The sequence below is a fragment of the uncultured Formosa sp. genome, from assembly GCF_947500765.1.
Lineage (GTDB): Bacteria > Bacteroidota > Bacteroidia > Flavobacteriales > Flavobacteriaceae > Formosa.
Map to the genome: position 1 here is coordinate 115,344 of NZ_CANMTH010000007.1, position 95,023 is coordinate 210,366.

At 31.0% G+C, this 95,023-nt stretch carries 81 protein-coding genes and 1 tRNA gene (1 of these 82 running past the window's edge); 36 read left to right on the forward strand and 46 right to left on the reverse strand.

What is annotated here, in order from left to right:
* On the forward strand, window positions 1–151 hold the end of the coding sequence (locus Q1B05_RS13455) for a hypothetical protein (protein ID WP_299781467.1). 1,430 nt of this gene lie to the left of the window's left edge; the window shows 151 of its 1,581 coding nt (coding positions 1,431–1,581); its start codon lies off the left edge, out of view; the stop codon is at window positions 149–151.
* Between the two features lie 113 nt (window positions 152–264).
* Window positions 265–2,613, forward strand: a complete 2,349-nt coding sequence (locus Q1B05_RS13460) for an ATP-dependent helicase (RefSeq protein WP_299781468.1) — start codon at window positions 265–267, stop codon at window positions 2,611–2,613.
* Window positions 2,614–2,763: 150 nt separating this feature from the next.
* Here Q1B05_RS13460 and Q1B05_RS13465 read toward each other — a convergent pair whose 3' ends face one another.
* Window positions 2,764–3,627, reverse strand: coding sequence for an alpha/beta hydrolase (locus Q1B05_RS13465; protein ID WP_299781469.1), 864 nt, complete (start codon window positions 3,625–3,627; stop codon window positions 2,764–2,766).
* A gap of 47 nt (window positions 3,628–3,674) precedes the next feature.
* On the opposite strand from Q1B05_RS13465, the gene Q1B05_RS13470 reads away from it, so the two are divergent.
* Genes Q1B05_RS13470 through priA form a run of 4 tightly spaced genes read left to right on the forward strand, consistent with a single transcriptional unit; the run spans window position 3,675 to window position 8,598 of the window.
* The gene (locus tag Q1B05_RS13470) at window positions 3,675–4,295 is read left to right on the forward strand and encodes an L-threonylcarbamoyladenylate synthase (RefSeq protein WP_299781470.1); all 621 of its coding nucleotides are present in this window, start codon (window positions 3,675–3,677) and stop codon (window positions 4,293–4,295) included.
* A gap of 45 nt (window positions 4,296–4,340) precedes the next feature.
* Complete coding sequence (nadC, locus tag Q1B05_RS13475; protein WP_299781471.1) at window positions 4,341–5,198, forward strand: carboxylating nicotinate-nucleotide diphosphorylase; 858 nt, start codon at window positions 4,341–4,343, stop codon at window positions 5,196–5,198.
* Window position 5,199: 1 nt separating this feature from the next.
* Entirely contained in the window at window positions 5,200–6,141 is a 942-nt protein-coding gene (locus Q1B05_RS13480; protein ID WP_299781472.1) for a YihY/virulence factor BrkB family protein, read from the forward strand.
* Window positions 6,142–6,144: 3 nt separating this feature from the next.
* On the forward strand, window positions 6,145–8,598 hold the full coding sequence (gene priA, locus Q1B05_RS13485) for a primosomal protein N' (protein ID WP_299781473.1): 2,454 nt from the start codon (window positions 6,145–6,147) through the stop codon (window positions 8,596–8,598).
* On the opposite strand, the gene Q1B05_RS13490 is transcribed toward priA, so the two are convergent.
* Window positions 8,595–9,290, reverse strand: a complete 696-nt coding sequence (locus Q1B05_RS13490; RefSeq protein ID WP_299781474.1) for a LytTR family DNA-binding domain-containing protein — start codon at window positions 9,288–9,290, stop codon at window positions 8,595–8,597. The two genes, priA and Q1B05_RS13490, sit on opposite strands and share 4 nt — an antisense overlap.
* Window positions 9,291–9,497: 207 nt before the next feature.
* On the opposite strand from Q1B05_RS13490, the gene rpsF reads away from it, so the two are divergent.
* The 4 genes from rpsF to Q1B05_RS13510 all read left to right on the forward strand — a co-directional run bounded on the left by rpsF (window position 9,498) and on the right by Q1B05_RS13510 (window position 11,149).
* Window positions 9,498–9,836, forward strand: a complete 339-nt coding sequence (gene rpsF, locus Q1B05_RS13495) for a 30S ribosomal protein S6 (protein WP_159023980.1) — start codon at window positions 9,498–9,500, stop codon at window positions 9,834–9,836.
* A gap of 2 nt (window positions 9,837–9,838) precedes the next feature.
* Window positions 9,839–10,135 (forward strand): 30S ribosomal protein S18, encoded by a 297-nt coding sequence (gene rpsR, locus Q1B05_RS13500; RefSeq protein ID WP_038528424.1) that lies wholly within the window; start codon window positions 9,839–9,841, stop codon window positions 10,133–10,135.
* 13 nt (window positions 10,136–10,148) lie between these two features.
* Window positions 10,149–10,601, forward strand: a complete 453-nt coding sequence (gene rplI / locus Q1B05_RS13505) for a 50S ribosomal protein L9 (RefSeq protein WP_299781475.1) — start codon at window positions 10,149–10,151, stop codon at window positions 10,599–10,601.
* A gap of 74 nt (window positions 10,602–10,675) precedes the next feature.
* Complete coding sequence (locus tag Q1B05_RS13510) at window positions 10,676–11,149, forward strand: DUF6495 family protein (protein ID WP_299781476.1); 474 nt, start codon at window positions 10,676–10,678, stop codon at window positions 11,147–11,149.
* 7 nt (window positions 11,150–11,156) lie between these two features.
* Here the strand turns inward: Q1B05_RS13510 and Q1B05_RS13515 are convergent, their stop codons facing one another.
* The gene (locus Q1B05_RS13515; protein ID WP_299781477.1) at window positions 11,157–12,395 is read right to left on the reverse strand and encodes an ABC transporter permease; all 1,239 of its coding nucleotides are present in this window, start codon (window positions 12,393–12,395) and stop codon (window positions 11,157–11,159) included.
* 129 nt (window positions 12,396–12,524) lie between these two features.
* Between Q1B05_RS13515 and hisS the strand changes: the two genes are divergently transcribed.
* A complete protein-coding gene (gene hisS, locus Q1B05_RS13520; RefSeq protein WP_299781478.1) occupies window positions 12,525–13,895 on the forward strand; it encodes a histidine--tRNA ligase in 1,371 nt (456 codons plus the stop codon).
* A gap of 92 nt (window positions 13,896–13,987) precedes the next feature.
* On the opposite strand, the gene Q1B05_RS13525 is transcribed toward hisS, so the two are convergent.
* The 5 genes from Q1B05_RS13525 to Q1B05_RS13545 form a co-directional block, all read right to left on the reverse strand.
* Window positions 13,988–22,162, reverse strand: coding sequence for a PKD-like domain-containing protein (locus Q1B05_RS13525; RefSeq protein ID WP_299781479.1), 8,175 nt, complete (start codon window positions 22,160–22,162; stop codon window positions 13,988–13,990).
* A gap of 1,181 nt (window positions 22,163–23,343) precedes the next feature.
* Window positions 23,344–24,006 (reverse strand): peroxiredoxin-like family protein, encoded by a 663-nt coding sequence (locus tag Q1B05_RS13530; RefSeq protein ID WP_299781480.1) that lies wholly within the window; start codon window positions 24,004–24,006, stop codon window positions 23,344–23,346.
* 178 nt (window positions 24,007–24,184) lie between these two features.
* Window positions 24,185–24,772 carry a YceI family protein gene (locus Q1B05_RS13535; RefSeq protein WP_299781481.1) on the reverse strand — a complete coding sequence of 196 codons (588 nt, stop codon included), beginning with the start codon at window positions 24,770–24,772 and terminating at the stop codon, window positions 24,185–24,187.
* A 301-nt stretch (window positions 24,773–25,073) separates the two neighbouring features.
* Window positions 25,074–26,354 (reverse strand): hypothetical protein, encoded by a 1,281-nt coding sequence (locus Q1B05_RS13540; RefSeq protein ID WP_299781482.1) that lies wholly within the window; start codon window positions 26,352–26,354, stop codon window positions 25,074–25,076.
* 18 nt (window positions 26,355–26,372) lie between these two features.
* A complete protein-coding gene (locus tag Q1B05_RS13545; protein ID WP_299781483.1) occupies window positions 26,373–26,963 on the reverse strand; it encodes a YceI family protein in 591 nt (196 codons plus the stop codon).
* A 583-nt stretch (window positions 26,964–27,546) separates the two neighbouring features.
* Here Q1B05_RS13545 and Q1B05_RS13550 point away from each other — a divergent pair.
* On the forward strand, window positions 27,547–28,062 hold the full coding sequence (locus Q1B05_RS13550) for a hypothetical protein (protein WP_299781484.1): 516 nt from the start codon (window positions 27,547–27,549) through the stop codon (window positions 28,060–28,062).
* 78 nt (window positions 28,063–28,140) lie between these two features.
* On the opposite strand, the gene murA is transcribed toward Q1B05_RS13550, so the two are convergent.
* The 3 genes from murA to Q1B05_RS13565 form a co-directional block, all read right to left on the reverse strand.
* A complete protein-coding gene (gene murA, locus Q1B05_RS13555; protein ID WP_299781485.1) occupies window positions 28,141–29,457 on the reverse strand; it encodes a UDP-N-acetylglucosamine 1-carboxyvinyltransferase in 1,317 nt (438 codons plus the stop codon).
* 5 nt (window positions 29,458–29,462) lie between these two features.
* Complete coding sequence (locus Q1B05_RS13560) at window positions 29,463–30,122, reverse strand: DUF4290 domain-containing protein (protein ID WP_299781486.1); 660 nt, start codon at window positions 30,120–30,122, stop codon at window positions 29,463–29,465.
* Window positions 30,123–30,184: 62 nt separating this feature from the next.
* On the reverse strand, window positions 30,185–30,478 hold the full coding sequence (locus Q1B05_RS13565; protein ID WP_299781487.1) for a DUF493 family protein: 294 nt from the start codon (window positions 30,476–30,478) through the stop codon (window positions 30,185–30,187).
* Window positions 30,479–30,568: 90 nt separating this feature from the next.
* Between Q1B05_RS13565 and Q1B05_RS13570 the strand changes: the two genes are divergently transcribed.
* From Q1B05_RS13570 to Q1B05_RS13585, 4 genes are all read left to right on the forward strand, one after another.
* Window positions 30,569–31,111, forward strand: a complete 543-nt coding sequence (locus tag Q1B05_RS13570; RefSeq protein WP_299781488.1) for an ATP-binding protein — start codon at window positions 30,569–30,571, stop codon at window positions 31,109–31,111.
* Window positions 31,111–33,024 carry an ATP-dependent DNA helicase RecQ gene (locus tag Q1B05_RS13575; RefSeq protein ID WP_299781489.1) on the forward strand — a complete coding sequence of 638 codons (1,914 nt, stop codon included), beginning with the start codon at window positions 31,111–31,113 and terminating at the stop codon, window positions 33,022–33,024. The genes Q1B05_RS13570 and Q1B05_RS13575 overlap by 1 nt, the downstream gene beginning before the upstream one ends.
* A gap of 35 nt (window positions 33,025–33,059) precedes the next feature.
* Window positions 33,060–34,007 (forward strand): methionyl-tRNA formyltransferase, encoded by a 948-nt coding sequence (fmt, locus tag Q1B05_RS13580; protein WP_299781490.1) that lies wholly within the window; start codon window positions 33,060–33,062, stop codon window positions 34,005–34,007.
* Between the two features lie 227 nt (window positions 34,008–34,234).
* Window positions 34,235–34,795 carry a YqgE/AlgH family protein gene (locus Q1B05_RS13585; RefSeq protein ID WP_299781491.1) on the forward strand — a complete coding sequence of 187 codons (561 nt, stop codon included), beginning with the start codon at window positions 34,235–34,237 and terminating at the stop codon, window positions 34,793–34,795.
* Here Q1B05_RS13585 and Q1B05_RS13590 read toward each other — a convergent pair.
* Together Q1B05_RS13590 and Q1B05_RS13595 are read right to left on the reverse strand one after the other, a co-directional pair.
* Window positions 34,792–35,634 carry an aminotransferase class IV gene (locus Q1B05_RS13590; protein ID WP_299781492.1) on the reverse strand — a complete coding sequence of 281 codons (843 nt, stop codon included), beginning with the start codon at window positions 35,632–35,634 and terminating at the stop codon, window positions 34,792–34,794. The genes Q1B05_RS13585 and Q1B05_RS13590 overlap by 4 nt on opposite strands.
* 54 nt (window positions 35,635–35,688) lie before the next feature.
* On the reverse strand, window positions 35,689–36,075 hold the full coding sequence (locus Q1B05_RS13595) for an START-like domain-containing protein (protein ID WP_299781493.1): 387 nt from the start codon (window positions 36,073–36,075) through the stop codon (window positions 35,689–35,691).
* Window positions 36,076–36,209: 134 nt separating this feature from the next.
* On the opposite strand from Q1B05_RS13595, the gene Q1B05_RS13600 reads away from it, so the two are divergent.
* The 12 genes from Q1B05_RS13600 (at window position 36,210) to Q1B05_RS13655 (ending at window position 46,620) form a co-directional block, all read left to right on the forward strand.
* Window positions 36,210–36,283, forward strand: a tRNA-Met gene (locus tag Q1B05_RS13600).
* A 283-nt stretch (window positions 36,284–36,566) separates the two neighbouring features.
* On the forward strand, window positions 36,567–37,100 hold the full coding sequence (locus Q1B05_RS13605) for a YcxB family protein (RefSeq protein WP_299781494.1): 534 nt from the start codon (window positions 36,567–36,569) through the stop codon (window positions 37,098–37,100).
* Window positions 37,101–37,133: 33 nt separating this feature from the next.
* Entirely contained in the window at window positions 37,134–37,532 is a 399-nt protein-coding gene (locus Q1B05_RS13610; RefSeq protein ID WP_299781495.1) for a hypothetical protein, read from the forward strand.
* 147 nt (window positions 37,533–37,679) lie between these two features.
* Complete coding sequence (locus tag Q1B05_RS13615; protein WP_299781496.1) at window positions 37,680–38,372, forward strand: hypothetical protein; 693 nt, start codon at window positions 37,680–37,682, stop codon at window positions 38,370–38,372.
* Window positions 38,373–38,519: 147 nt separating this feature from the next.
* Window positions 38,520–39,299 carry an alpha/beta hydrolase gene (locus Q1B05_RS13620; protein WP_299781497.1) on the forward strand — a complete coding sequence of 260 codons (780 nt, stop codon included), beginning with the start codon at window positions 38,520–38,522 and terminating at the stop codon, window positions 39,297–39,299.
* 164 nt (window positions 39,300–39,463) lie between these two features.
* A complete protein-coding gene (locus Q1B05_RS13625) occupies window positions 39,464–39,973 on the forward strand; it encodes a 2'-5' RNA ligase family protein (protein ID WP_299781498.1) in 510 nt (169 codons plus the stop codon).
* Between the two features lie 153 nt (window positions 39,974–40,126).
* The gene (locus tag Q1B05_RS13630) at window positions 40,127–40,633 is read left to right on the forward strand and encodes a GNAT family protein (RefSeq protein WP_299781499.1); all 507 of its coding nucleotides are present in this window, start codon (window positions 40,127–40,129) and stop codon (window positions 40,631–40,633) included.
* 139 nt (window positions 40,634–40,772) lie between these two features.
* Entirely contained in the window at window positions 40,773–41,159 is a 387-nt protein-coding gene (locus Q1B05_RS13635; RefSeq protein WP_299781500.1) for a hypothetical protein, read from the forward strand.
* Between the two features lie 312 nt (window positions 41,160–41,471).
* Complete coding sequence (locus tag Q1B05_RS13640; RefSeq protein WP_299781501.1) at window positions 41,472–44,702, forward strand: SMEK domain-containing protein; 3,231 nt, start codon at window positions 41,472–41,474, stop codon at window positions 44,700–44,702.
* Between the two features lie 156 nt (window positions 44,703–44,858).
* Entirely contained in the window at window positions 44,859–45,593 is a 735-nt protein-coding gene (locus Q1B05_RS13645) for a hypothetical protein (protein ID WP_299781502.1), read from the forward strand.
* Window positions 45,594–45,623: 30 nt separating this feature from the next.
* A complete protein-coding gene (locus Q1B05_RS13650; RefSeq protein ID WP_299781503.1) occupies window positions 45,624–46,064 on the forward strand; it encodes a hypothetical protein in 441 nt (146 codons plus the stop codon).
* A 115-nt stretch (window positions 46,065–46,179) separates the two neighbouring features.
* The gene (locus Q1B05_RS13655) at window positions 46,180–46,620 is read left to right on the forward strand and encodes a hypothetical protein (RefSeq protein WP_299781504.1); all 441 of its coding nucleotides are present in this window, start codon (window positions 46,180–46,182) and stop codon (window positions 46,618–46,620) included.
* A gap of 97 nt (window positions 46,621–46,717) precedes the next feature.
* Here Q1B05_RS13655 and Q1B05_RS13660 read toward each other — a convergent pair whose 3' ends face one another.
* Entirely contained in the window at window positions 46,718–48,481 is a 1,764-nt protein-coding gene (locus Q1B05_RS13660) for a RagB/SusD family nutrient uptake outer membrane protein (protein ID WP_366944383.1), read from the reverse strand.
* A gap of 3 nt (window positions 48,482–48,484) precedes the next feature.
* Window positions 48,485–51,532, reverse strand: coding sequence for a TonB-dependent receptor (locus tag Q1B05_RS13665; RefSeq protein WP_299781505.1), 3,048 nt, complete (start codon window positions 51,530–51,532; stop codon window positions 48,485–48,487).
* A gap of 395 nt (window positions 51,533–51,927) precedes the next feature.
* Between Q1B05_RS13665 and Q1B05_RS13670 the strand changes: the two genes are divergently transcribed.
* Complete coding sequence (locus Q1B05_RS13670) at window positions 51,928–52,989, forward strand: phosphatidylinositol-specific phospholipase C1-like protein (RefSeq protein WP_299781506.1); 1,062 nt, start codon at window positions 51,928–51,930, stop codon at window positions 52,987–52,989.
* Window positions 52,990–53,007: 18 nt separating this feature from the next.
* Here Q1B05_RS13670 and Q1B05_RS13675 read toward each other — a convergent pair whose 3' ends face one another.
* Window positions 53,008–53,997: an AraC family transcriptional regulator gene (locus tag Q1B05_RS13675; protein WP_299781507.1), complete on the reverse strand. Its 990-nt coding sequence runs from the start codon at window positions 53,995–53,997 to the stop codon at window positions 53,008–53,010.
* A 116-nt stretch (window positions 53,998–54,113) separates the two neighbouring features.
* On the opposite strand from Q1B05_RS13675, the gene Q1B05_RS13680 reads away from it, so the two are divergent.
* From Q1B05_RS13680 to Q1B05_RS13690, 3 genes are all read left to right on the forward strand, one after another.
* Window positions 54,114–56,489, forward strand: a complete 2,376-nt coding sequence (locus Q1B05_RS13680) for a TonB-dependent receptor (protein ID WP_299781508.1) — start codon at window positions 54,114–54,116, stop codon at window positions 56,487–56,489.
* Window positions 56,490–56,569: 80 nt separating this feature from the next.
* Window positions 56,570–57,616 carry an alpha/beta hydrolase-fold protein gene (locus tag Q1B05_RS13685; RefSeq protein ID WP_299781509.1) on the forward strand — a complete coding sequence of 349 codons (1,047 nt, stop codon included), beginning with the start codon at window positions 56,570–56,572 and terminating at the stop codon, window positions 57,614–57,616.
* A 14-nt stretch (window positions 57,617–57,630) separates the two neighbouring features.
* Window positions 57,631–58,788: a PepSY domain-containing protein gene (locus Q1B05_RS13690; protein ID WP_299781510.1), complete on the forward strand. Its 1,158-nt coding sequence runs from the start codon at window positions 57,631–57,633 to the stop codon at window positions 58,786–58,788.
* Between the two features lie 78 nt (window positions 58,789–58,866).
* On the opposite strand, the gene Q1B05_RS13695 is transcribed toward Q1B05_RS13690, so the two are convergent.
* The 5 genes from Q1B05_RS13695 to cysK form a co-directional block, all read right to left on the reverse strand.
* On the reverse strand, window positions 58,867–59,295 hold the full coding sequence (locus tag Q1B05_RS13695; protein ID WP_299781511.1) for a peptidylprolyl isomerase: 429 nt from the start codon (window positions 59,293–59,295) through the stop codon (window positions 58,867–58,869).
* Window positions 59,296–59,554: 259 nt separating this feature from the next.
* Complete coding sequence (locus tag Q1B05_RS13700; protein ID WP_299781512.1) at window positions 59,555–61,753, reverse strand: acylase; 2,199 nt, start codon at window positions 61,751–61,753, stop codon at window positions 59,555–59,557.
* Window positions 61,754–62,171: 418 nt separating this feature from the next.
* Window positions 62,172–62,840: an RluA family pseudouridine synthase gene (locus Q1B05_RS13705; RefSeq protein WP_299781513.1), complete on the reverse strand. Its 669-nt coding sequence runs from the start codon at window positions 62,838–62,840 to the stop codon at window positions 62,172–62,174.
* 17 nt (window positions 62,841–62,857) lie between these two features.
* Window positions 62,858–64,834, reverse strand: a complete 1,977-nt coding sequence (locus tag Q1B05_RS13710; RefSeq protein WP_299781514.1) for a YgiQ family radical SAM protein — start codon at window positions 64,832–64,834, stop codon at window positions 62,858–62,860.
* Window positions 64,835–65,125: 291 nt separating this feature from the next.
* The gene (gene cysK, locus Q1B05_RS13715) at window positions 65,126–66,040 is read right to left on the reverse strand and encodes a cysteine synthase A (RefSeq protein WP_299781515.1); all 915 of its coding nucleotides are present in this window, start codon (window positions 66,038–66,040) and stop codon (window positions 65,126–65,128) included.
* A gap of 344 nt (window positions 66,041–66,384) precedes the next feature.
* Here cysK and Q1B05_RS13720 point away from each other — a divergent pair, with 344 nt between their 5' ends.
* On the forward strand, window positions 66,385–67,305 hold the full coding sequence (locus tag Q1B05_RS13720) for a 1-phosphofructokinase family hexose kinase (protein ID WP_299781516.1): 921 nt from the start codon (window positions 66,385–66,387) through the stop codon (window positions 67,303–67,305).
* Window positions 67,306–67,498: 193 nt separating this feature from the next.
* Here the strand turns inward: Q1B05_RS13720 and Q1B05_RS13725 are convergent, their stop codons facing one another.
* Window positions 67,499–68,134: a hypothetical protein gene (locus Q1B05_RS13725; protein ID WP_299781517.1), complete on the reverse strand. Its 636-nt coding sequence runs from the start codon at window positions 68,132–68,134 to the stop codon at window positions 67,499–67,501.
* Window positions 68,124–69,194 carry a YHYH protein gene (locus tag Q1B05_RS13730; RefSeq protein WP_299781518.1) on the reverse strand — a complete coding sequence of 357 codons (1,071 nt, stop codon included), beginning with the start codon at window positions 69,192–69,194 and terminating at the stop codon, window positions 68,124–68,126. The genes Q1B05_RS13725 and Q1B05_RS13730 overlap by 11 nt, the downstream gene beginning before the upstream one ends.
* A 420-nt stretch (window positions 69,195–69,614) precedes the next feature.
* Here Q1B05_RS13730 and Q1B05_RS13735 point away from each other — a divergent pair, with 420 nt between their 5' ends.
* Complete coding sequence (locus tag Q1B05_RS13735) at window positions 69,615–70,424, forward strand: DUF6503 family protein (protein WP_299781519.1); 810 nt, start codon at window positions 69,615–69,617, stop codon at window positions 70,422–70,424.
* A gap of 1 nt (window position 70,425) precedes the next feature.
* A complete protein-coding gene (locus tag Q1B05_RS13740) occupies window positions 70,426–71,004 on the forward strand; it encodes a DUF2911 domain-containing protein (protein ID WP_299781520.1) in 579 nt (192 codons plus the stop codon).
* A 73-nt stretch (window positions 71,005–71,077) separates the two neighbouring features.
* On the opposite strand, the gene Q1B05_RS13745 is transcribed toward Q1B05_RS13740, so the two are convergent.
* The 5 genes from Q1B05_RS13745 to Q1B05_RS13765 form a co-directional block, all read right to left on the reverse strand.
* On the reverse strand, window positions 71,078–72,010 hold the full coding sequence (locus tag Q1B05_RS13745; protein ID WP_299781521.1) for a ketopantoate reductase family protein: 933 nt from the start codon (window positions 72,008–72,010) through the stop codon (window positions 71,078–71,080).
* Window positions 72,011–72,227: 217 nt separating this feature from the next.
* Window positions 72,228–72,383 (reverse strand): hypothetical protein, encoded by a 156-nt coding sequence (locus tag Q1B05_RS13750; RefSeq protein ID WP_366944385.1) that lies wholly within the window; start codon window positions 72,381–72,383, stop codon window positions 72,228–72,230.
* Between the two features lie 108 nt (window positions 72,384–72,491).
* Window positions 72,492–72,860 (reverse strand): hypothetical protein, encoded by a 369-nt coding sequence (locus Q1B05_RS13755; RefSeq protein ID WP_299781523.1) that lies wholly within the window; start codon window positions 72,858–72,860, stop codon window positions 72,492–72,494.
* A gap of 92 nt (window positions 72,861–72,952) precedes the next feature.
* A complete protein-coding gene (locus Q1B05_RS13760; RefSeq protein WP_299781524.1) occupies window positions 72,953–73,750 on the reverse strand; it encodes an SH3 domain-containing protein in 798 nt (265 codons plus the stop codon).
* A gap of 186 nt (window positions 73,751–73,936) precedes the next feature.
* Complete coding sequence (locus tag Q1B05_RS13765) at window positions 73,937–74,572, reverse strand: ElyC/SanA/YdcF family protein (RefSeq protein ID WP_299781525.1); 636 nt, start codon at window positions 74,570–74,572, stop codon at window positions 73,937–73,939.
* A gap of 355 nt (window positions 74,573–74,927) precedes the next feature.
* Between Q1B05_RS13765 and Q1B05_RS13770 the strand changes: the two genes are divergently transcribed.
* Window positions 74,928–75,272 (forward strand): hypothetical protein, encoded by a 345-nt coding sequence (locus Q1B05_RS13770; protein WP_299781526.1) that lies wholly within the window; start codon window positions 74,928–74,930, stop codon window positions 75,270–75,272.
* Window positions 75,273–75,360: 88 nt separating this feature from the next.
* Here the strand turns inward: Q1B05_RS13770 and Q1B05_RS13775 are convergent, their stop codons facing one another.
* From Q1B05_RS13775 to Q1B05_RS13860, 18 genes are all read right to left on the reverse strand, one after another.
* Window positions 75,361–75,786, reverse strand: a complete 426-nt coding sequence (locus Q1B05_RS13775; RefSeq protein WP_299781527.1) for an HIT family protein — start codon at window positions 75,784–75,786, stop codon at window positions 75,361–75,363.
* A gap of 141 nt (window positions 75,787–75,927) precedes the next feature.
* Window positions 75,928–77,664, reverse strand: coding sequence for a thiamine pyrophosphate-dependent enzyme (locus Q1B05_RS13780; RefSeq protein ID WP_299781528.1), 1,737 nt, complete (start codon window positions 77,662–77,664; stop codon window positions 75,928–75,930).
* Between the two features lie 262 nt (window positions 77,665–77,926).
* Window positions 77,927–78,421, reverse strand: coding sequence for a CIA30 family protein (locus Q1B05_RS13785; protein WP_299781529.1), 495 nt, complete (start codon window positions 78,419–78,421; stop codon window positions 77,927–77,929).
* Between the two features lie 4 nt (window positions 78,422–78,425).
* Window positions 78,426–79,910, reverse strand: coding sequence for a cryptochrome/photolyase family protein (locus Q1B05_RS13790; protein WP_299781530.1), 1,485 nt, complete (start codon window positions 79,908–79,910; stop codon window positions 78,426–78,428).
* Window positions 79,907–80,035, reverse strand: a complete 129-nt coding sequence (locus Q1B05_RS13795; RefSeq protein WP_299781547.1) for a DUF2256 domain-containing protein — start codon at window positions 80,033–80,035, stop codon at window positions 79,907–79,909. Before Q1B05_RS13795 ends, Q1B05_RS13790 begins: the two co-directional genes overlap by 4 nt.
* Before the next feature lie 45 nt (window positions 80,036–80,080).
* A complete protein-coding gene (locus Q1B05_RS13800; protein WP_299781531.1) occupies window positions 80,081–81,973 on the reverse strand; it encodes a CocE/NonD family hydrolase in 1,893 nt (630 codons plus the stop codon).
* A gap of 335 nt (window positions 81,974–82,308) precedes the next feature.
* Window positions 82,309–82,806, reverse strand: a complete 498-nt coding sequence (locus tag Q1B05_RS13805; protein WP_299781532.1) for a DUF423 domain-containing protein — start codon at window positions 82,804–82,806, stop codon at window positions 82,309–82,311.
* Between the two features lie 66 nt (window positions 82,807–82,872).
* The gene (locus tag Q1B05_RS13810; RefSeq protein ID WP_299781533.1) at window positions 82,873–83,340 is read right to left on the reverse strand and encodes a hypothetical protein; all 468 of its coding nucleotides are present in this window, start codon (window positions 83,338–83,340) and stop codon (window positions 82,873–82,875) included.
* Between the two features lie 656 nt (window positions 83,341–83,996).
* Window positions 83,997–85,109 (reverse strand): hypothetical protein, encoded by a 1,113-nt coding sequence (locus Q1B05_RS13815; RefSeq protein WP_299781534.1) that lies wholly within the window; start codon window positions 85,107–85,109, stop codon window positions 83,997–83,999.
* Window positions 85,110–85,162: 53 nt separating this feature from the next.
* Window positions 85,163–86,797, reverse strand: coding sequence for an NAD+ synthase (locus Q1B05_RS13820; protein WP_299781535.1), 1,635 nt, complete (start codon window positions 86,795–86,797; stop codon window positions 85,163–85,165).
* Window positions 86,798–87,276: 479 nt separating this feature from the next.
* Window positions 87,277–87,660, reverse strand: coding sequence for a cupredoxin domain-containing protein (locus tag Q1B05_RS13825; RefSeq protein ID WP_299781536.1), 384 nt, complete (start codon window positions 87,658–87,660; stop codon window positions 87,277–87,279).
* A gap of 31 nt (window positions 87,661–87,691) precedes the next feature.
* Window positions 87,692–88,240 carry a carboxymuconolactone decarboxylase family protein gene (locus Q1B05_RS13830; RefSeq protein WP_299781537.1) on the reverse strand — a complete coding sequence of 183 codons (549 nt, stop codon included), beginning with the start codon at window positions 88,238–88,240 and terminating at the stop codon, window positions 87,692–87,694.
* A gap of 140 nt (window positions 88,241–88,380) precedes the next feature.
* Window positions 88,381–88,539 (reverse strand): hypothetical protein, encoded by a 159-nt coding sequence (locus tag Q1B05_RS13835; protein ID WP_299781538.1) that lies wholly within the window; start codon window positions 88,537–88,539, stop codon window positions 88,381–88,383.
* A gap of 90 nt (window positions 88,540–88,629) precedes the next feature.
* Window positions 88,630–89,472 carry a helix-turn-helix domain-containing protein gene (locus tag Q1B05_RS13840; protein ID WP_299781539.1) on the reverse strand — a complete coding sequence of 281 codons (843 nt, stop codon included), beginning with the start codon at window positions 89,470–89,472 and terminating at the stop codon, window positions 88,630–88,632.
* A gap of 278 nt (window positions 89,473–89,750) precedes the next feature.
* Window positions 89,751–90,479, reverse strand: coding sequence for an NYN domain-containing protein (locus Q1B05_RS13845; protein WP_299781540.1), 729 nt, complete (start codon window positions 90,477–90,479; stop codon window positions 89,751–89,753).
* A gap of 403 nt (window positions 90,480–90,882) precedes the next feature.
* Window positions 90,883–91,437, reverse strand: a complete 555-nt coding sequence (locus Q1B05_RS13850; RefSeq protein ID WP_299781548.1) for a type 1 periplasmic binding fold superfamily protein — start codon at window positions 91,435–91,437, stop codon at window positions 90,883–90,885.
* A gap of 50 nt (window positions 91,438–91,487) precedes the next feature.
* Window positions 91,488–93,848 carry a TonB-dependent receptor gene (locus Q1B05_RS13855; protein ID WP_299781541.1) on the reverse strand — a complete coding sequence of 787 codons (2,361 nt, stop codon included), beginning with the start codon at window positions 93,846–93,848 and terminating at the stop codon, window positions 91,488–91,490.
* A 276-nt stretch (window positions 93,849–94,124) separates the two neighbouring features.
* On the reverse strand, window positions 94,125–94,454 hold the full coding sequence (locus tag Q1B05_RS13860; protein ID WP_299781542.1) for a hypothetical protein: 330 nt from the start codon (window positions 94,452–94,454) through the stop codon (window positions 94,125–94,127).
* Window positions 94,455–95,023: the final 569 nt, after the last annotated feature.

A 95,023-nucleotide genomic window follows, 5' to 3' on the forward strand; every position in this document is an offset into this window, starting at 1 on the left:
TATAAGAAATGATTCTAATAAAAATAAAGATAGATTTATAGAGAAAAAAGGTCAGGTTACTCGTGACAAAACTAAATCTGTATTCAACTTTTTTTGGTTAAATATGCAAGAAGGCTTAAAACTTGTGTTTATTGGAGACGGTATTATTTAAAGGAATTTAGATGATTTTAATTCGTAAATCCAACCAATGTTTATAATTATTTATAAATCTATTTACTTTAACGGGTAACAAAGGTTAATTTTACAACCTAAATTGTATGAACATTGGAGAAGTATTTAAGTCAGTTAAATGAAGCACAGTTAGCACCAACCATTCAAAAAGATGGCCCTATGATAGTTATCGCGGGTGCCGGCTCTGGTAAAACACGTGTGCTTACCTATAGAATTGCCTATTTAATGCATCAGGGAATAGACCCTTTTAATATTTTATCGTTAACCTTTACCAACAAAGCCGCTCGCGAAATGAAAGAGCGTATTGCATCTATTGTTGGGCAAAGTGAGGCTAAAAATTTGTGGATGGGAACATTTCACTCGGTATTTGCTAAAATTCTTAGAATTGAATCAGATCGTTTGGGCTATCCGGCGAATTTTACTATTTACGACGCACAAGATTCTCAACGTTTAATTTCATCTATTATAAAGGAGATGGGATTAGATAAAGAATTGTATAAGTACAAATCGGTATTTTCTAGAATTTCTTCATACAAAAACAGCTTAATTACCGTTCGTGCATATTTTCAGAATCCAGAATTAATTGAAGCAGATACCATGGCTAGGCGTCCGCGTTTAGGAGATATTTATAAAGAATATGTAGAGCGTTGTTTTAAATCTGGTGCCATGGATTTCGATGATTTATTATTGAAAACTAATGAACTTCTAACACGTTTTCCAGAGGTATTAGCCAAATATCAAGATCGATTTAGATATATATTGGTCGATGAGTATCAAGATACAAATCATTCACAATATTTAATAGTAAGAGCACTGTCCGATCGCTTTCAAAATATTTGTGTGGTAGGAGACGATGCACAAAGTATTTATGCCTTCCGTGGTGCGAATATTAATAACATTCTGAATTTCCAGAAGGATTATGACGATGTAAAATTATTCCGATTAGAGCAAAATTACAGATCAACCAAAACTATTGTAAATGCTGCAAACTCAATAATAGATAAAAACGAAACCAAATTAGATAAGGTCGTTTGGACGGCCAATGATGAAGGAAATAAGATTAAAGTAAATCGATCTATGACCGATGGTGAAGAAGGACGATATGTGGCAAGTACCATTTTTGAAACAAAAATGAACGAACAACTTAAGCATTCCGATTTTGCTATTTTATATCGTACTAATGCGCAGTCTCGTTCTATGGAAGATGCGTTACGTAAACGTGATATTCCGTACAGAATTTATGGAGGGCTGTCTTTTTATCAGCGTAAAGAAATAAAAGATATACTATCATATTTACGAATTATTATTAATCCTTCAGATGAAGAAGCGCTAAAACGTGTCATTAATTTTCCGCCACGAGGAATTGGTCAAACAACTATAGATAAGTTGCTTATTGCAGCTAATGGCTATAAGCGATCTATTTTTGAAGTGATGAAACACATCGATAAAACCGAAGTGAAAATCAATTCAGGAACGAAGAATAAATTGATGGATTTTGTAACCATGGTTGAAAGTTTTCAGGTTATGAATCAGAATGTAAACGCTTTCGAACTTGCAGATCACGTTGCAAAAACCACAGGATTAATAAAAGAATTTAATAAAGATACTACACCGGAAGGTGTTGCTAAAGTTGAAAATATTGAAGAACTTTTAAATGGTATAAAAGATTTCGTTGAAGAGCAAAAAGAGTTGGCAGATACCACAGGATCTTTAACCGAATTTTTAGAAGATGTTGCCCTAGCAACCGATTTAGACAATGATACCGGTGAAGACGACCGTGTGGCATTAATGACGATTCACTTGGCAAAAGGTCTGGAATTTCCATATGTGTTTATTGTAGGACTTGAAGAAGATTTATTCCCAAGTGCTATGAGTATGAATACACGAAGCGAACTGGAAGAAGAGCGTCGTTTGTTTTACGTTGCTTTAACACGTGCAGAAAAGCAAGCCTATTTAACGTATGCATTGTCTAGATACCGTTGGGGAAAATTAGTAGATTCTGATCCTAGTAGATTTATTCAAGAAATAGACGAGCAATACTTAGATATATTAACACCTATTGAAGAACGTAGAATAAATCCAATGTTAGATGCAAATATCTTTGGAGATGATGTGCCTAATAGAAATATTCGTTTTAAGCCGGCGAAACAATTACCAGTTCAGAAAAAAGGGGTTACAAAATTAAAAGGACCAGAAAAAGTCCAGATTAGTACACCTAAAAATTTAAAACCAGTCAGTAAAACAAGTGGTGCAGCAGAGAGCGGTAATTTATTCGATAATAAATTAGCAGCTGGAAATATTGTAAAACATTTACGTTTTGGTAAAGGTGAAGTTTTAAAAATTGAAGGTGTAGGTGCAGATACAAAAGCAGAAATAAAATTCGAAAATGGTGGTAATAAAAAACTGTTATTGCGTTTTGCTAAATTGGAGGTAATAGGGTAGTACTATAATTCTAATATTTAAAAGATAAAAAAGAGTGCCTCTAAATTAAGTTTTAGGGGCGCTTTTGTTTATGATTATAGATCGATCAGTTTATAAGGTGATTAAATAATTCGCCTGATGAGGTGTTGTGGTAAAAGAAGAAAAGTCTATTTACTCTAAATTAGCTCCAATAAAAACTTTTAATTTAGACCAGGTGTCCAATAACTCTAATCCATCCCAACCATGACCAGCTTCTGGGTATAAGGTGTATTCGTGCATAACCCCCAAATCTTGTAGCTTACTTTGTAATTGAGCACCTTGAGTAGAAGGAACTAAATCATCTTTTCCGCCATAAAATAAAATGGTAGGAGGTGCATTTTCTGTAACTTGATGGTATGGACTTACTTTTTCTAAAAAATCAGTGTTTAAATCTAATCCGTATACTTGGGTCAGTAATAGCAACGCTTCAGAATTTACGTTTTCCAAATACTCAGGATCTGTAAAATTTGTTGGACCTACAATACTACATACCATTTTAGCTTGTTGGTCGTCGTTAAAAGTATAACTCCATAACATAGCCAAATGTGCGCCAGCGCTTGTGCCTATAAACCCAAAATCGCTAGAGATTTGATAATCACTAAGATTGGTGTTAAATTGATTTACTACAGCTGTAATGTCGTTTATTTGCATTGGGTATACTTCACTAGAGGTATCTGCCAAGCGATAATTCATATTTAAGATGGCAAGGTTTGGTAAATCTTTTTGAATTAATTTAACAAAATCATCCATATCCGCTTTGTCGCCAGAAGTCCAACCACCTCCATGAACTAGAATTAAAGTTTTAGTATCAATGTCCCGATCTGCAGGTAAATAGATATCGTAAGTCTGCGATTCGTGATTGCCATAAGGAATATCTGTTTCTACTCTAGCCTCTAAATCTACAAAATCATTGGCATCAGAATTGGAGTCCGAGGTACATGAATAACTCGTAACTGCAATTAATAGCAGGATGATTAAGGATTTAATAGGTTTCATTATAAAATATTAATTACTTTGTAAAACGATTTTACAATATAGTTATTATGGCTGAGTTTATAAAAATTTACGAAGAAAATCCGAACCCTAAGGAGATAAAAAAAGTTGTTGAGGTTTTAAAACGTGGTGGATTAATTATTTATCCAACCGATACCGTTTATGGTTTGGGCTGTGATATCACTAATAGTAAGGCTTTAGAGCGTATAGCAAGAATTAAAGGTGTGAAGTTAGAAAAAGCTAATTTTTCATTTATCTGCTACGATTTAAGTAATTTAAGTGATTATGTAAAGCAAATAGATACCTCTACTTTTAAAATATTGAAACGTGCATTACCAGGGCCATACACTTTTATTCTTCCAGGAGCTAAGACATTGCCTTCAGCATTTAAGAAAAAGAAAACTGTTGGTATTCGTGTTCCTAATAATAAAATTGCTTTGGAAATAGTAAAAGCATTGGGTAATCCAATTGTATCGACTTCTATTCGTGATGAAGATGAGGTTTTAGAATATACCACAGATCCTGAATTAATACATGAAAAATGGGATAATCTAGTCGATTTAGTTATCGATGGAGGCTATGGAGATAATCAGGCTTCTACAGTTATCGATTTTTCAGAAGCAGAACCCGTAATTATCAGAGAAGGAAAAGGTAATTTAGAGATTTTTTAATCGATTTTTAATCTGCAATTAGTAATTTAGCAACAAACATTTTTTATGATTAGTAAGATTCAATTTGATAAGGAAATAGAAGGTATTATAAGTAATGCTGTGCGCGAAGATGTAGGTGATGGAGATCATAGTTCTTTAGCGTGTATTCCAAAATCAGCCCAAGGAAAAGCTAAATTATTAGTTAAAGAAGATGGTATTATAGCTGGTGTAGAATTTGCTAAAACGGTATTTGAATATATCGATAAAGATCTTGAAATAGATACGTTAATAGAGGATGGAACAGCAGTAAAGTATGGAGATATTGTATTTTATGTAGAAGGCGCTTCACAATCTATTTTAAAAGCAGAACGCTTGGTTTTAAACGCAATGCAACGTATGAGTGCGATTGCTACTAAAACAAAATCGTATGTAGATTTGTTAGAGGGTACAGGTACTAAAATTTTAGATACAAGAAAAACAACACCTGGAATTCGAGCGTTAGAAAAATGGGCCGTTAAAATTGGAGGCGGAGAAAATCATAGATTTGCGTTGTACGATATGATTATGCTTAAAGATAATCATATTGATTTTGCTGGAGGAATTACACCTGCGATTACTAAAACTCAAGCCTATTTAAAAGCAAACAATAAAGATTTAAAAATTATTGTTGAAGCTAGAAATCTTAAAGAAATAGAAGAAATTCTTCAAAACGACGGTGTGTATCGTATTTTAATAGATAATTTTAATTACGAGGATACAAAAACGGCTGTAAAAATGATTGGAGATACTTGCCAGACAGAATCTTCTGGAGGAATTAACGAGAATACACTTCGTAAGTATGCAGAATGTGGCGTGAATTGTATTTCTTCTGGAGCCTTAACACATTCTGTCTATAATATGGATTTAAGTCTGAAAGCGGTCTAAAATGACGAAACCTATAGAGGATAAGTTAGCTAAAATTCCCGTTCTAAACTTAGTTGCTAAGTTCTTTAAAACTATAAAACTGCCAGGTTTAGAGGGATTATCTATTTACGATTTACTAGAGTTATATACTATAGGACTTTTAAAAGGAGCATTAACCTCTAGAGCAAGTGCCATAGCGTTTAATTTCTTTATGGCTATTTTTCCGTTTTTATTATTTATTTTAATATTGATTCCACATATACCCATAGATGGATTTAAAATAGAATTTTTAGACTTCTTAGAGTCTTTTTTACCTCCAACAACATCCGATTTTTTCTTTAAAAATATTTTTGAAAATATAGATCGTTCAGAACGTGGTGGGTTATTATCAACAGTATTTTTATTATCTATTTTTTTAATGGCAAATGGTGTTAGTGCTGTGTTTTCTGCATTCGAAAATTCATATCATTCAGAACTTTCAAGAAATGTGTTTAGACAATATTTATATGCCTTAGGGGTTGCTTTAATATTAGGTTTTTTAGTTGTTATTACTGTTGCTGGTTTTGGTTTTGTCGAAATATATATTCTTGGAAGCTTATTCGATACTTTAGCATATCAGGGTGTAGAAGTAGGAGATAGTAGTATTATTTTAATAAATATTTCGAAATATGTATTTGGAATAATCATGATATATTTATCTACAGCGACCTTGTATTATTTTGGAACCTTACAAGGTAAAGACAGTCGCTTTTTTTCTGTAGGTGCTTTATTAACTACACTATTAATTGTGTGTGTGTCTTATTTCTTTGGAATATATATAGAGCAATTTTCTAAATACAATGAACTTTACGGTTCTATTGGTGCACTACTTATTTTAATGTTTTATTTGTGGTTAAATGCAAATATTATTTTGTTAGGTTTCGAATTAAATGTGTCTTTACGTCAATTACACAAAAGCTGCTAATTTATGCTTCATTTTATAGATGTTATACTTCCTATTCCCGTAGAAAATCTGTTTACGTATGTAATTACAGAGGCTGAATCTGGTTTTATTAAACCCGGAATGCGCGTCGCTGTGCCTTTTGGAAAAACAAAAGTATATACAGCTATTGTAAAGAGTATACACAATAATCCGCCAGTAGCATATGAGGCAAAACAAATTCAACAAATTTTAGATGAATATCCAATTGTAACAGAAACCCAATTAAAGCTATGGGATTGGATGGCAAACTATTATTTATGTGCTGTAGGAGATGTTATGAGGGCTGCTTTACCAAATGCATTCATTTTAGAAAGTGAAACCTTAATAAGTAAGAACACTAAAGTTATTATAAGTGATAGTGATTTAAAAGATGATGAGTTTTTAATTTATGAAGCATTACAACATCAATCGTCTTTACGTATTCAAGATATTGTAGATATTGTTGATAAAAAACAGGTGTTTCCTATTATTAAACGCCTCTTAGAAAAGGAGGCTATTGTTGTTGAAGAGGAAGTCTTCGAAAAGTATAAACCCAAGTTGGTTAAATACGTAAAACTTAAAAGTGAACATGCTACACAAGACGGTTTAAAAATATTAATGGAAGACTTAAGTCGTGCGCCAAAACAGCGCGATGTGGTCATGAATTTGTTTCAATTATCTGCAAAGACCAGGAAGCCTATAAAAGTTTCAGAATTAACAGAAGCTAGTGGTGCTTCTAGTAGTATTATAAAATCGCTTATAGATAAGTCTGTTTTAGACGAATATTTTATTCAAACAGATCGTGTAGAATATAATGGAGATGCAGTTGAAGCTTCAAAAGTATTAAATGAAGATCAAACAGAAGCGCTTCGTCAAATTAAAACATCATTCGAAACGCATCAAGTTACCTTGCTTCATGGAGTTACTTCGTCAGGTAAAACCGAGGTTTATGTAAAACTGATCGAGGATGTTATAAAAACGGGTAAGCAAGTTTTGTATTTGTTACCTGAAATTGCATTGACTACACAATTAGTAAATCGACTTCAAAATTATTTTGGAGATCAAGTAGCGGTATTTCATTCTAAATATTCTGCTCACGAACGTGTAGAGGTCTGGAATAATGTCTTGTCGAATTCACCTAAAGCTCAAATTATTTTAGGTGCACGTTCTTCAATCTTTCTGCCTTTTAAATCTCTTGGATTAATTATTATAGATGAAGAACATGAGCAGTCTTTTAAGCAATTTGACCCAGCTCCGCGTTATCATGCCAGAGATACTGCCGTTGTTTTGGCACATTTACACCAAACAAAAACATTATTAGGTTCTGCTACGCCAAGTTTGGAAAGCTATTTTAATGTGCAGCAAGGTAAATATGGTTTGGTTGAAATTACGAAGCGTTACAATAATGTGTTAATGCCAGATATTGAATTGGTAGATATTAAGGATAAGCAAAAAAGAAAACGCATGAAAGGTCATTTTAGCGATAGAATGATTGAAGTTATGGCCGAAACCTTAGAAGAAGGTCATCAGATTATTTTGTTTCAAAATCGTCGTGGTTTTTCACCTATTGTAGAATGTAAAACATGCGGCCATTCGCCACAATGTCCTAATTGCGATGTCAGTTTAACGTTTCATAGTTACCGCAACCAATTGCGTTGTCATTATTGCGGCTATCATATGGCTATGCAACAAAAATGTCAAGCTTGTGGAGATACAACTATGGATAGTAAAGGTTTTGGAACCGAGCAGATAGAGGAGGAGGTTAAGGCTTTATTTCCGAATCGTAAAGTGGGGCGTATGGATTTAGATACCACACGCGGAAAACATGGTTACGAAAAAATAATAACAGCTTTCGAACAACAAGAGATGGATATTCTTGTCGGCACCCAAATGCTTACTAAAGGGTTAGATTTTAGAAATGTAGCCTTAGTGGGGATTATGAATGCCGATAATTTATTGAATTTTCCAGATTTTAGGGCGCATGAGCGTAGTTATCAATTATTATCGCAAGTATCTGGACGTGCCGGACGAACAGAAAAACAGGGAAAGGTGCTTATTCAAACCTATAATCCGTTTCATAATATATTGCAGCAAGTCTCTACTAATAATTATGCTGCGATGTACAAGGAGCAAATGGATGAACGTTATAATTTTAAATATCCACCAATATATCGGTTAATTCGTATCACATTAAAACACAAAGATTTTAATCGTGTTAATACCGCTTCAGCTTGGTTAGGAACAGCTTTAAGGCAAGTGTTTGGAGATTCTGTTTTGGGGCCTGTAGATCCGCCTGTGGCCAGGATTAGAAATCAGTTTCATAAAAACATTCTTCTAAAAATACCTCAAAAACAGTCGTTAGGAGGTACAAAAAAAGCCATTGTTAGAATAAACAATAGCTTTAATAGTGTAAAAGATTTTAGATCTGTAAGACTAATAATAAATGTAGATGCGTATTAAATACTATTTAAAGCATCTATAAGTTGTGTTTTCTTATTTCTACTTAAAGGAATTTCGAAAGAACCAACTTCAACATTTTTACTATTAAATCTGTCAATTTTATCTAGATTAACGATATAAGATTTATGAATTCTTAAAAATTTACCATCAGGAAGTTCTTGCTCAAAGGCTTTCATTGTAGATAACACAACTAAGCTATTTTCTTCGGTCACTAACTTAACGTAATCACCAAGAGCTTCAATCCATTTAATGTCGTTAATATATACTTTACGTTTTTTTAGATTACTTTTTACGAAAATGTGCTCACCTTCAGCTTCGCTAAAATCTAATTTTAATTTGTGTTGCTCTATGGCTTTATCAACCGCAAGCATAAAACGTTCACGTGTAATAGGCTTTTTTAAGTAATCTGTAGCATCATAATTAAAGGCTTTAAAAGCATATTCCGTTTTACCAGTAACAAAAATAATTTGAGGTTTGTTGTTTAAAACGTCAAGAAGTTCAAAACCATTAAGTACAGGCATTTCAATATCTAAAAAGATAAGGTCTACTTTATGTGTGTTTAAACCGTTTTTGGTTTCAAGCGCACTACTATATTCTGCTATTAGGTTAAGAGCAGGATGATTTTCTATCAACTTCACTATGGACAACCGTTGAATTGCCGAGTCATCTACTACTACACAGTTTAAAGTCATAAACATTAATAATTTGAGGTTAAGTTATCGACAATAGTACAAATAAATCGGATAAAAAACAAAAAAATATCGATAAAGTGAATGTTTTTGCATTTCGTCGAGCGTTATATAATAGTAGTGTTATTAAAATAATTCTAATTCAGTTTGTTATATCTAATTATAATCTGTACTTTTGCAGCCATTTTTAACAATAAAATAGATTTGAATATGAATCATTATGAAGCTGTTTTCATCTTAAATCCCGTTTTATCTGAAACACAGATAAAGGAGACAGTACAGAAATACGAAGACTTTCTTGTTTCTAACGGTGCTAAGATGATATCAAAAGAAGATTGGGGACTAAAAAAATTAGCTTACCCAATTCAAAACAAAAAAAGTGGTTTTTACCATTTATTTGAATTCACTGTACCTGGAGAAGTAATTACTCCATTAGAGTTAGAATTTAGACGTGACGAACGTTTTATGCGTTACTTAACTGTAAAATTAGACAAGCACGCTGTTGCTTGGGCAGAAAGAAGAAGAGCTAAATTAAAACAAAAAGCGTAATTATGTCATCTATAGAACAACAAGCAAAAGGAAAAAAAGACGGTGAGATTAGATACTTAACGCCTTTAAACATTGAGACTAATAAGCAAAAGAAATATTGTCGTTTCAAAAAATCTGGTATCAAATATGTGGATTATAAAGACGCAGATTGGTTATTAAGATTTGTAAACGAACAAGGTAAAATTTTACCTCGTCGTTTAACAGGAACTTCTTTAAAGTATCAAAGAAAAGTGTCTGTAGCTGTAAAAAGAGCACGTCACTTAGCTTTAATGCCTTATGTAGCTGATTTATTAAAATAAAATACCGATAACAATGGAACTTATATTAAAACAAGACGTTGAAAATTTAGGATTTAAAGACGATGTTGTAACAGTTAAGAACGGTTATGGTAGAAACTTTTTAATTCCTCAAGGAAGTGCTATTTTAGCAACACCTTCTTCTAGGAAAGTATTAGCTGAAAACTTAAAACAAAGAGCTTTCAAAGAAAAGAAAATTGTTGATGATGCAAATGTAATTGCTGAGGCTTTAAAAGCTTTAGAAATTAAAATTTCATCTAAAGTTGGATCTGGAGATAAATTATTCGGATCTGTAAATAACATTGATCTTGCTGAAGCTATCGCTAAAGAAGGTCAAGCTATCGACAAAAAATTTATCACTGTAATTGGTGGTAGTGTTAAACGTTTAGGTAAATACGAAGCCGTAATACGTTTACACCGTGAAGTAACAGTAGATTTCCCTTTTGAAGTAGTTGCACAAGCAAACTAATTTAAAAGCGATTATAATATTAAAGCCGTTTAGATACTTTCTAGACGGTTTTTTTAATTTAAAAAATATACAAGATGAAATACGCTAGACTTACAAAAGAACAGTTTGAAGAATTACATCAAGAATTTATTAATTTTTTAGCCACTCAATCTATTGATGCAAGTGAGTGGAAAACCATTAAAGAAACAAAACCAGAAGTTGCAGAACAAGAATTAGATGTGTTTAGTGATTTGGTTTGGGAAGGTGTTTTAAGTAAAGTAAAATATCTTGAACACATTAATGGACAACACATGCATTTATTTGCTTTGGCCGAAACAAATATGCATTTGGTTGCAATTAAGCTTAAAAACGATAAAGATTTAGCGACTAAAGAAGGGTTTACATGGTTGCGTAATAATTTATTAGACGATAATGTTGAGTTTCTTCAAGCAAATAAGACATATTCTGAAGATAAGAATCTCGATATTTTTAAATTAATACAACAGGGGGCTAACATTACTAAAGGAGAATTATATACCTATTTTAACGATTTGGTTAACGCAAATTAATAGGTTACTATTCGTAGCGTAATGATTCTATTGGATCTAATTTTGAAGCTTTAGAGGCTGGATAAGATCCTGAAATAATGGCTACAATAAAGGTAATAACGCTGGCCCAAATCATGGCAGACCAAGGCATACTAAATTGAAAATCTACAGCAGAAGCAAATATAACACCAATTAGAATACCTAATATCATTCCTAGAATACCACCTAACTGACCAATTATTATAGTTTCGATAAAGAATTGAAAAGCTATGGTGCCTTGTTTTGCTCCTAACGCTTTTCTAACACCAATTTCACGTGTACGTTCGCTTACAGAAACCAACATAATATTCATTAAAGCGATAGATGAACCTAAAATGGTGATGATACTTATAATCCAAGCTGCGGTAGATAAAACGCCTGTAATGGCTCCAATTCGATTAATTAAATCGTCGCTACGTTCCATGCCAAAGTTATTATCTTCAACGGGATTTAAACCTCTAATGTTTCTAAAGGTTACAATAGCATCGTCTTGTGCTTGAGCAAGTAGTTCTTTCTTTTCAACCATTACACTTAGAGCATAATTTATATTGGCATTTGTAAAAATGGAACGCGCTTTTTGTAAGGGCATAATCACTCTTAAATCTTGATTGTTGCCAAATGTAGAGCCTTTAGATTCTAAAGCACCAATGACTTTAAATTTAAAACCTCTTATAGATATGGTTTTATTAATCGGGTTGTCTTCTTTAAAAAGAGCTTTCACTAAATCACTTCCTATAATACATACGTTAGAATTATTATCGACTTCTAAAGCATTAAATTCACGACCTTGATCTACTTTTAATCCAGAATTCTGAATAAAATTTTCATTAGCTCCAACAACTTTAACTTCAGGATCTGTTTTTTCATTTTCAAATTTAACTTCGGCTATAGATGTTCCTGTAAAAGAAACTGATGTTTTTGTAAAGGGAAAGTTGTATTGGTCTTCAAAATCACGAATGTTTTGATAACTAATAATTGGATTTACTTTTTGGCGTTCTCCAGCCTGACGTCTAGCTGTAAACTCGTAACGTTGAATATTAAAGGTGTTTGCTCCCATAGACGAGAAGTCGCTAGAAATGGTAGTCTCTAAAGCAGATACGGCACTTAAAATACCAACTAAAGCCGTAATTCCTATGGCAATAATAAGTACAGTTAATATAGTTCGCAATAATTGACCTCTTATAGAATCGAAAGCAATTCTAATATTTTCTCGTACAAGTGAAAACATGAATATATTGTTATTGGTTGGGTGTTTTAATATAAGACTATTAAATCGGAATAAAGTTACTATAAAATTGAATTATCTTATTAAGTCACATCAAAAATTTAGATATTTGTGCTCAAATTTAAAATACCAATGGCACAAAAACCAAGCATTCCAAAAGGAACACGCGATTTTAATCCGGAACAAGTTGCAAAACGACAATATATATTTAAAACCATTCAGCATGTTTTTGAAACGTATGGTTTTCAACCTATAGAAACCCCAAGTTTTGAGAATTCTGAAACTTTAATGGGAAAATATGGTGATGAAGGCGATCGATTGATTTTTAAAATTTTGAATTCAGGAGATTATCTTAATAAGGTAAATGATGAATTATATACTGAAAAGAATTCAACTAAAATCACATCTAAGATTTCCGAAAAAGCATTGCGTTACGATTTAACAGTGCCGTTTGCAAGATATGTAGTTCAACACCAAAATGAGATTGAATTTCCGTTTAAGCGTTACCAAATGCAACCCGTTTGGCGTGCAGACCGTCCGCAAAAAGGGCGTTTTAGAGAATTTAATCAATGTGATGCCGATGTGGTTGGTTCAAAATCGCTTTGGCAAGAAGTAGAATTTGTACAGTTATATGATGCAGTGTTTACAGCTTTAAATTTAGAAGGTGTAACAATTAAAATTAATAACCGTAAAATTTTAGCTGGAATAGCAGAAGTTATTGGAGCCCAAGATAAGCTTATCGATTTTACAGTGGCTTTAGATAAGTTAGATAAAATTGGTGAAGATAAAGTGAAAGAGGAAATGTTAGGAAAAGGTATTCCACAAAGTGGAATCGATAAATTACAACCACTCTTTACGTTATCTGGAACTTTTGAAGCACAAATACACAGTTTAAAAACTATTTTAAGTACGTCTGAAGAAGGCTTAAAAGGTGTTGAAGAATTAGAATTTATAAATACAGGTATTGAGACCTTGGAGTTAAAAACGGCTGCGTTACAATTAGATGTGACTTTAGCACGTGGATTGAATTATTATACAGGCGCTATTTTTGAAGTGGCTGCACCAAAAACCGTTCAAATGGGCTCTATTGGCGGTGGTGGTCGTTACGATGATTTAACTGGAATATTTGGCCTTAATGATGTAAGTGGTGTTGGTATTAGTTTTGGATTAGACCGCATTTATTTAGTGTTAGAAGAATTGCAATTATTTCCAGAAGCTGTAAATAAAAATGTAAAAGTTCTTTTTATCAATTTTGGAGACACTGAAGCTTTATATAGTTTAAAAGCAATTCAAAAATTAAGAGCGGCTGGTATAAATGCAGAATTGTATCCTGATGCTGCTAAAATGAAAAAACAAATGAATCATGCTAATAAGCGTGCCATCCCTTTTGTAGTTTTAGTAGGTGAGGAGGAAATGAAGTCTGAAGTGTACACTTTAAAAAACATGGTTAAAGGAGAACAAGATAAATTAGATCTTGATGCACTTATAACTGCTGTTAAATAATATTGAATATTAGATAAGTACAACAACTTACATGAATTAAAAAGTCCCGAAGAAATTCGGGACTTTTTGTTTTTAGCTATTTATTGTAAAGATTAATACTTAATACTAATCTTCTTAGTAGTACTACCTTTTTCTGTATTAACTTTTATAATGTAATTTCCTTCAGAAGCATGTCTTACTGGAATTTTACAATTGTTAGATAACGTTGCATTTGTTGTATTCCAAACTTTAATGGTTTGCCCTAAAGTGTTAATTAAAGAAACCTGTTTGATATTTAAATGATTAGGTGTTTTTATATGAATTTCATCACTGTTATTTAAGTAATTAATAGTGATTTTATTTAGTTCATTTTCTATGACATCTAGTCTGCTTTCTTCTTTAAAAGCAACGAAATAACGATCTAAATAATCTCCTTTTTCTAAATGCATTTGATATTTAGAATTGTTTATTTGAGTATAAGTATCTGTATAACTATCATAGATAAAAACATCAATAGGTGTGTCGAAATTTTCTAAAGCTTTTAAACTAATTTCAATATTACCATCTTTACCTATAAACATTGCTAAAGGATAGTGTTTCGTTTCATCAAATTCGCCTACACCTTGTATTACGTATGTGTTATCATTAATTAAGAATAACATATCGCTAGATAAAGTCTCAAAGTTTGTGGCATCATAACCAAAATCAACAGCATCTGTTGCAGCATTGTCAGGTGTAAATCCTAATAATAATTGTCTAGTTGCTTTATCTGGGTTTTTAAAGTTAATACGTACACGTTGCACATCGTTTGTATTTTCTTCTGTTGTTTTATTAGTTCTTAAGAAAGCAGAACTACCACTAGCTTCGGTTTTAAAAATACGCTGACTATTATTAAATTCTATTTGTCCGGTTTGTCCAGCAGTAATAAAGAATCCTTGTGCTACAGGGATGTAACGTTTTGGAATGTAACTATTGGCATCTCCAGCTCCGCTAATATCGTCTGGTGCTACAGCTGGATTTCCTCCAGTTAAGTTTAATGAAGCATAGCCTCCTAAATATTCTTTAGCAACGTGAGTGTTATTCGTAGTAGATTGTCTCCAAAAACGTATTTCACCGTTGTTTCCTCCATCATCAAGCATATTTCGGTTATCAATTATAAAGGCATTCGCATCTATTGCTGAAGGATAAGGGTTACCGACTAAGGCATCATTTCCTGCAGAAACATTGACTAAATAATCGCCGTTGTTAGGTTGCCCTATAAATGTATAATCTGCATTAGAAGCCCCTTTCATAATATACCCTAAACCAACGCTAATGTTGTAATCTTCATCGATACGGTGCCAATTAAAAATCTCTGCATTGTAGTCTTCAAATAAGTATAACCAACGCGTACTAATGTATGGAGGGTTACCTGCTGCTCCATCTAAATTAGATGTCCAACCTACAGGTGTTGTGCCAACATGTAAAACTTCACTTAATTTATAAGTTCTGTTATTTTCTGTACCCGTAGTACTTACAGGCGATGCCCAATAGTTGTAGTTATAGATATTGGTTGTTCCTTCTTGATCGCGAAATAATCCACCAGTTCCAGTATAATCTACCATACTATTTTCTGATTGTAATAGTTGTGCTTCTCCTTCAAGTTTAAGATTACCATCTAATTTTAAATATTTAGAGACATATAAAGGCGTGTTATCTGGTACTGTTAAGGTGTTGTTTTCTACAATTAAACCTAAAACAGTAGTCGGTTTATCTAAAGTAACATTGTTTTTAATTTTAACAATATTCCAAGTAATTCCATTAGAGTTTGGTAATTGGTTTACATCTGCATTCATCCAAGCTGCGGCACTATCCCAATTAGAGTTTCCATTACTTTGGTAAGGAAGTGGTGCTGTTTCTTCTTGAGTAGAAGTCATGTTTCTTAATACTCCAGAAGTCGATCCGTTTGCCGATGCTAAAGTACCATTGTTAATATTCGATCCCATTTGGTAATACCCAACAAGATTTAAGTTCCAATCTAGACTTCCAGTGATGTCTACAGGGATAACAGATCCTCTAACATTACCTCCATTATTTTGAATTTCTTGATTCATCATTTCTTGAATTTGTTCGGCAGTTAATGCGGTATTCCAAATTCTTAATTCGTCTAACCAACCATTAAAATAATTAGTAGGTAATAGAGAAGATTGTACGGCTCCGAGAAGTGCTAAACTGGTATTGGATTGTGGGCCATCTCCATTTTGAGAAGCTTTAAGTACACCATCGATATATAATTTATATGCAGACCCGTTATAAGTTATTGCAATATGATACCATCGACTTGTAGATAAACCAGAAGCAGAAATGGAGTTGCCATTATTCCAGTTGAATTTAACAGTGTTACCATTAGATAACGTTAAATCATAACCAGATGATGAGTTTGTTGCACTACGTTTAGAGAATATGGTTTGTTGTCCACTAGTTGAGTTTGGCTTAGCCCATATTTCAATACTAAAAGGACCATTTAAATTGTATGCATTTCCAAAATTCACACTAGTGTTTGTTCCATTAAAGTCGAAATCATTACCTGAACATGCTGGGATATTTACAGCTACAGTTGTACTACTCTCTCCACAAAGACCTTCATTTATAACAGTCCATGTTAACGTATAGTCTGTTCCGCTTTCTCCTGTAAATGTAGCATTAGGATCTGTAATATCAGAGAATACTCCTCCTAAAGGTAAAGCAGTCCATTTTCCTGAAATATTACTATTGGCTTGTAAAGTAACCGTTGTATCGTCGCAAGAATCTATAGTACTCACAAGACTAGCTGCAGCTTCAATAAAAGGCTGAACAATTATATTGTAAGTAACTGGTGTTCCTGAGCTACAACCTGTAGTAGATTTTGGTGTAATAGTATAGGTAACAGTTATTGGAGAACTTGTAGTATTTGTTAACATATTACTTAAAGTAAATGTTGAATTTGCAGCGATACTACCAGAATTACCACTAGTTATTCCTGTAACCCCAGAAGGTGTAGTTCGTGTCCAACTAAATTCCATTGGGTTGTCGGTGATATTACCATCGACTATTAAATCAGGGCTTGAGCCACTACAAATAGTGGTTTCCTCAGAGGTGACTGATTCAATTTTTGGGGTTGGGTAAATTTTGATTGGTAATTCTATAAGGTCTGAATTACATGTCGTGAAATTGGTAAATATTGGAGTGATATAAAAAGAAGTACTGACAGTGCTGTTACCATTGTTTTTAAGTGTAGCTCTAATTGTTGCATATGTTTCTCTACTAATCCAACCAGTATTAACTCTAGTTCCGTTGTCGGTACCTGTTGCAGGAGTAAAATATGCAGCGTTTGATGACCATGAATAATCTACATCAGAAGCAAAAGAGTGCCCGATTGATATTCTCGGACTAATTTCATCTCCAGGGCAATATATTGAAGTGCTACTTGGTCTATTTGTGATTTTAGGACTATCAAATATACCTCCTAATCCAGAATAATTTATTATAACAGTGTTACTTGTTTTTATAGTTGAGTTACAGGCATTATCATATACTCGTAATCTATAATATCTTTCACTTCTAGGTGGAGAATAAGATGTGCCTGTGCCTACTGTTGAAAATCCATTATTTTCGTTTTCGCTAACTTGCCATTCGTAACTGTAATTTCCAGACCCTCCTGTAATTTCAGTTACTAAATATAGCGGTGTAGGATCTTCTCCGTAACATACATCCTGAGTTTCTCCAATAACAGGAGTACTTAAAGGGGCATACACTTCTACAGTTGCCGTTGTTGTTGTACTACAGCCTTGTCGTGTAGCAGTTACAGTAAAAGTAACCGTTTGAGTTTCGCTTGTTGTATTTGTTAACGTTCCCGAAATAGAACTTCCTGACCCAGATGATGCCACTCCACTTACATTACTAGTGTTATTTCGTGTCCAACTATAAGTTGTGTTGTTGGTATTGTATGTATTACTAAAAGCCATGGAGAAGGTGCTTCCATCGCACACTGTTTGTTCTGTAGGGCTAACTTCTATTTTAGGTGTAGGTTTTACTCTAATACGTATGTTTTCAATGACATTACTTTCGCAGCCATTAGCTACAGCCCATGCTTTAAATTTAATTATTCTATTATTATTGTGAGTACTAGTAAGGATACCTGAAATAGATGATCCTGTTCCGCTTTCCATACCTTGAACAGTATTAATATTGTCAGTTCGTTCCCAATAGTATTCTACATTTTCAAGATTATTATCATTTAGTATTGCTATAGGCGTAATTTCATTGTCACTACATACAACTTCATTCAAATTCGGTCTTGAATCTGGATTTATGGAAATCACAAGTTGTGGATATACAGTAATAGTAGCAGTTGTTATTTCGCTAGCACAACTATTAGCAGATGCTATAATAGTAAATGTGGTTGTTTGTGGTGTGTTAGTTGTATTCACTAATGCACCAGAAATAGTGTTACCAGAACCATTTTCTAATCCTGTAATTCCTGTAGTGTTATTACGTGTCCAACTATAAGTTACACCAGATATATTATTAGGATTGCTAATAACAATAGGAGAGATGTCTTCTCCAAAACAAATATCTTGTAGTGTATTTGTAGCTGAAACTGTAGGCGTAGGATTAACAGTGACTTCTACCGTTAGAGGTTCTGATATACAACTGTACTCTGAATTTGCTGTAATTGTAAATGTAGTTGTTTGTGGTGTATTGCTTGTGTTTGTTAAACTAACATTGATTGTATTACTATTTCCTGTTGCAGTTCCTGTTACATTAGAAGTATTATTTCTAGACCATGCATACGTTAATGTTTTATCTACATTATTATCATCAATTATAGTAATTTCTGTAATTTCATCAGAACACATGACATTAGTATAAGTAGTACTTGGATCTACTATAAGTTTTGGCTTTGGATTAACAGTTACCGTTGCCATAGTTTCACTTGTACATCCGTTAGCAGTTGCTGTAATGGTGAAGGTTGTGGTTTGTACAGTTCCTGTGTTATTGGTTAGAGTTCCAGAAATAGGCGTTCCACTTCCGCTAGCACTTATACCAGTAAGATTGGATGTGTTATTACGTGTCCAAGTATAAGAAATGCCAGTTACACTATTATCATTTGAAATAGTTATAGGAGAAATAGAACCATCGCTACAAATCGTCTGGCTAGGCTGATTTACAGAAATCACAGGTTCAGGATTGACAGTTACCGTTGCTGTAGTTTCACTTGTACATCCGTTAGCAGTTGCTATAATTGTAAAGGTAGTGGTTTGTACAGTTCCTGTGTTATTGGTTAGAGTTCCAGAAATAGGTGTTCCACTTCCGCTAGCACTTAAACCAGTAAGATTTGTAGTATTGTTACGAGTCCAAGTATATGAAATACCACTAACACTATTATCATTTGAAATAGTTATAGGAGAAATAGAACCATCACTACAAATAGTCTGACTCGGTTGATTTACAGAAATCACAGGTTCAGGATTGACAGTTACCGTTGCCGTAGTTTCACTAGTGCATCCGTTAGCAGTTGCTGTAATTGTAAACGTAGTTGTTTGTACAGTTCCTGTGTTATTGGTTAGAGTTCCAGAAATAGGCGTTCCACTTCCGCTAGCACTTATACCAGTAAGATTTGAAGAGTTATTACGAGTCCAAGTATATGAAATTCCATTAACACTATTATCATTGGAAATAGTTATAGGCGAAATAGAACCATCGCTACAAATCGTCTGACTTGGTTGATTTACGGAAATCACAGGTTCAGGATTAACAGTTACCGTTGCCGTAGTTTCACTTATACATCCGTTAGCAGTTGCTGTAATGGTGAAGGTTGTGGTTTGTACAGTTCCTGTGTTATTGGTTAGAGTTCCAGAAATAGGTGTTCCACTTCCGCTAACACTTATACCAGTAAGATTTGAAGAGTTATTACGAGTCCAAGTATATGAAATACCACTAACACTATTATCATTTGAAATACTGATAGGAGAAATAGAACCATCGCTACAAATCGTCTGGCTAGGCTGATTTACGGAAATCACAGGTTCAGGATTAACAGTTACCGTTGCCGTAGTTTCACTTGTACATCCGTTAGCAGTTGCTGTAATTGTAAACGTAGTTGTTTGTACAGTTCCTGTGTTATTGGTTAGAGTTCCAGAAATAGGCGTTCCACTTCCGCTAGCACTTATACCTGTAAGATTGGATGTGTTATTACGAGTCCAAGTATAAGAAATGCCAGTTACACTATTATCATTTGAAATACTGATAGGAGAAATAGAACCATCACTACAAATCGTCTGGCTTGGTTGACTTACAGAAATTACAGGTTCTGGGTTAACAGTCACAGAGTAATTGGAAGAAACAATTCCCTTACCACAATCATTTTGTCCTTGTACAGTAATATTACCAGAAATAGATGTTGAAATGTCGTAGTTTACTTCAATCGTATTTGTCCCCGTTCCAGAGATTATACTTGCTCCTGTAGGTAAAGTCCAAATATAATCTGTAGCATTGGTTATTGTAGGTACTGAATATTTCACATTGGTTTCTCCTTGACATACTACATTTGTTCCTGTTATTATCCCTGCAGCAAGAGGTAAAGGATCAACATTAATAGTTAGAGAAGCACAAGTTGTAGTATTACAATCGCCATTATATCTTGCATAATAAGTTGTGGTTACTGTAGGAGAAACAACAAGATTATTTCCTGATCCTGCAGAGGTACCACCACAGCTATCAGTATACCATTCTATAGTTGCACCTGTTCCTAATGTACCACCAGAAACATTAAGTGATGTTGAGGTGCCTTCGCAGATAGTATTGGAGTTTGAAGAAGTAATTGTAGTTGGTGCTATAGATGCTTCATTTGAATTTATAGTTAATTGAGAGGCTATAAGACTTTCTCCACAGTCATTCACCCCTACTACAGAAATTTTAAAATCAGCTAGAGGTGTATTAGAAATATCTAATGCAATAGCATTTGTGTTTGATACACCGTTAAAAGACGCAGAACCATTAGAAATTGTCCAGTTGTAAGATGTTGTATTAGGTAGACTAGGAATTGTGTATTCTACCATAGTCTCTCCAGGGCATACAACAGTTGGTCCTGTAATGTATGTTGGGTTACCCGGAACCGTGTTAAATGATATCGGTAAGGAAGTAGTTGCTCCAGTTCCGCAGGCATTTACAGCTTCTACAGTTATAGCACCGCTAATAGCATTGTTAAAATTGACAGTTATAACGTTGGTTCCTGCTCCAGAGACGATTGTAGCTCCAGTGGGTAGTGTCCAATTATAAGACGTTGCATCTAAAATATTAGAAACGGTATAGGTTTGAGTAGTTCCATAACAAATATCTGAAACTGGTGTAATAAAGTTAGGAGCACTTGGAACGTCTTTGACGTTAACAGCAAGACTAGACTGAATTGTATTACCTCCACAACTACCAGCTCCATTTGCAACTACTGTTACATTTCCAGAAGATGCACTAGTATAATCTACAGTTATACTATTTGTAGTAGTTACTAAAGTTCCTGTTGTTGGCGTAGCACCTGAAGGTAGCGTCCAAGTATAATTTGCAGCATTGGTAACTGCCGGGACCGTATAAGTTATATTTTTAGCGTCTTTACAAACATCTTGTTGTCCTGTAATTGCACCAATAGCATTTCCTACAGAACCACCTCTTGAAACAGTTACAGTAATACATTCTGTAGTGTTGCAACTTCCTTGATAATTAACATAATATGTTTTAGATTCTCCTTCGTTTATAGAGACCCCTAAATCATTTCCCTCCCTTATAAAGGTTCCGTTACAGCTTCCTTCATACCATCTTGGTCTAGCATTATCACCTAAAACACCTCCACTTACATTTAGATTTATATTATTATTACTACCTGTATGGTTAATACAGATAATTGATCCATAATAATCTGTATTGTCAAATCTTATTTTTGTAGGAGCGACAGACAGTTGTTTAATATCAATATTTTTTTGTCTGTCCTGACTTGTTTCAGAATCATTATAAGCGAAAACTTTTATATTAACTTGACCAGTAGGAGCTGTGTTAGCAATCGAGACCGTGATACTGTTGGTGTTTTCCCCATTAGTAATTGTAAGTCCTGTAGGTAGAATCCATGTATATCCGGTAGCATCAGTAACGGGGTTAATGGAATATGTTTCTGTGGTTCCTGGACAGACCTCTCTGTTTCCTGAAATTTCTCCTGGTTGCGCTAATTGAATAAGTTTTAGTCCTTCAGAACTATCTAAAGCCTCTGGGTTTTTATTCACAGAGCTATGAAAACTGTCTGTAATAAGAGTTGAATTTAGTACTGGTGTTTTACCAAATACACGATAAGAGTTGAAGGTAAATAGACTAAAAAGGAGTATGAATAATCCTGTGACTTTAATAGAAATGTTTTTCCTTTTTCTATTGAAAAAACAAGTTCTTAATAAATAATTTTGCAATGTAAAGTTATGCATGTTCAGTTAGGTATTGAGTTTGTTTAATAGGAATTTGAAATAATGGTCAATTTTAAATGATGTAGTCCTTTTAATTAGAGACTAACACATTCGGTTATTAGGTAATCATGTCGGGTTTGGTTCTGTAATTGTAAGTGTTCTTAAAAAATAAAGAAGTAATGTTAAGCATAGTTGTTATTAATTATACCTGTTAGTTAATCGCTGTTTTATGTTAAAAATCTATAAAACTATTTAACATTTTAGAATGTGAGATAAACAGATTTATAAATCTAAAATAGTTTTTTGATTGAATTAAAGTTGAGAATTGTTTGTAGAGTAAATAACAAGTCCAAAATGTTAAACCGTGTTATTGTAATTTATTGATGTTTTTATTGAAAAAGGGAAGATTTTGAGAGCAAAATATTTTTCAAAATAGGGTAAATTACAAACGTATTTTATAGCAAAAAATAGTTGTATCATAAAGTGATTGATTTTTTATGAATTATTTATTTTAAAATGTTCTGCTATTAATTTTTTAGATAAAAATTATTTTAATTAAAGGATAAAGGGAGATAATAAATATAATTATTATATAGTTTATATGCAAATATTTGTAATACTATGTAATTGTAATAGCACGTTTTTTTTTAGTAGAAAAAGCACTATAACTAAAATTTTAATATCCAAATTGTAATGCAATGAGCAGATTTCATCATTAAAAAACTCTTTTTTATGATGAAATTTGTTTTTTTAATAAAAAAAGATAACAAACTTAAGATTAAAAGCTTTTAATCTTAAGTTTATTATAGTGAGGTGTTTATAATTATTCTTAGGCACTCAGAAATACTATTGAATTAAGATATGTTATCTGTTTTTTAATACTTTACGGGTTTCAGTAAAATTAAAATATTAATGTTTCTTATATTTGAATAGCTATTAGTTGAAGTAGTATTAACTACTTATTTTTAAAGAGGCTGTTTGGGAGGGCAGCCTCTTTTGTTATATTTAAACTATTTTAATGCTTTTAAAGCATTTACAATATCTGCAGGCTCAGCTCTTTTACGGTAGTCAACTTCTAAAAATTCGTAAGTAATTTTACCGTCTTGATTAATAACGTAAGTAGCAGCTAATGGTAATTCATTACTTTCATCTCCATTAAATCCATGTAAATCAAAGTTGTTTTGGTAATGGTTTGCAACATCGTCTGTAAGTTTATAGATAATGCCATACGTTTTACCAACTTCATTTCCTACATCACTTAAGACTTCAAATTTAAGTTCATGTTTTTCAGTAGTATTCATTGACTTATCTGGTAATTCAGGAGTTAGTGCTAATAAATTAGCACCTTCTGCTTGAAAATTACTTAATTCTTGTTGTAATCGTTGTAAAGTTAAATTACAATACGGACACCAACCGCCACGATACCAGGTTAATACAATAGGTCCTTTTTTTAGATATTCATGTAAGGTAACATCTTTATTAAGAGCATTTTTTAATTTAAAATCTGGTGCAATATCTCCAATATGTTTTGCATGTTTTACAACACCACTATATTCGACAGCTCTAAAACCTGCATCGTAAATTGTTTTAATCTCTTCAGGTGCTTTAGAATTAAAATCATCCTTTTTAGTATCTAATACACTTTGTAAAGTTGTATTTATTCCTTTTGCCATAATTTTTTTATTTAAATATGTAATTGAAGTAATTAATATAAGTGATTTAATGTTAAATTACCTCTCTATTTAAGTCGGAAGAATTAATAGGGCATAACAACAATTAAGGTTTAAATAATTTTAATAGTATACGAAGAGTAGGAGTAGAATACATTAAGATATGTAGATGATTATAAGGTTATAAAACTTCTAAATCTAACTTAAAATGCACAGTAACTTCATCTTCAATTTTTATTAAACCTAATATTTTTTTTGGATTTTCTAAACCAAAATCTCTAATGTTTAATTTAATATCTCCATCTACTATAACCGAATGATCATGGGTTATTGTTATAGGAATGTCGTAAGATTTAGTAACACCGGCTATTAAGAAATCTACAGAAGCAATTGTGTTTTTATTTGTTGTATTAAGGTGCTTAACTTCCTTTAAAAGTATTGTGATTTTTGGGTATGTTTCTGTTTTTAAAAGATCTCTAAAATCGTTATTTATTATTCGCTTTCCACAGTCGAATTCTTTATTTTCTAAAACTAATTTAGCATTTTCAAAAACAGTATGATTTTCTTTTTTTATATATGTTATAGGAGTTTTCTTTTTTAATGCAACAGAATTAAATTTACATGAAAAATCGGTTATGTTTGTTATACCTTTTATAGTAAGTTTACTACTAGGTTTAATCTTAATTTCGGTAGTGTTTTTATTAGAAACAGTGATAAAAGATACATTTATAATCACAATTAAAAAGAGGGTTAATTTTTTTAATATCATAATTAATTTTTTAGGGCTTAAAGACATTAAAGTTAATAAAAGTGATTAAAAATCACCAAATACAGTAATAAATCATTAAAAAACAAGTAAATATTACTGTTTATTATAATAGAAATAGTTTATTTAAAATAGTTAATCATAAAAAAATCCTTACGAGTTACTGTAAGGATTTTTTTTCGGAAAAATACAATCTAATAGTCAGGTTTTAATCTGCTTTTTAAAGATTTATAGATTTGAAATTTATAAATGACACACCTTAAAATCGCGTTTTAAAACCTTATTTTGTAACTCTTAATTAAGATTAGAAACTAATTACAGCTTCAACCATTATACCGTCAAATTTAGCATCTTCGTAAAGACCAGTATATCCGTCGTAAGTTTGTTTTACGTATTCTACTTTAGCTAATATGTTTTTAGTCATAAACCAACCAGCACTTGCTTGAAATCTATCAATAGTAACATCTTCAGTACCGTCGTATTGAGAATTAACAAGGTTGTAACGACCACCGATGTAGAAGTTTTCATTTTGTCCAAATCTGTAAATTACTTCACCAGCATATTGTTGTGTTTCACCATCTAATGCTTCACTAGTAGCTGTTGCATTTGTAGTTCCTTGGTTCATTTCTATTGTTCCAAAAAATTCTACACCTTTATATTTTACAAAAGGATTAATCATTACAGCGGTTACACTGTTTTTAAAACTTGGAGAAAAACGCCCAGATCTAAAGTTGTCTGAAGTTGCAGATTCTGCTTGTAATACGTGGTAGTATCTAGAACCAGCTCTATCTGCATTGTACAAGTATAAGCTAGGAATAAACCCAGTATTATATAAAGATCCAGTTAATCTTACTCTTAAATCGCTATTTACTTGTTTATCGTAACCTACTTTTGCTAAGAACGAAGCACCACCAGATTTTCCATTAGCATTTTCTTCTACAGATTGGTTTAATTTACCGTTAGTAAATCCTACCATACCAATAAATCCATCTCTTTGGTAGTATACTTCAGCTCCAACTTCTGTTGTAAAAGAATCCATAATTAAGTTTCCTACAAATGGGTTGTAAATGGCTTGAGCATTATCAGATCTTCTAAAGTGTGCATCACCATAATTATTTTCCATATGTCCAACTTTTATAGTTGTATATTTCATGATATTATCTAAAAAACCTTCTTCAATAAAATCTAATTTATCAACTTGAAAGTAACCTCCTTTTACATAAGGTTCGTTGTGGTGGCGAGAAGATAAATATGTTCTTAAGTGCATTCTTACACCAGGTGCTAATGCGACATCTAAATCTAAGTTTGCAGTAGCTAAGTTAAAATTAGAAGATAATCCTGCTAATTCTTCTGCTCCTGAATTTTCATGATCTAAACCTTGAAATTGTAAAGCAAAAGAGCCTCCCATTCTTACATGAAGTTTTTCAAAAGAAGAAATGGTGTCTTTAGGATCTTCAAAAACATTTATACCTCTTTTGTCTGGTTGCCTGTAATTATCAAAGTCTCTGCTGTTTTGTGCGTAAGTGTTTGTAGTTGTTGCAACTAATACAATCGCAATTATTAAAGTTTGTATATACTTTTTCATGTTTTTTTATTTAAATAATTATTGTAATACGGTGCTAAACTCTATTTTTAGTTCATCACCAGTTGTAATGGTTCCAAACATTGCTGTAGGAGGATCTATTTTAAATTGTGTCATTTTAAAAGTGTAAGATCCCGTTAGTTTAGCTTTGTTGTCTGTAAGAGTTAATATGAAATTTAAATGGATTGCATTTGTGGTTCCTGCAATAGTTAAGTCTCCAGTAGATTTTACATTGTAAACACCACTACCTTTTGCTGTTATAGCGTTTACTTGGGTTAGTTTAAAATCTATTGTTTTGTACTTATCTGTTTTTAAAGCTTTATAGGTGTTTTTGTTCATTCCAGACTTTCCACTTTCTAGACTTTCTGCGACAACCTTAAAATCTAAAGATTTAATAGCAGGAGTTTCACCTGATTTTTCTAAAGCTATAGAGCCACTTTGTTTTTCTGCAACGACTTCCCAATCGTGTAAACTTGATATTCCAAATACACTTAATTTTGAAGATTCATTGTTCAAAGAATATGTTTGAGAAAACATAGTTATTGAACACATAAATGTGAATAGAAAAATTAATGTTTTAGAAATTTTTAAAGGATGATTTTCAGTTTTCATGAGTTAAAAATTAAGAGTTATTAATTTGATTTAATTCAGCACAAATAACATACTTCTATTCTGATGTTTTTGATTTGAAAATGCAAAGATATGCACGATTTTTACTAGAAAACAATACCCAAGAGATCGGACTACTTTTTGTGTTAACATAATTTTAGATAAAGCTTTGTCTGCGTTCAGATTAAAGAGTCTTTTATCTTGTTATTTTAACAAGCATTTAACATTTAACATGTTGCGATATGTTTTGTTTATTAATGTTAATTTTAATTAATGTTTAAAAAAATATGATAAAAGTCATATTTTTTTAGAGATATGTCAGTTTTTGTAAAAATAGAGATATTTTATTATACTCTAGTTTTGTATGGTTTTTACTTGATTTTAATTCTAATTTTGAAACAAAAAAAACAAGAATTAGATTACTACAATTTGTAATATTTTACATCTAAAAAAGGTTTTGAAACCGAATAAGAAGAGAATCATTTATTAAAAGATTAAAGAAGAAATTCGTCTTATTTTATAATATTTTAATATTGATATTTTTTAATTGTGTATCTTCAATATTATAATTAAAAAACAAGAATCAATGAGTAAATTAGAACGATATTCTGATCAGGAATGGAGTAAAATAGCAACATTACCACAATTAATAGGCGGTATTATTGCTGGAGCAGATAGTAGTGGTTTAGTTGGATCGACAAAAGAAATGTTTGCAACAGCTAAAAGTTATTTAGGTGGTTTAGAAACATATCCTAACAATCCATTAATACAAGCTATTGTACCTAATACAAAAGATCCTAAAGCAGCAATAGGTGAGGTAGAAGCAGAAAAAAATCATCTTACAGACCAAATAAAAGCATATGGTGTTAAAACCAAAGAAGACTTGGCTGTAAAAGTTTTAGAAGATTGCGTGATAGTTATGGCTGTTTTAAAAGAAAAAGAATCTGAAAGTACGGTAACCGAATTTAAAACATGGTTATTAGAAATTGCAGAGAATGTTGCAAATGCAGGAACCGAAGGAGATATTTTAGGCTTTGGTGGTGTAAAATTTAGTGATAAAGAAAAAACAGTATTTAATGCGTTAAAGGACGCTTTAAAATAATTTATAATGTTTACTATAAAAAGAAACGAGGTTTACAATTTGTGAATTATAAACCTCGTTTTACTTAATATATCGATTTTAATTACTATTTAAGCGTGTAATTTTAGCACCAATAGCACGTAAACGTTCGTCTATATTTTCGTAACCACGATCTATTTGTTCTATATTATGTATAGTAGAGGTCCCTTTTGCAGATAAGGCTGCAATTAATAGCGAAACTCCAGCTCTAATATCTGGCGAGGTCATGGTTGTTGCTTTTAAGCTCGATTTAAAATCGTGACCGATAACTGTTGCACGATGCGGATCGCAAAGAATAATTTTTGCTCCCATATCTATTAACTTATCTACGAAGAATAAACGACTTTCAAACATTTTCTGATGTATAAGTACACTTCCTCTAGCTTGTGTTGCCACAACTAAGATAATACTTAGTAAATCTGGTGTAAAGCCAGGCCAAGGAGCATCTGAAATAGTAAGAATAGACCCATCAATAAAATTCTGAATTTCATAACCATCTGTATGCGCTGGAATATGAATATCGTCACCTTGTTGTTCAACAGTAATTCCTAATTTTCTAAACACATTTGGTATTAATCCTAAATCGTTCCAACTTACATTTTTAATAGTCAGTTCACTTTTCGTCATAGCTGCTAAACCAATCCAACTTCCAATTTCAATCATATCAGGAAGCATGCGGTGTTCTGTTCCTCCTAAAACATCTACACCATCTATAATTAACATGTTAGAACCAATACCACCAATTTTAGCGCCCATACGGTTTAACATTTTACAAAGTTGCTGTAAATAAGGTTCGCAAGCTGCGTTATATATGGTTGTTCTACCTTCTGCTAAAACAGCAGCCATTACTATATTTGCTGTTCCGGTAACTGAAGCTTCATCTAGAAGCATATATGTTCCTTTTAACTTTTTAGCTTCAACACCATAAAAGTGATCTTCTTTATTATATCTAAAAGAAGCTCCTAAGTTTATAAAACCTTCAAAGTGTGTATCTAATCTACGACGACCAATTTTATCTCCGCCGGGTTTTGGTATGTATCCTTTTCCAAAACGGGCTAGGAGTGGACCAACAATCATGATTGAGCCGCGAAGTCCTTTTCCGTCTTCTTTAAAAGCTTCAGATTCTAAATATTTTAAATTGACTTCGTCTGCTTTAAATGTGTAAGACCCTTTGCCTATTTTACTGACTTTTACACCTAATTTGCGTAAAAGGTCTATAAGTTTATTAACATCAACAATGTCGGGAATGTTGTTAATTGTAATTTCTTCTGCAGTTAAAAGTACTGCGCATAAAATTTGTAAAGCTTCGTTTTTCGCGCCTTGTGGTTGGATGCTACCTTTTAATTGGTGTTGTCCTTCTATAATAAATGTAGCCATAGCTATTAGTAGCGTTTTCTATTACGGTTAGAATTCGTATTTGTATTTTTCTTGTAAGTCTTTTTGGTATTTGTAGACGTGGCATACTTCTTTTTTGTACGTAATAAGCTTGTAGAATCCGAAAGATCTTCGTCTGTATTCTTTAAATTTATTTTACCGTCAGACAATTCATATAAATGATTAAAAATTACATTATCGTCTACCGTATCTTTATTCCAATTTAGAAAACACTTTTTCATATGATTTGCAATACTGTAAATAAGGGCTTCTTTTAATTCGCCTTCTTCCCATGTATTTGCAACATCAATCATGGTTTTTATATTATTTCCATAAAAGCGATATTTAGGGAAATTTTGAGGATAAGGTAAAGAGTCCGGTCTTTTTTCTAATAACTCCTTATCAGGAATACCATAAGGTGAATCTACATCTAATTCGAAACTTGCAATTATAAAGAGTTGATCCCAAAGTTTATGTTGAAAATCAGGGACGTCTCTTAAATGGGGTTGTAAATTTCCCATTACAGCAATAATAGCATGTGCTTCTTTATTCCTGTCGTCTCTGTTTTCAATGGTTTTGGCATGATTAACCATTTTTTGAAGATGTCTTCCGTACTCAGGAATAATCAAAGGTTCACGCTCTGTATTGTATTCTATGTTCTCTATCAAAATATAAGTGTAGTATTAAATATGCATGAAGTAATTATGCCCTCGCAAAATACAAAAAAATATTAAAGACTAATAACACCTTCAACATTTTCTGAAACTTCTTTGTATTTTTCAATAATAGCTTCAGGGTCTTTCATTTTAGCATTTATAGACACACTAGTGTATTTTCCGTTTTTTGAAGGTTGTGTTTTTATAATAGCTCCTAGGTCATTAAAAATTCCTTCAATTTCTCCTATTTTTTTAGGATCTGATAATACTATAAATTTATATAAATATACAGCTGGCCATGAGGCCGTATCGTATAATTGTGTTTTTAATTTGCTATAAAACTCGTCTGGATTTTGTTTCTCGCTCATGATTATTTTTTAAGTTGCTAAGATAGTATTTCGTTAGCATTTTTTATTTCTGATTAAAATCACGAATTTTACAGCCAAAACCTTGCCAAATTGAATACGAAAAAAATTGTTATAACAGGAGGACCCGGAACAGGAAAATCATCTATAATTCAAGAATTACAAAAAAAAGGGTACTCGTGTTTAGAAGAAATATCTAGGCAAGTCACCTTAGACGCTAGAGAAAACGGGGTAGAGCATATGTTTTTAACACAACCGTTGTTGTTTAGCGAACACCTTTTAAAAGGTAGAGAATCTCAATTTCATGAAGCAAATACAATATTAAAACCGTTTGTTTTTATAGATCGTGGCGTACACGACGTTTTGGCATACATGGATTTTATTGGAGACGTTTATCCAGAATCTTTTAAAAATGTATGTAATTCTTTAGCGTACGATCATATTTTTATACTAAAACCTTGGAAAGAAATTTATAAAAGTGACGCTGTGCGTTACGAGAGTTTTGAACAGGCTTTAGAAATTCATGAATGTTTAGTAAAAACCTACGAAGGCTTTAATTACACTTTAATTGATGTACCTTTTGATACTGTTGAAAATAGAGCCAGTTATATTTTAAATGAAATACAATCGCTGTAATGCAGCATCCTTTAAAAATACTAGAGCAGTATTGGAATTTTACATCATTTCGTCCGTATCAAGAAGACGCCATTCAAGCGGCTATTGACGGGGAAGATGTTTTTGTATTAATGCCTACAGGTGGCGGTAAATCGATGTGTTTTCAAATTCCAGCTTTAGCTAAAGACGGTATTTGTATCGTGATTTCTCCGCTTGTTGCACTTATGAAAAATCAAGTGCAAGCGCTTCAAGATAAAGGTATAAAAGCTATGGCATTAACTAGCGGACTTTCATACAGTCAGTTAGATACCATGTTAGATAATTGCATTTACGGGAAGTATAAATTTTTATATATTTCTCCTGAACGCCTTCAGCAAGAATTGGTCCAAGAACGCATTAGGCAAATGCATGTGAATCTTATTGCTATAGATGAAGCACATTGTATTTCGCAATGGGGAAACGATTTTAGACCGGCTTATAAAAGTATTACAACACTCCGTGAATTGCATCCTACAGTAAATTGTATGGCATTAACGGCGTCTGCAACACCTTTGGTAGTAGAGGATATTATTACAGAACTCGATTTTATTCAACCTAAAATTTTTAAACAATCTTTCTTTAGACCCAATTTGGCCTATATGGTGTTTCATGAAGATGATAAATATTATCGGATAGAGACCATATTAAGAAAGTATTCAGCTTCTTCTATTATATATGTGCGTAGCCGTAAATTGACTTCAGAAATTGCTCATTTTTTAACATCTAAAGGCATAAAAGCATCATCTTTTCATGGCGGATTGAGTAATCATGAAAAAGACGAACGTTTAAACGATTGGTTAGCTAATAAAATACAAGTTATGGTTGCTACCAATGCCTTTGGAATGGGGATTGATAAGCCAGATGTTAAAACAGTAATGCATCTTAATTTGCCCGATAGTTTAGAAAGTTATTTTCAAGAAGCTGGGCGAGCTGGTCGGAATGGTGAAAAAGCATTTGCGGTTATTCTGAAGAATAAAAGTGATGATTTATTGGTTAAAAATCAGTTTTTAGATGTCTTACCAAGCATTAGTTTTATAAAGCAAGTCTATAGAAAACTCTCTAATTATTGTCAGATTTCTTATGGAGAAGGCGCATTAACGACTCACGATTTTAATTTTAACGAATTTTGTAAAGCGTATAAATTTAATGGAATGTTAGCGTTTAATGCACTTCAAATTTTAGACAGAACAAGTATAATTACTCTAACCAAACAGTTTCAAAATAAAACCTTGGTTCAGTTTGTTATTTCTAATGCCTCTTTATTTCATTATTTAGATACACATACAGAATTACAACTTATTGTAAAATCGTTATTAAGAACATATGGTGGTATTTTTGAACATGCGACAAAAATAAATACAGTATTAGTTTCAGAAAAAGCGTCTATTCAAGAACATGTATTAATGCGTGCTTTAGATACTTTAGCAAAAGATGAAATTATAACTTTACAACAAACTAAAACGGATGCTCAAGTTACATTTATAGAACCTAGAGAAGATGATAAAACTATTAATAGAATTGCAAATATTATTGAACAACAAAATAATTTAAAGCAAAAACAAGTGCAAAGTGTGCTAGATTATGTGAACAACGATAGCGTTTGTAAAAACGTACAGTTATTAAACTATTTTGGAGAAAAAGAGGGGAAACCATGCGGAATTTGTTCGGTATGTATTGGGGCTGTAAAGTCTATAAAAAAGTCAAAACCAACCGATTTTACATCTATTAGAAAACAAATTATTACACATTTAGAACACGGCCATTTATCGTCTAGAGCATTAGCTTCAGCTATAAATTGTACAGAAGCAGATGTGTTAGTTGTTTTAAAATTATTGTTAGAACATCATATTATTGCAGTTACAAAAACAAATACTTATAAATTATATCATACTTAAAATTTAAGTAGGTATTATTTCAAAATAAATAAAAAATGAAAACATTAAATATTGTATTCATGGGAACGCCAGATTTCGCTGTTTCCACATTAAAAACGTTAGTAGAGAATAACTATAATATTGTTGGTGTAATTACGGCTCCAGATAAGCCTGCAGGTCGTGGGAGAAAGTTAAATGAAAGTGCCGTGAAGCAATATGCTGTGTCTCAAAATTTAACCATTTTACAACCTACAAATTTAAAAGATGATGCCTTTTTGGCCGAATTAAAAGCATTGAATGCCAATCTAAACATTGTTGTGGCGTTTAGAATGTTACCAAAAGTAGTTTGGAATATGCCTGAATTGGGGACTTTTAATTTACACGCTTCTTTACTGCCAAATTACCGTGGAGCAGCTCCAATTAACTGGGCTATTATTAATGGAGATACAAAAACGGGCGTGTCTACATTTTTTATAGATGAAGAAATAGATACCGGTGAAATGATTCAGCAAGAAGCAGTGACTATAGAGCCGAACGAAAATGCGGGCCAGTTACATGATAAACTGATGCATTTAGGAAGCAAATTGGTTTTAAAGACTGTAAAACAAATTGAAGCAGAAGCTGTAACGACTACGCCACAAATTGAAAACTTTAATTTAAAAACAGCATATAAATTAAATAGAGATAATTGTAAGATAGATTGGAATGTATCAATAACAGATATTTACAATAAAATACGAGGTTTAAGTCCGTATCCCGCTGCATGGTGTGTTTTAGAAAATGGAGAAGAAGCTTTAGATGTTAAAATTTATGAAGCAACTATGGAATTAGAACCTCATGATTTTGAAAAAGGTTCTATTCAGAATACTAAAAAAGAAATAAAAGTAGCCGTTGCAAATGGTTTTATAAATATTCATTATATGAAACTTCCTGGAAAGCGAAATATGCAAGCGAAAGATTTGTTAAATGGTTACGAATTTAAAAAAGGTGCAAAAATGCTGTAAACCCTTATTATAGCTCGTTTTAGGATTAATTTTAGAAAAAACACAATCGTTATTAACAAAAATCTGAAGTTATTAACAAATAGATGTTTTTCTGCTGTAAACTAATCATTTACTCCTAACATATTATTTAAAGCCTTCTATTTTAGAAGGCTTTTTTATTATATTTTCATCAAATATTGGATTTTAACAAAAATAATATTAGATTTAGTTATAAATTCCTATGAAATATGATTACAATGAAACCAAAAAAAGGTAGTTTGTTAATCGCAGAGCCATCAATTATAGGAGATGTATCTTTTAATCGATCTATTGTTTTATTAGCAGATTACACCAATGAAGGTTCTATAGGTTTTATTTTAAATAAACCTTTAGATTATACAATTAAAGACCTAATCCCTGAAATTGACGTCAATTTTAAAGTTTACAACGGGGGGCCTGTAGAACAGGACAATTTATATTTTATTCATAAAGTACCAGATTTAATACCTGATAGCATTGAGATTTCTTTAGGCATTTTTTGGGGTGGCGATTTTAATGTTGTTGCAGATCTTATAGCGAATAACCAAATTAAAGAAAAAGATATTAGATTCTTTTTAGGATACTCGGGTTGGGATAGCGATCAACTAGATCAAGAATTACTTGTTAACTCTTGGGTTGTTACAGAAAATGTGTACCAAAATAATATTATAGAAAAAGACTACGAATCGTTTTGGAAAGAGAAAATGCTAGAATTTGGTGGGGAATATAGTATTTGGTCTAATGCACCAGAAAACCCCAGTTATAACTAGTTTAATCTCATTTTTACATTTAATTTCTGAATCAGTGATTTAGAAACATTATTTGTGAATGTCTTTTTTCGGTATTTGCTTACTGGTTGTATTCCTGTAATGGTATTGCTAATAAAAATCTCGTCTGCTTTTTGAAGTTCAAACGCCGATATTGAGGCTTCTATTAACTCGTATTCAGGTATTGCTTTAATAACTTCAATAAGTTGCTTACGCATAATGCCTTTTAGGCAACCATCTGTTAATGGCGCTGTTTTAATGGTGTTTCCTTTTACAACAAATACATTTCCATTTAAAGCTTCTACGACGTTTTTATTTGTATTAAGTGTCAAACAATTCTGTAAATTATTTTCTTTAGCATAAATACTCCCAACTACGTTTAAGACTTTATTGTTGGTCTTTAATGTAGATAGTAAACTTGGAGAGATGTAAAAATCTTTAAATAAGTCGACTTCATAATCATCATCAGAAATAATATAGAAATCATCTTTTAAGGGTTTCGCATCAATTAAAAAAGAGATATTGTTCGTTTCTGGTAAATATAATCCGCCTTCATTTCTAAAAATGGTAAGTTTAATACGGGCAGAAGCATCTGTTAGATGATTAGCTTCTAAAGTGTTTTTAATTTCAGTTTCAAGAAATTCCATATTAAAATGCATTGGAATTTCCATACGTAATATACGCATTGATGCCATTAAGCGAAAGTAATGGTCTTCCCAGAAAAGGAGTTTCCCGTAAGATGTTTTTATCGTTTCAAAGAGAGCATCACCATATGCAAAACCTCTATTGTTTGAATTTAAAACTGTATTATTATCCTGAATTGTACCGTTAAAATTAATCATAAAAAATGCCCGAATAGTTTCGGGCAAATATACTTTAAAATATATAAAAAACGTTTATGCAGAACCTAAGACATGCTTTAAATCTGAAATTTGATTTTCCCAAAGCATTTTAGTTTCGTTAATTTCGTCTTCTTCAGAAAAGTCTACAATTATAAGTGACACATCTTTAGTGATTTCATCTACTTGAATACGAAGTTCAAAGAAATATGGATCATCTTCATCATGTAACCATCTAAACTTAATACGTTCTCCACTTTTTTTACTTAGTACTTTAGCCTGTTCTTCGGCTCCGTCCCAAATAAATTTATAAAGTTCACCCCTTGAGTTTACGTTATCAGCAAACCATTCAGACAATCCGGATGGAGTAGAAATGTAATTATATAATAGTGCAGGGGAGGCTTTTATTGGGAATTCAAGTTCAAATTTTATTTTATCTTCCATGTGTTCAATCAAAATTATTGGGCTCAATATATACATTAATTAGATACTTTCTAGATAAATTAATTAAAAATTAACTTTTATAAAAAAAGTTTGGAGATATTAAAAATGTTGCTATCTTTGCACCCTCAAAATATGGCGAGGTAGCTCAGTTGGTTAGAGCGTTGGATTCATAACCCAGAGGTCCCGAGTTCAAATCTCGGTCTCGCTACTAGAGTTTATAAGGCTTCACAGAAATGTGAAGCCTTTCTTTTTTTTACAAATACAGAATATACCTTTTTTAATACTCTCATTTTCTACAATATACCTGAATAATTAAACATACTATAATTACAAAGGCCGCTACTAATAATGTTTTTTACAAATTTTGGCTTTGTATTACCCTACTAATCTAAAATGCTCTCAGATTTTCTATTCGATTTTTATTTTATAATTTAGGTACTTTATTCCGAAACAAATCATATAAAATCTTTATAAATCATTAAAAATTAGCAATGAAATTAGAATACGTATTAAAAGAGAAAGATTTTATTGATTACCATTTATTTTCAATCTCTGAAAATAAGAAGATGAAAAAAATTATGAATACGACCAAGTTTTTTTTAGTTGGATTTTTCATTTTTATAGGAATACAGATGTATAATAAAAACAATATTGAGTTTGCAATTATATTTGGAATTGTAGCGATTCTGAATTTTATTTTTTTTGAAAGATTATATAAATCTAAATTAAGAAAGCACTTTTCAAAAATCGTTAAAAATAGTTATGCAAAAAGAATTGGAGAAAAAGAAACTATGGAATTTAATTCTGAATTTATAATGACAAAAGATAAGACAGGAGAAGGAAAAACTAAAATATCTGAAATTGAAAAAATTAATGAAACCAAAGATAACTTTTTTATAAAACTATCAAATGGGGCGTCTTTTATTGTTTCAAAAAAAGGAATTAATAATATTGAACTCATTAAAAGTAAATGGGAAGAATTAAAAATACCCATTTCAGAACATTTATCTTGGGAATGGAAATAATTGTAGCAAATACCTTTTAAACTAGTGAGAATAATGAATGTCTACGGAAAATGTAAAAAATGCAAACAAGAAATTAAGTTTTATACAAACGCAAACACGCGTGTTGAATTTGCAATGCAAGACGGAGAAAATAAAACACTAACTTGCAAAAAATGTGAAATCCAAACAGTATTCTGTGTAGACGAACTTTATGCAAAAGAATCAAAAATTGCACAAATTGGAGCCGGTCTTATTTTTTTAGTTGGAACCCCAATAATGTTCTATTTTGTAAGTCCAATGTTTATGGAAAGTAAAGCTCATTATCTGATTTATGCCGTTGGTGGATTTTTACTAATTCCCGTAATTATTTTTGGTGTAATAAAAGAACAAGAACGAATAAGGGTAAATTCGTTTAACAGAAGTAAATTAAAAGGTAGAATGCATAACATCTAATAAAAATACGTTTTATAATGCGTATAATTAATTACTAAACCTCACACTTTTTACACATAAAACATTACCTACAAGTAAAAGGAGTATTCATAACTGCGTTTGTAACAACTTGAAATAAAATACGTTAATAGTATAAATACTTTAATTATGAGAAATTTATTGAGGCTTCTAGTTTGTTGTATCGTAATTTTTATTTTTTCAGGATGTGAAATCGATCATAATGAAGAGACATATCCATACTATAAATTTGAAAGCGAGGACGACACGCTATTAATTAAATACAATTATATCCCTAATCAAATAATTACTTATAAAAATCAGTTTAATAAAAAACTGAACTTCAGGGTTATTTCTAATATTACCGAAAAAAGAGGTTCTTATTCTAGAGGTACTTTTTCTGGAGGTGGCGGATTATTAGTAAATTATTACGATAGTAAAATAATTAGACTTGAAATTATAGAAAACCCAAGTAACACTTCAAATTCTGGAGATTATTCTAAGGTTAATTATGTGTTTTCTAAAAACAAAAGTGTGTTTGTTAATGGATTTAATTTTCCCATGTGGAATATCACTTCATTTTATAGCATTAATGAATTACAAGATAATGTTAATGTGTATTTGTCGGACTTTAATGAAATTCCAAAAACAGAAATGAGCATTAATAACCATGTATTTAAAGCCGTAGTTGTTATTGACTCCAATAGTGACGAAAGTCTGAATAATTCTTCTTTTGGACCTCTCCTTCAAAACGTAAACAAAATTTTTTATGATTATGACTTTGGAATTGTTCAATTTAATGATGTTGATGGGAATGAATGGAAAGTTATTTATCCGGAATAAATCTGGTTTTCAGTAAAATACGTAAAAATATCCCCTTTTAATTAAAATAATATTAAATTTAAATAGTTGAAGAAATTCATTTTCATTCCCAAGGTTTTTATAACCAAAACCATGGTATGCTATTAAAAATTAAAACAAACATTTAATATGAAACCAATTAAATCCATTTTACTTTGCCTAATAACTCTCTGTTTTAGTCAATTACATATTCAAGCACAAGAGAATTCTGATAAACCTATTTTTATTTTAGTACATGGTACCTTTCAATGGGGCGGACAATGGAATTTACTTAAATCGGATCTTGTTTCTAAAGGTTATGTTGTATATAATCCCACTTTAACAGGTTTAGGTGAAAAAAATCACTTATTATCAAAAGAGACCGGTATATCTACTCATATAAATGATATTGTAAACTTTATTGAATGGAATAATTTAGACAATATTATTTTGGTTGCTCACTCTTATGGTGGACCAGTAATTTCTGGAGTTGTAGACAAAATTGGTAATAAGATAAAACATCAAGTTTATATTGATTGTGCACCAGCAGACCATGGAGAAAATACATTAGATGTTTTTGGGCCTGAGGTCGCGCGTATATCGTTAGAATCTGCAGAAAAAAACGGAGATGGATGGCTTATAACTGCCGATGCGTTGAGAGAGCCCATTCCAACAATGTCTAAACATCCTTTAAAATCGTATTTAGAGCGAGTAGAAATTGTAAATGACATTAAAACAGACGGAACTATTATACTTGCCACTGAGGCCATGTCAATATTTGGATATATGAGAACAATAAGTGCTCCTAAAAAAGCTCAAGCAAGGCATTGGAAAATAGTTACAATTGAAGGCCCACATACACTGCAAGAACAAGACCCTTCTAGGTCTGAAATTTCGAACATTCTAGTTAATATATACAAATCAATTTAAACCTAAATCACTTTTTTCTGATCGATTTTAAATTATAATTAATTACTAGCTCTAGCTTATTTAAAAGTTTAACAAGTTTTTTATACAGTTTGCATTTACTAAATTAGGTAATTAAAACAAACCATTAATTATACACAAAATTGATGTATTACATTTAACAAATAATGAACGAAATTAGAAAACAACTGACTTTATTTGTTGAAAAATCAAATGAAAATATTGAAAAAATAAGAGCCGAATTTAACCCCATACAGTACAATTTAATTTCTTGTCACATTACCCTTTGTCGAGAAGATGAAATAGAGCCAATTGAGAAAATAATTAAGCGAATTAAAGCAATCCATTTAAAAAAGCCTATATCAATTAAATTAAACAGAGCGGAAAGGTGTGCTGGAGGAAAAGGAGTTTTATTACCGGCAACCGAAAATAATATTGAGTTTAGGGAATTAAGAGAAACTATTTTAGGAACAAAATTAATAAAGGAACAATTTCCGCATGTAACTTTAATGCATCCAAGAAATTCGACTTGTAATGAAAAAATATTTACTGAAATTAAAAAACAAGAGTTGCCAACCGAATTATTTTTCCATAAAATTAGTTTAATAGAACAAAGAAACGGAGGGAAATGGAACGTAATAGAAGAATATACAATAGTAAATAATAATATTTCATAACACTGTTTCTAAAAAGGCCTCGTTTAGTCTTTATCCAAAAAGGGCAGAAGTAAAGCGAGTCTGATTTTTCCAGTTTACTACGTGAAATTCAATGAAATTAATTGTACTTATCTCTCTCAAAAAAGATACAAAAAATTAAACAGATTTATATTAATGTTTAAAACAGCTAGACTAAAATTTAAAATATTAAATTCTAAAGATGAAAAAGATTTAGAACAATTATTCTGCAAAAACCATGTAGTTATGAGTACGGTTTTAAAAGAAAGAGTGTTCACTAAAGAAGAATTTAAAAAATTATTAAAAGAAGATTTCATGCAAAATAAAGCCGATACCATTGGTTTTTTGTGTTTAACTTCTAGATTAGATGATAAAATTATTGGAGTTTCAGGTTTATTAAAATGTTGTTATTTAAACACCGATAATTATGAGTTTGGATTTATTCTTGATGAAAATAATTGGGGTAAAGGTCTCGCTACAGAAATTGGCCAATTCTGGTTAGAGTACGCAAAAAACATAATGAATCTAACAGAATTAATAGCAACGGTTAGTCCTGAAAATAAAGCATCAAGACGTGTACTAGAAAAATTGAATATGGAGTATGTGAGTGAATTTAAATCAAAAGAGAGAGGGGCTAGATTAATATTTAGAAAATACTTGTAACGCGTATGTCTAACAATTTACATTGTAAACTAGGTGTAAGTGTTTGATAGTAAGTAGAATAGTGGTATTTAGGATTTGGATATACCAATTCGCCAATTTTTAAACACAAGACCATTGTAAAATATTTAATTAAAAAATTATGGGATTAACTAAAACGGAGGAATTATTAAAAAAGTTTGATTACGAATTTCAAAGAAAAAACAATGTACTAATAGTAAAACTAAATTACTCTCAAAGAATCATAATTGATTTCTCAGACTCCGAAAAAATTAAAATAAAAGATAAGCTAGTTGGATGGAATTTTTTAACTGGATTAATTGAAATGAGTATTAAAAATGCTATACTTTATAATTTTGTTGGAGTAATGATAATAACATTCTTATTTGTCTACTTAAATTTAAAAGCAGATATAATAAACCTAGTTTTTTTCTATTTGGCTTTCATTGTTTGGGTGCTACTTTGGAGCATGTTTTATTTAATAAAAGCCGAAAATTTTAAACAGACTTTAATCCGTTGGAACGAATAATTGAAATCTGAATAAAAAAAATAGAAAAAACACAAACCTGATTTCAAGCAAAAAGATTAAAACATTAAATATTCTGAACGGGGAAACTGAAATTAAAAATTATTTTACAACATAAATAAAATACAGCACTTCATCTAAAAACAGATCCTTTTACGGGTTCCCGTTTTTATAGTTAGTATTAAAGGAATATATTTATATGTATTAATAATATCCTTTTTTTTACTTATTTAGATATTTTGTATTGATAAAAGGAGTTGTAAGCAAGCTGAAAAAACACTTGAGATATTTTAAAAACTGAATGACTAATCAATAATGCTTTACAAATCTCAAAATATATTAAGTGACATTCTATTTGCATTAAGCTTAATAACAACTGATGTAAAATACGGAACCAAACTAAAATTTAATGACAAAGCAGAGGCTTGTGAAGATATTTTTGCAAGAATACTATCTATAATATTTGACAAGGAATTCACAAACTGCAATCTAATCAAACAAGATTATCCTGCTATTGATTTGCATTCAGATAGTATAGCATTTCAAGTTTCTGCTCAAGATAATTCTACTAAAATAAAAGATTCTATAAACCTTTTCAAAAAGAATATTGATTTAGGAAAATATGATAGAAAGTATTCAAAAATTAAGTTTCTTATTATTTCACATAAAGAAAAATTCGGACCTAAAACCTTCGAAAATTTTGACACTTACAATTTATTTAGTTCAAACGAAGATGTTTATTTTTCAGCAAATTTAGGCAAACAAATAAAAGCATTAAATCCAGCAAAACAGTCAGAATTACGTGACTTTTTATGGTATGAATTAAACTTAGAATCTGATGTTTACGATAATCGATTTAACGAAATACAATCAGTTCCAAGTTATCTTGAAAATACTTCAAATGACATTCAAGCAAGAACCACACAAGTAGATTTTGACCAAAATCTACTTTACTACTCTGAAAAAGAAAAAGAGTCAATTCTTGACTTTGCAAATACTATAAACTTTGAAAACAAACTACCCTATTTAATAACAGGACATCCAACAACCGGAAAAACAACGGTTGCATTAAAAATCTGTGATTATTTACAAAGTCAAATAGGTATAGTTCCCTTTTATTTACAATTGAAAACTAATACTAGTTATTCAACCTTATTAATGGACTTAAAGGCTATCAATGGATTACCAACTGTATTAATTATTGATGATATTCATTTAGATTTTGAGCTTGCCAATAGATTGATTAAAGAAAACTCAAAGTTTAAAAACATTGTTTTTCTTTTTGTTTCAAGACATATATCTATAGATTTTAGAAAAACCTTTGAACTTGATGATGTTTTTGAAACATTAAAAAGTAATTGTTTATCTCTTGAGAAAAATAATTCTAAAGATTTTCAAAGAGAGAAAATTCTTGGTATTGTAGCAAAACGTTCTGATTTTTTACTAAAACAAAATTACAATCCTAGACAAGGTGGGATTTTGCACCTTGAACACATTTCTAAAAACAATTTACTTAAACTTAAATTGCTTTTAAACAATTGGTGTAAGGCAGATGATGTTTTAAGTAATATTGATGAAGAAATAATTCATAAAGATTTATTTAACAAGTTTTTAAAAGAATACCCAAAAGAAGAAATTATTGAAATCATAAAGTATTCTTGTCTTTATTCTTTTAATATTCCATTTGAAAAAGTAGACCCTTTAATCGAATTGGCAACAGAACGTGAAGGACTTTTTTACACTCAAGACGTAGAATTGAAATCATTATTTATGCAACCAAGTTTCTGTGATTTACTTATTGATTCATACCTATTTCTTAATCAAAGAGTATTTAAGACAGATTTCAATAGCGATAAGAATTTATTCAAGTTTAAAAACATAAAACAATACATTGATGAAATAAAAATTGAACAATATCCAGAGATAATAATTGAGATATTTTTAAATGTTGGTTCAGCAGAAAATTATGATATATTAAGATTATTATTCAATGATTCAAAAAGTAAACAAGCTCTTTTTAATTATTTTAAAAGTTCAGAGAAAGCAAATTCAACTCAATTAAAAAAGATTATTCAAATTGTAAAAATTTTTACAAAATCCAACTTAAACGACATTATCAATGGTTTAATAATCAATAATAAAAATATAAATCAGGTTCTATTAAGAGAAGACACAGGATTATTTGTTTTATCCTACATACATTATTCAATTTCACCAATTGATAGATTATTAAAATCTAAATTATACGAAACATTCAATGATGAAACTTTAAGAAAATTAGTAGATTCCTCTGCTAATCATAAAGTCACTCTTGCTATACAAAACATCAGCGATAGCAAAATAAGAAAACGTATAACAGACCTCATATCTAAACAAAAATGGGAAGAAATAATTAAAGAAACTTCATTTGACTTAATTGGCAATTCCCTAACCGAATTAAGAAAATTAAGTCCCAAAAATGTAAAATCAATATTTGAAGCACTAGACCCAATTATTTTAGCTGATAGTGTAAAATGGGTAGATTTCTATAAATTAACAAAAACATTAAGTGAACTTAAAACTTTTGAGAAATACAAAGAAAACTCAAAGGCTAAAGCGATTCTCAATAGAATTGAAAAATGGAAAATTACAGAATCACTTAAATATGCGCCAATTCAACAAATTAGTCAAGGTTTTGCTCAATTAGCCAAAATAGATAATTCCTTTCTTCAAGAATTATTAGAAAATTATTCTGCTGAACTTCTATTTGAAAAATTAAATGAAATCAAATTTTTAGACGAATATAGCTTAATGCTGATAAACATAAATAAAGCGAGTAAAACAACTTCCTTAAAGATTTTGAAATTAATTGAACAAAACCATAGTTTTAAAAAACGATTCAACTCAAAGGGCATTAAAGGACGAGAAATTCCAGCTATACTTAACTGTCTTCGTAAGCTTGGTGGCAATTCCTATTGTTCAAAGTTAATCGAAGATTCAAATAAAGATATAATTGAAGGTCGAGTTTTGAGTTCTTCACTAGAAGTATCTGTACGTATAATAAAAAGTATAAAACCTATAAACGAGCCTTTAGCGAATGAAATTCTATCCTCGTTTTTAGAATTAGACCTTATAGCCAAATTGGATAACAAGAATTATAAGTTATCACAAGTATCCGATTTCTTGGTTAACTTTTCTCATTGTGACGAAAAACTTTGCTCTGATTTTTTTGAGAAAATGAATAATCTGATTTTCATAAAAAAATCTTTAAAAAGTAATGTTTCATTTGCCGAAATATGTACTTTTTTATCTAATGTTAAAAACTGTAACATTACGAAAACGAGAGATATTTATAGTAACATTTATGCTCATAACGTTTTTCAAAAAAAGGCAAGAGAAGTACAACCTAGAGTATTTGTAAATTCATTACATCAACTAAATTCGGTTGATAATAGATTTACAGTCAGGTTTATAAACTCTTATACAAATCAAAAAGATATTAATAAGGAATTAATTTTTAAGACAATAAAAGAAGTGAATAAAGATTTTGGAATTGAACTGAAATAAAAAAGCCAGCTTACAATACCGTATATAATTTATTGCTAGTTTTCGTCTACTTACGAAAATCCTCGCAGATTTTCTATTCGGTTTCTATTTGCTAAATTAGGTGCTTAAAACACGCAACAAACCACATACAAACACGTTCTAAAACATGTTTCGAAATTGAAAAATAAGGTAATTTTAATATTTCTACTACTAATTTCATTCAGCGGATTTACTCAAAATCTGACTGAAAAAAAATTCGTGATTCTGACTTTTGAAATGGACAGAAATAAAGATTCTCACGGAACTTTTATTTACTATTGGATTGCGGAATTAGAAAAATATGAAAAAGTGGACGAATATAAAGAACCGAAAATCTATTCTCTTTTCTTGCACGAATTTTACGGAAGTGAACAATTAGAATCTTGTTGTTTAGGGAAGGTTTCTTATCCTTACACAATGACAACTGGAACGGAATTCCATTTTCTTGAAAATTATAGTGAATATCTTACTGAATTACGTGAATTAGTTAAAAAAAACAGAAAAAAAATACAAGTAATTAAGAAAGAATGGAAAGATGGTTACAAAGAAAAAGTAACTGTTTACGCAACAGCAGTTCGAGGAAAATTATGTGAGTGCGAATTTGGTGGCGACACTTATTTAACAAAAGGCGACCGAATTAGTTTTCCAAAAGGAAATTATGAAATAATAAAAAACTATTTGACTAAAGAAAAACGGATTTTACTCTTTAAAGACTTTTCCGGTTTTAACTATTCAAATACTGATTATAGAACCGGAAAACAAATAAAATACGTGTGCCAACACCGTGTAAAATTAATTGCCTGGTACAAACCTACTTACGAAAATCCTCGCGGATTTTATATTCGGTTTTTATTTGCTAAATTACGTATTTAACTACGAAAAAAACTATATACAAACACGTTTGTGTGCAATTACCAAGCAAACCCAAAAAAGATGAATCAAGAACGTTTTTCTGAATTAATCCAATCATTTTTAGTTGAGAAATTCCCGGAATTTACCAAAAATGTAAATTATAAAGACGACAAGTCTTTTGATTGTGACTTAAGAAATCCAACAAATGAATTTTCTATTTGGATTGCTACGTATAATTCTGAAATCACAATAGGATTGGAAGACCCAAGCGGAAAAACTGACATTCATACTCATATATCTTGTTATGAAGAAGAGGATATTAATGATGCGTTGACTAACTTAACAACCGAAATAAATAATATTACGAAAGGGAAGACCTTATTGTACCATAGTGACAGAGTTGGTTACCAGTGGACTAATGATATTAATTTGATTTTAAAAAGAAAAAATACATTAGAAAATATACGAGTGTATAATTGGAATGTAAATTAGATAAAAATAAAACACGAAAGCACAACACTATGTGTGTGTTTTTGCTGTTTTTAGATTGTTAGGAAAAGAGAGTAAAAACTGAATTAAACTAAACTCACTTAAAAATTAAATATTTATGAAAAAGCTATTAATTGTATTACTAATTTCAATTTCTGGACATGTGTTTTCTCAATCTGGTCCTGAAGATTTAATTAAGGATTTTTTTACTACTTATAAGGCAGACGCAGGAAAAGCTGTAAAAGAATTGTATGCCACAAATATATGGACAGAAAGAATAAAAGATGATATTGATAAAATTATTGGTACCGTTAATGGCTTTACCGAAAATTATATGGGAAAATATTATGGTTATGAAAAGATTACGACTAAAAAATTCTCTGAAAGTTTAGTTCTTTATTCTTACTTAGTAAAATACGATAGACAGCCATTAAGGTTTATTTTTAAATTTTATAAACCAGATGATAAATGGGTATTGTTATCTTATTCGCTTGATGATAATTTGGGTTCTGAAATTGAAGAATCTGCGAAACTTTACTATCTGGAATTAGATAAATAATTATCTATAATATAGTATATATCCAACTAAAAAAGGTAGCAATACAAAATTGCTACCTTTAATAAGTTAAAGACCTCCTTGTTTTAGGATAGCCTATTTAGTATCCTATATTTTGAGAGATACCTTCTGTAACATCAATAGTAGATTGTGGTATTGCATACACCCTTAGGTAAGGTTCTGTGATGGCTTTACCTGTATATGCGTTATCGTAGGTGTTAAAACGAATCATTTGTTTTCTACGGTACATTTCCCAATACATTTCAAATCCAATTTCGTTGTATAATGTCTCTTCGTTTAAAGATGCAATTGGCACACCTGGAGCATTGTTAAATAAGGCTTCTCGCGTTCTGCTAGTGCGTAACATGTTAATATCGGCTAGGGCCAGTGCGGTAGATCCTTTGCGGTAATATGCTTCTGCTCGCATAGCATACATACCTCCTAAACGATATAAAGGTACATTTACGGCACTGTTACCGTTTCCGTTTTCTGGATCGAACTCCCATTTAAAATTACGAACACCAGCATTAATCTGATCTTGAGATAAAACAGCTTCTAGAGGGTTAGTAAAATTTAATTCGGGTGTAAAGTCCATAGGAACAGTGGTGTTTTTTTCCATGTATAACATACTTATGGCAATTCTTCCGTCTGGAGTCATGTTAAACCCTCCGTTACCATCTAGTGTTGGTCCGTATTGTTGTCCTGCTTGAAGTCCTCTGTTAAAGTGTACTAAATATTTACCAGTGTCTGGTCTTGTATCTTCGGCAGGTACGCTTCCTGTTGTTCCGTTGTTCATAAACCAAGTACCATCTGTATATTGGTAGTATCTATGAAAACGTGGATCGTCGTGATTGCCATTCCAAGTGTAATAAAATTCAGGTTCTACACAAGATCCATTTGTACCTCTGTTATCTGGTGTTTGTTTTTGTGCTCGAGCTGTAGACATGTATGCAAAGTCGTTATCGCTTCTTCTTATGTTATCGTTTTCTTGTATTACAGCAAAAATAATCTCTGAACCCTTTGTGTTATCGATAGAAAAATTATCGAAATAATTACTTTCTAAACTAAAACCGCCGTCTATTAATAGCGAAGTATAGTAAATAACCTTATCCATATCCGATCCGTTATTATCAATAGCCTCTTCTGTGAAGTTAAAATTAGAACTCGCATTATATCTATCTTTAAGCACCGCTCTATTTAAGTACATATCGGCTAATAAGGCATACGCTGCTTGTTTGGTAAAACGCCCATTATGGGTTTGTTGTTCTCCTAGATTTACAAGATTAGGAATAATAGCTTCAACTTCTGTAATTAAATTATCGATTTCAGAATCAGCTTGAAGAAAGACTAAGGTATTATCTTCAGAAAATAAATCTCTATAAGGTGCCTGATTAAAAAGGTCTAGAGTGTTGTATACGTACAATGCTAATAACCCTCTAGATTCTGCCATGAATAAATCGTAGTTGTCATAATCTGGATTTTCTTGTAAAGATTCTATAGCCGTTAATGTTTTAGTAATACCACTTGTAAGGTTATCCCAAGTTGTAGAAACTGCAGCATTGTTGGTACCCCAAGTAAACTCTGTTAAGGCTCTCCATTTTCCACCATCGCCCCAATCACTTCCACGTGTAGGTAACATACATTCGTCTGTAGGGTATTCTTGTAGTCCAAATACGCTTCCGTGATCTGTAAATGTGCCTTCTGCTAACTGTGCATAAGCAGCGGCTACAGCGCTTTCTGGATTAGATGTTTGTCCGCCAATAACTTCATCTATGACGTCTTCTTTTAAATCTGTACAACTAAAAGTTGAAGCACTAAGGATACAGACTAAAGCTGTTTTTGATATTATATTTAACATTTTCATAAATTATAATTTTAAGGTTGCACCTAACATGTAAGTCTTAGACGACGGATAGGTTGTGTAATCTATACCTATAGATTGATTTCCATTTGTAGCACGTGGACTGTTTACTAAAGGATCGTAACCAGAGTAGTTTGTAATTGTAAATAAATTTTGTCCGCTTACGTAAAAATTAAGTCCTTTTAACCATTGTAAGTTCAGTTTAGTAGTGTCTAAAGAATACCCAATACGTGCATTATTTAATCTGAAAAAGTTGGATTTTTCTAGATATAATGTAGATAGTTGAGGGGTGTTTGCATAACTAGCACCTTCTTCATAGAACTCGGTTAATACATTTCTGTCTGAGACAATGTTATTAATGTTTAATGCTAAATTGGTGTTGTTAACTAATAATCCTCCAGTTTGCCCGATAAAAGCTAGGCTTAAATCCCAACGTTTATAAGACAGATTCGTGTTAATACCATAGGTGAAGTTTGGTAGTGCGCCTTCAAATATTTGACGATCGTCACTATTAATTACATCATCATTATTTGTGTCTTCAAAAATATCGGTACCATCGTCATCAAATCCTAAATGTTTTAGCATAAAAAAGGAACCAGCTTCGTAACCGCTTTTATAAATGTTTGCAGCTACACCAGATAATCCAGGACCTGCGACACTTCCAGAATATAATTCTGAAACAGGTAAATCTTGAACTTCATTATCTAATGTCGCTCCGTTTACATCTAAAGACCATGAGAAGTGATCTGTACTTATTAATTGTGAGCCTAAACTAAATTCGAATCCTTTATTAACTATTTTACCATCTATGTTTTTCCATACAGTTGTTGTAGGACTTAAAGGTTCTGCAGGAATGTTTAATATGGCATCTGTAGTGGTTTTATTATAATAATCTAAAGAACCATACAGTCTGTTATTCCATAAGCTAAAATCGGCACCCACGTTTAGTTGTGTTACCACTTCCCATTTTAAATCTGGATTAGCAGTTCTGTTTACTACAATACCATTAATTAAATTGTAATCGTCGTACAAATAATAACCACCAGAAGCAGATTGTGAGTAACTTGCCTGAGTAATTTTATTACTAACTTCTTGGTTTCCTGTTTGGCCCCAACTAAGTCTTAATTTTAAAGCACTAATGTTGTCTAGTTCTTTTAAAAATTGTTCTTGATCTAAGTTCCATCCTAAAGCAAATGAAGGAAAATATCCATATTTGTTATTTTCTCCAAAACGCGTAGAACCGTCAGATCTTAAAGATGCTGTCACTAAATACTTATCACTGTAATTATAGTTTAATCGACCAAAGTAAGACTGTAACTCGTTTTCTTGTGCATAACCACTAACACCATTTTGTATACCAGAATAACCAGGATCATATTCTGGAGCTACACCGGTATCTTTATCGTCTATTCCAGTTAGAGAAAAGGTTGTGCCTGAGAAATTAAATTTTTGATAAGAGAATCCTCCTAAAACTTCAAAATTATTTTTATTTACGTTGAAGTTGTATGTTAAGTAATGCTCCATTAAGGTGTTTTGAGAATCTAAATTATTCTGTACATATGCACCTTCTGGAGTTCTGTCTGTAACGTTTGGATAAATAGTAGAATTTCTTTCAGAAACCGAGCGATCTACACCATAATTAAATTTGTAATCTAATCCGTCTATAATTCTAAAAGAAGCTTCTACATTTCCTAAAACTCTTAATGTACTTGTATGATCATCGTATATGTCTAATAAATACATTGGATTGTAATTCTGATTTAAATTAAAGTTGGTGTATTCTCCATCTTCATTAAATACAGGCTGTGTAGGATTGGCCATTAAAGCATGAATAATTAATTGTCCGTCTGATCCTGCATCTGCACCATTAGGAATTCCTGTTTCATCAATCTGACTTGCTGTTAAGTTTACTTTTACCTTTAAACGTTTGTTGTCAAAGAAAGATTCTTCAGCATTTAATCGGGCTGTAGCTCTTTTAAAGGTGCTGTTTTCAACAATACCATCTTGATCCATTAACGATAGTGAGGTGTAGTAATTACCACTTTCTGTTTTTTTAGAGAAAGAGAAGTTGTTGCTTTGAGTTACGCCATTACGAAATAATTCATCTTGCCAATCGGTAGCACCTCCATGATCGTATGCATTATCGGTAATCGCGTTGCGGTATTCGTTTGCCGTTAAGACATCTATTTTTTTAATTACAGACGATACGCTTAAATAGGAATCTACCGTAATTGAAGCTTCCCCTGTTTTTCCTTGTTTAGTTGTTATTATAACCACTCCATTAGATCCTCTTGCACCATAAATAGCCGCCGCCGATGCATCTTTTAGTACCGTTATAGAGGCAATGTCGCTAGTATTTAGAAAGTTTAATGGGTTTTTTGCGCTGGAATTTCCTAATCCAAAGTCAGGACTTTCAGAACTCACACTCGAATTACTTAACGGTACACCATCTACCACAAATAGGGGAGTGCTACCGCTTCTAATAGATCCTACACCACGAATAGATACATCTACACCTGCTCCAGGCTCGCCGCTAGATTGTATAACACGTACACCTGAAACTTTACCTTGAATTAAGTTGTCTGGAGAAATATTAATACCTTCTTTAAAATCGTTTGAAGAAAGTTGAGTTACAGCGCCTGTTAAATCGGATTTTTTTTGTTGCCCATAACCAACTATTAAAACTTCATTTAAAACAGCACTTGATGGATATAAGGTGATGTTTAAAAAATTAGAATCTATAATGACCGCTTTCGTTTCATATCCGATAAAAGATATTTGAAGTGTTTGTCCGATTTCTGCTTCAATAGAAAATTCACCATCAAAGTTAGCAGAAACACCTGTTGTTGTGTCTTTCAATAAAATTGAAGCTCCAAGTAGTGGTAATCCTGTTTCGTCTACAATTTTACCTTGAATTGTTTTTTGAAGATTACTATTTGAGTGCGATATTTTGGTAGATATATCATTACTAGAGTATCCTGTTTGACATACGAGTAATGATACTATTAAAAAAGTTAGATTTTTTAATATTAAAAAATTAAATTTAGTGTACATGTTTAAGTAATTGTTTTTTCAATGCTTAATTTATTTAGGCCGTAGTTGTTCGTAGCAACTGCGGTTTTTTGTGTGTATTAATCTTTTTTTTTTTTAATTCTTTTTATATCATTGGCTGTAGAATTTGAAGAGTTAATTAGCGCGTTTTAACATAATTTTATAAGAGGCAAATAAATAGAATTTTAATGTCATGAATTTTAGCTAATAGTTATGCCTAAGTTAAATTAACAGCATGTTGTATAAGCAGGTGTTTTGGGTTTAAGGTGTTGTTTATGAGTTGTTTGTTTGTGTTTTTTGGAGTTTTGTCTTCAACAAAAAATTATATTTTGTTTTTAATTAGCTAACACTTATTTAATTTTTGAAGTCTACATTTATAAGCTAAAAATTTGTTTATAATGAAAGATTATATAGTAATAGGTTTACTTTGTTTTTTGTGTTGTAATGTAAATGCACAATTCGATGATTTAAGAATTAATCAACTTCAGGTTATAGGGTCTCATAACAGTTATAAAAAAGAAATTGAACCTAATCTTTACAACTTTTTAGAAGAAAGAGACTCAACACATAGTATGCAGTCTTTACAGTATGCACATATTTCTATACTAAAACAATTAGATATGGGATTAAGAAATCTTGAAATAGATGTTTTTGCAGATTCTAAAGGCGGAAGATATGCACATCCAAAAGGGTTAGATGTAGTGAAAGCAAATGAAACATATGATCCTGATAAAGAAATGCTTCAACCAGGATTTAAGGTTTTTCATATGTTAGATATAGATTTTAGAACTCATTATTACACTTTAGAAGCGTGTTTAAAAGATTTAAAATTGTGGTCGGATGCACACCCGAATCATGAACCTATATTTATAACTCTAGAAGCTAAAGATGGAGTTGAAAACATATTTGGAACAAAAGCAGAAGACTTTACAAGTGAACTTTTTAATCTGTTAGATGTTTCTCTAATAAATGGATTAGGAAAACATAAAATAATAAAACCAGACGATGTTAGAGGTCCTTTTTCTACATTAGAAGCAGCAGTGTTAAAAAATAATTGGCCTAAATTAAAAGCATCTAGAGGTAAGTTTTTATTTATTTTAGATGATTCAGGACGTAAACGTGATTTATATATAAAAGATCATGCGTCTCTTAAAGGCCGTGCAATGTTTGTAAATGCAAATCCAGGAACGGCAGAAGCAGCAACTTTGTTTAGAAATAATCCTGAAGATAATTCAATTCAAGTTTTAGTATCTAAAGGCTATATTGTTAGAACGCGTGCAGATGCTGGCACAAAAGAAGCGAGATTAAATGAGTATTCTCATTTTGAAAAAGCAAAACATTCAGGAGCACAAATTATTACTACAGATTATTATTTGCCAAGTAAACTATTTAAAAGTGAGTATCATATTTTTTTTAAAAATAATACGTATGTAAGAGCAAATCCGGTAACTGGAAATTAAACTATTATTCAGAGTATTTTAAGTTACATTTTTTAATTTACTAGGAAGGTAGTTGTGGGTTTTTTTAAATGCAGCTGTAAAATGTTGTGGGTTTTTATAACCAATAGCATAAGAGGCTTCTGTAATATTATATCCTTTTTCTGTAATTAATTTTTTAGCTTTTTCCATGCGCAGTTCAGTTATATAGGTAAAAATAGGCTTGCCAAAAATTAATTTAAAATTTTGCTTGAGCTTAAATTGATTGATTCCTGTTATATGAGACAACTCTAAAATACTCGGAGGGTTTTTAATATTTTTCTGAATGATAGACTCTGCGTGTATAATTTTTAAATAATCGTCTTTATTTACATGTTGTTCTTGATGTTTCTTTTTGTGTGTTAGACAATCAAAAAATATAGATAAAATTTCAGTGATTTTAGATTCTAAATATGCTTTTTTTATACATTCTTTATACTTACAATTTACAATCTCTTCAATAATAAGATGCAATTGTGAGGTTATTGGTTTGCTCTGTTTCCACATTAAAAAGGGCATGTCTTTCTCAAGTGCTTCTCCAAATTCAGCATTAATATTCTTAAAAGTCTGTCCAAATACACGCTCTAAATAGTCTTTTGTAAATAAAATTTCTAATGTTTTTCTTTTGGTACAATCATATTCTAATCGTCCGTTTACTTCTGGTAAGAAAAAGAAATTATAATGTCCATGCGGAATGTACACAGCAACACTTTTGTCGTTTCTAGGAGTGTATCTGCTACTACCTTCAATTTCAAAATGAATTTTTAAAAATGGAAAATCATGTTCAACATCTACTATAAAAGGAGGTGTAATTAAGCCATTTCTTACATTTATTTTTATACCATCTAAAACCATTTCTTTGGTTTCACCTATTACTAAAGCACTACTACTTATAAGTGTTTCTTCGTTTAATTGAGATGTTTTAAAGCCTTTAGGAAACGTTCTCGTAATGGTTTTTTGAGCAAAGGAATCACTTTTTAATACAGATTTCATAAAATACTTTTTACGGCTTTATTAATGCGTTTTGCGTTATAAAAATTGAGATGTATTAAAATACATTTGCAATCATTATTTAAAATTAATCTAAATAGTAAAAATAGAAGAATATTATGAACTTATCAAAAATTATAAGAGCAATTATAGGATTGTTTTTTATAACACTAACTGGTCTAGGGTATGCACAACAAAATAATGGCATGGTTAAAGGTTACGTATTAACATCAGACGGTAAATTAGCAGAATCCATTAATGTTATTATTAAACCATTAAATATAGGTACAACTACAGATAAAAAAGGGAGTTATAAATTTTCTAAGCTTCCTTATGGAAGTTATACTGTAGCATTTTCTTTAATTGGAATGGAAACTAAAACTATAAATATTGAAGTAAATGCCTTAGAAACTACTATTCCAAATGTTGTACTTAATGAAAATGAAGAAGCGCTTGATGAAGTTATTATTGTTGCAGAACGTTTAAATCAGTTCGCACAAAAAGAGTCTGAATACGTAGCCAAAGTACCTTTAAAAAATATTAATAATCCGCAATCCTATTCTATAGTAACAGGTGCATTATTAAAAGAGCAAATCACAACAGATTTACCATCGGCATTTAAAAGTATTACAGGAGGTGGTTATGTAGAATCTAATGATGGTAATGTGAGTGTGTTTTTAAGAGGATTTAGATCTGATGTGCATTTGCGAAATGGCGGAATTGCTTGGGTAAAAGGTCCAATAGATCCTCAGAATATTGAACGTATAGAACTTATTAAAGGCCCTGGATCTTTATTTTATGGTGCCAATGTAAATAATATTGCTAATTATGGAGGTGTTGTAAATAAAGTGACCAAACAAGCTTATAATGGTGAAAAATTAGAGTTGGGGTATATTGCAGGAAGTTGGGAGCAAAACAGAGTAACTTTAGACTATAATACGGTAGTAGATAAGGATGAAAAGGTGTTTTTTAGATTAAACGGCGCCTATAATTCTGAAAATAGTTTTCAAGATCAGGGTATTAAAAGAGAATTCATGATCGCGCCGTCGTTAACATTAAATATATCAGACCGCTTAACCACCACATTTAATTTAGAATATAACCAGAGTGAACGAAATTTATTTTTTGCTAGAGGCTTAAGTTCTTCCCTTATTTCTGATGAAGTAAATAGTTGGGACGATTTAAATTGGGATCACGATACAAGTTATGGCTCAAACGGAATGGCAGGTTATTTTGCCTCAACAGTGATGCAAGTAATGTTAGATTATAAACTATCAGATACTTGGACGTCTAAAACTACCTTTACCAATGCATCTTTATTTACCGATGCTAATTACCTTCGTGTGGTTATGTCTGATGAGTATACTGTAGATAGATATTATTTACAATTAGATCCTAGAGAGTCAGGAAATACACATATACAACAAGATTTCTTAAATGTTTTAGAGGGAGATAAATTAGATAATAAACTGGTTGTAGGAGTAAGTTATTTGAATAATTTTGATGATACGCAACGTACAGGAGTTTGGAATGCCGTTGATGCTGTAGATATTAATGACCCTGTAATTGTAGGGATGACTAATGAAGAGTTTGAAGCTAATATTGCCGATCAAACCAAAAACAAAACCATATCTAAATTTAAGACTTTAGGATTCTATGCGTTTGATGCGCTAACCTTAAATGATAAAATTACGCTAGCAGCAGGATTACGTTTTGACCGTTATATGGGAGAAAATACAGTATATAATGGTGCCGATTTAAGTAATGGGTACAATCAAAATGCTTTAAGTACAAAATTAGGTATAGCTTATAATCCGTTTAATGATCAAGCCTCTGTTTTTGTAAATTATATGGATGGATTAAGTAATAATGCACCATCAGATAATGGAACAGGAGAAATTATTACTTGGGATGCAGAACGTGCAAAACAATTTGAAATTGGTACAAAACTTAACTTTTTTAATGGAAAATTAAAAAGTACAATTAGCTATTATAACATTAATATAGATAATGATATTATTACAAATGAAGATGGCATTAGTGTACAAGAAGGAGAAACATTAAGTAAAGGTTTTGAAATTGATTTCATAGCAAATCCGTTTCCAGGATTTAATGTTGTTGCGGGGTATACCAAAAATAACGCAACCTTAGAAAAGGTAAGTGCTGGTAGTGAAAGTACTGTTGGAAGTAGTTTAACGTATACTCCAGAAACGGTTTGGAATTTTTGGTTAAGTTACCACATTCTTAAAGGCAAGACAAAAGGATTAGGTTTTGGGTTTGGAGCCAATCATATGAGTGAAATTTATAACAGTTCAGCTAATAATTTCGGTTCAGAATCTTATAGCATTTTTGATAGTACAGTCTTTTATCAAAAAGATAATTACAGAGTGAGTTTAAAAGCCAATAATATGTTCAATAAAGAGTATTATAACGGTTACGGTATACCCCAAAAACCATTTAATTTTAGTGTGGGGTTAACGTATAATGTATTTTAATTTTACACTTTAGAAAAGAAATAAGAGGGCATACCAAGACATGCTCTCTTTTTCTGTTTAATAACTTAACCTTAATAAAAATGAAATTTGCCATTGTTTATATATTGTTATTTCTGTCTGTATGTACTTATGCTCAAGACATAAATATCGGATTCACAGAGACTATTCAATCAGAACAGCTTCAAGAAAAACGCGAATACTTAGTGTATTTACCAGAACAGTATTCAAATGAAAAATATAAAAGTCAGCAGTATCCAGTCATATACTTGTTAGACGGAGAAAAGTTTTTTCATGTAATGTCTGGAATTGTAAAAAATCTATCTACAGGGTATTATCCTGTTATGCCAGAATGTATAATTGTAGCTATTAAAAATACAAATCGGTCTAGAGATTTAACGCCAACTCAGGTCTCTGATGTGGGCTATGATAGTGGAGGAGCAGATACGTTTAGCTCTTTTATTACAACAGAGCTAATGCCTAAAATAAATAAAACATATAGAACTCTAGGTTACAATGTGCTTGTCGGGCATTCCTTTGGGGGGCTTTTTGTTATAAATACACTCTTTAAAAACACAAATACCTTTAATGCTTATATTGCCATAGATCCTAGTTTATGGTGGGACAATGCCTTATTTGTGAATCAATTGGATGATTATTTGCAAACCACAGATTTTAATAAAAAAGCATTGTTTTTAGCAAATGCAAATGCGTTGTTATATAAAAATAAAACAGCTAAACAAGATGATGCTCATTCTAATGCTAAAGAATTAGCAATAGAAAAGATGAATATTACTGCGCCTAAACACTTAAATTTTAATATAAAATATTATCCTGAAGAAGATCATGGAAGTGTTGTTTTACCTGCTTTTATTGATGGATTTCGTACTGTGTTTAAAGGCTATCGCGTAAATGTAAAAGAGGTTATGAATAATCCGGCTGTATTGAAAACACATTTTCAAATGGTATCTGAAAATTTAGGAATTAATTTCAAATCACAATGTGCTTATATAGATCGTGTTGTAGATTTAATGATTGAAAGAGATTTACTAGACCATGCTAAAATTTTAAATGAATTGAATATGGAATTGTATCCAAAAAACGACTATTTAAAAACTAAATTTAAATAAGTTTCCAAAATATTATGAAACATTACACCTTCAGAACATTAATTAACAATCTTCATCTTTGGCTGGGTATTGCTAGTGGTATCGTGTTGTTTATTGTATGTTTTACTGGCAGTATTCTTGCTTTTGAAACTGAACTTATATTGCTATTTGATAGCAATGATAATTATTCAGAACAAACAAATGAAAAGCTTCCTTTAAAAGACATTGTAACGGCTTTTGAACAAAATGATACCATTGTAAAAGAATTTATTTTTTATGGTGAAGCAAATAGGAATTATCAATTTACATTACTCACAAAACAACAGTTTGAAGCAAGTAACGGAAAACCAGTAAGAGGTAAATCTGTTGTTATAAATCCATATACAGGAAAAGAAGTACATGCTATTGGTAAAACGAAAGAGGTATTGCACACTGTAGAACAATTACACAGATATTTACTTTTAGATAAAAAATGGGGGAGACCAATAGTAGGAGTGAGTACTATTATATTTGTGTTTTTATGCCTGTCTGGGTTATTATTATGGTTTCCTAAAAAGCTTAAAAATTTTAGAAAAAAGAAGGCTTGGAAACAAGGGTTTACTATTAAAACAAAAGCCAACTGGAAACGTTTAAATTATGATATTCATAATACGTTTGGGTTTTATGCATTACTTCCCTTATTACTTATGGGGTTAAGTGGGGTGTTGTGGTCTTTTACATGGTATTATAACGGTTTGGAAATGGTTTTAGGGGATAAGCTAGGAAAGTCTAGATTTGAGAAAACAATACCATTAGGTCGTGACTATACAAATCAGGATCCAGCAACTATAGACTTTACTACGTTGCTAGCAAAAACAGATAGTATTTTATCCTATTCTAATTTTGCAACTCGAGTAACCTTGCCTTTGTCTGCAAATGAAAGTGTCATGATAAGAAAAATTAGTGGTGATTTTTTAGCGTATAATGCATCAGATAAACTTCAGTTTAACCCGTATTCAAACGAATTAATTTCGGCAACATTCTTTAAAGATGAATCTTTTGGTTCTAAAATAGCAGGATTAATACGTGGTATTCATGTGGGGAATTTTGCAGGTTTTATAACCAAGTTTATCTATTTTATATGTTGTTTAATAGCAACATCTTTACCTATAACAGGAACATTAATTTGGATTAATAAGATGAAGAAGAAATAAGTAGGTTATTTAATTTTAGATCATAAAAAAAATCCGAACATCTGTTCGGATTTTTACTTTTTATGCAATTTGAAATTGTTATTTAATTTCAACAAGTTCTAAATCAAATATTAAATCCTGACCTGCAAGTGGGTGGTTCCCATCAACAACAATATGGTTTTCTTTAATATCTACCACTCTAAATTGATGTTCTCTTCCATCTTCACTTTTAGAAGTTAATCCCATACCTACTTCAGGTTTAACATCTGGAGGTAATTGCTCCTTAGCTACTTCATGAAATAATTCTTCATTTATGTCGCCGTATGCGTCTTCTTTAGATATTTCAACTGTTTTTTTCTCATTCACTTTCATATCAATGATAGCGTTTTCAAAACCAGGAATTAACATACCTTTACCAATCGTAATTTCTAAAGGTTCGCGCTCTAACGAACTATCGAATATACGACCGTCGTTTAATTTTCCTGTGTAATGCACTTTCACTGTATCGTTCTCTTTTACTTGACTCATACTATGTTTTTAATGTTTAATAAAATACAAAGCTATGATTTATATATTGGAAGACACAGGATATGGGCTAAAAGTCTGTAAATTAATATAGGTTTAACATTAAATATGTATATGAAATAGGAATGAAATACTCATTATACTATAAAAATGAAATAAGAGTTACAGCACAACAAATAGGTATTAGCATTGAATCTTTCTTTCTCTTAATATTTTTTTAGATGAATTTATTTACGTTTAAAACGGTTTTTTTTAGCAATTTTTATTGCTTGTCTCCTGGATGGTAAGTCGCTTCAGCTCGTTTTTCAACATCTTCTTTATAAAATGCGACATCTTTAAATAAACCATCTGCATAGCGTTGCGATTGGTCGTTAAAGTGAGGGGAATTTGGATCACTACTTTCTCCTCCAGCTAACATTGTTTTTGCTTTTACTTTATCACCAAATTCTACAACTGCTACAAAACTATTTCCCGAGGTTCCGTATTGTCGTTTTGTGTGTGTACCAAACTGGGTTCCGAATGATGCTAAAGCTCCCCAAGCTCCAGAAGCCATTCCAACAGGAATACTAGGTTTCTTATCGTCAAACTCTTGAAAAATATCCCCATTGTTTCTTTGGTATCTATTAAATTCGCCCCAAGGTGTTTGCCAAGACCCAAAATCTGTTTTTAAATTATTTAAAGCGGTTTGAAAGACTTCTAATCGCTCCTCTGCAGTCGCTGTTTTACTCATATAATCAAATTGCTCTAATCTGTTAATTCTTTTATTTCCTGTCTTTTTTGGAACGTACCCCGATTTATAATAAGCATTTAAATAAAACTGAGCCAAAGTCATTTCAACAGCATTTATAGAAACCCTAAAATCCCATTTTTTCAATAGCGCTAGTGCATCTTTTGCTTCTTGTGTTTTTATAGGTGTTTTTTTTGCAGCATCTAATAAACCTGTAATTAACAAATCGGCTCCAGGTAAATAGGTGTCGTAAGCCAAATCAATTAAAGAATCTAACGTTAAATCTTGCGCTTTTGTAAGTAGTGGAATTGCATGTATACCTCTGAAATTTTCAGGAAAGGAACTCATGTAATTCGGATAATCTTCACGTTTTGGACTGTATTCTGAAGCACTTGTAAATGGAGTAGAATTGCAATTTTGGATCCATCCATTTGGAGGATTTAATACCAAAATATTATCTTTTAAATCGTGTATTCCATTCCAATCTGCTTCAGGGTTACTACCATCAACAGGTTTTGTATAGTCTAATTTTTCATTTCTTTTTGGAATAAAATTTCCATGATAATATGCAATTGTCCCATCTGCATCTGCATATACTGTGTTATTCGAAGAGTTTGTACGAATATTCATCATATCATAAAATTCTGCATGATTAGATTTTTTGGTTCGTGTAAAAGATTGCTCTAAAGCTTTTATAGGACTCCACATTAAGGCTGTTGAAACCCATTTATTTCCATTTGCATGCGTAATTGGTCCATGATGTGTTCTGTACGTCATAAACGTTTTGTCGTTTAATTCTCCGTCAGTAGTTTTGTAGCTTAATGTTACAGGTATAGAGTCTATAGGGCGCAACGCTTCTCCATATTTATAAGATGATTTAGATCCGTTTTTTACTATTGTTTCTTCAAATTCATCAATAATATCAGTTCCTGTAGAGGTATGCATCCAACCTGTTTTTTCATTAAAACCTTGGTAAACAAAAAACTGTCCCCAAGTTACAGCTCCGTATGCATTTAATCCTTCTTCACTTACCACATGTACTTCACCTCGAAAAAAGAAAGACGTATGTGGATTAATAAGTAACATGGCGTGTCCTGATTTTGTTTTACTTCCAGCAATAGCAAAACCATTAGATCCTCTAGGTTCGTTATCTTTAAGTCTAATTAAACCATCGTTTGCAGCTACTAGATTCTCACCAGCCTCTTCATAAAAAGCTTTTATCTTTTTTGTAGAAACACGCTCTATATCTCCTCCAATAGAACCTTCACTAAAATACATTGGCATCCAAGGCTCAAAACGTGTTATTAATTTTGGTTGTACTTCTGGGTGTGTATTTAGATAGTAATTTACACCATCGGCAAAAGCAACACATAATTCCTGAAGCCATTTCGGACTATTATTATAGTTTTCGATTGCTTCATCTTCAGTCATGTATAAATTAGCACGTAAATCGCTATAAAGAAATGCTTGGCCTTCTACTTCGGCAAGTCTTCCAGTAGCCCAAATATAATTACGTTCTACACGATTAAAGTCGTCTTCGCATTGTGCATATAATAATCCAAAAACCGCATCGGCATCTGTTTTGCCATAAATATGCGGAACACCATAATCGTCTCTAATAATTTCGGTATTATTGGCATGTTGTTGCCAACGTTGTGCTTCAGTTGTAAGTGTTTTTTCTTTTTTACAACTAGTAAAAGAGATTATAAAGAATAATATTAATAAACGATTCATAATTGCTTTTTATATGGTTTATAGGTGAAATCAATGCAGATTGAATTATAAATATAACAGCGTTTTTCCGAAAAAGGACAAAGTGAAAATAGTAAGCTCTAGTTGAGATTAAAGTAAAACTAACATTTTCTAAATATGACTGTTATTATACTTTTTGCAATCTAATTTATTTTTGATTATTTCAATCATTTTAATAAAAATAAAATGAAAACAATAGAATTAAGGCATGATTATGAAGAGGAAATTTAGGAATGGAGATAGTTCACTAACTTAAAAGCCATATCTTTTAGTTGAAATATAAGTAGTTATTATATAAACTGAAGATTAGAATGCCTTCTATAATTCAGGAATAAATTATAGAAGGCATTTTAAAAAAAAAACTTTCTTTTGGTGTGGAAATCTGATCGTTTTTTATGGTCTAAATAGATTTAAAATTCCAAAATTTGTTTTTAGGCAAAGGAGCCACAAAGGTTTTTGATTCTTTAGTGCTAGAATCTTCATAGGTTAATTTCCAAGCATGAAGGCAAACCGATAGGGGTAAATATTTTATATCTGAACCATATTTTTCATCACCAATAATAGGAAGTCCTATGTTAGATAATTGCGCTCTAATTTGATGAAATCGCCCCGTTTTTGGCTTAACCTCTAAAAGATAACCAAAATCATTTTGGGCAATAACGTTATAAGTAAGCCTACAGTCTAGTGAGTCTTTAGATTTAGATTGTACAATATCTGCTCTTTTCTCTAGATTATTTTTTACAAGAAAGTTAACTAAATGTCCTTTTGTTTTTTCTGGCTTGTTTTTTACAATTGCCAAGTATGTTTTTTGAACTTTACGAGTACTAAAGAGTGAATTAAATTCGACAAGAATACTTTTTTTCTTGGCAAAAATTAATACACCACTTGTTACGCGATCTAATCTATGTATAACCCCAACATAGGGTTTTTTCTTGGTTTTTAATATATGATTGAATACCTGATTTTCAACTGTATTATTCTCGAAAGGACTTTTTTCGGTGATACGTCCAGATGTTTTGTTAACAACAATAAAATCGTTGTTTTCTTCTACAAGTTCAAGATTTGCCATTAATAATAGTATGCTTTTTAGCGTCTTTTCTTTTTAGATGTATACTTTTTTTTCTTGCGCGAACCATAAGATGGTTTTTCACTACTTGCAGGGATAGCATCATCGAACGTGTTTTTTACAGGTTTAAGATTAACTTTTTTCCAAGCTGGTTTATTTTCTTTTTTTTCAGGTATTAATACATCTAATAAATCGGACCTTCCAACCTTGTTTAAGGTTTTTTTAATCCAATCTTTGTTTTCTTGTTTATACCAAAAAAAGAAACGGTGTTGGTCGTCTTTTTCTTTTTTAGACTTAGGTGTTTTAGTTGGTTTTAAAGTGTACGGATGGTAACCACTATAATAAATAACTGTAGCAACCGTCATTGGTGTTGGTGTAAAACCTTGAACTTGTTCTAACTGAAATCCCATATCTTTGGTTTCTGCAGCTAGATTTGCCATATCTTCAACCTCACAAGCTGGATGATTTGAAATGAAATATGGAATCAATTGAAGTTTTAAATCCTTTTTTATATTAATTTTATCAAAACGTTCTTTAAACTTATGAAAATATTTAAAAGACGGTTTACGCATCAATTTTAAAACGGGATCAGACGTATGTTCTGGAGCCACTTTTAAACGTCCAGAAATATGCTTAGTCATCACTTCTTCAGTATAATCGTCTAATTCTTTTGGATCTGCGTTTTTATTAAACTCAGGGACTAACATATCATGACGAATACCACTACCTATAAACGATTTTTTTATTTTAGGATGCTTATCTACAGCTTGATATAATTCTGTTAATGGTTTATGAGACGTGTCTAGATTACTACAAATTACTGGAGAAATACATGACGGTGCAACACATTTATCGCAAATGGATTGTACTTTACCTTTCATCTTGTACATATTTGCAGAAGGTCCGCCAATATCAGATAAATAGCCTTTAAAATCAGGCATATTAGCCACTTTGTCTACTTCTCTTAATACAGACTCTTGACTACGACTTGCTATAAATTTTCCTTGATGTGCCGAAATGGTACAGAAACTACACCCTCCAAAACATCCACGATGTATGTTAATCGAAAACTTAATCATTTCGAACGCAGGGATCGGGCCACGCTTATTGTATTTTGGATGTGGTAATCGTGTGTAAGGCAAATCGAAAGACGCATCAATCTCTTCTTCTAACATCGTTGGAAATGGTGGGTTGATTACCAATTTCTTATTATTTACATCTTGTAGAATTCTATTAGCATGTAGCTTATTAGATTCTTGCTCGATGATTTTAAAGTTAGAAGCAAATTTTTTCTTATCACTTAAACACACCTCATGCGATTGAATTTGAACATCTTCCCAATTTTTATTCTTTGGAAGCGCTTCATCTTTATCTAGTAAAAATGCGGTTTGTTTTATTGTTCTTAAACTTGAAAAAGGCACCCCTTTTTGTAACAACTCTACAACTTCACGTAAGGGTTGTTCTCCCATTCCGTAAACTAACATATCTGCTTTAGACGTTTCTAAAATAGTTGGCATTAGTTTATCGCTCCAATAATCGTAATGTGTTACACGACGTAAAGACGCTTCAATACCACCAATTAAGACAGGGACATTAGGAAATTTATCTTTTAAAATACTAGAATATACAGAAGTTGCGTAATCGGGTCTAAACCCTTTATCACCATTTGGTGTATAGGCATCATTATCACGACGTTTTTTACTTGCTGTATAATTACTTACCATTGGATCCATACAACCTCCTGTTACACCAAAAAATAATTTTGGAGTTCCTAGTTTTGTAAAATCTTGTAAATTATCGTTCACACTTGGTTGCGGAACAATAGCCACTTTTAGTCCGTAACTTTCTAAAATACGGCCAATAACTGCTGGTCCAAAAGATGGATGATCTACGTAAGCATCTCCACTAAATAGAATAACATCTAGTTCTTCCCAACCACGAAGTTTTACTTCTTTGTTAGTCGTTGGTAACCAATCTGTAAGTTTATTTTTCTGCATATGGGGACAAAGATACAATTAAAATCTTTTACTAATCAATACTAAAAATTAACTCCTATTAAATAAGAAATCTTTATAGTGTCTATGTCTTAAATAGTTTTATTTGGAAAGCTCCTGTTTTTAAACGTCTATTATACTTGATTTAATTACTGTTATTCAACAATTGGATGTTAATATATATATGATTTAAAGAAAAAGAAAGGGCTATGTAACATGTTACGTAGCCCTTTCTTTTTGTAATTAATTCTAGATAGAATTTTATTGTTTTCTGTTTAGCGTATTACACTAAAATTAGACTGTAAAAAGTCCGTCTATAGAAAGGTAGCGTTCTCCTGTGTCATAATTCATCGTTAATATTACTTTTTCACTAGGTGTAGTCTCTAACTGTTTTCTAACGGCAGCTAAAGATGCTCCAGTAGAAATACCAACCAAAATACCTTCAGTTTTTGCAATATTCTGAACTTCAGTAAAAGCTTCTTCTTTAGTTATTCTAATAGCACCATCTATTAAATCTGTATTGAATGTTTCTGGAATAAACCCTGGACCAATACCTTGTAAAGCATGCGGGCCAGGTGCTCCTCCTGAGATTACTGGAGAGGCGTCAGGTTCTACTGCAAATACTTTTAAGTCTGAAAATTTTTCTTTCAATACTTTAGACATACCACTAATATGTCCACCTGTACCAACACCAGTAATTAAATAATCTATACCTTCAGGGAAATCTGCAACAAGTTCTAAAGCGGTTGTGGTTTCGTGGATTTTTGGATTTGCTGGATTTGTAAATTGAGAAGGCATCCAGGCATTTTTATTGCTTTCAACTAATTCTTTAGCTTTTGCAATAGTACCTCCTAAACCTAATTCTTTAGGTGTTAATACAAGATTAGCTCCGTATGCAGCCATTAATGCTCTACGCTCTACAGACATCGATTCGGGCATAACTAAAGTAAGTTTGTAATTTTTTACAGCGGCTACCATAGCTAAACCTATACCTGTGTTTCCTGATGTAGGTTCAATAATTTCCGTATCCTTAGTTAAAATATTCTTTTTTTCTGCATCTTCAATCATTGCCAATGCAATTCTATCTTTTATGCTTCCTCCTGGATTGTATTTTTCAAGTTTCATCCAAACGTTTGCATTTGGAAATAATTTATTCAATTTTACTACGGGAGTGTTACCAATACCTTCTAAAATGTTATTGATTTTCATATATTTTATTAATGCTTAAGTCTGTAATACTTAAAGGGTTCCTAATAATAATGTGTGTTTTGAAAAATTTCGAGGTTTAACTCGATTTTTCAGAAGTATAAAATTAATGTTTTTTACGTAAAAATATATCAGAAATCTCTTATTTCTTGAGCTTCTAGAGTTGGAGTGTGTGACGTTATAAAACCTGAATAACCTCAAGTTTTTAATTTTTAGTAGCTAGGTTTAAATACTTTTTTATTTATTGTAAAGTTGTCTGTTTTTCTTTTTTTAATAGAAATCAGCTTCAAAAAATCAATAACATTATTTTTAAAAACTATCTTTACATTAACCATAATCGCAGACTCATGAAAGTTATTACACTTACCATAAACCCGGCTTTAGATAAAAGTGCTAAAGTAGATGAAATGACTCCTTTTGATAAATTAGAGTGTTACAACATAACATATCATCCAGGAGGTGGCGGTGTAAATATATCTAGAGTGCTACACAGACTCGCTATAGAAAGTTATTGTATGTTTCCTTATGGTGGTAAAACAGGTGAGCATTTGGTCGAGTTGCTGCAAGAGCAACGCGTACATGTTGTTAGTACAACAATTTCTAATTTAACTAGAGAGAATTTTGCGGTTTTTAATACCGATACTAAATTACAATACCGTTTCGGGATGCCAACAAGTCCGTTTTCAGAACAAGAATTAGCTCCTTTAGAAATCCTTATTAACAAACAAGTGTCTGATGGAGATATTTTTGTAATAAGCGGTAGTCTACCAAAAGGATTACCAACAAATTATTACTCTAAAGTTATAGCAAACTTAACGGCAAAAGGCGTAAAAGTTATTGTAGATACTTCTGGACCTGTATTTAATGAAGTTTTAAAAAACGAGTTATTTTTAATAAAACCCAATAAAAAAGAACTAGCACGTTTGGCAGGGAAAGACAGAATGACTTCTGCCGAGCAGGAAGCTTTTGCTTTAAAAATGGTTACAGATAATATTGCGAAATACGTAGTGGTATCTTTAGGAAAAGATGGTGCTTTTATGGCTCACAAAAATGGTATTGAATACGTTTCAGCTCCTGTGATTTCTGTAAATAGTACCATTGGAGCAGGAGACAGTATGGTTGCAGGTTTAATTTATGCCATTACCCAAAACGAAACGCCTAAAAATATGTTGCGTTGGGGAGTTGCCTGCGGTGTTGCTGCAACTTTAAGCGAAGGATCTGATTTGGCTCATCCAGAAAACATCGATAAAATTTTAAAATTAGTATAAGTTCATTTGCTTAGTTTTTTAGAAGCTATATCCTGCTTTTTACTATATCTTTTTTATGAAAAATAAAAAAGGATGCCGTTTCAATCAGGGCTAAACACACGAGTAAATATTGTTTTTATTTCTATAGTTTTAAACCCTCTAATAACATGTAGTCGTACTTTAATATATAAGAATCAACTTAGCTCTTAGTATTTTATAATGTGGTAGATTTTCTTTTCTTTTTAACGAAATATAATAACACAGCAGCAAGTAATATACTCGTTAAGTATAGTCCGTATTTTAAATTAGGATTGGTTTCTTTAACGATTCGTTTTTGCCACTTTCCATTTACAAGTTCTATGTTTATTTCTTGGTTATTATCTCTGTCTAAAGTGTATTTATCTTTAGGAAATTCATCTAATAAAAAGATAGCCACAGATTGATTATTATATATGTCTTTAAATAATTTATTCTGTAAATGAATCGCATTTACGGTTTCAGGTAATCCAATAATTTCGGCAACTAATTTAGTTTCATGACCTAAAAATACTTTTGGATTCTTGAACTGTAAAGTATCTTTTTTATTAATAATAATTGAAAAACTATTCTTAAAATGGTTAAGAACTAAATCTTGAAATTCTTCTGGAGATTTATAAGCACCTTGGCCGTTAATGTAATTTACCTCTTGCTGAAATGCTGTTAATGAGCTATTAATTTGTATAACAATTTGTCCAGTTTCAGTTTTAGAAATAATAATATTAGATAAATCTGGGTTGTGAGCACATACCAAATTACTGAATAACAATATACCGAATACGCATAATTTAATGAGATTTTTTTTACAATGCATATTCCCCTCGTAAGCCATCAATAAAATTATTGTTTCCTGCATTATCTACGTGATAATGATATCCTCTTGTATCGTCATAATGTCCTCTAGATTCATCTAAATCAGTATACTCTTTTCCGTTAGCATCTGTGTTTTCGTATATTCCGTAACCATCAAAAGCATAACCAATCATTGCGGCATGACCATCTTTTTGTACTATTTTTTTAGAGACACCTGTCGCAGCATGGTAGTGATAGCCTTCGTTTAAGTTTATATGTCCGCCAGCATCATCAAAAGGCGCAATGGTGTAGGCATTTAAAATATTATCTACTGGTGCAGGTGCATTAAACACAACTCCGTTAAATGCTAAACCTCTATTAGATGGCATTGTAGAATTTCCTTCTGGGCCAGGATGTCCTTCAGGTCTTTCTCTTTCTTCTCCTTCTGGTCTTTTAGGTCTTTCGTGGCCTTCAGGTCCATTTTGTCCTCCTCTAGGTCCTTTGTTAAAACTATAAGCAGTAGGTGCTTTTTTAGGTGTTACAGGAATATAATATGTATGTTGCATGTCGTTTATATAAGACGGTAAACATTCTACACAATAGTTTTGATATTCTTCTCCTACATTTGGATTAGCAGCATCTCTGCATTCTTGTTCTGTTTGTGTTTTTGTGATTTCTCCCGTGTCTTTATCGTATAACATCCAAGTATCATCTTTATAAAAAGTCGCTAAATTTTTTACAAATGTTCCATCTACATCATACACTTTTCCATCATTTAACCAAATTCCTCCAGCAGAGGCATTGTCAGAAATATTGCTAGGACACCAAGGTCCCATTTCATGGTCTGTAGGTGTTGCTTTAGAGACTATTTTATAACAATCGGCAGTAGTACCATCAGACAATGTTCTGCTTACAATAGTAATTGGTTCTACTAATCCAGCAGTTAAAAAATTATCGCTTTTTACAGAAATGGTTACTTTATCTTGAGGTATAGTTGCTGTGTTAGAATTATTGTTTTTACACGAGTATAAGCCTATGAATAATAGACCGATTACTAGAATCTTAAATTGGTTTTTTTGCATATTAGTTTATTTAAAATTTCTTAAAAATAGAAAAGCTTCAATTATTTCAGAGACTCTTCATCAAAGGAAACCAGAGGAAAGATAGTGTTTTTATTAAGAATAATTTTAAGAGATTTAAGTCTTTTAAAGTAATATTATGTGTTTATAATCTCATTTTTATTAGGTATAAGCATACTTAAATATTACAATTTCAGTCTTGTAATTGTTTTTTTGTAAAATATATTGATTTTTAAATGCTATAAATTTTAACCAGTACTATAATATAATAGCTTAATCTAGTTGTTGTTAAGTGTTAATTTATTGTCAGAATATATATAATAACATGTGTTTATATAAATAATTATCAATTTTTAATGAAATGCATGAAAGGTATGTCGATTACTTTCGGCTAAAGTTTAAGTTTAATTTAAAAATAAATTGATGCACTCACTAAAATTAGTTTTAATCCTATTTACTGTTGGATTCTTTACATCTTGTAATAATAAAGAAAAGAAGGAGGTTCCAGAAGTTATAAAAGAAGAAGTAATTGTGCCTGAAAAAGCACCCGTTTTATTATCTGAATCTCAAAAAATAATAAAAGAAGCGATTGCTGCACATGGAGGCGATTTGTACGATTCTGCTAATTATTCATTTGTTTTCAGAAAAAATACTTTTCAATTTAAAAATGATAAATCTAATTACGAATACACAAAATTGTATAAAAAAGGAGATTCAGCAATAATAGATGTTTTAAAAAATGGACATTTTACTCGAACTGTAAACAATAAAATAGTAGAGTTATCTGATAAAGCTATTGCAAGCGGAACAGGTTCTATAAATTCTGTTATCTATTTTGCAACACTTCCTTATAAACTAAACGACAAAGCTGTTAACTCTAAACTTATTGAAAGTATTAACGTAAAAGGAAAGAATTATGATGCCATACAAGTTACTTTTAATGAAGAAGGGGGTGGGGAAGATCATGATGATCAATACTTTTATTGGATAAATAAAGACACTAAAAAAATAGATTATTTAGCCTATAACTACAGCGTAAATGAAGGTGGAGTAAGATTTAGAGTTGCTTATAATACAAGAGTTGTAGATGGAATTACGTTTCAGGATTATACAAATTATGAAGCTGAGGTTGGTACACCTTTAAAAGATTTACCAATACTATTTGAAGCTAATAAACTGAAAGAACTTTCGAAAATAAAAACTGAAAACGTAATTAATTTAAATAAACAATAGAATGAAAAGAATACTACTTATTGCAGCAATTGTATTAGCGGGAACGACAGTAAACGCACAAGAATTTGATAAAATGGATAAAAGTACAATGGATCGTGCTTACTATCCCGCAGGAGCAGCACACGATCGTACTTTTGAAAAAGATGCCGTTAAACAAAAAGCATTAACACCACAAATAAGAGTAACATATTCTCGTCCGGCAAAAAAAGGGAGAGTTGTTTTTGGTGAACTTTTAAAATTTGGACAACCTTGGAGAGTTGGTGCTAACGAGTCTACAGAAATATTATTTATGAATGATGTTAAATTTGCTGGAAAAGACATTAAAGCAGGCCGTTATTCTATAATTATTATTCCTACTGCAACAGAGTGGACCTTAAAACTGAATACAGAATTAGATGGTTGGGGAAATTACAGTTACGATACGAGTCATGATATTGCTAGTTTAAGTGTGCCTGTAACAAAAAGCAATAAAGAAATTGAAAACTTATCTATTGCACTTTATGAAGCTTCTCCTAAAACTGTACACCTAAAAATTGGTTGGGATACTACCGTTGCAGAGTTTCCTATTACTATAAAATAAGTAGTTATACTTTACAACAATAAAAAAAGCGAAAACAGATGTTTTCGCTTTTTTTATGCAAACTTATTACATCTTATTTTAGATTAGAGCGTTCCCTTATTTTATTGCTCATTTCTTTATAATTGGTTGTGTTAATTCCGAACTTTTCACCCATTTGTATCACGTAATCTACTAGTATTGCTTTTTCTGTGTACTTATTTTGGTTCTCAAAATCTAACTGAAGAGAAGATTTGGATTTATAAGGAAAATTAGAAACCATTCCTAAGGCATCTTTTATATCTTTTTTAGTTAAATTAATGTCGTATTTATGTGCTAATACCTGTACTTCCTTCATCATTTCTTCAAGCTTAATCATATGCTTTGGCGATTCGGCTAATTCTCCAAATGTAATATTTAGAGCCGTCGTCATTGCAGATAAAGGAGAGACAAAAAGATATTTTTTCCATAATATATCTTTCACATCTTTGGTGTAAACGGCACTTAAACCGCCTTTAATTAATATGTCTTCAACCCATTTGAAATCTAAATTATTATTGTTTCCAAAAAATAGTTTTCCTGGTCCTCCAAGGTGTTTTACAATTCCTGGTTTTTCTATGTTTGAAGCCACATAAATACAACCTTCAAGGATGTTAGAATAATTGTGAGAAAGTGTATTTTCAATTGCATTTTTTGCATTGACTCCATTTTGTAATGGAATGATTACGGTATCTTTTTTAATACAATCCTGATAATAACGCATTGCACTCTCTAGTGAATATGATTTTGTAGCAACGATTAATATATCTAATAAACCGATGTCTTTTGGATTATCAGATGCTAAATAAGGTTTAGATGTAATAGTTTTTCCTTCTGTAATTAAAGATAATCCATTCGTGTTAATACTTTCTTTTGTTTTATTACGACAAATAAAGATTATTTTGGTTTCTGGATCGCTTTCATAATTCTTGGTTAATTTAGCACCAATGAAACTACCAATTCCACCCATTCCTAAAATTCCTATGTTCATGTTTTTCGATTTTATTTTAATTATACACGTTTTTTGTGCCCTATAATATTGGGTTTGTATTGTTCTAAATTAAGCTACAAATCACTTTATTTAATTCTGTCGTTTTATTTATGCATTAATTTCAAAAATCGATTGTAATTAATTGCTATAACCGGTTTCATAACACTAAACAGCTTTCTACTTTTTTACTTGATCTATAATTTAATGTCTATTGTAATTAATCTTTTTTATGTTCTTGTTCTGTATGAATTTGATTTCCGTTAATCATTTTATCTTCATCATATATAGCATTAGACATGCCAAGCATAATTGCTGTAATAATTAAAATAAGTTTTCTTTTTATCCAATAGGCGAGTTGTTTGAATTGCTTCAAACGGATGTTTTTGTGTTGTTTATACATTTTAGTAATGATAAATGGTTAGATATTTTTTTTATCATTTTTATGCAGATTTTGCATAAATGTATAGCGTTTATATAAACGCTATACGATGTATAAACGTGTATATTGATTACAAGATGTGAATTTTTTATTCAGGAAAATAGATTGTGTTAGTATTGAACTTATTTTCTGATATTGTTCGTTTTGTAATTTAAAAATAGCCGTATTTTTTACACTATAAATCTCTTGTAAATCGAGATAGGTAATTAGTGTGATAACTATTTTTTTAGATAAGAGGTTTTTGCCATAAACATATAATTTTGAATGGTTATGGGATGACTCTTGTTGTGTATTAACGTATGAAACCTGATAATAATCTGATGTGTTTGTCTGAGAATATAAAGCACATTCGCTAACCGTTAGACCAAAAATCATAAGGATGGAAAACAAATATTTTATATACTTTTTCAAAGTGTTAGCTTTTATTTTAAATCTCGATTATTGCGTTGAAAACTGTGTAAATATTACAGAATATTAAATTAGGTGTTTTATTCTAGAATGTTTTAAAATTCAGTATCAAATTTTGGCAATATTTGTCCGTCTTTCCATTCTAATTCTCTACTAACTTTATTAATTTCTACCCAATTTGTTTCTTCATCTTGATAGGTTCCACTTTCTTTTTTGTAAACTATTTTTCCTTTAACTCCATTTTCGTCATTTGGAAAAATTAATTCTTCAAAAAACCAATATACACCAGCGTCAGAAATTTGAGAAATTGTAAACACTTTTTTCATTGTACCGTTTACTTCAAAAAAGTAAACGCCTCCTCCTTCAACACCGCAAGCTTCTGCTAAATAATTTACAAAAATAATATTGTCAATGCCTTCAATCCCTTTATTGCCATACACTTCTAAAGAAAAATCATTTGATCTCAGGTCTGTAACAACTTCCTCTATTTGTAATTGCTCGTTTAAGTGTCTAATTATAATGTAGTAAGAATCGTCTTTTTTACCATAAGTATAAAAGTATTTCGATTTTCCCATTTCCTTTTTTCCAAGAGAAATTAACGCTCCTAAAACATAACCCAATTGCCCTTTATATTTTACTTTGTAGTAATTAGATGGCAGTCCGTTATAAACCACTGTCTTTTCAGATTTTTCAATAATTTGAATTTCAGACCCAATTTTCAATAAATCTATAGCTTTAGATTTTGTGTCAGGTTGAGTTCTAAATGCTACATCGTTTCCGAATAGATAATAATCTTTTCCTTTTTCAAAATCTGAATATGTATTGTTGTAATCAATGTCTTGGCTGTGAGATAGATATGTAATGAAAAGAAAAAATAGTGTTAATTTGTTCATTATTAAGTATTTAACATGTTTAAACTGTATGTGTATACAGTGTTTTTTATTATTTTATCAGTAAAAAAACAAAAACAAATACATATCATTATTTTTTTTCTAAATTTTAATAACCTTAATTGCATAAGGTGTCTCCTGTAAGAATAAGTTTGTTTTGCTATGAATTTTATGTAAAAATAAGAGGTATTATTTAATTGTAATCTTATCTCCGAGAAATTTAGGTTCTACGCCAAGTAAAATATCTAAAAACACTTTAGTTCGTGCTAAATATTCTCTCAGTTGTACTTTAATTCCATATCGGGCAGAAACATCTTTTGCATTATAACCAATGGCTTTGATACCCTTTTTTTCTGCCAAATAAATGGCTCTTTCATTGTGAAATTTTTGAGATATTATAATGATTTCTGTTTGACCAAAAATCTCTTTTGCTCTCACAACAGAATCTAATGTTCTAAAACCAGCATAATCTAAGACAATTTTATTTTCTGGAATACCACGTTCAATAAGTGTGTCTTTAAAATCTGTAGGCTCATTGTAATTTTTATTTCCGTTGTCTCCACTTATAAGTATAAAGTCTATTTTTCCATTTTTAAATAATTTTACAGTTGCATTTATTCTATATTCAAAATATAAATTGACTTCACCATTTTTTAAATATTTAGAAGTTCCGAGTACCAGCCCAACCTTGTGTTTTTCTATTTGATTAATTTTTGAAAATGTTTTGCTTTTTGCATTTTTTTTAATGGTATAATTCGCAATGCAGATAAATCCTACAGTGAATAAGATTAAGATGGATATTATGACTAAAATTTTGTTTTTCATTATTAGAAATTCTAATGGATATACTATTTAATTTTATTAAAGGTTGAGCTTTCTAAATTTGTTATTAAGAGGGGGAAAGCTAGTAAAATAGTACAGAAAAAACCAATTGATAATTTAATTAGATTTTACTAATTTTTATATTTTCAAAACAGAATAGAAATTTGTTTAAATTAATCATATGTGCTATATTGCATATGTTTAAATCTGAAAGTTGTAAAATAGTATTTTTTTGTTAAGTCATATGTGTTTTTTAGCATATGTTGAATTGCTAAAATTAGGAATAAGAGGTGTAAAGAACTTTTTTTTCAATGTTTTTACTTCCTACAGTTGTGTCTGATTTTTTAAATTAAATAATATGCGTAATCTAAGTCGTTTTATTAAAACCGTTGTTCAAGCTTGTCCTTATACTTTGCTTGGAAAGAAATGTGTAAGTGTTGTTAATAGGAAATCAAAGGTTAGAACACATTCTAATAATAAAGTCCAATTCTTTAAATCGGGTATTAAAACAGGACGTAATATTGCGTTAGTAGGTATATTTTGCCCCTTTCTTTGGTTTGCCATATTATCTGGAGCGAGTAAAGATTTTATTATACTGAATGCAATGCATTCGGGAATTATTGTTTGTTTAGGTCTTGCTGTTGTTGGATTTAATTATGTTGGATTATACTTTTTTAGAAAAAGAATAATTGAAAAATGTTAGTTTAATAATATGTTATATAAAAGCATAAAATATGCTACTATCAGTTGCTTTTAAATAATTTAACGTTTAATAGTAGCATGTGATTTCTTTATAAGTTACTTTTTATTTTGTCTATAATCTCAGCGTATTCTGCATCAGATAGCGTAACTTTTTCTGGATTCATTTCAAAAGTGCCTCCAAAACCATAACCTTCTTTATATTTTGGAACCACATGAAAGTGTAAGTGAGATATTGTATCTGCATAAGCCCCGTAATTAATTTTTTCTGGATTAAATGCTTTTGTAAGTGCTTTTCCAACTTTTGCTACGTCTTCCATATAAGCATTACGTTGTGTATCTGTTAATTCGTGAAAGTCTACAGCGTGATCGTTGTAAACCACATTACAGCGCCCCAAATACGATTGTTCTTTAAATAAAAATAATTGAGATACTTTTAAATCACAAATTTTTATCATTAGTTGATGTAATGTTTCATTGTTTTGACAATACAAACATGCTGATGCAGGTGTTTTCATAATATAATTCTATAAATTTTAAAAAGGAATAAAGGTCGCTATTATACCTTGTAAAAGGCATGATTTTTATCATGAACCATGCCTTTTTTATAGATATTTTGTGTTTAATAAAATTAGATTTTTAATAACAAAACGGAATGTTTACAACACTTCTTTCATATGTTTATAATTTGTTTTAACCATTTCTAACACTTCATCCATACGTCCGCCTAATATCATTTTACTTATAGATAGTGCATAACCTTTCATTTGGTCGAATTCCATTTTTGGAGGCATTGCTAAGGCTTGTGGATTGGTGAAAATATTTACCAAAACAGGGCCATCATGTATAAATGCTTCTGTTAATGATTGTTTTACATCTTCTGGTTTTGTAACCGAAATACCCTTGAAACCCATAGCTTCTGCAATCATTTTAAAATCAGGATTCAGCATTTCGGTTTCGTGATTAGGTAAACCTTCTACTTGCATTTCTAATTGCACCATACCTAAAGAACGGTTATTGAAAACAATAAGTTTTATAGGAAGATTATATTGTTTAATGGTTGCTAAATCTCCTAATAGCATAGAGAGTCCGCCGTCGCCACAAAAGGCAATAACTTGTCGGTCAGGATAAGCTAACTGTGCACCAATAGCCATTGGCATCGCGTTAGCCATAGAACCGTGATTAAAAGATCCTAGCATTATTCGTTTTCCAGTACCCTCAATATATCTTGCGCCCCAAACACAGCACATTCCTGTATCTACGGTAAAAACCGTATCATTATTTGCCATTTCATTAATGGTAGATGCTACAAATTCAGGGCTGATATGGTCTTGAGAGCCAGTTTCATTTACATAAATATTCAAGTTTTCTTTTACCTTATCGTAAAAATGTAATTGTGCTTTTAAGAAACTATCATCTTCTTTTTCTTTAATTAAGGGTAATAATGCTGCAATGGTATCTGTTATTTTACCCGTTAATCCCATTTCTAATTTAGCACGTCTTCCTAGGCGTTCAGGTTTTATATCTACCTGAATAATTTTATTTTTCACGGGCATAAAATGTTCGTAAGGAAAATCGGTTCCTAAAAGTATAACAACATCAGATTCGTGCATGGCATGGAATGCTGAAGGAACACCTAAAAGGCCAGTCATTCCAACTTCGTAAGGGTTGTTGTGTTGCATTCCCATTTTTCCTCGGAAAGAATACCCTATGGGTGCCTTTAATAACCCTGCTAATTTTACAATATCGTCATGTGCTTCTCGAGCACCAATACCACAGTAAATAGATACTTTTGGGTGTTTATTCACGAGATCTGCAAATTTTTGCATTTCATTATTTGATGGACGTAAAATGGTTTCGCTTTGGTAATTATACATAGCGGTTGAGCTCTCTTCGGCAGGTAAGGCTGATACATCTCCTGGTAAGCCAAATACGGCAACTCCTTTTTTATGAACAGCATTTTGAATAGCTGCTTGCAACATACGTGGAACTTGTTTAGGTGTGCTGGCTAGCTCATTATATACACTGCAGTCGTCGAATAGTTTATAGGTGTTAGTAGCTTGAAAGTAATCTACACCAAATTCGGGAGTATTAATGGTAGAAGCAATCGCTATCATTGGAACTCCAGAACGGTTGGCATCGTATAATCCATTTATTAAATGCACATGACCAGGCCCGCTACTTCCTGCGCAACATGCTAAACCGTCTAATTCCGCTTCGGCAGCTGCAGCATAGGCGCCAACTTCTTCATGGCGTACGTGAATCCATTTAATTTTCCCGTTTCGTCTTACGGCATCATTCAATTCATTTAGACTATCACCTGTTACAGCATAAATTCTTTTTACATTGTTGTTAACCAACATGTCTACAATTTGGTCTGCTACTTTTTGTCCCATAATTCTTTTTCTTTTTGCGTTTCCTTTGCTTACGCTAATAAAATTACAAAACAGAAATTGTTTAGAGTTGTAATGTTTTGTTAACTTATGAGATCTTATTTTGAAATAGGAGTGTAGTATTGGTTGTTTTTTGTAAATAGATGTTGTTGTGTTTTCTACGAGTATATTAATTCTTTTTTTTAATTGTAGCTTAATAATGGTTTTGCAGAAGGAAATGTTCCGTTTTAATTATAACAATTGTATATAAAAAAAAGATTTATTTTTATTTCATAACTATAGATGCAATCTCTAATTTAAAATGTTCCGCTGTTTTATTTGCAATCAAGAAAGCGACCTCTTCTATTTTATGCGCATCAAAATTTGGTATATCTAGTTTACGACCTTTAAATGTTGGATACATGTTTTTTAAATCTAATTCAATAAGCTGCCAGTCTGTTGAGGTATTAAAATACGCTATATACGCATGTTTATTAGTTGCTTTATCTTTTATTCGGAATTGATACCGTTTTCCGTCTCCTCTAACTTTTAATTTAATTTTTGAAAATCCTTTTGTGTCTAGAGCATCAAAACGATATCTAACAGATGCAAACCCACCATTATTTTCTAGAGACACGTTACCTTCGTAAATCCCATGCCCGTCTTTGTTTAAAGAGAAATGTCCAGAAGAATTTCCGCCCATTACAACATCGTTAACCGTTTTCCAAAGTGTCACGTCTGCCGTTTTATTAAATTCGAAAATGTGATGTTCTTGTATCATAATATTATTTTAAACAATTTAAATAAGTATTGGCATATTCCAGATGTTTGTGTTGTTTTTCTTCAGGCATTTTATCGTACATGCGTATTAACATTCCTAACCTTGGATTGGATAAAAAGAAATCGCGCTGCGTGTGCATAAATCGCCAAAACAGACCATCCCAAATATTTTGCCATTCTCCTTTTCTATAATTACTCATTTTCATGATGTAATTACTACTACTAATATAAGGTTTAGTTGCAATTAAACCTCCATCTGCAAATTGGCTCATACCATAAACATTAGTAACCATAACCCAATCGTAAGCATCAATAAAGAGTTCCATAAACCATTTATATACTTCATCGGGATGGAATTCACAAAGCAACATAAAATTACTGAGTACCATTAATCGCTCTATATGGTGGCAATATCCAGTTTGTAATACTTTTTTAATAGTTTGATCTACTGGAGGTATTCCGGTTGTTCCATTATAAAAAGAGGCAGGTATTTTCTTTTTAAATTTCCAAAAATTAGTAGTTCGCTCTTCGCTTCCTCTAGTTTCGTAAACACCTCTAATAAATTCGCGCCAACCTATAATTTGTCTTATAAAACCTTCGGTAGAATTAATCGGGACTTTATGTTTCTTAGTATAGTTTAAACAGGCATTAATAACTTCTTTAGGTGTTATTAAACCAATATTTAACATGGGGGTTAAAACACTATGGTTAAGTATCGAGTTTTCTGCAACAATAGCATCTTCATAAACACCAAACTCCATAAATCGTTGCTCAAAAAACTGTTGTAGCCAATCTTTTGTTGTTTTAAAATCTGTGGGATATAATGGAGATGTAGTTAGGGTTCCTAAATGATTGTCAAAGTGTTTTTCTACATATTTTTTTGCTGCTTCGTAATATGAATTTGTATCCGGAAACTGAATGGAAGGAGGTGTTTTTTTTACAGGATATTTTTTTCTGTTTTCTGCATCGAAGGTCCATTTTCCTCCTTCAGGTTTTCCATCTGTATCTATAAGTATTTGTCGTTTTTTACGTTGTTCTGTATAAAATGAAGTCTGATTATACTTTTTCTTATCACTCTTAAAAAAGGCAGAGAGTTCGGCTTTTGTATTTATAAATAAAGGAGAGGGGAAAACGGTTGTTGAAATATGATGTTTGGAACAACTATGTTCTATCCGTTTTTGTAACCAATTATCTGTTGGGTCTATATAATTAATATGCTGAATTCCTTGTTGTTTTAATTCTGGAATTAACTGTCTAATATCTGAAAGGTTATCAATAGCATTTATGTAATGCACTTTTAGTTTTTTTTCATTCAGAAGAAAATCTTCATAGCATTTCATGGTTGTTCTATGAAATGCAATTTTTTGTTTGTGAAACGGATACCGTTTAAAGAATAAATATTCTTCAATTAAATATATTGGTGTGTTAGTCTCAAAAAGAATAGATTCTTGAAACAGCTGATGTGGAAATATTAAGTTGATGCTTTTCATTTATTTTTTCTGCAACGTTGGCTACAATATTTAATGTGTTCCCAATTTGTCTTCCATATTTTGCGCCAGCTAAATGGACGTTTACAAACAATACATGTTTTTTGAGGGAGGTGTCCCTTTTTTATTGTCTTTTAAGTTTTAAATTAAACATTTAAGTGTTTTTATAAAAGTTAATTAGTAATTATAGGTAAACTAATTTGTGATGGGTATTTAGACGAATGGTGTATTTTATTATGAGCCACTATGCCTTCTTTTTCGTCGTAATTATTCCCCCCAGTATTTAAGTTTCTGGCAAAACGCGGAAAATTACTACTAGATATTTCTATACGAATACGGTGCCCCTTTTTAAAGTAGTTACTAGTAGACATTGGTGTTAAATCTATTTTGTAAATGTTACCTTTTTTCATAAAGACTTCTTTGTCGTAGCCTTCACGATATCTAGCACGTTGTATGGTTTCATCTAAATTATAAGCTTTACCATCAGGATGTACATCAATAAGTTTTATGGTGAAATCTGTATCTTTTACATCGGACGATACGTATAAAGTAGATTCTATAAAACCAGAAACTTCTAAGCCTTCTTTTAAAACATCTGTTGTGTAAACTAAAATATCGTCTCTTGTTTCTGTTAGTTGGTGATCAAATGCTCCACCTCTTAGTATATTGTCGTCACAACATGGAGTACCTCCAAAAGAAGGTACTGGTAACATTGGATTGTAGGTAAAACTATCAGGATTATCGGTTTTTACTTTTGTTGTCGTTAATGTCCCATCACCATAAAGACTGTTGGCGTTACCATTACTATTTAAATAATACGTTGTTGGTTTTGCATTTTCAGGTGGCCAAACTTCAGAAGCTTGCCATTTATTACTTCCCATAGTATAATACTGTACTCTAGGTGTTTTGTCTTTAAAATCGTTTTGTTCTCCTTTCAACCATAAATCAAACCACGCATAAATTTGTTCATCATAATTCAATCTTGCATCACCAACACTTAGTTCTCCAATCATGGTATTTTCACTTGTTCCTTTTGTAAAACCACAATGTAAATTTGGAGAAATAATTAAATATTGATTATCTCTAATTGCTGCATCTTTGGTATTGTTTCTAACATGATTAAATAAAGCCAGATTTGGTGTTATAGACATATCATACCATGAAGCGAACCAAAAGCTTGGCACACCAATTTCCATGTCGTCATGATACAAACCACCTTCATACCATGCATCGTCATTGGGTTTACGACGAATCATTTTATCAAAAATTTCACTTTTCCCATTTATATTTTTAATACCATCTTGTATAGGTAAATAATTAAACGCTTCTGCAAAATCAACTGGTGGATTTTCTGGATCTAAATCATAAAATCTAGATATTCTAATTAAATCTTCTTGAGTCGCTCCAGCAGGAATTCTAGGTTTAAACTTATCATGCTCTACGCGATACAACCAAGCCATAAAAGACATTTGTACTACACCACCACGAAACCAATTACCTTGCTCATAAATATCATCAATGCGGCCTATACCTGCACCATAACCTTGCGCTACCATTGCGGCATGCGACGGGTGATCTAAAGCAGCTACTGCCATTTGCCACTCTGCAGAAGAGGAACAACCATAAGTACCTATTTTACCGTTAGACCACGGTTGGTTTTTCATCCATGTAAATGTATCGTAACCATCTGTTACTGGTACACCTAAAATATCCCATTCGCCTTCAGAAAAATAGCGTCCGCGTTCGTTTTGCACAACATATGCATATCCTTTTTTTACGGCTTCCAATGCCTTTTTTACTCTAATTGTAGTTATCTCTTTTCCGTCAACCCAATTATTGAAATTATAAGGTGTGCGGGCAAAAATAATAGGTACTTTTTTATCTGTTTTAGGACAGTATACATCTGCAGCCAAACGAATACCATCTCGCATTGGTATCATTACTTTTTGGTCTATAATGGCAATGTTTTCTAGTTCTCGAAGTTCTTTAGATTGTGCTTGAAGATTAAAATTATTTAAACAAAAATACGCTATTATAAAGGGTAATACAAGAATGTTTTTTTTCATTGTGTTAGAATCATTAGTGGGTTAAAAGGGTGTTGTTGCCTATGGGGCATGTATGTTTAGTTACATGGTTAAGCAACTAATTTAGTAATAAAAACTGAATGGAAATTTTAATTAAAACTCTAATCGCTATTGGTTATATATGGATTAGTGAATCGTTTTTATTTATCTAATTAAAATAGAGGAGGATATGAATGCTTTCCTTGCCTTGAACATGAAAAGGACTAAGTTTTTTAATAAATGAACTATGCATTGTTCTGTACTTAGATATAATTGTGCAGATAGTAATTGTTTAGTTGTTGTAAATTATTTAATTAAGTGTTAATTTAATGATTATTTTATATGGTGGTGTTTAATGTTTGGTTCTTTTCTGTTTTTAATATTCCAGAAATTAAAGTCTTGTATTCTTGAATGTTTTTTTTGTATTTTTTTCGTACTATAATTAATATTAAAATTATTACTGCTAAAATTAGCGTTCCTATTGCATACCTAGAAAAAGTATTGTGTTTTCCTAATATTAAAGTAATTAGAAAGCCTAATCCTAAAATTATATCTGTAAATATTACTGATTTCCATAAGAAGTGTTGATTAAAATAAATCTCGACACCAGTTTCATTGTTAGAATCTATGTTTGATAATTTTCCGTTTACAACAATGCTATTTAGATATAATAAATACCATGGGTATAGAATCCTTTTACGCATTTTAAATGTTGCTGAATTATTTTCTTCATGATTCAAATTGAATACAATTCCGTTAACAGATTTAAGTGCAGATTCCATGTTTTTACTAATCTCTTTAGGATTACCTTTTAATTTAAAATTCCATTTTTTCATACTATTAACTTTAATATTTGGTAACGATTAGGTATAAGAATAGAGTTTTTTTGTACTGTCTAGTATCTATTTCATTATAATTTTTACACTATTTGGTTTAAGTTTTTTTTTTGCTAAATATTTATCAATACTGTCATTGTTTACCAAGTTTAGTGTTGTTTGGGAGATTTTAAAATCAGATATCGAGTCGTTTATTATTTTACATTCGGCATAAACATAATGTTTCCCTATCCCTCCTTGAATATATACAATTCTCCAAGTATTATTTTTTTTTGATAAGAACTTAAGCTGTCTTATAGGGCTTGAATCATAGACTAATACATCGGTTTGATTAAATTTTTCATTTGGATTTGCTATTTCAAAATTATTTTTTAATATTTTTTTTAAAGCCAAATTAAGCAGTTCTGGGATTGAATCTTTGGTGTTAAATTCTGTCCAATTTTTTTTTAATTCAACATCTAAATTTGTCGATTCAGATTTTTTAGAGGAACAATTCATCAGTATAATTAATATTAGAAATAAGATCTTTTTCATATTCTGAAAAATGGTTTGGAGTACAGCGATTTTCAGAATAAAATTCAGAAGAAACAAACTGTAACACACTTAATTTATTTAAAAATAGCGATTTTTTATGTGTTGAGTTGCAGTATGTTATTTTTTGTTTTTATATAGTTTAATTGCTTTTAGATATTGCGTTCCTCCATTTTTGTTTGTCGTTGATAAATCTATTTAATTCAGGATGATTTTTGTCAATCCAGTTTAATAAATTAGTTCCTTTTTCTAGCTCAATTTCAAGGATTTTGTATTAAATATTGAATTCCATTTCATCCATTCACTGTATTCTTTTATAAAAAAGTCTGTCTGTTAATAAATGAGTTAATTCAGTTTGGTAAGAATTATCAAGAGCTTTGTAATATTGTTTAGCGATGTCAAGTTTGTTTATTTATTTTTCAGGATCTATACAAGATGTAAAACCTAAAGTTAATAACAGTAAAAGGAATATGATTTTATTTGTTAAATGTTTGTTTTGGTAATGTGATATTACAAATTTGTATTTGATTTACTTAAGAAAAAGGAAGTCTAGATATTGTTAAAAGAATACTTGAAAATCTAAATTAATTTTGTGTAGATGTTAAGGTAATTATCTGATTGTTAGTGTTTAGTAGAAGTTAAAATAAACACTTCACGATTTATACATTATACAAACTAAAACAACCATAATCTGTTCTTATGCCTAATTTTTCTCCAATAAATTTGATTTCACATGTTTTTACAAGGTGTTCAATATTAAAGTTGTGTAAAAGTGTTTTATTAATAAAATCAAAAACAAATACATTTGAATGCTGAACAAGAACCAATTTTGACTGGTTGTTATTAAAGCAAAATGTATTAATATTTTTTGTGTTAGTCGGGATTTCGAGACTCTGTATTATAATTTCTTGGTTATTAGAAAGGTCAAAATAACGCATTCCCCAAGTTCCATATTTTTCTCTGATAACCAATAATTTATTGTTATTTGTAAATTCTATTTGGGTTATCATTTCAAAACTTCCTGTAATTGTATTAAGATGTTTTCCGTTTGTTGCGTTAATAATTTGTAGTTCTCCAACTGTATTGTGAAACGCTAATAATTTACCGTCTTTAGAAAGTTTACCACAGAAAGGAGTTGTTCCTTTTATGTTTTGTAAGGTGTAATTTTTTTTCCATAAAAGGATGTTTAAATTATTTATTATAGAGACTTTGCCTAAAGTTGCAAATGCTGTTTTATTGTCTGCTACAGATATAAAACTATCTATAAAACTTTTTTTATTTCCTAAATTTCTGAAACTTTTATGATCAAGTTCATACTCGTAAATATAATGGTCTATATCTAAAATAAGCGAGTTGGTGTGGCCTCTATATACTATGTTCCATGCTAATTGTTTGGGTAATTTAATTTCATCATAGACTGTTCCAAATTCATCTATTTGTATTAAAGAGTCTACTTCATCTTTATAGATAAAAATCCCTTTAGGTGTGTGCTGAAAAGATAAGCTTCCTGTATATCCGCCACCAATAAATTTATGTAAATAGGCTTCTCCAATTTTAGGATGTTTATTATTTAAAACAAAATCCTTTTTTAAAGCAGCCCATTCTTTTTTATAAAAATTTTTTAGAGCTTCTTCCGAGCTTGAAAATTCTTTTTCAGTTTTTCTTAGTTTTTTAGGTGTTCCTGTTTCAGAAATTAATTTTTTATCTGTTAGCGTTATCTGAAGTAGTTTCTGTGAATTGGTATTGATAAGTTGATGAGATAATGCTTTCATTTTACGAGGTTTTACTGTTTCCTGATCAGTTATAAATTCACCTAAAGTTTACTTTAACTTAAATATTTTGCAGCAATTGGTAATCTTCTTCCCATTCCAAAAGCTTTTGGACTTATGCGTAAAACAGGAGGCATTTGGTGTCTTTTCCATTCACTTTGATTTACTAGTTTTAAAATTCTATTGACCAATGATTTTTTATAACCTAAGGCAATGATTTCTTTAGGATCTAAACGTTCTTCTATGTAATGAAATAATATGGCATCTAAAATTTCGTAATCAGGTAATGAATCACTGTCCTTTTGATCTGGTCTTAATTCTGCAGAAGGAGCTTTTGTTAGAATATTCTCTGGAATAATTTCTTCATTTCTGTTAATATGATTACATAAAGCATAGACTTGGTTTTTATATAAATCGCCAATTACCGCTAAACCGCCACACATATCTCCATACAACGTTCCATAACCTACAGCAGCTTCACTCTTATTAGACGTGTTTAATAAGATATAACCTAATTTATTGCTTATTGCCATTAAGGTTACACCTCTTAATCTGGCTTGAATATTTTCTTCTGTTACATCGGGCTCTTTTTCTTCAAAATGTGGATTTAAACTTTTCTCGACACTATAATACATGTCTTTTATTGGAATTGTTTTATAAGGCGATTTTAAATTATTAACCATTTTAATAGAATCGTCTACAGAGTGATCGCTACTATATTGCGATGGCATTAAAACAGACATTACGTTTTCTCTACCAAGTGCCTCTACAGCCAAAGCTAGAACTAGAGCAGAATCTATTCCTCCGCTTAATCCTAAAACAGCTTTTTTAAAGCCTAATTTTTCAAAATATTGTTTTATTCCTGTTATTAAAGCTTGATGTATTTTTTCTATATCACTTACTTCTTGAAGATTAGGAACGACGTTTTCAATCTCGTTTGTATTAATAATTTGAATACATTCTTTAAAATAAGGTAATTCTGCAACTATTTCTCCTTTGCTATTTGCCGCTAAAGAGCCACCATCAAAAATTAATTCTGTTTGTGCACCTACATGATTGGCATAAAATAAAGGAATACCATATCTTTTTGCATTGGCACTTACAATTTTTTTTCTTGTTTCTGCTTGATTATAAGAAAAAGGTGAAGCCGATAGATTTAAAATAAAATCTGGTTTTTGATTGATTAGAATATCCATTGGGCAAACTTTATACAACGGATTTTCATTACCAATATTCCATATATCTTCACAAATAGTTAAAGCAATTTTTTTGCCTTTATATTGAATAGTTTCAAATGTTTTAGAAGGTTCAAAATATCTGTACTCATCAAAAACATCGTAAGTTGGTAATAAGGCTTTATGGCTTACACTAAGTATTTTTTCATTAGCTATAAAAAATGCTGAATTAAATAAATCTTTCCCTTCAGGAAGAGGATTTACACTTGGCGCACCAATTACTACCGCCACTTTATGTGTTAATGGTTTAATGTTTTCAATCACTTCATTACATTTGGTAATAAAATCATTAAACTCTAAAAAATCTCTTGGAGGATAACCACAAACGGCTAATTCTCCGAATAAAACAATATCTGCTCCTTCGCTTTCAGCATCTTTAATGGCTTTTTTTATTTTTGAAAAATTTACTTCAAAATTACCAATGTGGTAGTTTAATTGTGTAATAGCAATTTTCATAAATTCTATTTGTTATCTGTTGTTCTGAAACGTTTTCTCTTCCGTAGGATTAAGATGTCTCGTTGTTATGTTTTATATTGTTTATGTAAACGCATAGTATTGTGTTTAATCGAGATGGTTTTTCAAAAGAAAATCTAAAACGAGAAAGTAAGGCCTACACCTGCATGACACAAATCTAATTAACAAGTTTTAAATTAACTATAAATTTAATTGCATCTTTAAAAAATACAACCGTTTTCTAATAGTAAACAATTAAGTATGTGAATACTTGTTTTTTTATTGAAATGCATGTCTTTATGTTAACACAGTAGGAGAGACGTTAAAGAATAAAAATGAGTTAAATTGGAATAAAGTTTTGTAATGGGGTTTTAATGCCAAAAAGTAATTTTAGTTTAAATAAAAAACAAAAAAAAGAGCAATCCAGTTGGATTGCTCTTTTTTATAAACGATTTACATTTACTAAATTAGTAATATTATGCTTACTCTACAGTCAAGGTGTATTGAGGAGTAGGGTTTAATGGGCAAAAATATAAATATTCCCCTTTTTTTAATGTTGTAACTTTACTTGTTTCTTTTGTATTGTTTTCTACAGCTTTAGTGACATAAGCATTTTTAATATGGTTTTTTGCTTTAGAAGGATCTTCTCCTTTAGGAACTAATACAAATCCTACTTTATGTCCGACATTATTGTTGGCTATTTCAAAAATGTAATCGCCTTCTTTTAAGGTTAATTCTTTTTGTGTAAAATCACCTTTTATTTGTTCTAAAGCGACCACTGTAGCTTCATTGGTCATTTTTTCTTGCGCGTTTCCTGTTAATGTAAAGGTTAATGCGATTACTATTACTGCTATAATTTTTTTCATGTGTTTTAAATTTTTAAAGGATTGTTATATGTTATATTGTTTCTAATTCTAAGGGTTGTGCTACAGGAAAATCCACAGGAACTTGAGTTGTACTATGTATATAGTTAGATATTGTTTTATCTCCAACTAAAGAAATAGTATCTATTAAGTTTGCTTTTGTATAGCCTACATTAAAGAAGTTTTCTAATACAGCAGCATCTGTTTTACCTCTATTTTCGGTAATGTTTTTTGCTAATTTTGCTAAAGCGTCTAATTTGTTATTTACTGAAGAAAAACCAGCTCTTAATTCTAAGATTTGTGCATCTGTAAAGCCGTTCATTTTTCCTATTACAGTATGTGCAGAAAGACAATAAAGACAATCGTTTACTTGACTAACAGCAAGATTTACAACTTCTTTTTCTTTAGCAGATAACGAGGTTTTTGAATTGGCAAATGTTAAATAATTTTCTAAAGCAGTATCACTATGTGCATATGTTGCATATAAATTAGGTACAAAGCCTAATGCTTTTTTTAAATTATCGAAAATGGCTTGATTATTTTCGCTAACGTCTTCTCTTGAAGGAATATTAAATGTGCTCATATTTTTAGTTGTTTTATCTGAAATGTATTCAGATATTATTGTATTTATATTTATGTTTTTTGTTGGTACAAAGTTGCGTAAAATTACAGCTGTATGGAATGCTTTTAATTCCCTAAAGCATGTCGTTTTTTCCCTTGTGTTTAAAAGTTGCCTATATATGGGTTTTCTGCATCACAATAAAAATCGTGTATGTGTTTTTGGTCGCAATGAGTTTGCGTACTAATCGTATTTACAGCAACTTTCTTATTGTTTGTAAATATTTCTATAAGGTTGAATATGGATATGTTTTTTAATTTCATCTTGTTATTGTTTTAATATTACAATGCAAAGATGCGATAGAAGTCATTGCTATAAAAGGAACAATTTGCCCAATGGCTTGTCAATTTTTCCTAACTAGAAGTGTTTAGACGTTTTTTATAGTCTGATGGAGATAATGTTGTATGTTTTTTAAATAATCGGCTTAAGTGAGAAGCATCTTCAAAGCCAATTTCGTAAGCTATTTCTTTGGCTGTTTTATCTGTGTAAATTAATAAGCGTTGTGCTTCTAAAACAATACGTTCGTGAATAATTTGTAACGGACTTCTGTTTAGTTTAGCAAAATTATTAGATAACGTTTTAGGCGATTTAAATAATTTTTCGGCATAAAAAGATACACTGTGTTCTGTTTTAAAATGTTGCTCTACTAAAAAATTAAATTCACGTAGCAAATCTACTTTAGAACTTTTTGGTGTTTCAATAATACCTTCCTTCGCTTTTAATAAACGTGTGCTTTTTATAATAAATCTTGCCATTAACATTCTAAGCATTTCTGCTTGTATGTTATCTTCGGTGTCTAATTCGTCTATAAAAACTTCGTGTAAAGCTTCAAACTTTTCTTGTTCAATAGTGTTTAAATTAATGACAGGAATATTTATATTTCCGAAGAATAGTATACCTACACAACTCACTTCTTGGTCGTGATCTTTAATACAATAAAACTCTTGATTGAATTGATATATGGTAACATGATTCCCTGAAATATATTGAAGATATTGAATAGGAGTAAGTGCTAAAATACTGTGAGAATCTAGTGTAAAAGGAACATTGTCTATAATTAAATCTACAGGTTCTGAATTTGCCCAGATAAAAGTATAAAACTCACTTTGCTTAGCTTCTTTAAAAGAAAGTAAATCGTGCTCGTTTCCAATATTGAAAATGGCGTTTGTAGAAAATTCTTTAAAAGTGTGAGTCATGTTAACTAAGTCTAATTAATATTTAAAAAATTACAAAAAACAATAAATATTTAAGACGCTTTAATAGTAAAGACTTAAACGCTACCAGATTTTATGTGTACACTTTATTTACTGATCGTTCTGCCTTTTTGTTTTCTAGATGTATATAATCAACTTATAAATAATAGGTTGATTATATACAGTTTTACTTTTTTAAAACCCTTTAACAGAGATATCTGAACATATTTTGTTCATTTTTACTTTCAAGAATAATATAAGAATATTAGGTATTTGTGCCTTTATTTATTTTTTACAAAAATTAATTTATGTTTACTCTTCTGATTTTCTCTTTGTTCTAATTCGAATTCACCAATAGATTTAATTAAAGGTGTTAGTTTATCAAAGCCATAGTTTCTAGAATCGAAATTGGGTTGTTTTTTTTGAAGTAAGCTTCCTACATCTCCAAGAAAAGCCCAACCATCTTCGTCTGACAAATCAGAAATAGTTGTAGAGATTAGTTTAATAACTTTAGGAGTAATTTTATCTATACTATCTTTAGTATTGTCTTTCTGACTAACATTTTCTTTCTTTTCAGTCTGTTTTCTAATAATTTCGATGTAAATAAATTTATCACAGGCTACAATAAAGGGGTTTGGTGTTTTTTTCTCTCCAATTCCAATTACTTGCATTCCCGCTTCTCTTAATCTTGTCGCTAACTTGGTAAAATCGCTATCGCTTGAAACTAGGCAAAATCCAGTTACTTTTTCACTGTAAAGAATGTCCATAGCATCTATAATCATTGCAGAATCTGTGGCATTTTTACCTGTGGTATAGGCGTATTGTTGTATTGGTGTAATTGCATTTTGCAACAATAAGTTTTTCCATTTTGATAAATGTGGGCTGGTCCAATCTCCATAAATTCTTTTAATGGTTGGATTACCGTATTTTGCTATTTCCTCCATCATTTCTTTGACGTCGGCAGATGGTATATTGTCTCCGTCTATTAGTACGGCTAAATTCATATTCATGTTTTTTTGTTTTACTTCAGGGTATTATTACTGAAGAAGTTTCTTTATATGGTATAAACGGTTTTCTTTAAGATATTTAAAATTGAGTTTTTATAATTTGTAATTGTTTACATCATGTTTTTATAAATAATAGGGAAGGTTTACTTACTATTATTTAGTTAAAAATAACAATTTTTTTAATATAAAGTTTGCTTTAGTATTGTTGTTTATAGCTTTAAAAGTATCATTTATAAATGATATTAGAATATACAAATTCGTTTTTGTCTTTTACCTTTATTAAAGTATAAATCTTATTAATTGTTATCGTTTATAATATATTCATTTAATGACAATAAAAAATTAAAATGCCCTTTACTTTTTAGTAAAGAGCATTTTGTTTTAAATCAAATAAAATATAATTAATTTATTCTACAGTCACGCTAAAGGTTGCTTCGGCATCTGTTTCTCCTCCTGCATCACTTAAACCTGAGTTTGGTTTTGTTGGCTGATGTATTAATGTGAAGGTTAAGTTTCCAGAACTAGCTGCTCCCGTAGTAAGTGTAAATTCTGTTCCTAGTGGGTTTCCGTCTTCATCGTAACTAGTATATGCTGTTGTAACATCTAAGCTACTACCAATAGTATAGAAAAATTGATGATCGTCGCTTTCTTCCTCAACTTCTTCTGTCACATCTTCTGCAGGATCTATAGTTTCGTTTAAAAGTACAATACTACCTTGGTATGTTTCTCCAGAAGTTAAATTTCCTGAAACTGTAATCACGGGATCATCAGGTCCATCTCCATCTAAATCTTGTGTTTGTAATGTAACAACTTCACCAGTTCCAGAAGGTACTAATGTTACTGTTAGTGTTGTAATTACTTCTTCTTCGTTTACTATTTCGGGAGTATCATCATCACTTGAACATGATGTGAATAATATGGTTGCAAATAAAGCTACTGTAAATAATTTTGCTGTTTTCATCTGGCTTAATTTTAAAAGATTCTCTTTTTTCATTGTTTTTGTTTTAATAGTTAATAATTGAATTTGATGTTTAATAAAAAGTTTCTCCCTAAATCATCTGCATAATAGCGCATGCTGTTTAGGTAATCTCTGTAAGAGGTATTTAATAAGTTTGTAATTCCAAACCCTAACTTTAATTTAGATTTTTGGTTAATATTTAGGTCTATGCTTGAATTAAAATTAAGTAAATGGTAGGCATCTGGAGGTGTGCTAATATCTACAAGTTGAGTGCTTTCTGTTTCGGCAATATAGACTTCAAAATTATTATCTGGATATTCGTTTTGGCGAAATACATACTCGCTTTGTAAGGCTAATCTTAAATGATTTAATTTCGGATTCTGATACACAATTTCATTTTTCATATTTACCGGAGGCATACTTATTAACGGTTCGTCTTGAGGACGATCGTATCCTTTTACTAATGAAAATTGATAATTGTAACGCAAATTAGTTGTAAAAGCATAAGAAGCATCTACATCTATACCTAAAAGTTGCGCATTGGTTTGTCTGTATTCCCAAACCTGAAAACTTCCTCTAACTGTAGTTGCTATAGACGTCGGTTCTATTACAATAAAATCTTTAATGGTATTAATAAACGGACTTACAGAAAAACTCAAGTCTTTATTATTACGTTGAAATGTTAGTATAAATTTATGTCCGATTTCTGAATTAAAACTCAAGTCTCCATATTCTATTCTAGAAGCAGAATGGTGTAAGCCTTCACTAAAAAGCTCTGAAGCATTTGGTGCTCTTGAGGCTATTGAATAATTAAAAAATAATTGATAATCTGTTCCTAAATTATATGTAGATCCTAAGGTTACTGAAGGATTATAAAAATGTAATTCTGGATGTGTTAAAATTTGATTATCAAACTCTTCAACTATAATTTCTGGGTACAACTCATCATAATTTCTAGATTCCCAAAACGAAGTTTTATAGTATTTATAGGCATCTATATAGGTGTAATCAAAACGACCACCAGCTTCAATTAACCAATTATTGTTAATATGATAATCTAAAACGGCATACATCCCTAAATCATATTTATCATAATCCGGAATTAAACGTCTTACGCCTGTATTGGGATTTGCAAAATTATCTTGATAAGTGGTTTTTATACCTGTTTTTAATTTTATATTATTAGATAAATGAGAGTCTAAATCTAGCTTTAGTGTATGCGTGGTCAGTTCTAAATCTACAGATGCTTTACCGCTGTCAGACCCTGTTCTAATATCATATTCTAATCTGTTATTACGCTGAAAATCGTATTGCAAACTTATTTTTCCAAGATTTTCGAACGTTTTAAACCCTTTGATACGTGCTAAATGGTGAGTAATATCTTGTTTGGGTTCTGAGATATTATACGTAAAATCGTTAATAATTAATGGCACATTACTATTTATAGCACTAACCAAATCTGAGGCACCACCAATATGAGAAGCACTTAAAATACCTATTTCATTTTTAAAGTATGAATAATAAGCTTCTATACCATAATCAAATCGATTAAGACCAATATTAAAAGAGGCATTTTGTTCAGATGTCCCTGTATTGCTTAGTATATAATCTGGAGTTTTAAAATCACCAAATCGTTTCCATGTGCCTTGTAAAGTGCCGTACCATCCATTTTGATAGCTCTTAGTTAGCTGAGAGGTTACAGAGCCACCGCGTCCATTTGTAGCAGTTGTAAGTATTGTTTTTCCGTAAAGTGTATCTTTAATAGGTACTTTTGCAGCTTCTGTAACAATAACACCACCAACAGCATCTCCGCTATATTGTAAAGCACTAGCACCTTTAATAAGTGTAAGGTTACCTACAGCATTAACATCTATATTAGGCGCATGTTCTACACCCCATTCTTGGTCTTCCATCCGTACGCCATTATTAATTAAAATAACACGGCTACTATGTAATCCATTTACAATGGGTTTTACAATAGCATTTCCAGAGTTTAAAGAAGATACGCCGCTTAAACTATTTAAAGCATCTCCAAGTGTGCCACCATTAAATTGTTCTAATTTTTCTTTAGAAATGGTGCTCTCTACAAGTGTTTTAGATTTGTCCCCATAAGCATGCCCTTTAATAATAACTTCATTTAGTTCTTCTAAATGATGTTCTAACTTAAACGTTTTTATGGTGTTTCCGTTAACCTTAACTGTAAAGCCTTGTGTGACACAAAACGGATGAGACACTTGTATATCGTAAGTACCATTGCATAAATGATTAAAAACATACTCTCCATCCAAATTGGTTTGTACAGCTTGTTCGGTTCCTGCAACAATTACTGTTGCTCCTACTAGTAAAGAGCTATCATGAAGATCTTTTACAGTACCAGAAAGGGTGTTTTTACAATTTTGAGAAATAGATGTCATACTGCCTAATAGCAGTATGACTAATACATAAATACGCATATGAATTCTTAATTAACATAATTAAAATGATTTTATAATTAAGAATAATTAGGGTAATATGCTGTTAAATAGTAGTGTTAACAAGATGTGAAAAGACCTATGTATTCTTAATTAGCATAATAAAACTGAATGTTGATTAAGAAAATATAGATATACAGAAAAGTGTTAAATACCAGAAACAGTGGTAATTTAACATCTATATAGATTCTTAATTAACGAAATAAAACAGTTTGTTTATTAAGAAAAAATTGGAGGTGCGCGAAGTTGTGTATTGGTTATACTAAATGAATGTAGCTGAAGAGGAGTAAAGTTTACTTCCATTTCCAGAGGAACTTCTGTAAGAAGTAAATCTGGATATTCTACAATATCATATTTAAAAGATGCAAGATGAAAACTACAAATCTCACATTTTGTAACAGATGTATGAAGATGTGTTTTTTGTTCTGTGCATGTAAAATGTTGATGACCTTCAAAAATATGAACAAACTTCACAGCAGTAGGCAACATTAAAGCCATAAAAAGCAATAATGAGGCTATGTTTTTGCCAAGTTGTTGTTTTTGATTCATTCTTTTGTTTGAAATCTAGGAGGTGAAATTAATAAATATTGTGAAACAGATCTAAGTTTTTGTAAGAATAATTACAACTTTAACTTTTGCGTAAAAAAGTAAATACTTTACAAAAGTCTCACATTAAAGGTGCATGAATTTGTTTGTATCTATTAAAAAAAAATATTCATTTCAATAAAGCTTATTAAATATTTCTCCATTCCTTTTTTGTTTTTACTACTCTAATAAGATTTGAATTGGCATAGTCTAATACTTGGAATTATTAGAACATATGTTGTATTGTGAGACATGCTTTCTAGAAAGGAACATACGTAGCAGGTAATGGGAACAATAGGGAGAAGCCAATCTGCTTTAGTAGTCTACATTTGGATAAGTAGAAATCTATTATATAATCAGAAAGAACGCTCTTTCTATACAGTGCTTAAAAGTGTATAAAATTGAGTATTTATAATCTGTTATAGTATTAGTGCAATCTTTAAAAAATATCTAGACAAAACAAATAACAATGAGTACGAATTATGAAACGCGTTACGCCTCGAGTCCACAAACGGTTAAAAAATACGATACCC

Excerpts from the sequence above, each read along its gene's own strand:
- Q1B05_RS13825 (WP_299781536.1), bottom strand. The coding sequence starts at position 87,660 with ATGAAAAAAATTATAGCAGTAATAGTAATCGCATTAACCTTTACATTA.
- Q1B05_RS13800 (WP_299781531.1), bottom strand. The coding sequence starts at position 81,973 with ATGAAAAAAAACATTCTTGTATTACCCTTTATAATAGCGTATTTTTGT.
- fmt (WP_299781490.1), top strand. The coding sequence starts at position 33,060 with ATGAAAACATTAAATATTGTATTCATGGGAACGCCAGATTTCGCTGTT.
- Q1B05_RS13620 (WP_299781497.1), top strand. The coding sequence starts at position 38,520 with ATGAAACCAATTAAATCCATTTTACTTTGCCTAATAACTCTCTGTTTT.
- Q1B05_RS13780 (WP_299781528.1), bottom strand. The coding sequence starts at position 77,664 with ATGGGACAAAAAGTAGCAGACCAAATTGTAGACATGTTGGTTAACAAC.
- rpsR (WP_038528424.1), top strand. The coding sequence starts at position 9,839 with ATGTCATCTATAGAACAACAAGCAAAAGGAAAAAAAGACGGTGAGATT.
- Q1B05_RS13695 (WP_299781511.1), bottom strand. The coding sequence starts at position 59,295 with ATGAGTCAAGTAAAAGAGAACGATACAGTGAAAGTGCATTACACAGGA.
- Q1B05_RS13665 (WP_299781505.1), bottom strand. The coding sequence starts at position 51,532 with ATGTACACTAAATTTAATTTTTTAATATTAAAAAATCTAACTTTTTTA.
- Q1B05_RS13590 (WP_299781492.1), bottom strand. The coding sequence starts at position 35,634 with ATGATTAATTTTAACGGTACAATTCAGGATAATAATACAGTTTTAAAT.
- murA (WP_299781485.1), bottom strand. The coding sequence starts at position 29,457 with ATGGCTACATTTATTATAGAAGGACAACACCAATTAAAAGGTAGCATC.
- cysK (WP_299781515.1), bottom strand. The coding sequence starts at position 66,040 with ATGAAAATCAATAACATTTTAGAAGGTATTGGTAACACTCCCGTAGTA.
- Q1B05_RS13785 (WP_299781529.1), bottom strand. The coding sequence starts at position 78,421 with ATGATACAAGAACATCACATTTTCGAATTTAATAAAACGGCAGACGTG.
- Q1B05_RS13540 (WP_299781482.1), bottom strand. The coding sequence starts at position 26,354 with ATGAAAAAGTATATACAAACTTTAATAATTGCGATTGTATTAGTTGCA.
- Q1B05_RS13815 (WP_299781534.1), bottom strand. The coding sequence starts at position 85,109 with ATGAAAGCATTATCTCATCAACTTATCAATACCAATTCACAGAAACTA.
- Q1B05_RS13660 (WP_366944383.1), bottom strand. The coding sequence starts at position 48,481 with ATGAAAATGTTAAATATAATATCAAAAACAGCTTTAGTCTGTATCCTT.
- Q1B05_RS13730 (WP_299781518.1), bottom strand. The coding sequence starts at position 69,194 with ATGCAAAAAAACCAATTTAAGATTCTAGTAATCGGTCTATTATTCATA.
- Q1B05_RS13510 (WP_299781476.1), top strand. The coding sequence starts at position 10,676 with ATGAAATACGCTAGACTTACAAAAGAACAGTTTGAAGAATTACATCAA.
- priA (WP_299781473.1), top strand. The coding sequence starts at position 6,145 with ATGCTTCATTTTATAGATGTTATACTTCCTATTCCCGTAGAAAATCTG.
- Q1B05_RS13585 (WP_299781491.1), top strand. The coding sequence starts at position 34,235 with ATGATTACAATGAAACCAAAAAAAGGTAGTTTGTTAATCGCAGAGCCA.
- Q1B05_RS13775 (WP_299781527.1), bottom strand. The coding sequence starts at position 75,786 with ATGAAAACACCTGCATCAGCATGTTTGTATTGTCAAAACAATGAAACA.
- Q1B05_RS13735 (WP_299781519.1), top strand. The coding sequence starts at position 69,615 with ATGCACTCACTAAAATTAGTTTTAATCCTATTTACTGTTGGATTCTTT.
- Q1B05_RS13575 (WP_299781489.1), top strand. The coding sequence starts at position 31,111 with ATGCAGCATCCTTTAAAAATACTAGAGCAGTATTGGAATTTTACATCA.
- Q1B05_RS13770 (WP_299781526.1), top strand. The coding sequence starts at position 74,928 with ATGCGTAATCTAAGTCGTTTTATTAAAACCGTTGTTCAAGCTTGTCCT.
- Q1B05_RS13670 (WP_299781506.1), top strand. The coding sequence starts at position 51,928 with ATGAAAGATTATATAGTAATAGGTTTACTTTGTTTTTTGTGTTGTAAT.
- Q1B05_RS13760 (WP_299781524.1), bottom strand. The coding sequence starts at position 73,750 with ATGAACAAATTAACACTATTTTTTCTTTTCATTACATATCTATCTCAC.
- Q1B05_RS13625 (WP_299781498.1), top strand. The coding sequence starts at position 39,464 with ATGAACGAAATTAGAAAACAACTGACTTTATTTGTTGAAAAATCAAAT.
- Q1B05_RS13635 (WP_299781500.1), top strand. The coding sequence starts at position 40,773 with ATGGGATTAACTAAAACGGAGGAATTATTAAAAAAGTTTGATTACGAA.
- Q1B05_RS13690 (WP_299781510.1), top strand. The coding sequence starts at position 57,631 with ATGAAACATTACACCTTCAGAACATTAATTAACAATCTTCATCTTTGG.
- Q1B05_RS13860 (WP_299781542.1), bottom strand. The coding sequence starts at position 94,454 with ATGAATCAAAAACAACAACTTGGCAAAAACATAGCCTCATTATTGCTT.
- Q1B05_RS13835 (WP_299781538.1), bottom strand. The coding sequence starts at position 88,539 with ATGAAATTAAAAAACATATCCATATTCAACCTTATAGAAATATTTACA.
- Q1B05_RS13630 (WP_299781499.1), top strand. The coding sequence starts at position 40,127 with ATGTTTAAAACAGCTAGACTAAAATTTAAAATATTAAATTCTAAAGAT.
- Q1B05_RS13595 (WP_299781493.1), bottom strand. The coding sequence starts at position 36,075 with ATGGAAGATAAAATAAAATTTGAACTTGAATTCCCAATAAAAGCCTCC.
- Q1B05_RS13725 (WP_299781517.1), bottom strand. The coding sequence starts at position 68,134 with ATGCATTGTAAAAAAAATCTCATTAAATTATGCGTATTCGGTATATTG.
- Q1B05_RS13850 (WP_299781548.1), bottom strand. The coding sequence starts at position 91,437 with ATGAAAACAGCAAAATTATTTACAGTAGCTTTATTTGCAACCATATTA.
- Q1B05_RS13765 (WP_299781525.1), bottom strand. The coding sequence starts at position 74,572 with ATGAAAAACAAAATTTTAGTCATAATATCCATCTTAATCTTATTCACT.
- Q1B05_RS13680 (WP_299781508.1), top strand. The coding sequence starts at position 54,114 with ATGAACTTATCAAAAATTATAAGAGCAATTATAGGATTGTTTTTTATA.
- Q1B05_RS13470 (WP_299781470.1), top strand. The coding sequence starts at position 3,675 with ATGGCTGAGTTTATAAAAATTTACGAAGAAAATCCGAACCCTAAGGAG.
- rplI (WP_299781475.1), top strand. The coding sequence starts at position 10,149 with ATGGAACTTATATTAAAACAAGACGTTGAAAATTTAGGATTTAAAGAC.
- nadC (WP_299781471.1), top strand. The coding sequence starts at position 4,341 with ATGATTAGTAAGATTCAATTTGATAAGGAAATAGAAGGTATTATAAGT.
- Q1B05_RS13490 (WP_299781474.1), bottom strand. The coding sequence starts at position 9,290 with ATGACTTTAAACTGTGTAGTAGTAGATGACTCGGCAATTCAACGGTTG.
- Q1B05_RS13675 (WP_299781507.1), bottom strand. The coding sequence starts at position 53,997 with ATGAAATCTGTATTAAAAAGTGATTCCTTTGCTCAAAAAACCATTACG.
- Q1B05_RS13810 (WP_299781533.1), bottom strand. The coding sequence starts at position 83,340 with ATGAAAAAGATCTTATTTCTAATATTAATTATACTGATGAATTGTTCC.
- Q1B05_RS13745 (WP_299781521.1), bottom strand. The coding sequence starts at position 72,010 with ATGAACATAGGAATTTTAGGAATGGGTGGAATTGGTAGTTTCATTGGT.
- Q1B05_RS13820 (WP_299781535.1), bottom strand. The coding sequence starts at position 86,797 with ATGAAAATTGCTATTACACAATTAAACTACCACATTGGTAATTTTGAA.
- Q1B05_RS13790 (WP_299781530.1), bottom strand. The coding sequence starts at position 79,910 with ATGAAAAGCATCAACTTAATATTTCCACATCAGCTGTTTCAAGAATCT.
- Q1B05_RS13565 (WP_299781487.1), bottom strand. The coding sequence starts at position 30,478 with ATGAGCGAGAAACAAAATCCAGACGAGTTTTATAGCAAATTAAAAACA.
- Q1B05_RS13710 (WP_299781514.1), bottom strand. The coding sequence starts at position 64,834 with ATGCAGAAAAATAAACTTACAGATTGGTTACCAACGACTAACAAAGAA.
- Q1B05_RS13720 (WP_299781516.1), top strand. The coding sequence starts at position 66,385 with ATGAAAGTTATTACACTTACCATAAACCCGGCTTTAGATAAAAGTGCT.
- Q1B05_RS13845 (WP_299781540.1), bottom strand. The coding sequence starts at position 90,479 with ATGAATATGAATTTAGCCGTACTAATAGACGGAGACAATATACCATCT.
- Q1B05_RS13685 (WP_299781509.1), top strand. The coding sequence starts at position 56,570 with ATGAAATTTGCCATTGTTTATATATTGTTATTTCTGTCTGTATGTACT.
- Q1B05_RS13480 (WP_299781472.1), top strand. The coding sequence starts at position 5,200 with ATGACGAAACCTATAGAGGATAAGTTAGCTAAAATTCCCGTTCTAAAC.
- Q1B05_RS13700 (WP_299781512.1), bottom strand. The coding sequence starts at position 61,753 with ATGAATCGTTTATTAATATTATTCTTTATAATCTCTTTTACTAGTTGT.
- Q1B05_RS13465 (WP_299781469.1), bottom strand. The coding sequence starts at position 3,627 with ATGAAACCTATTAAATCCTTAATCATCCTGCTATTAATTGCAGTTACG.
- Q1B05_RS13535 (WP_299781481.1), bottom strand. The coding sequence starts at position 24,772 with ATGATATTAAAAAAATTAACCCTCTTTTTAATTGTGATTATAAATGTA.
- Q1B05_RS13740 (WP_299781520.1), top strand. The coding sequence starts at position 70,426 with ATGAAAAGAATACTACTTATTGCAGCAATTGTATTAGCGGGAACGACA.
- Q1B05_RS13550 (WP_299781484.1), top strand. The coding sequence starts at position 27,547 with ATGAGTAAATTAGAACGATATTCTGATCAGGAATGGAGTAAAATAGCA.
- Q1B05_RS13545 (WP_299781483.1), bottom strand. The coding sequence starts at position 26,963 with ATGAAAACTGAAAATCATCCTTTAAAAATTTCTAAAACATTAATTTTT.
- Q1B05_RS13705 (WP_299781513.1), bottom strand. The coding sequence starts at position 62,840 with ATGGCAAATCTTGAACTTGTAGAAGAAAACAACGATTTTATTGTTGTT.
- Q1B05_RS13610 (WP_299781495.1), top strand. The coding sequence starts at position 37,134 with ATGAATGTCTACGGAAAATGTAAAAAATGCAAACAAGAAATTAAGTTT.
- Q1B05_RS13840 (WP_299781539.1), bottom strand. The coding sequence starts at position 89,472 with ATGACTCACACTTTTAAAGAATTTTCTACAAACGCCATTTTCAATATT.
- Q1B05_RS13615 (WP_299781496.1), top strand. The coding sequence starts at position 37,680 with ATGAGAAATTTATTGAGGCTTCTAGTTTGTTGTATCGTAATTTTTATT.
- Q1B05_RS13830 (WP_299781537.1), bottom strand. The coding sequence starts at position 88,240 with ATGAGCACATTTAATATTCCTTCAAGAGAAGACGTTAGCGAAAATAAT.
- Q1B05_RS13515 (WP_299781477.1), bottom strand. The coding sequence starts at position 12,395 with ATGTTTTCACTTGTACGAGAAAATATTAGAATTGCTTTCGATTCTATA.
- Q1B05_RS13855 (WP_299781541.1), bottom strand. The coding sequence starts at position 93,848 with ATGACATCTATTTCTCAAAATTGTAAAAACACCCTTTCTGGTACTGTA.
- Q1B05_RS13655 (WP_299781504.1), top strand. The coding sequence starts at position 46,180 with ATGAAAAAGCTATTAATTGTATTACTAATTTCAATTTCTGGACATGTG.
- hisS (WP_299781478.1), top strand. The coding sequence starts at position 12,525 with ATGGCACAAAAACCAAGCATTCCAAAAGGAACACGCGATTTTAATCCG.
- Q1B05_RS13805 (WP_299781532.1), bottom strand. The coding sequence starts at position 82,806 with ATGAAAAAATGGAATTTTAAATTAAAAGGTAATCCTAAAGAGATTAGT.
- Q1B05_RS13640 (WP_299781501.1), top strand. The coding sequence starts at position 41,472 with ATGCTTTACAAATCTCAAAATATATTAAGTGACATTCTATTTGCATTA.
- Q1B05_RS13530 (WP_299781480.1), bottom strand. The coding sequence starts at position 24,006 with ATGGCAAAAGGAATAAATACAACTTTACAAAGTGTATTAGATACTAAA.
- Q1B05_RS13605 (WP_299781494.1), top strand. The coding sequence starts at position 36,567 with ATGAAATTAGAATACGTATTAAAAGAGAAAGATTTTATTGATTACCAT.
- rpsF (WP_159023980.1), top strand. The coding sequence starts at position 9,498 with ATGAATCATTATGAAGCTGTTTTCATCTTAAATCCCGTTTTATCTGAA.